General features: G+C 66.3%; 106 protein-coding genes and 1 tRNA gene (1 of these 107 cut by a window edge). 60 read left to right on the forward strand and 47 right to left on the reverse strand.

Annotation, left to right across the window (positions count from 1 at the left end; translation table 11 throughout):
- Window positions 1-121 precede the first annotated feature (121 nt).
- Window positions 122-1,156 (reverse strand): DUF2125 domain-containing protein, encoded by a 1,035-nt coding sequence (locus ACODS4_RS16545; RefSeq protein ID WP_488865535.1) that lies wholly within the window; start codon window positions 1,154-1,156, stop codon window positions 122-124.
- Window positions 1,157-1,267: 111 nt separating this feature from the next.
- Between ACODS4_RS16545 and ACODS4_RS16550 the strand changes: the two genes are divergently transcribed.
- Entirely contained in the window at window positions 1,268-1,855 is a 588-nt protein-coding gene (locus ACODS4_RS16550; protein ID WP_488865537.1) for a gamma-glutamylcyclotransferase, read from the forward strand.
- A gap of 19 nt (window positions 1,856-1,874) precedes the next feature.
- Here ACODS4_RS16550 and ACODS4_RS16555 read toward each other — a convergent pair whose 3' ends face one another.
- On the reverse strand, window positions 1,875-2,750 hold the full coding sequence (locus tag ACODS4_RS16555; RefSeq protein WP_488865539.1) for a LysR family transcriptional regulator: 876 nt from the start codon (window positions 2,748-2,750) through the stop codon (window positions 1,875-1,877).
- Between the two features lie 116 nt (window positions 2,751-2,866).
- Here ACODS4_RS16555 and ACODS4_RS16560 point away from each other — a divergent pair, with 116 nt between their 5' ends.
- Together ACODS4_RS16560 and hypD are read left to right on the forward strand one after the other, a co-directional pair.
- Window positions 2,867-3,844, forward strand: coding sequence for a quinone oxidoreductase family protein (locus ACODS4_RS16560; RefSeq protein WP_488865541.1), 978 nt, complete (start codon window positions 2,867-2,869; stop codon window positions 3,842-3,844).
- A gap of 88 nt (window positions 3,845-3,932) precedes the next feature.
- Window positions 3,933-5,054: a hydrogenase formation protein HypD gene (gene hypD, locus ACODS4_RS16565; protein ID WP_488865543.1), complete on the forward strand. Its 1,122-nt coding sequence runs from the start codon at window positions 3,933-3,935 to the stop codon at window positions 5,052-5,054.
- On the opposite strand, the gene ACODS4_RS16570 is transcribed toward hypD, so the two are convergent.
- The 4 genes from ACODS4_RS16570 to ACODS4_RS16585 form a co-directional block, all read right to left on the reverse strand.
- On the reverse strand, window positions 5,051-5,530 hold the full coding sequence (locus ACODS4_RS16570) for a hypothetical protein (protein ID WP_488865545.1): 480 nt from the start codon (window positions 5,528-5,530) through the stop codon (window positions 5,051-5,053). The two genes, hypD and ACODS4_RS16570, sit on opposite strands and share 4 nt — an antisense overlap.
- A gap of 9 nt (window positions 5,531-5,539) precedes the next feature.
- Window positions 5,540-7,060 (reverse strand): GspE/PulE family protein, encoded by a 1,521-nt coding sequence (locus tag ACODS4_RS16575; protein ID WP_488865547.1) that lies wholly within the window; start codon window positions 7,058-7,060, stop codon window positions 5,540-5,542.
- Window positions 7,057-8,616, reverse strand: coding sequence for a hypothetical protein (locus ACODS4_RS16580; RefSeq protein ID WP_488865549.1), 1,560 nt, complete (start codon window positions 8,614-8,616; stop codon window positions 7,057-7,059). The genes ACODS4_RS16575 and ACODS4_RS16580 overlap by 4 nt, the downstream gene beginning before the upstream one ends.
- Before the next feature lie 178 nt (window positions 8,617-8,794).
- Window positions 8,795-9,472 (reverse strand): hypothetical protein, encoded by a 678-nt coding sequence (locus ACODS4_RS16585; RefSeq protein ID WP_488865551.1) that lies wholly within the window; start codon window positions 9,470-9,472, stop codon window positions 8,795-8,797.
- Window positions 9,473-9,839: 367 nt separating this feature from the next.
- On the opposite strand from ACODS4_RS16585, the gene ACODS4_RS16590 reads away from it, so the two are divergent.
- Entirely contained in the window at window positions 9,840-10,661 is an 822-nt protein-coding gene (locus tag ACODS4_RS16590) for a universal stress protein (RefSeq protein WP_488865553.1), read from the forward strand.
- Window positions 10,662-10,722: 61 nt separating this feature from the next.
- On the opposite strand, the gene ACODS4_RS16595 is transcribed toward ACODS4_RS16590, so the two are convergent.
- From ACODS4_RS16595 to ACODS4_RS16620, 6 genes are all read right to left on the reverse strand, one after another.
- A complete protein-coding gene (locus ACODS4_RS16595) occupies window positions 10,723-11,460 on the reverse strand; it encodes an ABC transporter ATP-binding protein (RefSeq protein WP_488865555.1) in 738 nt (245 codons plus the stop codon).
- Window positions 11,448-12,200, reverse strand: coding sequence for an ABC transporter permease (locus tag ACODS4_RS16600; RefSeq protein ID WP_488865557.1), 753 nt, complete (start codon window positions 12,198-12,200; stop codon window positions 11,448-11,450). The genes ACODS4_RS16595 and ACODS4_RS16600 overlap by 13 nt, the downstream gene beginning before the upstream one ends.
- A gap of 18 nt (window positions 12,201-12,218) precedes the next feature.
- Window positions 12,219-13,250 (reverse strand): ABC transporter substrate-binding protein, encoded by a 1,032-nt coding sequence (locus ACODS4_RS16605; protein ID WP_488865559.1) that lies wholly within the window; start codon window positions 13,248-13,250, stop codon window positions 12,219-12,221.
- A 266-nt stretch (window positions 13,251-13,516) separates the two neighbouring features.
- Window positions 13,517-15,388 (reverse strand): adenylyl-sulfate kinase, encoded by a 1,872-nt coding sequence (gene cysC, locus ACODS4_RS16610; RefSeq protein WP_488865561.1) that lies wholly within the window; start codon window positions 15,386-15,388, stop codon window positions 13,517-13,519.
- A 1-nt stretch (window position 15,389) separates the two neighbouring features.
- Window positions 15,390-16,187, reverse strand: coding sequence for a sulfate adenylyltransferase subunit CysD (gene cysD, locus ACODS4_RS16615; RefSeq protein WP_298366103.1), 798 nt, complete (start codon window positions 16,185-16,187; stop codon window positions 15,390-15,392).
- Window positions 16,184-16,885, reverse strand: coding sequence for a phosphoadenylyl-sulfate reductase (locus ACODS4_RS16620; protein WP_488865563.1), 702 nt, complete (start codon window positions 16,883-16,885; stop codon window positions 16,184-16,186). The genes cysD and ACODS4_RS16620 overlap by 4 nt, the downstream gene beginning before the upstream one ends.
- Before the next feature lie 244 nt (window positions 16,886-17,129).
- On the opposite strand from ACODS4_RS16620, the gene ACODS4_RS16625 reads away from it, so the two are divergent.
- The 5 genes from ACODS4_RS16625 to ACODS4_RS16645 all read left to right on the forward strand — a co-directional run bounded on the left by ACODS4_RS16625 (window position 17,130) and on the right by ACODS4_RS16645 (window position 21,127).
- Complete coding sequence (locus ACODS4_RS16625) at window positions 17,130-17,687, forward strand: precorrin-2 dehydrogenase/sirohydrochlorin ferrochelatase family protein (RefSeq protein ID WP_488865565.1); 558 nt, start codon at window positions 17,130-17,132, stop codon at window positions 17,685-17,687.
- Complete coding sequence (cobA, locus tag ACODS4_RS16630) at window positions 17,684-18,517, forward strand: uroporphyrinogen-III C-methyltransferase (protein WP_488865567.1); 834 nt, start codon at window positions 17,684-17,686, stop codon at window positions 18,515-18,517. Before ACODS4_RS16625 ends, cobA begins: the two co-directional genes overlap by 4 nt.
- Window positions 18,518-18,559: 42 nt before the next feature.
- Window positions 18,560-18,871 carry a DUF2849 domain-containing protein gene (locus ACODS4_RS16635; RefSeq protein WP_488865569.1) on the forward strand — a complete coding sequence of 104 codons (312 nt, stop codon included), beginning with the start codon at window positions 18,560-18,562 and terminating at the stop codon, window positions 18,869-18,871.
- A gap of 74 nt (window positions 18,872-18,945) precedes the next feature.
- Complete coding sequence (locus tag ACODS4_RS16640; RefSeq protein ID WP_488865571.1) at window positions 18,946-20,637, forward strand: nitrite/sulfite reductase; 1,692 nt, start codon at window positions 18,946-18,948, stop codon at window positions 20,635-20,637.
- On the forward strand, window positions 20,624-21,127 hold the full coding sequence (locus ACODS4_RS16645) for a DUF934 domain-containing protein (protein ID WP_488865573.1): 504 nt from the start codon (window positions 20,624-20,626) through the stop codon (window positions 21,125-21,127). Before ACODS4_RS16640 ends, ACODS4_RS16645 begins: the two co-directional genes overlap by 14 nt.
- Window positions 21,128-21,362: 235 nt before the next feature.
- Here ACODS4_RS16645 and ACODS4_RS16650 read toward each other — a convergent pair whose 3' ends face one another.
- Window positions 21,363-22,577: a threonine ammonia-lyase gene (locus ACODS4_RS16650; RefSeq protein ID WP_488865575.1), complete on the reverse strand. Its 1,215-nt coding sequence runs from the start codon at window positions 22,575-22,577 to the stop codon at window positions 21,363-21,365.
- Window positions 22,574-25,006 (reverse strand): penicillin acylase family protein, encoded by a 2,433-nt coding sequence (locus ACODS4_RS16655; protein WP_488865577.1) that lies wholly within the window; start codon window positions 25,004-25,006, stop codon window positions 22,574-22,576. Before ACODS4_RS16655 ends, ACODS4_RS16650 begins: the two co-directional genes overlap by 4 nt.
- Window positions 25,007-25,218: 212 nt before the next feature.
- Here ACODS4_RS16655 and ACODS4_RS16660 point away from each other — a divergent pair, with 212 nt between their 5' ends.
- Window positions 25,219-25,752, forward strand: coding sequence for a hypothetical protein (locus ACODS4_RS16660; protein ID WP_488865579.1), 534 nt, complete (start codon window positions 25,219-25,221; stop codon window positions 25,750-25,752).
- Here ACODS4_RS16660 and ygfZ read toward each other — a convergent pair.
- A complete protein-coding gene (gene ygfZ, locus ACODS4_RS16665; RefSeq protein WP_488865581.1) occupies window positions 25,749-26,651 on the reverse strand; it encodes a CAF17-like 4Fe-4S cluster assembly/insertion protein YgfZ in 903 nt (300 codons plus the stop codon). The two genes, ACODS4_RS16660 and ygfZ, sit on opposite strands and share 4 nt — an antisense overlap.
- A gap of 182 nt (window positions 26,652-26,833) precedes the next feature.
- Between ygfZ and ACODS4_RS16670 the strand changes: the two genes are divergently transcribed.
- From ACODS4_RS16670 to ACODS4_RS16695, 6 genes are all read left to right on the forward strand, one after another.
- Window positions 26,834-27,343, forward strand: coding sequence for a DUF2867 domain-containing protein (locus ACODS4_RS16670; RefSeq protein ID WP_488865583.1), 510 nt, complete (start codon window positions 26,834-26,836; stop codon window positions 27,341-27,343).
- Window positions 27,344-27,515: 172 nt separating this feature from the next.
- Window positions 27,516-29,084 carry an ABC transporter ATP-binding protein gene (locus ACODS4_RS16675; protein WP_488865585.1) on the forward strand — a complete coding sequence of 523 codons (1,569 nt, stop codon included), beginning with the start codon at window positions 27,516-27,518 and terminating at the stop codon, window positions 29,082-29,084.
- A gap of 21 nt (window positions 29,085-29,105) precedes the next feature.
- The gene (locus ACODS4_RS16680) at window positions 29,106-30,182 is read left to right on the forward strand and encodes an ABC transporter permease (protein WP_488865587.1); all 1,077 of its coding nucleotides are present in this window, start codon (window positions 29,106-29,108) and stop codon (window positions 30,180-30,182) included.
- Window positions 30,179-31,111 carry an ABC transporter permease gene (locus ACODS4_RS16685; RefSeq protein WP_488865589.1) on the forward strand — a complete coding sequence of 311 codons (933 nt, stop codon included), beginning with the start codon at window positions 30,179-30,181 and terminating at the stop codon, window positions 31,109-31,111. Before ACODS4_RS16680 ends, ACODS4_RS16685 begins: the two co-directional genes overlap by 4 nt.
- 82 nt (window positions 31,112-31,193) lie before the next feature.
- Complete coding sequence (locus ACODS4_RS16690; protein WP_488865812.1) at window positions 31,194-32,267, forward strand: BMP family ABC transporter substrate-binding protein; 1,074 nt, start codon at window positions 31,194-31,196, stop codon at window positions 32,265-32,267.
- Window positions 32,268-32,370: 103 nt separating this feature from the next.
- Window positions 32,371-32,808 carry a DUF29 domain-containing protein gene (locus ACODS4_RS16695; RefSeq protein ID WP_488865591.1) on the forward strand — a complete coding sequence of 146 codons (438 nt, stop codon included), beginning with the start codon at window positions 32,371-32,373 and terminating at the stop codon, window positions 32,806-32,808.
- Between the two features lie 13 nt (window positions 32,809-32,821).
- Here the strand turns inward: ACODS4_RS16695 and ACODS4_RS16700 are convergent, their stop codons facing one another.
- A complete protein-coding gene (locus tag ACODS4_RS16700; RefSeq protein WP_488865593.1) occupies window positions 32,822-33,280 on the reverse strand; it encodes a hypothetical protein in 459 nt (152 codons plus the stop codon).
- A 129-nt stretch (window positions 33,281-33,409) separates the two neighbouring features.
- Between ACODS4_RS16700 and ACODS4_RS16705 the strand changes: the two genes are divergently transcribed.
- Window positions 33,410-34,105, forward strand: coding sequence for a phosphatidylserine decarboxylase (locus ACODS4_RS16705; RefSeq protein ID WP_488865595.1), 696 nt, complete (start codon window positions 33,410-33,412; stop codon window positions 34,103-34,105).
- Window positions 34,105-34,968, forward strand: a complete 864-nt coding sequence (locus ACODS4_RS16710) for a CDP-alcohol phosphatidyltransferase family protein (protein WP_488865596.1) — start codon at window positions 34,105-34,107, stop codon at window positions 34,966-34,968. The genes ACODS4_RS16705 and ACODS4_RS16710 overlap by 1 nt, the downstream gene beginning before the upstream one ends.
- Window positions 34,969-34,998: 30 nt before the next feature.
- Here ACODS4_RS16710 and ACODS4_RS16715 read toward each other — a convergent pair whose 3' ends face one another.
- The gene (locus ACODS4_RS16715) at window positions 34,999-35,361 is read right to left on the reverse strand and encodes a hypothetical protein (RefSeq protein WP_488865598.1); all 363 of its coding nucleotides are present in this window, start codon (window positions 35,359-35,361) and stop codon (window positions 34,999-35,001) included.
- A gap of 192 nt (window positions 35,362-35,553) precedes the next feature.
- On the opposite strand from ACODS4_RS16715, the gene ACODS4_RS16720 reads away from it, so the two are divergent.
- Entirely contained in the window at window positions 35,554-36,144 is a 591-nt protein-coding gene (locus tag ACODS4_RS16720; RefSeq protein ID WP_488865600.1) for a GNAT family N-acetyltransferase, read from the forward strand.
- A 25-nt stretch (window positions 36,145-36,169) separates the two neighbouring features.
- On the opposite strand, the gene prmB is transcribed toward ACODS4_RS16720, so the two are convergent.
- Together prmB and arsC are read right to left on the reverse strand one after the other, a co-directional pair.
- Entirely contained in the window at window positions 36,170-37,123 is a 954-nt protein-coding gene (gene prmB / locus ACODS4_RS16725; protein WP_488865602.1) for a 50S ribosomal protein L3 N(5)-glutamine methyltransferase, read from the reverse strand.
- Window positions 37,124-37,166: 43 nt separating this feature from the next.
- On the reverse strand, window positions 37,167-37,508 hold the full coding sequence (gene arsC / locus ACODS4_RS16730; protein ID WP_119829259.1) for an arsenate reductase (glutaredoxin): 342 nt from the start codon (window positions 37,506-37,508) through the stop codon (window positions 37,167-37,169).
- 183 nt (window positions 37,509-37,691) lie between these two features.
- Between arsC and ACODS4_RS16735 the strand changes: the two genes are divergently transcribed.
- The 5 genes from ACODS4_RS16735 (at window position 37,692) to gatA (ending at window position 41,405) form a co-directional block, all read left to right on the forward strand.
- Window positions 37,692-37,991, forward strand: a complete 300-nt coding sequence (locus ACODS4_RS16735) for a hypothetical protein (RefSeq protein ID WP_488865605.1) — start codon at window positions 37,692-37,694, stop codon at window positions 37,989-37,991.
- Window positions 37,992-38,564, forward strand: a complete 573-nt coding sequence (locus tag ACODS4_RS16740) for a DUF1007 family protein (RefSeq protein WP_488865607.1) — start codon at window positions 37,992-37,994, stop codon at window positions 38,562-38,564.
- A 5-nt stretch (window positions 38,565-38,569) separates the two neighbouring features.
- Complete coding sequence (locus ACODS4_RS16745; protein WP_488865609.1) at window positions 38,570-39,547, forward strand: nickel/cobalt transporter; 978 nt, start codon at window positions 38,570-38,572, stop codon at window positions 39,545-39,547.
- Between the two features lie 89 nt (window positions 39,548-39,636).
- A complete protein-coding gene (gene gatC / locus ACODS4_RS16750; protein ID WP_298379874.1) occupies window positions 39,637-39,924 on the forward strand; it encodes an Asp-tRNA(Asn)/Glu-tRNA(Gln) amidotransferase subunit GatC in 288 nt (95 codons plus the stop codon).
- Window positions 39,924-41,405, forward strand: a complete 1,482-nt coding sequence (gene gatA, locus ACODS4_RS16755) for an Asp-tRNA(Asn)/Glu-tRNA(Gln) amidotransferase subunit GatA (RefSeq protein WP_488865611.1) — start codon at window positions 39,924-39,926, stop codon at window positions 41,403-41,405. Before gatC ends, gatA begins: the two co-directional genes overlap by 1 nt.
- Before the next feature lie 84 nt (window positions 41,406-41,489).
- Here the strand turns inward: gatA and ACODS4_RS16760 are convergent, their stop codons facing one another.
- The 3 genes from ACODS4_RS16760 to ACODS4_RS16770 form a co-directional block, all read right to left on the reverse strand.
- Window positions 41,490-43,055 carry a class I SAM-dependent methyltransferase gene (locus ACODS4_RS16760; RefSeq protein WP_488865613.1) on the reverse strand — a complete coding sequence of 522 codons (1,566 nt, stop codon included), beginning with the start codon at window positions 43,053-43,055 and terminating at the stop codon, window positions 41,490-41,492.
- Window positions 43,052-45,058, reverse strand: a complete 2,007-nt coding sequence (locus ACODS4_RS16765; protein ID WP_488865615.1) for an O-linked N-acetylglucosamine transferase, SPINDLY family protein — start codon at window positions 45,056-45,058, stop codon at window positions 43,052-43,054. Before ACODS4_RS16765 ends, ACODS4_RS16760 begins: the two co-directional genes overlap by 4 nt.
- A 91-nt stretch (window positions 45,059-45,149) precedes the next feature.
- Complete coding sequence (locus ACODS4_RS16770) at window positions 45,150-46,991, reverse strand: ABC transporter ATP-binding protein (protein ID WP_488865617.1); 1,842 nt, start codon at window positions 46,989-46,991, stop codon at window positions 45,150-45,152.
- 348 nt (window positions 46,992-47,339) lie between these two features.
- On the opposite strand from ACODS4_RS16770, the gene ACODS4_RS16775 reads away from it, so the two are divergent.
- The 9 genes from ACODS4_RS16775 to ACODS4_RS16815 all read left to right on the forward strand — a co-directional run bounded on the left by ACODS4_RS16775 (window position 47,340) and on the right by ACODS4_RS16815 (window position 52,604).
- The gene (locus ACODS4_RS16775; protein ID WP_488865619.1) at window positions 47,340-47,879 is read left to right on the forward strand and encodes a phage tail protein; all 540 of its coding nucleotides are present in this window, start codon (window positions 47,340-47,342) and stop codon (window positions 47,877-47,879) included.
- A gap of 34 nt (window positions 47,880-47,913) precedes the next feature.
- Window positions 47,914-48,456: a phage tail protein gene (locus ACODS4_RS16780; RefSeq protein ID WP_488865621.1), complete on the forward strand. Its 543-nt coding sequence runs from the start codon at window positions 47,914-47,916 to the stop codon at window positions 48,454-48,456.
- Between the two features lie 15 nt (window positions 48,457-48,471).
- Entirely contained in the window at window positions 48,472-49,065 is a 594-nt protein-coding gene (locus ACODS4_RS16785) for a phage tail protein (protein ID WP_488865623.1), read from the forward strand.
- 10 nt (window positions 49,066-49,075) lie between these two features.
- Window positions 49,076-49,600, forward strand: coding sequence for a GNAT family N-acetyltransferase (locus ACODS4_RS16790; protein WP_488865814.1), 525 nt, complete (start codon window positions 49,076-49,078; stop codon window positions 49,598-49,600).
- A 169-nt stretch (window positions 49,601-49,769) separates the two neighbouring features.
- Entirely contained in the window at window positions 49,770-49,928 is a 159-nt protein-coding gene (locus tag ACODS4_RS16795; protein ID WP_488865625.1) for a hypothetical protein, read from the forward strand.
- Window positions 49,929-50,038: 110 nt separating this feature from the next.
- Complete coding sequence (locus tag ACODS4_RS16800; protein ID WP_488865627.1) at window positions 50,039-50,884, forward strand: hypothetical protein; 846 nt, start codon at window positions 50,039-50,041, stop codon at window positions 50,882-50,884.
- Entirely contained in the window at window positions 50,884-51,735 is an 852-nt protein-coding gene (locus ACODS4_RS16805) for a sulfotransferase domain-containing protein (RefSeq protein WP_488865628.1), read from the forward strand. Before ACODS4_RS16800 ends, ACODS4_RS16805 begins: the two co-directional genes overlap by 1 nt.
- Before the next feature lie 79 nt (window positions 51,736-51,814).
- On the forward strand, window positions 51,815-52,114 hold the full coding sequence (locus tag ACODS4_RS16810) for a lasso peptide biosynthesis PqqD family chaperone (protein WP_488865630.1): 300 nt from the start codon (window positions 51,815-51,817) through the stop codon (window positions 52,112-52,114).
- Window positions 52,098-52,604 (forward strand): lasso peptide biosynthesis B2 protein, encoded by a 507-nt coding sequence (locus ACODS4_RS16815; protein ID WP_488865632.1) that lies wholly within the window; start codon window positions 52,098-52,100, stop codon window positions 52,602-52,604. Before ACODS4_RS16810 ends, ACODS4_RS16815 begins: the two co-directional genes overlap by 17 nt.
- A 33-nt stretch (window positions 52,605-52,637) precedes the next feature.
- On the opposite strand, the gene ACODS4_RS16820 is transcribed toward ACODS4_RS16815, so the two are convergent.
- The 4 genes from ACODS4_RS16820 to ACODS4_RS16835 are packed head-to-tail and all read right to left on the reverse strand — an operon-like array spanning window position 52,638 to window position 57,297.
- The gene (locus ACODS4_RS16820) at window positions 52,638-54,542 is read right to left on the reverse strand and encodes an asparagine synthase-related protein (protein ID WP_488865634.1); all 1,905 of its coding nucleotides are present in this window, start codon (window positions 54,540-54,542) and stop codon (window positions 52,638-52,640) included.
- A 34-nt stretch (window positions 54,543-54,576) separates the two neighbouring features.
- A complete protein-coding gene (locus ACODS4_RS16825; protein WP_488865636.1) occupies window positions 54,577-55,416 on the reverse strand; it encodes a hypothetical protein in 840 nt (279 codons plus the stop codon).
- The gene (locus ACODS4_RS16830) at window positions 55,413-56,042 is read right to left on the reverse strand and encodes a 2OG-Fe(II) oxygenase (protein WP_488865638.1); all 630 of its coding nucleotides are present in this window, start codon (window positions 56,040-56,042) and stop codon (window positions 55,413-55,415) included. The genes ACODS4_RS16825 and ACODS4_RS16830 overlap by 4 nt, the downstream gene beginning before the upstream one ends.
- A gap of 43 nt (window positions 56,043-56,085) precedes the next feature.
- Window positions 56,086-57,297, reverse strand: coding sequence for a 2OG-Fe(II) oxygenase family protein (locus ACODS4_RS16835; RefSeq protein WP_488865640.1), 1,212 nt, complete (start codon window positions 57,295-57,297; stop codon window positions 56,086-56,088).
- 264 nt (window positions 57,298-57,561) lie between these two features.
- Between ACODS4_RS16835 and ACODS4_RS16840 the strand changes: the two genes are divergently transcribed.
- Both ACODS4_RS16840 and ACODS4_RS16845 read left to right on the forward strand, forming a co-directional pair.
- Window positions 57,562-58,356: a 2OG-Fe(II) oxygenase gene (locus ACODS4_RS16840; protein WP_488865642.1), complete on the forward strand. Its 795-nt coding sequence runs from the start codon at window positions 57,562-57,564 to the stop codon at window positions 58,354-58,356.
- Entirely contained in the window at window positions 58,357-59,001 is a 645-nt protein-coding gene (locus ACODS4_RS16845) for a hypothetical protein (RefSeq protein ID WP_488865644.1), read from the forward strand.
- Between the two features lie 136 nt (window positions 59,002-59,137).
- On the opposite strand, the gene glmS is transcribed toward ACODS4_RS16845, so the two are convergent.
- Complete coding sequence (glmS, locus tag ACODS4_RS16850) at window positions 59,138-60,964, reverse strand: glutamine--fructose-6-phosphate transaminase (isomerizing) (RefSeq protein ID WP_488865646.1); 1,827 nt, start codon at window positions 60,962-60,964, stop codon at window positions 59,138-59,140.
- Window positions 60,965-61,027: 63 nt separating this feature from the next.
- The gene (gene glmU / locus ACODS4_RS16855) at window positions 61,028-62,380 is read right to left on the reverse strand and encodes a bifunctional UDP-N-acetylglucosamine diphosphorylase/glucosamine-1-phosphate N-acetyltransferase GlmU (protein ID WP_488865648.1); all 1,353 of its coding nucleotides are present in this window, start codon (window positions 62,378-62,380) and stop codon (window positions 61,028-61,030) included.
- Between the two features lie 271 nt (window positions 62,381-62,651).
- Between glmU and gph the strand changes: the two genes are divergently transcribed.
- Both gph and ACODS4_RS16865 read left to right on the forward strand, forming a co-directional pair.
- Window positions 62,652-63,332: a phosphoglycolate phosphatase gene (gene gph / locus ACODS4_RS16860; protein WP_488865650.1), complete on the forward strand. Its 681-nt coding sequence runs from the start codon at window positions 62,652-62,654 to the stop codon at window positions 63,330-63,332.
- Between the two features lie 141 nt (window positions 63,333-63,473).
- Window positions 63,474-63,665 (forward strand): hypothetical protein, encoded by a 192-nt coding sequence (locus ACODS4_RS16865; protein WP_488865652.1) that lies wholly within the window; start codon window positions 63,474-63,476, stop codon window positions 63,663-63,665.
- Here the strand turns inward: ACODS4_RS16865 and ACODS4_RS16870 are convergent.
- Window positions 63,655-64,566 carry a DUF3108 domain-containing protein gene (locus ACODS4_RS16870; RefSeq protein WP_488865654.1) on the reverse strand — a complete coding sequence of 304 codons (912 nt, stop codon included), beginning with the start codon at window positions 64,564-64,566 and terminating at the stop codon, window positions 63,655-63,657. The genes ACODS4_RS16865 and ACODS4_RS16870 overlap by 11 nt on opposite strands.
- A 139-nt stretch (window positions 64,567-64,705) precedes the next feature.
- Between ACODS4_RS16870 and ACODS4_RS16875 the strand changes: the two genes are divergently transcribed.
- The 4 genes from ACODS4_RS16875 to ACODS4_RS16890 all read left to right on the forward strand — a co-directional run bounded on the left by ACODS4_RS16875 (window position 64,706) and on the right by ACODS4_RS16890 (window position 66,846).
- Window positions 64,706-64,780 (forward strand) — tRNA-Val (locus ACODS4_RS16875).
- A 253-nt stretch (window positions 64,781-65,033) separates the two neighbouring features.
- A complete protein-coding gene (locus ACODS4_RS16880; protein ID WP_119829285.1) occupies window positions 65,034-65,198 on the forward strand; it encodes a sugar tyrosine-protein kinase in 165 nt (54 codons plus the stop codon).
- 167 nt (window positions 65,199-65,365) lie between these two features.
- The gene (panC, locus tag ACODS4_RS16885; protein WP_488865655.1) at window positions 65,366-66,274 is read left to right on the forward strand and encodes a pantoate--beta-alanine ligase; all 909 of its coding nucleotides are present in this window, start codon (window positions 65,366-65,368) and stop codon (window positions 66,272-66,274) included.
- 149 nt (window positions 66,275-66,423) lie between these two features.
- Complete coding sequence (locus ACODS4_RS16890) at window positions 66,424-66,846, forward strand: flagellar basal body-associated FliL family protein (RefSeq protein ID WP_488865657.1); 423 nt, start codon at window positions 66,424-66,426, stop codon at window positions 66,844-66,846.
- Window positions 66,847-66,911: 65 nt separating this feature from the next.
- Here ACODS4_RS16890 and ACODS4_RS16895 read toward each other — a convergent pair whose 3' ends face one another.
- Window positions 66,912-68,303, reverse strand: a complete 1,392-nt coding sequence (locus tag ACODS4_RS16895) for a class II 3-deoxy-7-phosphoheptulonate synthase (protein ID WP_488865659.1) — start codon at window positions 68,301-68,303, stop codon at window positions 66,912-66,914.
- 230 nt (window positions 68,304-68,533) lie between these two features.
- Between ACODS4_RS16895 and ACODS4_RS16900 the strand changes: the two genes are divergently transcribed.
- Complete coding sequence (locus ACODS4_RS16900) at window positions 68,534-69,892, forward strand: AmpG family muropeptide MFS transporter (RefSeq protein WP_488865661.1); 1,359 nt, start codon at window positions 68,534-68,536, stop codon at window positions 69,890-69,892.
- A 198-nt stretch (window positions 69,893-70,090) separates the two neighbouring features.
- The gene (locus tag ACODS4_RS16905) at window positions 70,091-71,470 is read left to right on the forward strand and encodes a hypothetical protein (RefSeq protein ID WP_488865663.1); all 1,380 of its coding nucleotides are present in this window, start codon (window positions 70,091-70,093) and stop codon (window positions 71,468-71,470) included.
- Window positions 71,471-71,547: 77 nt separating this feature from the next.
- On the opposite strand, the gene gor is transcribed toward ACODS4_RS16905, so the two are convergent.
- Together gor and ACODS4_RS16915 are read right to left on the reverse strand one after the other, a co-directional pair.
- On the reverse strand, window positions 71,548-72,909 hold the full coding sequence (gor, locus tag ACODS4_RS16910) for a glutathione-disulfide reductase (RefSeq protein WP_488865665.1): 1,362 nt from the start codon (window positions 72,907-72,909) through the stop codon (window positions 71,548-71,550).
- A gap of 150 nt (window positions 72,910-73,059) precedes the next feature.
- Window positions 73,060-73,557 (reverse strand): flagellar basal body-associated FliL family protein, encoded by a 498-nt coding sequence (locus ACODS4_RS16915; protein WP_488865667.1) that lies wholly within the window; start codon window positions 73,555-73,557, stop codon window positions 73,060-73,062.
- A gap of 368 nt (window positions 73,558-73,925) precedes the next feature.
- Between ACODS4_RS16915 and ACODS4_RS16920 the strand changes: the two genes are divergently transcribed.
- Window positions 73,926-75,074: a nicotinate phosphoribosyltransferase gene (locus tag ACODS4_RS16920; protein WP_488865669.1), complete on the forward strand. Its 1,149-nt coding sequence runs from the start codon at window positions 73,926-73,928 to the stop codon at window positions 75,072-75,074.
- A 44-nt stretch (window positions 75,075-75,118) separates the two neighbouring features.
- Here the strand turns inward: ACODS4_RS16920 and ACODS4_RS16925 are convergent, their stop codons facing one another.
- The 3 genes from ACODS4_RS16925 to ACODS4_RS16935 form a co-directional block, all read right to left on the reverse strand.
- Window positions 75,119-75,451 (reverse strand): (2Fe-2S) ferredoxin domain-containing protein, encoded by a 333-nt coding sequence (locus ACODS4_RS16925; RefSeq protein ID WP_488865671.1) that lies wholly within the window; start codon window positions 75,449-75,451, stop codon window positions 75,119-75,121.
- Window positions 75,452-75,552: 101 nt separating this feature from the next.
- Window positions 75,553-76,104 carry a hypothetical protein gene (locus ACODS4_RS16930; protein ID WP_488865673.1) on the reverse strand — a complete coding sequence of 184 codons (552 nt, stop codon included), beginning with the start codon at window positions 76,102-76,104 and terminating at the stop codon, window positions 75,553-75,555.
- 135 nt (window positions 76,105-76,239) lie between these two features.
- Window positions 76,240-78,855 (reverse strand): glycosyltransferase, encoded by a 2,616-nt coding sequence (locus ACODS4_RS16935; RefSeq protein ID WP_488865675.1) that lies wholly within the window; start codon window positions 78,853-78,855, stop codon window positions 76,240-76,242.
- A gap of 214 nt (window positions 78,856-79,069) precedes the next feature.
- Between ACODS4_RS16935 and ACODS4_RS16940 the strand changes: the two genes are divergently transcribed.
- Window positions 79,070-79,507, forward strand: a complete 438-nt coding sequence (locus ACODS4_RS16940; RefSeq protein ID WP_488865677.1) for an HIT domain-containing protein — start codon at window positions 79,070-79,072, stop codon at window positions 79,505-79,507.
- Here the strand turns inward: ACODS4_RS16940 and ACODS4_RS16945 are convergent.
- The 4 genes from ACODS4_RS16945 to typA all read right to left on the reverse strand — a co-directional run bounded on the left by ACODS4_RS16945 (window position 79,485) and on the right by typA (window position 85,437).
- The gene (locus ACODS4_RS16945) at window positions 79,485-80,549 is read right to left on the reverse strand and encodes an ABC transporter ATP-binding protein (RefSeq protein ID WP_488865679.1); all 1,065 of its coding nucleotides are present in this window, start codon (window positions 80,547-80,549) and stop codon (window positions 79,485-79,487) included. The genes ACODS4_RS16940 and ACODS4_RS16945 overlap by 23 nt on opposite strands.
- 72 nt (window positions 80,550-80,621) lie before the next feature.
- Entirely contained in the window at window positions 80,622-81,644 is a 1,023-nt protein-coding gene (locus ACODS4_RS16950; RefSeq protein ID WP_488865681.1) for a Fe(3+) ABC transporter substrate-binding protein, read from the reverse strand.
- Between the two features lie 105 nt (window positions 81,645-81,749).
- Window positions 81,750-83,423 carry an ABC transporter permease gene (locus tag ACODS4_RS16955; protein WP_488865683.1) on the reverse strand — a complete coding sequence of 558 codons (1,674 nt, stop codon included), beginning with the start codon at window positions 83,421-83,423 and terminating at the stop codon, window positions 81,750-81,752.
- A gap of 187 nt (window positions 83,424-83,610) precedes the next feature.
- Complete coding sequence (gene typA / locus ACODS4_RS16960; RefSeq protein WP_488865685.1) at window positions 83,611-85,437, reverse strand: translational GTPase TypA; 1,827 nt, start codon at window positions 85,435-85,437, stop codon at window positions 83,611-83,613.
- Window positions 85,438-85,647: 210 nt separating this feature from the next.
- Between typA and ACODS4_RS16965 the strand changes: the two genes are divergently transcribed.
- Both ACODS4_RS16965 and ACODS4_RS16970 read left to right on the forward strand, forming a co-directional pair.
- On the forward strand, window positions 85,648-87,558 hold the full coding sequence (locus ACODS4_RS16965; protein ID WP_488865687.1) for an autotransporter assembly complex protein TamA: 1,911 nt from the start codon (window positions 85,648-85,650) through the stop codon (window positions 87,556-87,558).
- 17 nt (window positions 87,559-87,575) lie between these two features.
- Window positions 87,576-91,880 (forward strand): translocation/assembly module TamB domain-containing protein, encoded by a 4,305-nt coding sequence (locus tag ACODS4_RS16970; protein WP_488865689.1) that lies wholly within the window; start codon window positions 87,576-87,578, stop codon window positions 91,878-91,880.
- On the opposite strand, the gene ACODS4_RS16975 is transcribed toward ACODS4_RS16970, so the two are convergent.
- From ACODS4_RS16975 to tldD, 8 genes are all read right to left on the reverse strand, one after another.
- A complete protein-coding gene (locus ACODS4_RS16975; protein WP_488865691.1) occupies window positions 91,874-92,755 on the reverse strand; it encodes a class I SAM-dependent methyltransferase in 882 nt (293 codons plus the stop codon). The genes ACODS4_RS16970 and ACODS4_RS16975 overlap by 7 nt on opposite strands.
- Window positions 92,755-93,066, reverse strand: coding sequence for a hypothetical protein (locus tag ACODS4_RS16980; protein WP_488865693.1), 312 nt, complete (start codon window positions 93,064-93,066; stop codon window positions 92,755-92,757). The genes ACODS4_RS16975 and ACODS4_RS16980 overlap by 1 nt, the downstream gene beginning before the upstream one ends.
- A gap of 69 nt (window positions 93,067-93,135) precedes the next feature.
- Window positions 93,136-93,471 carry a hypothetical protein gene (locus ACODS4_RS16985; protein WP_488865695.1) on the reverse strand — a complete coding sequence of 112 codons (336 nt, stop codon included), beginning with the start codon at window positions 93,469-93,471 and terminating at the stop codon, window positions 93,136-93,138.
- A gap of 180 nt (window positions 93,472-93,651) precedes the next feature.
- Window positions 93,652-95,727 carry a YjbH domain-containing protein gene (locus ACODS4_RS16990; protein ID WP_488865697.1) on the reverse strand — a complete coding sequence of 692 codons (2,076 nt, stop codon included), beginning with the start codon at window positions 95,725-95,727 and terminating at the stop codon, window positions 93,652-93,654.
- A gap of 74 nt (window positions 95,728-95,801) precedes the next feature.
- Window positions 95,802-96,326, reverse strand: coding sequence for a glycine cleavage system transcriptional repressor (locus ACODS4_RS16995; protein WP_488865699.1), 525 nt, complete (start codon window positions 96,324-96,326; stop codon window positions 95,802-95,804).
- A gap of 40 nt (window positions 96,327-96,366) precedes the next feature.
- Window positions 96,367-97,128: a glycosyltransferase family 2 protein gene (locus tag ACODS4_RS17000; protein ID WP_488865700.1), complete on the reverse strand. Its 762-nt coding sequence runs from the start codon at window positions 97,126-97,128 to the stop codon at window positions 96,367-96,369.
- A 56-nt stretch (window positions 97,129-97,184) separates the two neighbouring features.
- Complete coding sequence (locus tag ACODS4_RS17005) at window positions 97,185-97,586, reverse strand: hypothetical protein (RefSeq protein WP_488865702.1); 402 nt, start codon at window positions 97,584-97,586, stop codon at window positions 97,185-97,187.
- A gap of 114 nt (window positions 97,587-97,700) precedes the next feature.
- Entirely contained in the window at window positions 97,701-99,134 is a 1,434-nt protein-coding gene (gene tldD, locus ACODS4_RS17010; protein ID WP_488865704.1) for a metalloprotease TldD, read from the reverse strand.
- Between the two features lie 206 nt (window positions 99,135-99,340).
- Between tldD and ACODS4_RS17015 the strand changes: the two genes are divergently transcribed.
- The 13 genes from ACODS4_RS17015 to ACODS4_RS17075 all read left to right on the forward strand — a co-directional run.
- Window positions 99,341-100,717, forward strand: coding sequence for a DUF3422 family protein (locus ACODS4_RS17015; protein ID WP_488865706.1), 1,377 nt, complete (start codon window positions 99,341-99,343; stop codon window positions 100,715-100,717).
- A 558-nt stretch (window positions 100,718-101,275) separates the two neighbouring features.
- Entirely contained in the window at window positions 101,276-102,136 is an 861-nt protein-coding gene (gene coxB / locus ACODS4_RS17020; RefSeq protein ID WP_488865708.1) for a cytochrome c oxidase subunit II, read from the forward strand.
- Between the two features lie 114 nt (window positions 102,137-102,250).
- Window positions 102,251-103,861: a cytochrome c oxidase subunit I gene (gene ctaD / locus ACODS4_RS17025; RefSeq protein WP_488865710.1), complete on the forward strand. Its 1,611-nt coding sequence runs from the start codon at window positions 102,251-102,253 to the stop codon at window positions 103,859-103,861.
- Window positions 103,862-103,966: 105 nt separating this feature from the next.
- A complete protein-coding gene (gene cyoE / locus ACODS4_RS17030) occupies window positions 103,967-104,866 on the forward strand; it encodes a heme o synthase (protein ID WP_488865712.1) in 900 nt (299 codons plus the stop codon).
- Window positions 104,863-105,030 (forward strand): hypothetical protein, encoded by a 168-nt coding sequence (locus ACODS4_RS17035; RefSeq protein WP_488865714.1) that lies wholly within the window; start codon window positions 104,863-104,865, stop codon window positions 105,028-105,030. Before cyoE ends, ACODS4_RS17035 begins: the two co-directional genes overlap by 4 nt.
- Before the next feature lie 4 nt (window positions 105,031-105,034).
- The gene (locus tag ACODS4_RS17040) at window positions 105,035-105,643 is read left to right on the forward strand and encodes a cytochrome c oxidase assembly protein (protein WP_488865716.1); all 609 of its coding nucleotides are present in this window, start codon (window positions 105,035-105,037) and stop codon (window positions 105,641-105,643) included.
- Between the two features lie 20 nt (window positions 105,644-105,663).
- Window positions 105,664-106,533, forward strand: coding sequence for a cytochrome c oxidase subunit 3 (locus ACODS4_RS17045; RefSeq protein WP_488865718.1), 870 nt, complete (start codon window positions 105,664-105,666; stop codon window positions 106,531-106,533).
- A gap of 12 nt (window positions 106,534-106,545) precedes the next feature.
- Window positions 106,546-106,917 carry a DUF983 domain-containing protein gene (locus ACODS4_RS17050; RefSeq protein WP_488865720.1) on the forward strand — a complete coding sequence of 124 codons (372 nt, stop codon included), beginning with the start codon at window positions 106,546-106,548 and terminating at the stop codon, window positions 106,915-106,917.
- Window positions 106,914-107,657, forward strand: coding sequence for an SURF1 family protein (locus tag ACODS4_RS17055; RefSeq protein ID WP_488865722.1), 744 nt, complete (start codon window positions 106,914-106,916; stop codon window positions 107,655-107,657). The genes ACODS4_RS17050 and ACODS4_RS17055 overlap by 4 nt, the downstream gene beginning before the upstream one ends.
- Window positions 107,654-109,147 carry a carboxypeptidase M32 gene (locus tag ACODS4_RS17060; RefSeq protein WP_488865724.1) on the forward strand — a complete coding sequence of 498 codons (1,494 nt, stop codon included), beginning with the start codon at window positions 107,654-107,656 and terminating at the stop codon, window positions 109,145-109,147. The genes ACODS4_RS17055 and ACODS4_RS17060 overlap by 4 nt, the downstream gene beginning before the upstream one ends.
- A gap of 92 nt (window positions 109,148-109,239) precedes the next feature.
- On the forward strand, window positions 109,240-110,649 hold the full coding sequence (thrC, locus tag ACODS4_RS17065) for a threonine synthase (RefSeq protein WP_488865726.1): 1,410 nt from the start codon (window positions 109,240-109,242) through the stop codon (window positions 110,647-110,649).
- Window positions 110,646-111,905, forward strand: a complete 1,260-nt coding sequence (locus tag ACODS4_RS17070; protein ID WP_488865728.1) for a M16 family metallopeptidase — start codon at window positions 110,646-110,648, stop codon at window positions 111,903-111,905. Before thrC ends, ACODS4_RS17070 begins: the two co-directional genes overlap by 4 nt.
- 36 nt (window positions 111,906-111,941) lie before the next feature.
- Window positions 111,942-112,075, forward strand: partial view of a GNAT family N-acetyltransferase gene (locus ACODS4_RS17075; RefSeq protein ID WP_488865730.1) — the 5' portion only. The gene runs 457 nt beyond the window's last position; only the first 134 of its 591 coding nucleotides appear in the window; its start codon is at window positions 111,942-111,944; its stop codon lies off the right edge, out of view.

Raw genomic sequence — 112,075 nt, forward strand, 5'->3', positions numbered from 1 at the left:
TGGCATGACCATGCCGGAACATTTTATCCACGTCTCATATCTGGGGGGCGGTCCAACGCCCTGTCAAGTCCGGTGTATTGCCACATGCCAAAAACAATCAATAGTAATAAGATTTGCAACCTCACCACACCACGCGGGGCACCGAGGCGATTTTCAGCGGGCCGAGGAACAGGGAATGGTTCTGCACCGTCACCGGGGTGGTGAGGACCGGCGCGCCGCCGGGGCCGGTCGGTCGGGACAGCATGGTCAGGACGGTGCGCGCCATCGCCGCGTCGTTCGGGCGCATCATCGGCTTGACCGCGTTCAACGCGGCGGGCGCGCCGTGGATTTCCGCCGTCAGGGCGGCTTGCGGCTGAAGCTCCCCATCCAGCGCCAGCGTGCCGTTGAGCGCGATGGCCAACGGCCCCCAATCCAGCGCCAGCCGATCCAACCGCACGGTCCCGCCGTCGCGGCTCCAGGCCGACAGGCTGACCGGCTCGGGCTGGGGCAGGCGGCCCAGAACGCGGGCGGAGAGTTCGGCCCGCTTGACGTCGCGGCCCAGCGACGAGGGCGCGCTGTCGGGCAGGGTCATGCCGTTCGCGGTCACGCCGATGGTCAGGCCGGTGGCGGCGCTCGTGTCGGGCGGCGTGTTCGGCTGCGCGGCGTTGAGGTCGAGCGAGGCGATGGGCAGCGGCAGATTCAGCGCCTGGGCCGTCAGATCGCTGAAGCTCAGCCGCAGGTTCTCCAGCGTGCCGTTCATCGTCCACACGGCCTGTCCGCCGCCGCCGCCGCGCGCGGTCACATCCAGCGGCGGTTGCCCGGCCTGAACCAGCGTCACCCGCTGCTCGCCCGGCAGGCTCAAGGTCACATGCGTGACGTCCCAGGGCGCCGCCTCCGCCACCAGACGGGCGCCGCGCCATTCTGCGCCGCGCGTCGCCAGATGCGGCTGTTCCAGCGCCGCGCGCAGGGTGAAGGGGAAACCGTCCACCGACAGCCCGCCATGATCGGCTAAGCCGCCGTTGGCCCGCTGCTGGTCGATCCAGGCCAGAACCCCGCGTTCGACCGCGCGCGCGGCCTGCTGCCACCACAGCGCGTAGCCAAGCGGCGGCAAGGCGACGAGCACGGCCAAAATCACAATCAGGCGGGTGCGGAGCTTGGGAAAGCGCATCGGTGGCATGTCCGTTCCGTGTCGGTCCTGTTATAGCGACGACGGCCCCGCCATGCTAGGCTTGGGAACTTGTTTTGTCTGTGGTTTCTTTGCGTCCTCCGCCGTTTTGTTTGTCGGATCATGCCCCTTCACACGCAGGCGTCCCCGCCCGATTGGTCATTGGACATCACGCTGGCGCCCGGCGCCGATCTGTGGGTGTTCGCCTATGGGTCGCTGATGTGGAATCCCGGTTTTCCCTTCATCGAGCGCCATGTGGCGACTTTGAACGGCTATCACCGGCGCTTTTGCGTCGCCTCGCACCGCTATCGCGGCACGCCGGAGACTCCGGGGCTGGTGTTGGGCTTGGATCATGGCGGTTCCTGCCGGGGCATCGTCTTCCGCATCGCCGCCGCCGAGGTTCCCGCCGCTCTGGATTATCTGTGGGACCGCGAGATGACCAACCGCGTCTACCGCCCACTGATCCGCCGTTTGCGGTTGCGCGACGGCAAGGCGGTGGAGGCCTGCTGCTTCGTCGTCGACCGTCAGCATTATCAATATTGCGGCGGGTTGGACGAGGCGTCCGTCATTCAACGCATCGCCCGCTGCTGCGGCCAGCGCGGCCCGAACGTCGAGTATCTCGCCAACACCGTCACCCACCTTGACGCGCTGGGGATACCCGACGCGACGCTGCGGCGGATTTACGCCAGGGTGCGGCAAGCGACCGACTGAAACGACCGACTGACCGCGCTCAACCGCCGATCAAATCCCGTTCGGCGTTCATGATGGCGATCACCGCGTCCATCACCGCGCGCACCCGCGCCGACCGCCGCAGATCGCGGTGGACCAGCAGCCACAGCGCGCGCGGCTCCGGTTCGCTGTCGGTCGGAATCGCCACCAGCGCCGGGTCGCCGCGACCCAGAAAATGCGGGATGGCGGCGACCCCGGCGTCGGCCCGCGCGGCGGCGTGCAGGCTCGCCAGATCGTTGGCCCGGAAGGCGAAGGGCCGCCCGGCGGCGACGGCGCGCAGCCAGCGCTGTTGCGGCACATGGTCCATGCTGTCGTCGTAACCGATGAATTCCCAATCGGCGGGCGCGCGGCGGTCCCGATAGGCGGGCGTGGCGTAGAGGCCATAGCCCATCGCCCCCAACCGCCGGGCGACCAACCCGTCCTCCTCAGGCTCATCGAGGCGGATGGCGAGGTCGGCCTCCCGTCGGGTCAGGCTGACGCGGCGGGCGTCGCCGACCAGCTCGACCACCAGCTTGGGCAAGGTCTGGCGCAGGCGGGCCAGACGCAGGGCGAGGAAATGGCTGGCGAACACCGGCGGGGCCGACAGACGAACGGTTCCGGCGGGTTCCCCGGCCTGCCCGCGCGCGTGGCGCTCCAGCGCCAGAACGGCGTCCTCGACCCGCGCCGCCAGTTCGGCGATGTCCTCCCCCTCCGCCGTCGGGACATAGCCGCGCGGCAGACGGTCGAACAGCTTGACGCCCAATTCGCTTTCCAGCGCCGCGACCCGGCGGGCCACCGTGCTGTGATCCACGCCAAGGGCGCGGGCGCTGGCCGACAGGCTGCCGCCGCGCGCCAAGGCCAGCAACACGCGCACATCATCCCAATTGACGCCGCTCATCCGTGCAAAAATCCCCAGAAGATGGGTGATAATGCCGAATTTCTGGGGATGGGGCCACAGGGTAACGTCGCGGTCATCGCAACCAACCGCGTCACACGACGACAGGAGACGCCCCGATGATCCGTTCCATTCGCCTGAGCCAACCCGGCGGCCCCGAAGCCCTGCGCGCCGAGAACATTGATCTGCCGCCCGCCGGGCCGGGGGACTTGCGCATCCGTCATGCGGCGGCGGGCGTCAATTATGTGGACGTCTACCACCGCACCGGCCTGTACCCGCTGCCCGCCTTTCCCGCCGTGATCGGGGTGGAGGCCGCTGGCGTGGTGGAGGAGGTCGGGGCGGGCGTGTCCGGCTTCGCCGTCGGCGACCGCGTCGCCTGGGCCGGGCTGCCCGTCGGCGGCTACGCCGAAGCCCGGCTGCTGCCCGCCGAACGCGCCGTCCGCCTGCCCGACGGGGTGGCGGCGGTGACGGCGGCCTCGCTGCTGCTGCGCGGGATCACCGCGCACATGCTGCTGACCCGCGTTCGTCCGGTCGGGCCGGGCGACACGCTGCTGGTTCACGCGGCGGCGGGCGGGCTTGGGTTGGTGCTGACGCAATGGGCCAAGAGCCTGGGGGCCATGGTGATCGGCACGGTCGGCAGCCCGGACAAGGCCGACATCGCCCGCGCCCACGGCCTGGACCACGCGATCCTGCATCGCGAGGCGGATTTCGTCGCCGAAACCCGCGCGTTGACCGACGGGCGCGGCGTGGATCTGGTGGTGGACGGCATCGGCGGCGACACGCTGCGGCGCAGCCTGGACGCGGCGCGCGCCTTCGGCATGGTCGCCAGCGTCGGGCAGGCGGGTGGTCCCATTCCGGCGCTGGACGTCGCCGATCTCGGCCCGCGCCGCTCTCTCTGCCTGTCGCGGCCCAGCGTGTTCGGCTATATGGCCGATCTCGCCACCTATCAGACGGCGGCGGGCGCGGTCCTGGACCGGGTGGCGGCGGGCGCGTTGCGGGTCGGGCCGGTCGTCCAATTGCCGTTGGAGCAGGCGGCGGAGGCGCACCGCCTGTTGGAAGGGCGGGGCGCCGGCGGGGCGTTGGTGCTGACGCCGTAAGCCCGAGAACCCGCGCCGCTTGATCCGCATCAACGCCACAGCCCCCCGTTCTCCGTCATAAGGCGGGTTGACCGGGGGGCTTGCGCGCATGAAATACGTCGATGAATTCCGCGATCCGGCGCTGGCCCGCAGCGTCGCAGCCGCCATCGCGCGGGAGGCCGCGCCCGACCGCGCCTATCACCTGATGGAGTTTTGCGGCGGCCACACCCACGCGATTTCCCGCTACGGCATCCCCGATCTTTTGCCCGGCAACGTCCGCATGATCCATGGGCCGGGCTGCCCGGTCTGCGTTCTGCCAATTGGCCGGATCGACGACGCCATCGCGTTGGCCCGGCGGTCCGAGGTGATCTTGTGCGCCTATGGCGACGTGCTGCGCGTGCCGGGATCGGGGCGGGTCAGCCTGCTGAAGGCCAAGGCGCAGGGGGCCGACGTCCGCATGGTGGTGTCCCCCGCCGACGCGGCGCGCATAGCCGCCGACAATCCCGACCGTCAGGTGGTGTTCTTCGCCATTGGCTTCGAGACCACGACTCCGCCGACGGCGCTGGCGGTTCGGGCGGCGCGGGCGCGCGGACTGACCAATTTTTCCGTCTTCTGCAACCATGTCCTCACCCCGTCGGCCATCGAGGGGATCATGGCGGCGGCGCAGGGGCGGGCGGAGGATCTGCGGTTGGACGGCTTCGTCGGCCCGGCCCATGTCTCCGTCGTCATCGGCAGCCAAGCCTATGAGCCGGTCGCCGACCAGCATGGCAAGCCGGTGGTCATCGCCGGGTTCGAGCCGCTGGACGTGCTGCAATCCATCCTGATGCTGATCCGCCAGATCAACCAGGGGCGGGCCGAGGTGGAAAACCAATACACCCGCGCCGTCACCCGCAGCGGCAACGAGAAGGCGCAGGCCCTCGTCGCCGAAACCTTCGAGCCGCGCCTGTCCTTTGAATGGCGCGGGCTGGGGAGCATCCCGCGCAGCGGCCTGCGGCTGCGCGATTCCTTCGCCGCCTTTGACGCGGAGACGCGCTTTGGCGTCGAAAGCGCCAGCGTTCCCGATCACAAGGGCTGCGACTGCGGGGCCATCCTGCGCGGGGTGAAGCGGCCCAGCGACTGCAAGCTGTTCGGCGGCGTCTGCACCCCCGACAACCCGATGGGATCCTGCATGGTGTCCGCCGAGGGGGCGTGCGCGGCGCATTACACCTATGGGCGGTTCCGCGATTCCTAACCGCTGGGCGTCGCGGCGGCGGTCGGCGCGCTGGGCTTCACCACCCAATAGGTCGCCGCGACCGCGCCGCTTTGCGCGGCGGCGGCCCCGCAGGATTCGGCCACCGCGTAGATCCCCTCGGCATAGCGCGCCTTCAGCCGCTCCAACGCCGTTTTGGCGATCTGGTCCTTGGGCGTGCCGGACAGGCAGAACCAGGTTCCCGTCGCGTCCACGCCATAGGACCAGGCCAGATCCTTGGGCGGGGTCGGGCGGGCGCCGAAGCTGGGGAAGAGGGCGGCCTCCCACGTCTGCGCCGTCGGCGCGGTCAACCCGGCGGCCTGCCGGGCGCGGAAGGCGGAGTCCAGCGCCTGGAATCCGGCGTCGGCGGCGCTGCTGACTTTCACGCGGGCCTCGGTGTCCACCCCGATGTATTGGACGCCGCCCACCGTCACGGTCGCGAGCAGGCCGACCGCCACCACGGCGGAAATGAGGTTCATCGGAGGTTCCTAGGGGCGCAAGGCGGGGGCCGACGCGCCGACGCCCTGCGCCTCGCTGCCGAAGACCCGGCGGATTTCGGCGCCGGTGGTTTGCCCGGCGTGGAATTTGGCGATGGCGTCCTGCAACATCGTCGGCCAGCTCCGTTGCCCTTTGGCGGCGTTGACCACGCTGGCGGCCCCGTCGAAGCGGGCGCATTCGCTGACCACCGTCCGCCCGGCGTAACCGCTGTCGAAGCAGGACTCGCAGCCCGCGCCGTGGCAAACCGGGCAGACGGTGCGGATCAGCGATTGCACCATCACGCAGCGCAGCAGATTCTTGATGTCGTGCGCCGTCACGCCCAGATGGCGCAGCCGGTCGATGGCCCCAAGGATCGATCCGGTGTGCAGCGTGGTCAGCACCATATGGCCGGTGTCGGCGGCGCGCACGGCGATCTTGGCGGTCTCCTCGTCGCGCACCTCGCCCAGAACGATGACGTCGGGATCGGCCCGCATGAAGGAACGGACGACCTGGGCGAAATCCATGTTGACGGTCGGGTTGACGCTGACCTGCCCGGCGTAGGCGACGCGGTATTCCACCGGATCCTCGATGCTGTAGACCGCCTTGCCGATGCGGTCGATCTCGCGGATCGTCGCCGTCAGGGTGGTGGTCTTGCCCGACCCGGTCGGCCCGCAAATCAGGCACAGCCCGTGCCGCTGGTCCACAGCCCGGCGCCATTCGGCCACGCGGGTGATTCCCAACCCGTCCAGCACCGGCTGGATCCGTTCGGCGTCCAGCACGCGCAGCACCAGGATTTCGCCATCGACCGACGGCACGGTGGCGACGCGCAAATCGATGGAGCGCCCCCGGATCTCCAGATCGAAGCGGCCCTCCTGCGGCACCCGGCGTTCGGCCAGATCCATGGCGGCGCGGTCCTTGATCTGCGCGGTGATCGTCGCGTAATGGTCGAGCGCGCCCTCGTGCATCAGTTGGCGGACGCCGTTGACGCGGAAAAACACGCTGTAGGTCTTGCGGCGCGGCACGATGTGGATGTCCGACGCGCCAGCCTGCGCCGCCTGGGTCAGCAGGGTTTCGACGCCTTCGGGATCGCTCGTGTTTCCCTCGCCCCGGCGGACGCGGTCGAGGAAATCCTCGAAATGGTCGGGCACGAAGGCGACGAAGCGGACCCGCTTGCCGGGGTAATGCCGGGCGACGACGCGCGCGGCGATCATCTCCTCATGCAGGGTGGCGACATAGACGCTGTCCGCCGTTTCCCCGGTCACGATGATGGCGTGTTTTTCCAGCAGGCGCAGCGGCACCGGGGTGGCGGCCACCGGCTCCGGCGCGTGGGCGGCGGCCTCGTGGCGGGTTTGCGCCTCCATCAGATCGGCGCGGGCGACGAAGCCGTTGCGGACCAGGATCGACCCCAGCGGCTCCCCCGTCACCCGCTGTTCGGCCAGCGCCGCGTCGAGGATGGAGCGCGACACCAGCCCCCGGTCGAGCAGATAGGCCGCCAACTCCTCGCGCACGGCGGTCGGGGGATCCAACCTCATTGGCGGCATCCCCAATGGGAACGGTTGGTCAGCGACACGGCGAGCGGCGCGCTTCCGGCGGCGACATCGGCGGCGGAGCGGCGGGCGGTGGCCGGTTGGGCGAACAGCTCGCCATGGGCGCATTTGCCGCCCGGCGCGACCATGACCTGACTGGCCGAATCCGACGCCACCCGCGCTCCGCCAAGGTCGAGCACCCCCGCCGATCTGGGCCGCGCGCCGTTCAGGCCAACCGCCGTGGCGGTCATCTCCAGCGCGCCGTTTTCCAGCACGACGCCGAATTGCGTGTCGCTTTCGGCCCCGACGTCGGCGCTGTCCAGAATGGTTTGCCCGCCGCCCGAACGGATCGCCGCCATCGGCACGCCGCCGCGCCCGCGCACCCGCAAGCGGGGGCGTCGCCGTTCGCCGGAAAAGGTGACGGCGGCGCCCAGCGCGCTGACCACCCCCGTGCGACCGGTTCCGACCTGGGCCACCACGTCGGCGTCGCGGAACAGCGCCTCGCCCCCCGTCACCTGCACCCCGTCGCCGGTGTTCGAGGTCACGGTCAGACTGCCGGTGACGTCGAGTCGGGCGTGATAGCCCTTCAGCGCCGGGCCGTTGGCGACCGAAATCGCGTTGGTTCCGGCGAAGCTCAGCCGGGTTCCCGGCATGGCCTCCACCGGGGTGTCGAAGGCGACGTTCTCCACCCGAAGGTCGCTGGGCAGGCGAAAGGCCGCGCCGGGCGGAAGGCTGGTGATGACGACTCCGGCGGCCTCGCCCTGCAAGACCAGCCGCATCGACCGACCGCCGCCCGATCCACTGGCCAACTGGTCGAGCAGGGCGGCGGGAACCTCGTGCCGGCCAGGGGCGAGGCGCAGAACCATGCCGTTGGGCTGGGTCGCCTGCCACAGCCCCAACGCGGCGGTCAGCGACATGGCGTCGGCGGCGGTGGTGCCGCCGCCATCGCCGATTTGAGTCGGCGCGACGTGGCGGCGCACGGTGGCCGACGCGGCGACGGCGGCCAGATCGGCGGAGGATCCGCGCGTGACGCCCAGCGCCGATCCGGCAGGCAGGGCGAGCTGCCCGTCCTTCATCGTCAGCCCGGCGCAGTCCGGCATTGCGTCGGACCCAATGGCGGGCGCGACGACGGCGGCGATGATTCCGGCCTTGGCGATCTCCGCCGGGGCCGCCGGGGCGCTCAGGACGTAGCTGCGGGCGCCCGGCGCGCCGTCTTGCGGCCAGGGCGTGGTGACGATGCTGGGGGAGACCTGATCGGGGGCGGGGGCGAAGACGCAATAGCCATAGGGAACGCCCCAGGGCGTTTGCACGCCCGGCATCAGCCAGACGGGCAGTTCCGTCTTGCCGTCGGGCCGCTCCTTGGGCGCGGGGGCGTAGAGGGTGCCGTCGTTTTTCAGGGCGCGGAGGTTGGCCTCCACCAAGGCGGCCAGCTTGTGCATCTGCCCGGCGCTGCGCTGGGCCTGGGCGATGCGGTCGGAGGATTGCACCAGCGTGAAGGCGGTGTAGCCCGTCGTCGCCACCAGCGAAATCGCCATGATCGTGATGATGAGAAGGGAAACCATGGGCCGCCGTCTGTTGCCGCCGCCTGTCGCCGCCGTCATTGGTCGAACGCGGCGCTCACCCTAACCCGGAACGCGCCGACGTCGCCGCAAAAAACAAAGGACCGGCGGTGGGGCCGCCGGTCCAGCGTCGGGCGCTTTGTGAGGGGAAGCGCCCTGGGGGAGGGAATGACCCTGCGTCTTACATGTGCTTGAAATAGGCGACGTGCTTGCCGGTGTCGCCACCCACGGCGATGGTGTTGGCGGCGCCGCCCAGAATGATGGTGGCGGTGGTGGTGCCCAGCGGCACGCAGAAATAGCGGTAGACCGCGCCCAGCGCGTCCAGCTCGGCCTTGGTGGTGATGCCGCTGACGGCGACCGTCACGGCGTTGACCGTGATGTTGGCGAGGCCGGTGAAGCTGCTGGCGGTCGACGCGACATAGCCCGCCGACTTGGCGATTTCCAGGCAGGCGTTGGCGCCGGTGGTGGAGGTCAGGACGGTGTAGACGCCGGTGTTGGTGGTTTCGTTGCCCGCTGCGGTGGCGCCGCCGGTGCCGGTGCTGTCAATCACGTAACCGGCGGCGGTCGGGCCGGTGCCAAACGTGGTCGCGGTGTTGATGGCGGGCGGGTAGGACGACATGTAGGTCGGCGGCGTGGCGCTGGTCAGCACCGTGGAACTGGGCAGCGACGCGGTTGTGGTGTTGCCGTCGTTGCTCCACATCGTCCAGGCGGCGTCGATCTGCTCCATCGCGCTGAGCACCTGAACGGCCTGGGCCTTGGCGCTCATGTTGGTGAAGGCCGACCCGGTGTAGAACACCCCGGCGGCGGCCATGAAGCCGGAAATGGCGACCGCGACGACCACCGAAAGCAGGTTGAACATTCAGGCACTCCTTGTTGGGTCGTCACAGGGGGAACGCGTCTTGCCGCCGTCGGGCGTCCGCCGCGCTTTCCCTTCCGCGCCGCCATCCCGCAAGGGGGGCAGCACGGTTCGGACATGTCTTTGAACCGACTCAATGCCCAGAGTCGTTAATGCATTCTAAATTTCGCCTTTTGCGATTCTCAGTGACGACCGTCACAGGCCGGTCAAAACGCCGCCGCATGCTGTCATGCGGACGCGATAGGCCGCTGCGACTCTTCACCGCAGCGCGGTAAGACTTGACGGGTATACAGATGAATGGAGTGATGTTTCCGCCGTCAGGGCCAACCGCAGACGACAACCGTCGCGCAAGACGAAGGGGAGGAACGCAATGCCTTACAAACACATCCTGGTTCATCTGGACTCCAGCCCGCATGTGGGCGCCCGTCTGGACGCCGCCGTCGCGCTGGCGACCAAGCATGGCGCGTTTCTGCGCGGCCTGTTCGCCCAGGGCGACCGCAACGCCACCAGCATGATCGCCCGTCGTTCCAGCGACCATTTGACCGAGGCCGCCGTCAAGAGCGAGGCCCTGTTCAACGAGAAACTCGCGGCGTCGGGCCTGCGCGGCCAATGGCACGGATTGACCCATGGCGAGCACAATCATGTGATTCGCGAGGCGATCATCTGGTCGCGATTCGCCGACCTGACCATCCTTGGCCAATATGACCGCGACGTCGGATCGGACGGCGCGCCGGAAGAGTTGAACGAGCAGGTCGTGTTGAACTCGGGCCGTCCGGTTCTGGTGATTCCCTACGCCGGAAATTTCCCGGCGATCGGCAAGCGGGTCGCCGTGGCCTGGAACGCCGAGCGTGAAGCCGCCCGCGCCCTGTCCGATTCGCTGCCCTTCCTGGAAAAGGCGGACGAGGTGACGGTCATCACGGTGCTGACGCAAGCCGCGTCGGGCAACGCCGAATCGCCGCGCGTCGGTCTGCTCGATCATCTGGCGCTGCACGGGATCACCGCCGAACAGACGCATTTCACCGTGAGCGACATCGGCGCGATGGACGCGCTGTTGGCCCGCACCATGGACACCGGCGCCGATCTGCTGGTGATGGGCGCGCACGGCCATTACGGCTTCCCGTTCCTGCACCGGGGCAGCGGCACCCGCCATGTCCTGCGCACCTGCCCGGTGCCGCTGCTGCTGTCGCATTGATCGGTGGCGCATTGATCGGGCGCCCCTCTCCCGAAAAAGCGGGAGAGGGGAACCGCGCCGTTCAAATGCTGTAATTGTCGGCGATTTCCAGCCGCAGCTTTTCCACCTGATCGCGGAACACCGCGCCGTCGCGCCCGGCGTTGTTTTGCACGTCGCGCACCACCCGCGCCGGGGAACCGCCCAGCACGATGATGCGGTCGGCCAGATGCACCGCTTCTTCCAGATCATGGGTGACGAACAGGATGGTCTTGCCGGTTTCCCGGTGAATCCGCCGCAGCTCGTCCTGAAGATTGTTGCGGGTGATGGCGTCCAGCGCGCCGAACGGCTCGTCCATCAGCAGAATGTCGGGATCGACCGCCATGGCGCGGGCGATGCCGACGCGCTGGCGCTGGCCGCCCGACAGTTCATAGGGCCAGCGGCGGGCGTAGCCGTCCAACCGCACCAGCTTCAAAGCCTCTTCGGCCCGGCGCAGACGGTCGGCGCGGCTGACCGGCAGACCTTCCAGGCCAAGCTGAACATTCTTCACCACCCGGCGCCAGGGCAGCAGGCGGGCGTCCTGGAAGACCAGACCAACCGGGCGGTGGGCCGGGCGTTGGTCCTGGTGGATGACGACGTTGCCGCCGCGCGCCGTGTGCAGTCCGGCGACGACGCGCAGCAGCGTGGATTTGCCGACGCCCGACGGGCCGACGATGGCGACGAAGCTGCCGCGCTCCACCGACAGGCTGACGTCCACCAGAACCGGCGGCGCGTCGGCGCCGTAGCCGATGGAGACGCCGTCAAGATCAATCACCGCTGCCATGACAACACCCGCGACTGCACCCGCATGAACAGGAAATCCGACACGCCATAGAGCAGCGCGATCGTCACCATGTAGAGCACGACGATGTGCGTGGCCAAAAGACCCGACGCTTCCATCATCCGCATGCCCAAGCCGGAAATGCCGAAGAGTTCCGCCGCCACCACCGTCATCCAGCCTTGCCCCAGCCCGGCCCGCATGCCCGCCAGAATGCCCGGCAAGGCGCCGGGCAGGATGATCTTGAACAGGCGCGGGATCAACCCGCCCTGTCCAAAGGCGCGCCCCAGTTCGATCAAATCCTTGTCCACCCCACGCACGGCGGAATAGCTGGCGTAGTAGTTGATCCAGAAGACCGTCAAGGAGATCAGGAAGGACGCGGCGCCCTCGCTGACGCCGAACCAGATGATGGCGAAGGGGATCCAGGCGATGGCCGGGATCGGGCGCAGCATGCGCACGACCCAGGCCTGGAAGGCGTCCCAGATCGGCCACAGCGCCGCCGCCGTGCCGAAGCTGACGCCCAGGAACGTTCCCAACGACAGGCCGACCAGATAATGGGACAGGCTGGCGAGGACCATCTCCTGCCAGATGCCGCGCTGGAACTCGGCCAGGAAGGCGGCGGGAACCGCGCTTGGCGACGGAATCAGACGGGCGGGAACGACGCCGCTCTGCGCCACCACCTCCCAGCCCAGCAGGAAGGCCACGACGCCCAGCGCCGACAGGGCCAGGGAATGTTGGATCTTCATCGGTCGTCTTGCCGGTGGTTACTTGGCGACGGCGGCGTCATAGAAGCGGAAGTCAAAGGCCTCCGCCACGGGAATCACGCCATCGGCCGATCCGATTTCTTTGGCGAAGGCCATCATGTTCTCCACCGCCGGAACCACGCCGTGCGGATTGGCGACGAACTTCGACCCCGGCCCCCGGAAGGCGGTCTCCAGGGTCGCCGGTTCCATCAACCCCTTGCCCAAATAGTTGTTGACGATTTTCGAGGCGCGGGACGGATCCTTGTTGATGAGGTCCACCGCGCGCAGATGCGCCTTGACCAGCGCGTTGATCGCCTCGGGGTTCTTCTTCAGCACGTCGGCGCGGGCGGAGACCACGGTGCCGGGCTGGTCGGGGAACATTTGGGCGCCGGTCGCCAGCAGGGTGACGTTCGGGTCGATCTGCTGCGTCACCGTCACCGTCGGTTCGCGAATCGTCGCGGCGTCGAGCGCGCCCGCCAGCAAGGCCTGTTGGGTCTTCTCAATGCCCATCGACACCAACTCGACGTCGGCGGGATCGACCTTGACCACCTTGAACAGCCAATGCTTCAGCACGGTGTCGGGGACGGAGCCGGGCGGCTGGGTGCCGATCTTCGGCTTGCGGCCGGTGTCGGCGAAGAACTTCTTGAAGGTGTCCGGCGTCGGGTTGGCGCCCAGCGCCTTGGCGAAGGCGCCGCGCCCGGCGACGACCATCTCTTCAACCGCCGAATTGGCGATGACGGCGACGTCCACGCCCTTGGTGCGGGCGACCAGAACCGGGGCGACGCCCGCGTACAGCAGGTCGATTTGCCCGGCGGCCATCGCCTGGATGGCGTGCGGACCGGATTCAAACCGTGTCAACTTCAGGGTGATCCCGGCGTCCTTGGCCCAGCCTTCGCCATCCATGATGAACAGCGGCGACGCGGCGAGGATCGGGATGTAGCCGATCTCCAGCTTCACCGGATCGGCGGCGCGGGCGGCGCCGAAGGGCAGGGCGGCGACGGACGCGAAGGCGGCCATGGCGACGACGGCGGCGCGGCGGGTCAAGCGGAGCATCGGATCATCCTCGACAGAGTTCTGTTGTTATTTAGCACAGAATGTGGCGACAGGAAGATCGATTTCAACAGTTGTGTGGGAGGGAATTGGGGATTTCACAGATTTTTGTGTGGAGCGGTCGGTGAATTCCCCCTCCCTAACCCTCCCCCGCCGTGCGGCGGGAGAGGGAACTCCGCCGCACGCCGTCAAGGATCACGCCCCCTCTCCCGCTGTGAAGCGGGGGAGGGATGGGGAGGGGGCGACCGCGCCCACGCTCCCCACAAACATCAGATCACGTAGGTCAGCTCCTTGCCGGACTTCAGGCTGGATTTGCCCAGATTTTCATCCACGTAATCCAGCAACTGGGCCAAGGCCTCGCTGCGGTCGAGCTTGCCGGTGTCGATCAGCAGTTCCGGCGATTCCGGGGCCTCATAGGGGGCGGACACGCCGGTGAACTCGGCGATTTCGCCCGCCCGCGCCTTTTTGTAGAGGCCCTTGGGGTCGCGTTCCTCGCACACCGACAGGTCGGCGCCGACGTGGATTTCATGGAAACGGTCGCCGCCGATCACCCGCGCCCGCGCCCGGTCGGCCCGCAGCGGCGAAATCAGCGAGGCGATGACGACGACGCCCGCGTCGGCGAACAGCTTCGCCGTTTCGGCGACCCGGCGGATGTTTTCCGCCCGGTCGTCGGGCGAGAAGCCCAACCCGGCGTTCAGCCCGTTGCGGACGTTGTCGCCGTCCAGAACGAAGGTCTGCCAGCCCCGGTCGAACAGCGCGCGTTCCAGCGCCATCGCCAGGGTGGATTTTCCCGCCCCCGACAGGCCGGTCAACCACAGGACGCCGCCCTTGTGGCCGTTGGCCGCCGCGCGCTCGTCCAACGAGACGGTGTGCGTGACTTCGGTCAGGTTGTTGGCCGCCGCCGAATCCTCGGCCTCGATCACCAGGCAGCCGCCGACGACGTCGTTGCCGTCCAGCAGCACGCCGCGCCCGGTGCGCGGCAAATCCGCCGCCAGATCCACGGCGATGGGCGAGCGGGAGCGCACCACGACCTCGGCCACCTCGTTGCGGTGAACCGCCTTGCCCGGCGTGCTGGTCAAATCCTCCACATTGATGACCGCCGTCACCTGCTCCACCGTCACCCGGTGTTCGGCGGTGGCGATCTTCAGCGTGTAGGTCTTGCCCAGCGCCATCGGTTCCGACACCAGCCAGAACAGACGGACGCTCAGGCGATGGGTCAGGGTCGGGGCCGCGTCCTCATGGTGGGCGATGTGGCCGCGCTCGGCGAAGATGCGCTTGTCCAGCGTGACGCCGATGCTCTGGCCGGCTTGGGCCGACAGAACCGGGTTCGGGTTGTTCCACGCCTCGATGCTGACCACCGTGGCGCTGGCCCCGCCGGGGGCGAAACGCAGGGTGTCGCCGACCTTCAAACGTCCGCTTTCGACGCGGCCCGCCAGGATGCGGCGGTCGCCGGGCTTGTAGACGTCCTGAAGCGGGAAGCGCAGCGGCTGGTCGGGGGAGATTTGCTGTTGGCGGAAGCTGTCCAACTGCTCGATCACCGTCGGGCCGAGATACCAGGGGGCTTGGTCGGTGCGGGTGACGATGTTGTCGCCATGACGGGCCGAAATCGGGATCACCGCCTTCGGGAACAGGCCGAGTTCGGCCAGATACTCCTTGATCTCGTGGGCTACCGTCTCATAGCGGGCCTGCGAGAATTCCACGCGGTCCATCTTGTTGATGACCACGGAGACCTGACGGACGCCCAGCAGATGCAGCAGGAAGGCGTGGCGGCGCGATTGCTCCAGCGCGCCTTCCCCGGCGTCGATCACCAACAGGGCGGCGTCGGCCTGGGACGCACCCGTCACCATGTTCTTCAGAAACTCGGTGTGGCCCGGCGCGTCGATGATGACGTAGGGGCGCTGCTTGGTCTTGAAGTGGATTTGCGTGGTGTCGATGGTGATGCCCTGGTCGCGTTCAGCCTGGAGCGCGTCCATGACGAAGGCCCACTCGAACGGCATGCCGCGCTTGCGGCTCATCTCCTGAACCTGTTCGACCTTGCCGTCGGGCAGGCTGCCGGTGTCGTTCAGCAGGCGACCGATCAGGGTGGATTTGCCGTGGTCGACATGGCCGACAATGACGATGCGAAGCTGTGAATTCGGCATGTTACATGTACCCCACGCTGCGCAGGCGCTCGAAGCTGTCTTCGGATTCATTGTCCATCGCCCGCCCGGCCCGTTCCGGGATGCGGGTAATCATCAATTCCTCGATGATCTCATCAATGTTGGACGCGGTCGAATCCACCGGGAAGGTGATGTTCTTTTCCCCCAGCGAGCGGTAACGCTTGCCGTCGCGGGCGAAGTACAGCGGAACGATGGGAATCCCCTCGCGCTTGGAATAGCGCCAGATGTCCAATTCGGTCCAGGCCAGCAGAGGGTGGATGCGGACATGGACGCCTTCGGGGAAGCGCGTCTTGTAATGGTCCCAGAATTCGGCGGGCTGGTCCTTCACGTCCCAATCGCCTTCCAGCGAGCGGGGGGAGAAGACGCGCTCCTTCGCGCGGGTCGCCTGCTCGTCACGGCGGATGCCGACCATGATCCCCTGATAGGCGTCGCCGCGCAGCAGGTTTTTCAGCCCTTCCGTCTTGCGCGCGGCGGCGCGGGTCAATGGCGGCAGGGTCTGGTCCATCTCCTCTTCCGGCGGGCACTGCTCGACGATCAGGTTGAGGTCCCATTCCTTGTGGATGCGGTCGCGGAATTCATAGACTTCCGGCAACTCCATCGCGGTGTCGAGCTGAACGACGGGGAAGGGGATGCGCCCGAAAAACGCTTTGCGGCAGAGCCAGAGCAGGACGTTGCTGTCCTTGCCGATCGACCACAACAGCGCAAGCTTGTCGATGCGGTTGTAGGCCTCGCGAAGAATGTAAATGCTCTGGTTCTCAAGCTGGTCGAGATCGGCGCTCATCGGGCGGTTCCAATCATGGTCATGTGTATGCCGCATTCGGTTTTGTCGGTCCCGGCCCAACGGCCGGAACGCAGGTCGGCGCCGGGCGCCACGCGCTCGGTGCAGGTGTAGCAGCCGATGGACAGGAACCCGTCGGCTTCCAGCGGGTGGCGCGGCAGATCGCGCCGGATGAACTCCTCCTCCAGCCGCGCCTTGTCCCAGGCGGCCAGCGGGTTGACCTTGATCTTGTCCCCGTCCGCCTCGAACAACGGCAGGGCGGCGCGGGTCGCGGCCTGAAAGCGTTTGCGCCCGGTGATCCAGCCGTCGAACCCGGCAAGGGCGCGGTCGAGCGGGATGGTCTTGCGCAGATGGCAACAGGCGTCGTGGTTTTTGGAGAACAGCAGGCCGTTCGGGTCGCCGGTCGCCAGATCCTCCGCCGTCGGCCCCACCTCGCGCAGGTTGGTCAGGCCAAGCTGTTTCACCAACTGGTCGCGGTAACGCAGCGTCTCGCCGAACAGCTTGCCGGTGTTCACCAGGATCACTGGGAAATCCGCCGTCGCTTCCGCCGCCAAAGCCAACAGAACGGCGGACTCCGCGCCAAACGATGACACCAGAGCGATTCGACCGTTCAAAGCTTGATGAATGGCGGCCAGCAGCGCGGCGCCCTCCAGCTTGCCGTAACGTTCGGTCAGATCTTTGACGCGTGTCGCCGTGTCCATGGAGGATCAACCTTCTGGTCGTTTAATTCTCTACTTTTAAAGTAGATTGAAGTGTCTGATTTGCACATTAACACCAGCATATGACGGGTGCAACGCAAATACATTATCTAGTTGTTTAATAGGATTGTGATGTTTGTGTGAAATATGTTGATTGTCTCCCGGTTCGGCGGCTAAATACCAACATGGGCCAGAACGCCGCAAAATTTTGTGTAGTTTTCAACGCCGCGCAGGCGGGGGGGCGCTGATGATTCCGGTGGCTCTCGATCCCGCGCGGGTGCCCATCGCCTTGGCTGGAAACGGCCCGTTGGCGGTGCGGCGGCTCAGCCAATTGCGCGAGGGCGGCGGCGATCCGGTGGTGTATTCGCCCGAACCGGACGCGGAGTTCGCCGCGCTGGCGGGGGACAAGCTGGTCCGCGCCTTGCCCTTCACGGATGATCTCGACGCCGTGCGGGTCCTGTTCGTCATGGGGTTGGAGCCTGCGGTGGAAAAATCCTTGGCGGAACTGGCGCGCTCGCGCGGCGTTCTGGTCAATGTGGAAGACGTCATCCCCTTGTGTGATTTTCATTCCCCGTCCGTCGTGCGACGCGGCGACCTGCTGCTGACCGTTTCGACCAGCGGGCGCAGCCCGACCTTGGCCAGTCTGGTCCGGCAACGGTTGGAAACCCTGTTCCCGGAAAGCTGGGGCGACCGGCTGCGCGCCATCGCGGCGTTGCGCGACCGGCTGCGGGGCGAGGGCGCGTCCATGTCCACCGTCGCCAAGGCGACCAAGGACCTCATTGCGCGGGAAGGATGGCTGCCATGATCCAAACGCGGGGCGTCACTCTTCCAGCCTTCACGCCCGGCGCCGTCTGGCTGGCGGGCGCCGGTCCCGGCGATCCCGGCCTGTTGACCCTGCTGGCCGCCAAGGCGCTGGCCGAGGCCGACGTCATTGTCCATGACGCGCTTGTGGAGTCCGCCATCCTGGAGCTTGCCAACCCGGCGGCGCGGATGATCGATCTTGGCAAACGGGCCGGGCGACCGTCGCCCACCCAAGAAGCAATCAATGACACGTTGGTGATGCTGGCCCGCCAGGGCCTGCGGGTGCTGCGGCTGAAGGGCGGCGACCCGTTCGTCTTCGGGCGCGGCGGCGAGGAATGTCTGGCGCTGGCCGAGGCAAAAATAACTTTTCGCGTCGTGCCGGGCGTCACCGCCGGAATCGGCGGGTTGGCCTACGCCGGAATCCCGGTGACGCATCGCGGGCTGGCGACCACCGCCACCTTCGTCACCGGCCATGACAAATCCGGCGCGCTGCCGGACAATTTGGATTTTACGGTGCTGGCCAAGCTGCCCGGCGCGCTGGTGTTCTACATGGCGCTCGGCACGCTGGACGAGATCGCGCGCCGCCTGATCGCGGCGGGCAAGCCGCCGATGACGCCGGTCGCCATCGTTTCCAGCGCCACCACCGCCGCGCAAACGGTGGTGGAGAGCAACCTTGCCCATTGCGGCGAAGACCTCATCCGGCTACAGCCCAAGCGCCCGGCCATCGTCGTGGTTGGCGAGGTGGCGCGGCTGCGCGGCTGGATGACCCAGTTTCAGCAAACGACCATGGCGCCCGCCCCCTTGTCCGCGCCATTGTCCGCCTTATCCGCCTGAATGTTGCCGCCGAACGTTTTTGAGAAGCGAGGAGAGCCAGACATGCCGTCCCCTGATGGAACGCTGCACGCCATCACCGCCAACCGCCTGCGGGACGGCGTCGTCGTCTTTCTCGGCGCCGCCGGGGCTTGGGTGGAGTCCTTCGCCGACGCCGCCCTGCTGACCGAGGCCGAGGCCACGACGGCGCTCACCGCCGCCAAGGCGCAGGCTGAGCGCGACCAGTTCGGCGTCGATCTCTACGCCTTTGAGGTGGAGAGCGAAAATGGCGCGGCGCAGCCGGTGAAGATGCGCGAACGCATCCGCACGCTCGGCCCGTCGGTCCGCCTTGATCTTGGCAAGCAGGCGGCGGCCTGATCCCGCCCGTCGCGCCTTTGCCCGCCCCCCTGTTTTGCCCGCCCCCTGTTTTGCCCGCTCTTGGGAACCGTGACATGAACCACATCGCGCCCGGCGCCCGCGCCGGGATCTACCATTACGACGTGATCGACCGCCGTTTCGTCGGCGAACGGGTCGAGCAGTTCCGCAAACAGGTCGAACGCCGCCTGTCCGGCGAGTTGACGGAGGAGGAGTTCAAGCCGATCCGGCTGATGAACGGCCTCTATCTCCAGCTTCACGCCTACATGCTGCGCATCGCCGTCCCCTATGGGGTGATGAGCGCGGTTCAGCTCCGCAAGCTGGCGGAGATCGGGCGGACCTACGACAAGGGTTACGGCCATTTCACCACGCGCCAGAACCTGCAATACAACTGGATCAAGCTGGAAGACACCCCGGCGATCCTGAACGCGCTGGCCGACGTGGACATGCACGCGCTGCAAACCAGCGGCAATTGCGTGCGCAACGTCACCACCGACCAGTTCGTCGGCGCCGCCAAGGACGAGGTGGTGGACGGGCGCGTCTACGCCGAAATCCTGCGGCAATGGACGTCGCTGCACCCGGAATTCACCTATCTGCCGCGCAAGTTCAAGATCGCCATCTCCGGCGCCGCGAGCGACCGCGCCGCCGTGCGCGTCCACGACGTCGGCCTGCTGGCCCGGCGGAACGAGGCGGGCGAGGCGGGTTTCACCTTCTACGTCGGCGGCGGACTGGGCCGCTCGCCCTTCATCGGCAAGCTGGTGCGCGAGTGGGTGGCGGAAGAGGATTTCGTCGCCTATCTGGAAGCCATCCTGCGCGTCTACAACCAGTATGGCCGCCGCGACAACATCTACAAGGCGCGCATCAAGATCCTGGTGCACGAGCTTGGCCTTGAAAAGTTCAAGGCGGAGGTCGAGGAGGAGTTCGCCCGGCTGCGCGGCCCGAAATACCGCCTGGATCCGGCCATCGTCGCCGAGATCCGCACGCATTTCGCCCCGCCGCCCTTTGAGGATCTGCCGGAAACCTCCAGCGCGCTGGAGCGCGCCAAGGCGGAAAACCCCGCCTTCGCCAATTGGGTCGCGGTGAACGTCGCCGAGCACAAGGCGCCGGGCTACGCCATCGCCACCATCTCGCTGAAGCCGCCCGGCGGCATCCCTGGCGACGCCACCTGCGACCAGATGGATGTGATCGCCGATCTGGCCGAGCGTTACAGCTTTGGCGAGCTGCGCGTCAGCCACGTCCAGAACATCGTGCTGGCCCACGTCAAGCAGGATGAGCTGTACGAGCTTTGGCAAAAGCTGGACGCCGTCAACCTCGGCACGGCGAACGCCGGGCTGATCGGCGACATCATCGCCTGCCCTGGTCTGGATTACTGCGCGCTGGCCAACGCCCGCGCCATCCCGTTGGCTCAGGCGATTTCCGCCCGCTTCGCCGATCCGCTGCGCCAGCGCACGATTGGTGAATTGGGCATCAAGATCAGCGGCTGCATCAACGCCTGCGGCCACCATCACGTCGGCGCCATCGGCATTCTGGGCGTCGACAAGAAGGGGACGGAGTTCTACCAGATCACCGTCGGCGGCGACCCGACCCTGACCACGGCCATCGGCGACATCCTCGGCCCGGCGGTGACGGAGCATGAGGCGGTGGACGCCATCGAAGCCATCGTCGAGGTCTATCTCGCCAACCGGACCGGCGAGAGCGAACGTTTCCTCGACACGCTGGCCCGCGTCGGCCACGGCCCGTTCAAGGAGAGAATCTATGCCGCTGATTGAGAATGGCCGCATCGGCGAAGACGCCTGGAGCTTCATCCCCGACGGGGAGCCGGTCCCCAACGACCGCCCGGTCATCATCAGCTTTGAACGCTGGCAGGCCGACCGCGCCAGCTTCGACGGGCGCAACGCCAAGCTGGGCGTGCGCCTGAAAGGCGGCACGCTGGCCGGGGCCGTCGCCCCCGACCTCGACCGCTTCGCGCTGGTGGCGGTGGAGTTCCCGAAATTCCGCGACGGGCGTGGTTTCTCCACCGCGCGCGAACTGCGGGAGCGTTACGGCTACACGGGCGAGATCCGCGCCGTCGGCCATGTGATCCCCGACCAGTACCAGTTCCTGGTCCGCACCGGCTTCACCTCGGTCGAGGCGCCGGAGGGAACCAACCCGGAAAGCTGGGCCAACGCCCTGAGCGAAATCACCATCGCCTTCCAACCCAGCATCGACGACACGCAACCCCTGTCGCTGCTGCGCCGCAAGCTGGGCGTGACGGGGTAAAGGCCAGGGTTTATCGCATTTGGCGTCGAATCTCCCTCTCCCGTTCCGGGAGAGGGAAGGGGCCTGCCGCGAAGCGGTGGGAAGGGTGAGGGGTGATCCAAGAAGCCATGCGGTTCTGGACTCTTGGGCCACCCCTCACCCTCCCCACTCTGTGGGTCCCCTCCCTCTCCCAGAGGGAGAGGGCGATGATCGCCAAAGGCGACAACCCTGAGGTAAGAGCCTTCCCCCTTGTGCTTTAAGAGACGTCCGTCATCAGCGCCGTCGGGAAACCGGCGTCGCGCATGCGGGTCATCAGGGCCTGGACGTGGCTCTGGTCGCGGGTTTCCAGCACGACGTCCACCTCGGCCATTTTCACCGGCACATTGTGGAACAGGCGCTGGTGATAGACCTCGACGATGTTGGCCCCGGCCTCGCCCAGCAGGCGGGTGACGCGGGCCAGCGCGCCGGGGGCGTCGGTGATGCCGATGCGCAGGCGGACGATCCGCCCCTCATAGACCAGGCCGCGCATCAGAACTTGCGCCAGGATGCGCGAGTCGATGTTGCCGCCGGAAATGACGATGCCGACCTTGCGCCCGGCGAAGCGCGCCGGGTTGTCCAGCACGGCGGCCAGACCGGCGCCGCCAGCCCCCTCCGCCACCAGCTTTTGCATGGTGGACAGGCGGTAGACCGCCTCCTCCAACCGGGTTTCGCCAACCTCGATCACGTCGTCCACCAGGGCGCGGACGATGGGCAGGGTGATGCCGCCGGGGGCCTTCACCGCGATGCCCTCGGCGATGGTGGCCCCGCCGCAAACGATGGGCTGTCCGGCCAGCGCTTGGGCCATCGCCGGGTAGAGCGCGCATTGGACGCCGATGATCTGGATCGCCGGATTCAGCGCCTTGGCCGCCGTCGCCATGCCCGCGATCAGGCCGCCGCCGCCGATGGGAATCACCAGCGTGTCGAGATCGGGGATTTCGGCCAGAAACTCCAACGCCGCCGTGCCTTGCCCGGCGGCGACGAAGGGATCGTCGTAGGGGTGGACGAAGGTCAAGCCCTGCCGCGCCGCCAGATCATGGGCGAAGGCGGCGGCGTCGCTCAGCGTGTCGCCGTGCAGCTCGACCTTGGCCCCCAGGCTTTCGGTGCGCTCCACCTTGGTGAAGGGGGTGAAGCTGGGCATGACGATGGTGGAGCGGATGCCCAGACGGGTGGCGTGGCAGGCCACCGCCTGGGCGTGGTTGCCCGCCGACATGGCGATGACGCCAGCATCCCGTTCCGCCGCGCCCAGCGACAACAGCTTGTTCAACGCCCCGCGTTCCTTGAAGGAGCCGGTGGCGTGTTGGCTTTCCAGTTTCAGGTGGATGCGGCACCCCGCCATGTCCCCCAGGCGGGCGGCCGAAACCACCGGAGTCCGCGACAGATGGCCTTCGATGCGCGCCGCTGCGGCGCGCACATCCTCCAAACCAATGGTCATTTTTGTTGTGTCCCGGTGTTGCGTGGTGTGAGTGTCAGCACCTCCGCCCCTGCCGCGATCAACGTGCCACGGTCGCCGGACAGACGCAACGAACCGCCGTCGCGCCAGGTGGAAACAAGGTCGCCCCAGTGCGACGACAGCGGATTTCCCGATTGCCCGGTGGCGATTACAAATCGGGAGTTGTCCAGGTCCGCCAAATCATACACCCCACGATAGCCGGCGCCATGGACATGGGCGAAGGGCGCGGCAGAATCGCGCAGCCGTGTCGAACCGCGATTGACGGTGAAAAAGCCGCCGTCGGTCTCGATGGACAGATCGGTCAGGGATCCCAGGATCGGCAGCTTGCCAAGGATGCGGTGGCTGAGCGCGGCGCGGTGCTCGTCGCCCCAGCGCCAGCGGGCGGGATTGCCGCCATGGCGCTTGGACAGATCGTCCAGCGCGGTGGTCAACGCCTTGGCCACGATGTCGGCGCAGCTCTCCGTCTCCGGCGTCGTCACGTCGTCGCACCAGCGCGGGGCGGTGGTGAAGACGTGGCGCAGGGTTTGCGGGCGCAACTCCCAATAGCTGGCGAAATCGGGGCCGAGTTCGTCGGCGAAGACGGCGCGCGACAGCGCGCGCAACCACGCCTCGAAGATCAACGGTTCGGGCCGGTCGCGCGCCATGCTTCCGTCCCAGCTCCGCAGCAGGGCGTCGGCGTCGGTGGCGATCCCCTTGGGCAGCGGGTATTTCAGCAATTCGGGCAGGAAGTCGCGGGCGGGCAGCGAGACGACGTCCATCTGCTGGCGCGCGGCGTCGTCCACCGAATGGCGGCGGTCGCCCAGCATCTCGGCGATGCGCTTGGCGCGCGAGGCGTCCGGCCAGTCGGTCGCCAGACGGTAGGGGTAGTCGCGCCCGACGATGGCGTTGTTGGCGTTGACGAACTGGCCCGACGGCGGGTTGACCGCCTGGGGCAGGGTGTAGCTGGGCAGGAAGCCGCTCCAATCATACTCGCCGGTCCAGCCCGGCACGGGAACCCGCCCGTCGCCCTTGCGGCGGATCGGCACGCGACCGGGGGAGATGATCCCCACCTCGCCCGCGCGGTCGGCGTAGACGATGTTCTGTTGCGGGGCGACGTGCAGTCGGACGGCGTTGCGCACGGCTTCGGAATCGTCGGCGTGATTCAGGCGGTACAGCGCCTCGGGCGAACGGTCGTCGCTGGCCAGTCCGGGAAAGGCCAACGCCAGAACATGGCCCTCCGGCGGGGCGTCGCCGGGTTCCAGGCCGGAGACCACCGGGCCGTGCCGCGTCTCGCGCACGGTGAAGGTCTCGTCGGCGTGACCCTTGACGTGGATGGTCTCGCTGCGGCTGACGAAGGGCTTGGCCCCGTCGGGGGTGACGTAACGGCTGGGATCCTGCGGGTCGATCTTCTCGACGAAAATGTCCTGGGTGTCGCTGTGGGTGGTGGTGAAGCCCCAGGCGACCTTGCCGTTGTGGCCAAGGACATGCAGCGGCACGCCCGGAACCGTGGCCCCGGCGATGGTGAATTCGGGCGTGACGATGCGGGCGAGATACCAGAGGATCGGCGCGTCCAGCCCCAGATGGGGATCGTTGGCGATGATCGGCTTGCCGGTGCTGGTGCGCGCGCCGGTCAAGGCCCATTCGTTGGACGCGGTGTCCGGGCCAAGATCGGGCAGGGCGGCCAGAATCCGGCGGACGCCCGCGCCCAGATCCAGATCGCGCAGTTCGGCGGCCAGCGTCACCGGCGTGCCGGGCGGATCGGCGGGGAACAGATCCTCGACCTGCTGCGGCGTCAGCCGCTTCAGCAGGCGGGCGCGCAGCAGCTCGTCCCGGTAATTGCCGGACAGTTGCAGCGCCATCAGCTTGCCCCAGACCAGGGAATCGGCGGGCCGCCAGGGTTCGGGATGGTGGCCGAGCAACTGAAACTCGATGGGCAGCGCCTCGCGGTGGCCGTCGAGGTAGTTGTTCACCCCCTCGGCGTAGGCGTCGAACGCCTCGCGCGCTTCGGGCGACAGACCGGCGCTCATCGCCTCGGCGGCGCGGTAGAGGCCAAGCGTGCGCATCAGCCGGTCGCTTTTCAGGGCGAAATCGCCGTAGCGGACGCCGACCAGTTCGGCCAGCCGCCCCGCGCCCAGACGGCGCATGGTCTCCATCTGCCACAGCCGGTCTTGGGCGTGGACGTAGCCCAAGGCGCGGTAGGCGTCGCGTGGGGCGGCGGCGAAGATGTGCGGCACGCCGTGGCGGTCGCGCAGAACCTCGACCTTCGCGTCCAGTCCGGTCAGGGCGATCTCGCCGCTGGTCTGCGGCTGTTGGCCGCGCAGCCAGAGGAACCAGCCCCCCGCCGCCAGCGGCGGCAGGGCCAGCAAGACGGACAGCGCGATCCCGGCGCGGGCCAGAAGGCGGCGCGTTATGACGATGCGTTGAAGAAACATCACAATCCGTTCAACCCGAAACGAAGGCAGACCATGATCGGGGCCGGTCATGGCGCGGGCAGACTTACGCCGTCGCGCCTGGAATGTCGCGCCCGATTCGCCGCATCGCAGCGCTGCATGAGAGGTTTCTGGGATCGCCGGGCGCCGGTGTTCCGGCGGCGGCCTCTTGTGCTACAGAAGGGCGGGGATGTTGTGCGGGAGGAACCACGCCGATGACCGAGCCTTCCGCGCCGCCGCGCCGTCTGATCGGGCGAATCCTGCGCCCGGTGGTGACGATCGCCGCGCTGCTCTATTTCATCATCGACGCGCTGGTCTATTGGATCATCCGGCCCTTCGCGCGCTGGCTTGGCGGTCTGCCGATCTTCGCCGGGTTCGTGCGCTGGGTGTCCGAGTTGGAACCTTATCCGGCGTTGATCGTCGTTCTGCTGCCGCTGGTGCTGTTGGAACCGGCCAAATGGGCCGGAGCGTGGCTGCTCGCCACCGGACAACCCAGCACGGGGCTTGTGGTTCTGGTCGGGGCCGAGCTGCTCAAAGTCACGCTGGTCGAGCGGCTGTTTCACATCACCCGCGACCGGCTGATGACCATCCCGTGGTTCGCCTGGATCTTCACCCGGTTGGTGGGTTGGCTGGAGCGGTTGAAGGCTCTGCCGCCCTGGCAAGCCGTGCGGCGGCTGGCCGGGCGGGTGAAGGGCGCGGCGCGCGATGCGGCGCGCGCCGTGCGCCTTTGGGCGCGGAGTTTGGGTTAAGCCGCCTCCGCCGCGTCCCACTCCGGCGTCTGCCACGTCAAACGGGTCTCGCCGACGGTCAACGGCAGCGCCGCGTCTTCCAGATCGGCCAGCCGCAGCAAGGCCAAAGCCTGGTTGTCCAGGCCGCTGCGGATCTCGCCGACCTCCTTGTCCCCCATCGTCACCGCCGCGCCGGGGGCGGGCAGGGGGCCGTCGAGCGTCACCGGGAACAGCTTTTTCTTGATGAGCGCGCGGTATTTGGTCCGCGCCGTCAATTCCTGCCCCATGTAGCAGCCCTTGGACCAGGAAATCGCGTTCAGCGCGTCCAGGCGGTTTTCCAGGGGAATCGCCTTTTCCGGGACCATGTCGGCGGCGCCGTCCGGCACGCCCAGCGACAGGCGCAGGCGGTCGTAATCGGCGATTTCGCGTCGCTCCAGCCCGACCGCGTCCAGCGCCGCCAAACCGTCGGGGGGCACGTAAAGCCGCGCGCCCAAGGCGGGCAGGCGCGGGTCGGTGACGGCGACGCCGCCGCCAAAGGGGCGGACGGCCCCGGCCTCCTCCGGCAAGCCCAGCGCCGCCAGCGCCCCGGCGCCAAAGGCGACGACGACGCGCGAGGAGTCGGCGCGGTCCTCCAAGGCGATTTTGGAGCGCAGCTTGTACATCTTCAACCGGCGCAGCAGATCGGCCCGGCGTTCCATCTCCGGGTCGAGCAGCAGCGCGCCGTCCGACTCGATCAGAAGGAAATCATGCAGAAACTTGCCCTGCGGCGTCAGGAACAGGGCGTAGGCGGCGCGATCCTCCCGCACCTGGGTCACGTCGTTGGAGACCAGCCCTTGCAGGAAGGCCGCGCGGTCGTCGCCCGCCACCGCCACCACGCCGCGCCGCTCCAGCACCGCGTACCCCGTCGCATTCGCCGCCATGATCGTCCTCGTTTCGTCGCGCTGTCCGGTCAAAGTTGGGTCAGCGGGTCGGGTCTGGCAAGGGCGCTTCGTTGCGTTGCGGGAAAGAGGGGGCGATTTTTCCACCGGCGCCCGACGCCGCTCGAACGCGGTTCACAGAGGGTGTATGCCATCCAGGCCGCTCCCGCGTCGGAGAACGCCCCATGATCCCGATCACCGAGACCGAAATCCCAACCAACAGCGCCCTGCGCGGGTCGCTCGCCCGCGCCAGCTTTTGGGACGCTTATGAAGCCCCCCTGCGGAACGGGGCGCTGTCGCCGACCGAAATCGCGTTGAAAAGCTTTGGCGCGACTCCGCCATGGGTGTCGTGGCTGATGACGCTGCGCAACGGGTTGGTGCGTCTGGTCGGCTTAAAATCGGTCGGCGCGCTGGCGGTTGGGTCCGACAAACCGGCCTCGGCTTACCGGGTTGGCGACCGGCTGGGGATCTTCACCATCCAGGCGATGAGCGACGCCGAGATTCTGATGGGCATCGACGACCGCCATCTCGACGTCCGGGTGTCCATCGTCAAGCCGGAGGCGGGAGAGACGCCGCGCTACGTCGTGTCCACGGTGGTGCGGATCCACAACGCGCTTGGCCGACTTTACATGCTGCCGGTTGGCCGCATTCATCCGTTGATTGTCCGGGCGATGATGCGGCGGGCGCTTGTCTGACCACGCGGCGGGCAACGAAGATCGAGCGCTGCCGTTAAAATCAGCACATGCATTCGGATTGGGCGGTTGATCGGCTGTTGACGGGTGGCGTGTCCGCCGCGTTACTCTGTGGGACGTGGTGGCACGGCTTTGGCATTGCCGCTTGGCTCTTCACTTTTTGGGTCCGCGCCCCTTGGATTCCCCCCTCCCGACCGATCCGCCGCCGCCCCGCTTGGAGCTGCGCGGCATCACCAAGCGGTTTCCTGGCTGTCTGGCCAACGACCATGTCGATCTTGTCCTGCAATCGGGCGAGATCCACGCGCTGTTGGGAGAGAATGGGGCGGGCAAATCGACCCTGGTGAAGATGATCTACGGGGTGCTCCACCCCGATTCCGGGACGATTCTGTGGCAGGGGCGGGAAACCCGCGTGCCGGATCCGGCGGGCGCGCGCCAGCTTGGCATTGGCATGGTGTTTCAGCATTTCTCGCTGTTCGACACGTTGACCGTGACCGAGAACATCGCGCTGGGCCTGGAAAAGCCGGGGCCGATGGACGCGCTGGCCGCGAAGATCCGCAGCGTGTCGGAACGCTATGGGCTGGCGCTGGATCCCGAACGCCACGTCTTCCATCTGTCGGTCGGCGAGCGGCAGCGGGTGGAGATCGTGCGCTGCCTGCTCCAGGATCCCAAGCTGCTGATTATGGACGAGCCGACCTCCGTCCTGACCCCGCAGGAGGCGACCAAGCTGTTCGAGACCCTGCGCCGTCTGGCGGCGGAGGGCTGCACGATCCTCTACATCTCGCACAAGCTTGAGGAAATCCGCGCCTTGTGCGGCCGCGCCACCGTGCTGCGCGGCGGTCGGGTGGTCGGGGCCTGCGATCCGCGCCAAGAGACGGCGCGCGGGCTGGCGGAACTGATGATCGGCAGCGAACTGTCCAGCCCGGAACGCCCGCCGCAGGGCGCGGCGGGCGCGGCGCGGCTGTCGGTGCGCCATCTCTCCACCACCTCGGACAACCCCTTCGCCACCAATCTCAAGGACGTGTCCTTCGAGGTGCGGGCGGGCGAGATTCTGGGAATCGCCGGGGTGGCGGGCAACGGGCAGGCCGAATTGATGGCGGCGCTGAGCGGCGAGGTTCTGGTCGCCGATCCGGCCTCCGTGGTCATCGAAGGGGCGAGCGCCGGGCATCTCGGCCCGCGCGCGCGCCGGGCGCTGGGGCTGGCCTTTGTGCCGGAAGAGCGGCTGGGGCGCGGCACGGTGCCGGAACTCAGCCTGTCGGACAACGCGCTGCTGTCGGGCTACGCCAGCGAAACCCTGGTGACGGGCGGCATGGTGCGGTTCGGGCGGGCGCGGTCCTACGCCGAAACCATCATCAAGGGCTTCAACGTCGTCACCCACGGCCACCGGGCCGAGGCGCGCTCGCTGTCCGGCGGCAATCTGCAAAAATTCATCATCGGTCGGGAAATCCTGCAACGGCCCAAGCTGCTGATCGTCGGTCAACCAACCTGGGGCGTGGACGCGGGCGCGGCGGCGGCGATCCATCAGGCGTTGATCGGTCTGGCGCGCTCCGGCGCCGCCGTGCTGGTCATCAGCCAGGATCTGGACGAGCTGTTCGTGTTGAGCGACCGGATTTCCGTGCTGTTCCATGGGCGGCTGTCCGACAGCCGACCGACTCATGAGACCAGCGTGGAGCGGATCGGTTTGCTGATGGGCGGCCTGTTCGCCACGCCGCCGGACGAAGACGGGGAGATCGCGCGTGCGCTGTGACGTCGTGAAGGGGTGCAACGCATGAGCCTCATCCGTTTGGAACCGCGTGGGCAGGCCTCGCAGGCGATGGTCTACGCCACGCCGCTGCTGGCGGTGCTGCTGACGTTGCTCAGCGGCTTTGTCCTGTTCCTGCTGCTTGGCTTTGACCCGATGAAGGCGTTGCACGCCTTTTTCATCGACCCGGTGTCGTCGAAACGGGGCATTGGCGAGTTGATCGTGAAAGCGACGCCGTTGACCCTGTGCGCCATCGGTCTGGCCATCGGCTTTCGCGCCAATGTCTGGAACATCGGGGCGGAGGGGCAATTGACCATGGGCGCCATCGTCGGCGGCGGGCTGGCGCTGGCCTTTTACGGCGAGGGCGGTTGGTGGCTGCTGCCCTTGATGGTGATCGGCGGGGCGGCAGGCGGCATGGCCTGGGCGGCGATCCCGGCCTATCTGCGGCTGCGCTTCAACGCCAGCGAAATTTTGACCAGCCTGATGCTGACCTATGTGGCGCTGTTGCTGCTGAATTATCTGGTCCATGGCCCCTACCGCGATCCCGACGGCTTCGCCTTCCCCGAATCCCGGCTGTTCGAGGCCGACGCGGTGATGCCGATCCTGTGGGCGGGCACCCGCGTGCATCTCGGCGCGGCCTTGGCCTTGTTCGCGGTGGCGGCGGGCTGGGTGTTGATCGCCCGGACCTTCATCGGCTTTCAAATCAAGGTCATCGGTTTGACCCCGGCGGCGGCGGGTTACGCCGGATTCGACCAGAAGCGCGTCGTCTGGCTGGTCCTGCTGCTGTCGGGTGGTCTGGCGGGGGTCGCCGGGATGGGCGAGGTCGCCGGTCCCATCGGGCAGATCACGCCGAACGTGTCGCCCGGCTATGGCTTCACCGCCATCATCGTCGCCTTTCTCGGGCGGCTGCATCCGGTCGGCATTCTGCTGGCGGCGCTGCTGATGGCGCTGTCCTTCATCGGCGGCGAGGCGGCGCAGATCGCCATGGGCTTGCCGAAGGCGATCACCGGGGTGTTCCAGGGGATGTTGCTGTTCTTCCTGTTGGCGAGCGACGTGCTGATTCGCTACCGGATCCGATTCGGCGCGCGGAGGGCTGTGGCATGAACGCGGAACTGGCGTTGATCGGTCCGATCCTGGCGGCGATGTTCGCGGCGGCCACCCCGCTGCTTTTCGCCGCACTGGGCGAGTTGGTGGTGGAAAAGTCCGGCGTCCTCAATCTGGGGGTGGAGGGCATGATGCTGGTCGGGGCGGTCTGCGGCTTCGCCGTCACCGTGAAGACGGGCAACGCGCCGCTGGGCTTTCTGGCGGCGGCGGGGGCGGGGGCGCTGACGGCGTCGCTGTTCGGGGCGCTGACCTTGGGGTTGTTGGCCAATCAGGTGGCGACCGGGCTGGCGCTGACCTTGTTCGGCGTCGGCCTGTCGTCGTTGATCGGGCAGGGCTTCGTCGGCATTCCGTTGCAGGGGCTGCCCAAGCTGAACATTCCGGGCCTGTCCGACCTGCCGGTGGTCGGTCAGGCGCTGTTCGGGCAGGACATTCTGGTTTATCTGGGCGTTTTGGCGGTGCCGCTGGTCCATCTGTTCCTTTATCGCACCCGCGCCGGTCTGGTGCTGCGCGCGGTGGGCGAGAACCACGCCGCCGCCCACGCCCTGGGCTACAAGGTCATCCGCATCCGCTTTCTGGCGGTGCTGTTCGGCGGCGCGATGAGCGGACTGGGCGGCGCCTTCCTGTCGATGGACTACACGCCGATGTGGGCGGAGAACATGACGGCGGGGCGCGGCTGGATCGCGCTGGCGCTGGTGGTGTTCGCCACCTGGAAGCCGCACCGGGTCATGCTGGGGGCGTGGCTGTTCGGCGGCGTCACCATCGCCCAGCTTCATGTCCAGGGGTTGGGGTTCGACATCCCGTCACAGCTCTTGTCGATGCTGCCCTATCTGGCTACCGTTCTGGTTCTTGTGTTGATTTCGCGGGACGTCGCCCGCATCCGTCTCAACGCGCCGGCCTGTTTGGGCAAGCTGTTCCACCCGGACGCCTGACCCGACCGCGCGCTGCTTTTTCGCCGCAATCAGAAACCCGAAACCAAAAGAAACATGGAGCTTTGACGTGAACAGAAGGACGATGGGCAAGACTCTGCTGGGGCTGGCCGGGGCTGCTGTGGTCGCGCTGAGCGTCGGCGCGGCGGCGGCGCAGGACAAGCTGAAGGTCGGCTTCGTGTATGTCGGCCCGATCAGCGATCACGGCTACAGCTACCAGCACGACCAGGGCCGTCTGGCGATTGAAAAGACGTTGGGCGACAAGGTGTCCACCACCTATGTCGAAAACGTCCCGGAGGGCGCCGACGCCGAGCGCGTGATCGAGCAGTTGGCCGCCAGCGGCCACAAGCTGATTTTCACCACCTCCTTCGGCTTCATGAACCCGACGTTGAAGGTGGCCCAGCGCTACCCCGACGTGAAGTTTGAGCACGCCACCGGCTACAAGCGCGCCGCCAACGTCGCCACCTACTCCGCGCGTTTCTACGAAGGCCGCACGGTGGTTGGCGCCATCGTCGGCAAGATGACCAAGTCGAACGTCATCGGCTACATCGGCTCCTTCCCGATTCCCGAGGTGGTCAGCGGCATCAACGCCTTCACCCTCGCCCTGCGCGAGCAGAACCCGAAGGCCGAGGTCCGCGTCGTCTGGGTCAATTCCTGGTATGATCCGGGCAAGGAAGCCGAAGCCGCCAAGGCGTTGATCGACCAGGGCGCCGACGTCATCGTTCAGCACACCGACAGCCCGGCCCCGATCCAGACCGCGCAGGAGCGTGGCTTGTGGTCGGTCGGCCAATCGTCGGACATGACCCGCTTCGGGCCGAAATCGCACCTGACCGCCATCGTTGACGACTGGAACGGCTATTACGTCGACCGCGTCAAGGCGGTGCTGGACGGAACGTGGAAGTCGGTGGACACCTGGGGCGGCTTCAAGGATAAGATGCTGTTCCTGGCCCCCTACAACCCGGCGATCCCGGCGGACGTCGTGGCGCTGGCCGATCAGATCAAGGCCGACATCATGTCGGGCAAGCGCCATTCCTTCCAGGGTCCGGTCAAGGACCAGTCGGGCAAGGTGGTGATCCCCGAAGGCAAGAACGCGACCGACGAGCAGATCCTGAAAATGGATTGGTACGTCGAAGGCGTGCAGGGCAAGGTTCCCAAGTAAGCCTTTGGCGCTGGCGGGCCGGGGGCAAGTCTCCGGTCCCGCCGCCGCCCATAGGCGTGCATGAGGGCGCGCAGGATGGCGCGCAGGGGAGAGGAGACCAGCGATGGAGCAGCCCCTCTACGACCGTGATTTCTACGCCTGGGCGAACGAACAGGCGGCGCTGTTGCGCGCGGGGAAGCTCGACGCGGCGGACATCGCCCACATCGCCGAGGAGATCGAGAGCATGGGCAAGACTGAAAAGCGGGAGTTGGTCAGCCGCCTTTCGGTTTTGTTGCTCCACCTGCTGAAATGGCAATGCCAGCCCGAACGGCGCGGGGCGAGCTGGGAGGCGACCATCACGGTCCAGCGCGACGATCTGGCCGATCATCTGCGCGACAATCCCAGCCTGAAGGCCAAATTGGACGAAGCGGTGACGGACGCCTACCGCAAGGCGGCCATTTTGGCGGCGGGCGAAACCGGCCTGCCGAAATCCACCTTTCCGGCGCTCTGCCCCTGGTCGTTCGAGCGGCTGATGGACATGGATTTCTGGCCGGAAGCGTGAGGCTTCTCAATTCTTACAAATACGGCCCCAGCAGCCGCAGAAAGGGCCGGGCCTCTTGCAACACCAGAATGGTCTGGTGGAACAGATCCTCCGGCGCGGCGTGATGCTCCAGCGTGCTTTCAGAGAAGAGGATGATCTTCTGGCCGCCCTGGACGATGAATTTCACATGCTTCAATCCGGTGATCCCGCGCAGCAGCGACAACAGCGTGCGGCGGCGGTCGGGAGCCTGGGCGGTGAAGGGAACATGGCCGACGTCGGCCCAAATCTGAAAAATCGACCCGTCGCCCTCGTGACGGACGGCGATGTTGAAGGGCAGGCCGTCGGCCATGAAATGCAGCTTGCAGGGTTTGGGCGGCTTGGCGATGCCCAGCACGCCTTCCGGCGTCATCTCGATCGACCCCGGCGTGATGGGCAGAGCGCCGTCCGGCACTTCGGCCAGCAACTGAATGGTCTTCAAATCAGGAACGGTCACGGGGCGGCGCTCGATTTTGCAGTGGCTTGTGCGGTTAGCATGGTGTCTCGCCGCTAAAATTCTGTAAAGGGCTTGATCGGGCGTCTACAATGGCCGCTCGCAATTGGTTGAACAGTGAAGACAGAGGCGATGTCCGCCATCGATACCGTCGTCGTTCCGATCCACCGCGCTGGCTGGCCGTTCATCGCCGCTTTCGCCGTCGTTTCGTTGATCCTGGGTCTTGCCGTCTGGACCCCGCTGGGCTGGGCCGGTCTGGTTCTGACCCTGTGGTGCGTTTATTTTTTTCGCGATCCCGACCGCGTCACCCCGACCCGGCCCGGCCTGCTGGTCAGTCCGGCGGACGGTCGCGTCACCATGATCGTCCAGGCGGTTCCGCCGCCGGAGTTGGGCATGGGCGACACGGCGTTGACGCGAATCAGCGTCTTCCTCAACGTCTTCAACGTCCACATCAACCGCGTGCCGACCGATGGAACCATCGTCGCCGCCGAATACCACAAGGGCAAGTTTCTGAACGCCGCCCTGGACAAGGCCAGCGACGAGAACGAACGGATGTCCTTCCGCCAGCGTTTGCCCGATGGCCGCGAGATCGCCTATGTGCAGATCGCCGGTCTGGTCGCCCGCCGCATTCTCTGGTGGGTCAAGGCCGGGCAGGACGTGAAGGCGGGCGAACGCTTCGGCCTGATTCGGTTCGGCAGTCGCACCGACATCTATCTGCCCGACGGCGTCGCCCCGTTGGTTTGCGTCGGACAATCGGCGATTGGCGGTGAAACGATCCTGGCCGATTTGACCGGGACGGAGCCGCAGCGCCACGGGGATGTGCGGTGATGAAACGCCCGTTCAAGCAGCCGATTTTTCGGCCCGGTCGGGCGCGCCGTCCGCGCCGTCCGCACCCTCGGCTCAAGGGGTTGTCGATCAACCATCTGCTGCCGAACGTGTTGACGGTTCTGGCGCTGTGCTCCGGCCTGACGGCGATTCGCTTCGCCATTTTGGAGCGTTGGGAACCGGCGGTGATCGCCATTGTGATCGCCGCCATTCTCGACGCGCTGGATGGCCGGATCGCCCGGCTGCTGAACGGGCAAAGCAAGTTCGGGGCGGAGCTGGACAGCCTGTCCGACGCGATCAGCTTCGGCGTCGCCCCGGCCTTCATGATGTATCTGTGGGGGCTGAACGGCGCCGGCACCCTGGGCTGGATCGCCGCCATGGCCTACGCCGTGTGCTGCGCCCTGCGGTTGGCGCGCTTCAACTCCCGGTTGGGGGTGGTCGATCTGCCGCCCTGGGCTTACAATTACTTCACCGGCGTTCCGGCCCCCGCCGGGGCCGGGCTGGTGCTGCTGCCGATGACCTTGGGGTTTGAGGCGGGACCGAGCGTCGTCGGCCATCCTGTCATCATCGTTCCGTGGACGTTGATGATCGGCGGCCTGATGGTCAGCACCCTGCCGACCTTCTCCTTCAAGGGCGCGCGGGTTCCGGCGCAATGGGTGGTTCCCGCCCTGGCCGGGGTCGGGTTGGTCGCCGCGATGATGGTCAACCAACCCTGGTGGACTCTGTCGCTGGTCGGCTTCGCCTATTTGGGCAGCTTGCCCTTTTCGGTCGGCCAGTTCCGCAAATTGCAGAGCGCGGCGGAACTGATGCAGGCCGATTCGCCGGACGCGGACACCGCCGAGGGGCGTCTCCCTCCGGCGGTTTGACGGCGAATCTCCGTTGCGACAGGATCCAGCCTATTCCGCTGCGGCGAGCAGGCTGGCCATCCCCTCGGCGGACAAGGTCCGCTCGCTGACAGTGACGCGCGCCACCATTGGGATTTGTCGGAGGCAATTGGCGACATGATCGGATTCGGCGCGCACCATGCCGCCGACTTCCATCTCGATGGCGAGCGCGTCGTCAACCAAACGGCTGACCAGCGCCACCGGGACGAGGCCGCGCTTGGCGACCAACTCCAGGACGCGGGGCAGGGAGCCAGGATCCGCGTCGGCGGCGACGGAAAAGACCACGCGCCGATTGGGATCGCTGGGGCGCGATTCGGCGGCGGGCGGGGCGAGAGTCACGGCAGGCTTGGCTGCGGCTGTGGTGGTGCTGGACATGATGCGTCGGGCCTTGATTGCAAAACTGCGGTGTGGGCGTGCGTTTACCCGGCTCTCAAAGGAGAACCGGGCCGCTAATTCGCAGAATGCTGGCAAACCGATGCGTGTTCATGGCGGCTAAGCTACGGTGCCTTGTCGCGTCCGTCAACCGGCGCGAACGCCGCAACCGTCACGAACAGGAACCGCCCCGTCATGATCGACGACCGTCTCATCCTTCGCCCGGCCTGCGCCGACGACGCCCCGGAGTTGGCGCGGCTGATTACGATCGCGGGGGGCGGGGTTTATGAATTTCTGCTGGATGGCCTCTATCCCGGCCTGTCCGTGCGGGAGATGCTGACGCCGGGGTTGGCCGGGCGAACCGGCTCCTTGTCGTACCGCCAGAGCGGAGTCGCCGAATTGGATGGCCGCATCATCGGGGTGGTTCACGGCTATCCGGTCGATTGGATCCGAACGGAGGATTACAGCGGCCTGCCGCCCGACCGGGTGGAGCATTTGGCCAGCTTTTCCCAAACCCATGATTGGGGCAGCTATTTCCTGTCCGCGCTGGCGGTGGACGAGGAGTTTCGCCGCCAGGGCGTCGCCAGCCGCCTGTTGGGGTGGTTTGCCGAACGGGCGCGCGGCGGCGGTTTCGACCGCGTGACCCTGCATGTCTGGGCCGACAACGACGCCGCGCGACGGCTCTACGCCAAGGAGGGCTTTGTCGAATTGGGCCGCGCGGCGATTCCATGGCATGAGCGCTTGCCCCGCCATGGGGGGAGCGTGTTGTTGCAGCGGCGGGTGTGAGGCCCGCCGCCCTTTGCCCAACGTCTTACTTCACGCCCTTCAACTGGTCCCGCGTCAGCCAGAACACTTCGCCAAAGCTGTTGGCGGTTTCCAGCCAGAAGAAATCCAGGTTGGGATAGTCGGCCTCCAGAATTTCGCGCCCCGTGCCGAACTCGCAGATCAGGCCGCCTTCGGGCGTCAGATGCTTGGCGGATTCCTTCAGGATGCGGCGGACGATGTCCAACCCGTCGTCGCCGCCAGCCAGCGCCATCGACGGTTCATGGCGGAATTCGGCGGGCAGGGCGTCCATCGCCTCCGCGTCCACATAGGGCGGGTTGGTGATGATGACGTCGTATTTGCGGTTTTTCAGCGGGGCGAACAGGTCGCCCTGATGGAGGGTGACGCGGTCGCCGAATCCGCTGTCGGCGACGTTGCGCTTGGCGACCTCCAGCGCGTCGGCGGACAGATCGACCGCGTCCACCTGCGCCTCGGGGAAGATGCGGGCGGCGAGGATGGCCAGACAGCCCGACCCGGTGCACAGATCCAACACCCGCTCGACCGAGGTCGGATCCTCGACCAGGGTGAAATCATCGCCGCCGAACAGGTCGGAGAACAGCAACTCGCCAATGAAGGAGCGCGGGATCAGAACCCGCTCATCCACGTAAAAGGGGATGCCCTGGATGTAGGCCTTGTTCAGCAGATAGGGGGCCGGTTTGCGGGTGTCGACGCGGGCGTGCAGGATGTTCGCCACCGCCTGCCGTTCCGCCAAGGTCAACTTGGCGTCCAGATAGGGATCGAGCTGGTCGATGGGCAGATGCAGGGTTTCCAGCACCAGAAACACCGCCTCGTCAAAGGCCGTCGTGGTGCCGTGGCCGTAATCCAGATCGGCCTGATTGAAGCGGCTGACGCCGTAGCGCAGAAAATCGCGGATGCTGGACAGTTCAGCGGCGGCGGTCGCGGCGGCGTGTTCGGTCGGGGCAGGGGGTAGGGCGGCGGTCACGGCGGCGGTCTCCGGTGGCGATGGACAAATGGGCGGCGGGCGGTCACAGCAGGTCGAGAACCGATTCCGGCGGACGACCGACGCGGGCGCGGTCGCCCTTGACCACGATGGGGCGCTCGATGGCGCTGGGGTTGGCGGACAGGGCGGCGATCAGGGCCTCGCCGTCGAGATCCGCCGGGATGCCCGCCTCGGCGGCTTCCTTGGCGCGGCGGATGTCGCGCGGTCCAAGCCCAAGCTTGCCCAGAATCGCCGTCAATTCGGCGGGCGAGGGCGGGGTCTTCAGATACTCGACCACCAGCGGCTCGACGCCCTTGTCGCGCAGCAACTCCAGCGTTTGCCGGGATTTGGAGCAGCGCGGGTTGTGATAGATGGTGACGTCGCTCATCGGAATCCCCGTTTCTTGGTTTCCCGACCAATACACCCACCGGACGTCCCTCGCCAAGCCGCCGCGCGATGATGGCTGTCTTGCTGGATTTCCCGCTATGTTATAATGTTGTCACGACCCTCTATTGCGGGGTGGTGGATCATGGTCGGCGGACCAACACGGCGAAGCGGGAGCGGGCGGGCGATGAAAACAGGACGGCGGAATCTGTTGCGCGGTCTGGCGCTGGGCGGCCTTGGCGCGGCGCTGGGCGGGGCGGGGTCGAACGCCTGGGCCTTCACCGCGCTGCCGGGATCCGATTACGGCGCGCTGCTGGACGGCGCTTGCGGGGCGTCGGCGGATCATCGCCGCCAGATCGCCGCGTTGGAAAGCGCCTTGGGCGGCACGCTGGCCGATCCGCGCATCGTCGCCGTCTTGCGGAACACCGCCTGCCCGAACTGCGGCTGTCCTCTTCTGACGCCGCCCGGCGCGCCCGCGTCCTTCTGAATGCGGCGTTTGGGACTGTTGGCGGCGGCGGGGGTGATCGCGCTGTGCGAACCGGCGGCGGCGCACCCGCATGTCTTCGCCGAGGTGTCGTTCGGTTTGCAATTCGCCGACAAGGGGTTGGAGGCGATTGACGTCACCTGGCGCTTTGACGAGATGTATTCGCAAGCCATGCTGCCCGATTATCTGAAGAAGGGCGAAAAGCAACTGTCGGCCAGCGGCGTGAAGGGGCTGTACGACGACGTCTTCCGCTTTCTTGGCGATTTTCACTATTACACCGACGTCGCCATTGCTGGCGCGCCGCTGAAGGCCGTCAACGCAGGCGGCTTCACCGCGCGGGCGGAGCGTGGGGCGCTGGTCTTTCACTTCATGATCCCGCTGGACAAGCCGGTGGCCTCCGGCGTGGTGGAGTTGCTGGGGTTCGATCCCGATTATTTCATCGAATACACGCTGGCCGGGCCGCCGCAGGCGCATGGCAAGCCGTTCCGCCATCAGTGCAAAACCCAACGCTTTCAGCGCGAAACCGACATCACCGGCCCCATCGGCGTGGCTGGCCTGTCCTGCACCATCGGGTGAGGCCCATGCGCCGTCTCAGTCTTCTCGTTCTCACCTTGTGGCTGGCGCTGGTTGCTCCTGTGATGGCGGCCAGCCCGCTGGCCGGTGGCCGCGCCGCCGCGCCCGACGAGGCCGCCGCGTCGCTGTCGCTGCTGCCCGAACCGTTGCGCGGCGTGGCGCAGAGCCTCAATCGCCTTCAGGCCGATCTCAGCCGCCGGATGACCGGACAGCTTCAGGAGATGCGCGACGCGGACGGGGCCGAGGGTGGATCGTTGGTCGCTGGGGCGTGGTTGTGCTTGATCGCCTTTGTTTATGGCGTGCTGCACGCCGCCGGGCCGGGGCATGGCAAGCTGGTGGTGTCCTCTTATTTTCTGGCGAATCGCGCGGCGTGGCGGCGCGGCGTGCTGCTGTCGGTCGGCGCGGCGTTGACCCAGGCGTTGGCGGCGATTCTGCTGGTGGGGATTCCGGTGCTCTTGCTGGGCATGTCGCGGGCCGGCGCCTTGGGGAAAATCCGCTATCTGGAGCTTGCCAGCTATGGCCTGATGACGTTGATCGGGCTGGGGCTGTTGGTTCGCGCGGCCCGTGGGCAGACTGGCTGCGGCCACGATCATGGTTTTGGCGATCATGGCCATCATCATGAGCACGGCCATGCTTGCGGCCACCATCATGCGCCCCCAACGGTGGAGCGGCGGGGCTTCCGGCTGTTGGCCTTTGCGGTCGGCTGTCGGCCCTGTTCGGGGGCGGTGCTGGTGCTGCTGTTCGCGCTGGCCAACGACATGGTTCCGGCGGGCGTGTTGGCGGTTCTGGTGATGGCGGCGGGGGTGGCCTTGACCACATCGGCGGCGGGATTCGTCGGCATCGGCGCCCGGCGCGGGGTGGAGCGGCTGCTGTCGGCCCGCCCGCGCGCGACCCGTTTCGCCGAGCGGGGCATGGCGTTCGGCGGGGCGGGGGCGGTCACGCTGCTGGGCGGATTGCTGTTTTTGGCGACGCTTGGCGGGCTTTGACGCCGCGACCCTGCCGCAATCGTTGCGGTTGGGGGTTCCGGGTGATAGCTTCCCGCCCAATTTCCAATGTTTTGGCAGAGAGTACAGGCATGTCGCTCGACAAGGCCACGGTGGCCAAGATCGCGCATCTGGCCCGCATCAAGGTGCCGGACGAGGAACTGGAAGCTTTGGCCGGGGAACTGAGCCAAATCCTGACCTTCGTGGACCAACTGAACGAAGTGGACACGACCGACGTGCCGCCGATGACCAGCGTGGCCGCGCAAAAGCTGCGCCGCCGCAAGGACGCGGTGACGGACGGCGGTTACGCCGCGCAGGTTCTGTCCAACGGCCCGGAAACGGTCGAAGGCTTCTACGTCGTGCCGAAGGTGGTCGAGTGATGACGGCGCTTACGCATCTGACCATGGCGGGGGCGCTGGACGGCCTCGCCAAAAAGGACTTCACCGCTGTGGAACTGACCGAGGCGCATGTGCGCGCGGTCGAAGCGGCGCGGCCCTTCAACATTTTCATCACCGAAACGCCGGACACGGCCCTGTCAATGGCCAAGGCCAGCGACGAGCGCCGCGCCAAGGGCGAGGCCGGGCCGATGGACGGCCTGCCCATCGCGGTGAAGGATCTGTTCTGCACCAAGGGCGTCGCCACCACGGCGGGCAGCCGCATCCTCGACGGTTTCAAGCCGGAGTATGAATCGACGGTGACGTCGCAGCTCTGGCGCGACGGCGCGGTTCTGCTCGGCAAGGTGAACCTGGACGAGTTCGCCATGGGGTCGGCGACCATCACCGCCCACCAGGGCGAGACGGTCAGCCCCTGGAGTCCCGGCCAGCCCGGCCAGTGGGATCGCAAGATCGTCGCGGGCGGGTCGTCCGGCGGGTCGGCGGCGGCGGTGGCCGCGCGGGTGGCGCTGGGCGCGACCGGCACCGACACCGGCGGTTCGATTCGTCAACCGGCGGGCTACACCGGCACGGTCGGCGTCAAGCCGACCTACGGGCGTTGCTCGCGCTGGGGCATCGTCGCCTACGCCTCCTCGCTGGATCAGGCCGGGCCGATGGCCCGCACGGTGGAAGACGCGGCGATCATGCTGCGGTCCATGTGCGGCTTCGATCCCAAGGATTCGACCTCGGTCGAACTGGCGGTTCCCGATTTCCGCGCCGCGCTGACCGGCGACATCCGTGGCCTGCGCGTCGGCATTCCCAAGGAATACCGGGTCGAAGGGCTGTCGGCGGAAATTGACGCCCTGTGGACCCAGGGCGTCCAATGGCTGAAGGACGCGGGCGCCGTTCCGGTCGAAATCAGCCTGCCGCACACCAAATACGCGCTGGCCGCGTACTACATCATCGCCCCGGCGGAGGCGTCCTCCAACCTCGCGCGTTATGACGGCGTCCGCTTTGGCCTGCGGGTCGAGGGCGGCAGCCTGAACGAGCTGTACGAAAACACGCGCGGCGCCGGTTTCGGCAAGGAAGTGCAACGCCGCATCCTGATCGGCACCTATGTCCTGTCGGCGGGTTACTACGACGCCTATTACAACAAGGCCCGTCAGGTGCGCACCCGCATCAAGTGGGACTTTGACGAGGCGTTCAAGAGCTGCGACGTCATTCTGACGCCGACCGCGCCCAGCACGCCCTTCGCGATTGGCGAGAAGATGGACGATCCGGTGCAGATGTACCTGAACGACGTCTTCACCGTGCCGATCAACCTCGCCGGTCTGCCCGCCATGTCGGTTCCGGCGGGCTTGGGCGCCGACGGTCTGCCGCTGGGCCTGCAATTGATCGGTCGCCCGTTCGACGAGGAAACCTTGTTGCGGGTCGGTCAAGTGCTGGAAAAATCCGCGAACGTCACGGCGACGCCGACTTTCATGGCGTGACGCCGCCGTTTGCTGGTTGAGACGGCAAAAAGGGTCGGCTCGCTTGAGCCGACCCTTTTTTGTTCAGGATAAGCGCCGCAATCGTCACACCATGCCCAACCGCCGCCATACGGGCAGAGCGACGCGCTGGGCATGGTCGATGGCGGACGTCAACGTGACGCGGCGTTGGGCCTCGGCGTGCAACTCCGCCGGATTGTCGGCGAAGGCCGCCACCTGGAAGGGGCCGAGATAATGATCGACCAAAAGCGCAGGCTCCATCGGCGCGCCGGTTTGAAGCCCGTGGTGGAGCATCGCTTCGGCGGCGCTCGCTGTCAGCCCGGCGCCGCCGACCGAGGTGGCCAGAAACGCGACCGTTCCGCCATCCGCCATCGCGGCGGCGCTTTGCGTGCGGTTGAAGCGCTGGACCGACGGCAGAATCCCCCCATCCCAATCGCCGCCGTCCAAATTCCTGACAACCGGCAGCGCGACTCCCAGACCCGTCAGACAAAGGACAAGGTCGCGGGGAGAGGGCGCTTGGCCGCTGTCCAGCACGGCGGGAAGGTCGAGCAACTCGCCGACGCGGCGCGGCCCCTCGGCCAGCGCGGCGAGGATCGGGCCATACACCCGCTCCTCCAGCACGACCGGCCCATCCACCGCTTGGATGGTGAAGGGCAGGGCGATGGGAGCGATCTGCGCCAAGCCAAGGTCGCGCAGCTTGGCGTCGCGCCGCTGGGGAGAGAGGGAACGGGCGCCGCGCACGAACACGTCGCAACGGTGCCCCTCCTGCCCGCAATAATCGGCGAAGGTCTCGCGCGCGGTTGGATCGGCGATTCCGGCCAGCAGAGCGCGTTGCGCCGCGCTCAACGTCAAGGTTGGCTCATTCTGGAAGATGTGCGCCGCTCCGGCGTAGGTCAGCCCCACCCCCGCCATGTCGCGCGCCACATCGGCGTGCAGCAAGGGTTGCCAGTGAGCGTTCAGATATTCGTGCGCCAGATAGGTCCAGTGCTTGTTCTCATCAAGCGGCCCCGGATTGCGGACGCGCCGCAACAGCTCCGGCCCGCCCAAGGCGACGGCGCCGGCGGCTTGCAGCGCGTCGGCGAACTCCATCCCCTGACGAACCGCCTCGACGCTGTTTCCGGCGACGTTGCGGGCGTATTCCTGCAACAAGCGCTGCAACGGCAGCAACGGCGCCCAGGCCGACAGCGAGTTGTAGCTGACATAGGCGACGCCGCCCGGCTTCAGCGCGCGATCCAGAAAGCGGACGATCGCCCGTCGCGTCTCCGGCCCGACCCAACTGTAAACGCCGTGCAGGGTGATGTAATCGAAGGCGGGCAACTCCGGCCCGGCGCCGTCGGCGAGATCCTCGAAACTCCGCTCGTGGAAGGTGACGTTCCGCAAATCGGCGGTCGTGGCCATGGCCCGGGCGCGGGCGATGTGGGCGGGATGAAAATCGACCGCATGGACGTTCGCGCGCGGGTTGGCGGCGGCCACGACGTTGGCGGTGATCCCCTGGCCGCAACCCAACTCGCACCAGGTGAAATCGTCCCTCCGCGATGGCGGCTCCACCCCGCTCAGCAGGCAGACGAGATCAAGGTGATCGGGCGCCTGCTCGCGAAACAGGCCCGCGCCATATTCGACGTCGGCGACGTACCCGGCGTTCCAACGCGTCATGCCCCACGCTCCCGATCCGCTGTCTTTTGGGTGGTTTTGGCGCACCAGCGCCGCCACAGCGCGCGGTAAATCCGCTCCAGATGGCGGGCCATGCGGGGGGCGTCGCACAAGGAAGAGGCCAAAACCCGTTCGCGCAGCCCAGCCCGCAGCGTCGCCAGCCCCTGGCTGTCGGTCGCCGCGCGCTGGGCGATGGCGATGTACTCGTCGGGCGAGGCGGCGATGAAGGCCGTTAGCCCGAGGGTCGTCAGGATGGAGGCGCTCCACCGGGCGACGAGGCGCGGCTGCGGCAGGGTCACGACCGGCACGCCCATGAACAGCGCCTCGAACGTGGTGGTGGATCCGCTGAAGGGGAACGGATCGAGCGCCACGTCGACGCCGTCATACAGCGCCAGATGCTCGGACACGCTGTTCAGGCTGCCGGGCAGGAATTCGACTCGCGCCGGATCGACGCCGCCCGCCACGAGGCGGTCTAAAATATGCGCCCGGCAGGCCGTGGCGTCGTAGTGTTTTTGATACTTCAACCGCAACCGGGCGCCCGGCGTCGCGCTCAACACCCTCGCCCACAGGTCCAGCGTCGCGTCCGACATTTTGGCTGGGTTGTTGAAGCAGCCAAAGGTGGGAAACCCGTTGCGCAGCAGCGGCGGCGGGGTCAGCGGCGGCGGATCGTCCGGCGGCGCCATGATGACGTAGGAGGGCAGGCGCATCAGACGTTCGGCGAAACGTTCGCTCAGCGGGCGGGCGCCGATCACCCGGTCAACGATCAAGGCGTCGATCACCGGCATGGCGCTGGTCGCCACGTCGTGGTGGCTGATCTGGACCGGCGCCGGTCGGTGGGCGCAGACGCTGAGACGGTTGCCGTCGAAATGCCCGGCGAGGACCACCAGAATGTCGATGCCGTCGGAGCGGATTCCCTGGGCGAGCGCCTCGTCGCTCAAACCGGCGACCATGCGCCAACCGCCGCTCAGCGCCTGAAACCGTTCTACGGTGGAGCCGAGGATGGGGGTGTCGGAATAGACGAACAGCTCGAACCGTTCGCGGTCATGCGCCTGCAAAACCGGCTCTAGGTTGCGCGCCACCGGTTGGGTGGAATGGAGGTCGGTGCTGAGATAGCCGACGCGCAGGCGACGGTTGGGATCCGGCCAATTGGCGTGGGCGGGATCCTGCGGGTAGATCGGGCGTAGGAAACGCTCCTCGAACGCGCGCGCCGCTTGAAAGCATGGTTCGGCGTCGGGGAGCGGCAGATACAGCCCAGCGCTGGTGATCGCGTTGACGACGTCGACGCGGTGCGGCGCCAGCCGGTTGGCGCGGGCAAGCCAGATCGCCGCCTCGCCTGGGCGGGACAGATTGAGCAGGCCGCAGCCCATGTTGTGCAGCGCGTCAATGTGGGTTGGGTCGGCGGCGAGCGCGAGGCCCAGCCGGGTCACGGCCCTATCGTGCCGCTTCGCGTCCATGGCGTCGAGCCAAGCCAGGTTGAAGGCGGCGCCGCCGGTGGGATCGAGGCGAGCGGCGCGGTGGAGCGCGGTTCGCGCCTCTTCGATCCGCCCGATCTGGCCGTTCATCGCGCCGACCTCCAGGATCGGGTCGGCGGCGTCGGGGGCAAGCAGCGACTGAACGCGGGCCAGAGGAATCGCCTCCGCGTAGCGGCCCTGCCGACCCAAGCGTTCGCAGAGCTGATGCAACGCCTCGACGATGTCGCCGCGCAGCCGCAGCGCGCGGCGGAGCAAAATCTCCCCAACGTCCGGACGACCGGCGGCGTTGAACACGGCGGAGGCCGGGAGGAGGTGGGCCGGGGATTCCGGAGACAACGCCATGGCGCGCAGCAGCCGTTGCGCGGCGAGATCGGGGTGGCCGGACTGCGCGGCGAGAGCGCCGGAAAGTTGCCAGACATCCGCTTGGGTTGGCTCGCGCTCCAGGATCCGTCGGTATTGCTCCTCCGCTTCGACCATGCGGCCGGATTGGTGATGCGCGAAGGCGGCGATCAACAGGGCGTTGGCGTCGAACATGGGCGATGCGGAAATCGTGAGCGAGAACGCCACCATAACGGGCGTGATGATCCAACGCCATGCCGATCCAGGATTTCCGACCCGGCCTTTTTCAATCCATCGCCAAATGGGTCAGATGCGGCGACGCCGCTTTTACGACGGACCAGGGGCCGGAGGCGGCCAACCGTCCGGCGTCGAGGACGATGGCGTGGTCGGCGAACTGAACGGTCGATGGTCGGTGGGCGATCAGCACAATTGTGGTGCGAGCCTTCAGAGCCTGGATGACCTTTAGGATGCGCTGTTCGGATTCATGGTCAAGCGCGCTGGTGGCCTCGTCAAGAATCAGCAAATCTGGTCCCGACAGCAGCGCGCGGGCCAAGGCCAGTCGTTGGCGTTGACCGCCCGACAGCAGGGCGCCGCGATCCCCCACCATGGTGTCGAGACCCTGGGGAAGCGCGCGGACAAAATCGGCGGCGTCGGCCTGCTCCAGGGCCGCCCACAACCGTCCGTCGCCGCTGTCAACGCCGTCCGTTCGGCACGCCATGGCGAGATTGGTCCGAATGGCGTCGTGGAACAGGAAACAATCCTGCGGCACATACCCGACGCGCCGCCGCCAGGACTGACGCGCGACGGTTCCAGCCACGGGCTGGCCGTCGACCAGCATCCGGCCCTGGTCTGGTTCGAGAAGGCCGAGCAGCAGATCGGCCAGCGTCGATTTTCCGGCGCCCGACCGCCCCACCAGGGCGGTGACGGCGTGGGCGGGGACGACCGCGTCGATGTCGGACAAGGCCCAGGGGCCATCCGGGGTGTAACGGACGCCAACGCCGTCCAACCGCAACGCTTGCGTCAATGTCGCCGTGCTGGACAGGTCGGCGCGCGGCGACGCGACGACCGGCTTTGCGTTCACGGATTGGTTTTCAGTTCGGCAGCGGTCCAGCAGGCCAAGCACGGCGGCGTGGGCGGGCAGAGCGTGCAGCACGATCCGCCATGCGTCTTGAATGCGCTGCGCCGTCATGAGAAGCCGGGCGAAGGCCGTCATCAGCACCAGCGTTCCGGCCAGTTCCATGCCCAGAATCCGTATGGCGACCCAAACGGCGAGCGCCGCCGTCGTCGCCGCCAACGCCTGCGTCACCGCGCGCGCCCAGCCGGATTGGCGTTGAAACGCGATCTGATCGGCGCGGACGTCGCGCATGCGTGATTCAAAAAGTTTGGCCCGCTCCGCCTCCAACCCGATGGCGCGGATCACCCGCATGCCGGCGAGATCCTCCGACAAATCGCGGTGCAGGGCCTGCAGCCCCGCCACGGCTTGCCGCCCGAGCCGGTGGGCGTGGCGGCTCAGCGGTCGCGACAGCGCCAGAGACAAGCCGCCCAGCGCCAGCGCCGCGCCCGTCATCGTTGGCGACAGCCGCAGCGCCACGGCCAGCAACACGGGGATCTCCACCGCCCAACCGACGGAGCGCAACAGGAACTCCAGACCATTCGCGGAGCGTTGCGCGTCGCCGACCACCGTGTTGACGACCTCCGCGCCAGCCAGCCGGTTGAAGGCGCGCCATTCCATCGCGGCGACCGCCTCGTGCAGTTGGTGGCGCAGATGATCGACATAACCGAGCCGCAGGCGCGCCACCCGATCCCCACGCGCCGCGATCACCAGCGCCGCCGCCGCGACCAGGATCACATAGAGCGTCAAAGCGCCTTCCAACCCCAGAGACGCCAGCCAAAGATGGTCATTTCCCTCCTGACCGCCGCCAACGCCAACCCCGACCATGGACAAAAGCGGCGCCAGCAGCAGCAGGCCCACCCCTTCGGCCAGGGCGGCGATCACGGTCAGCGCCGCCAACCCCGCCAGCCGCCAACCGGCGAACGCGACGACGTCATGGAGAAAGCGCGCGAATTCGCCCAGCGGAGTCTTGGAGGTCAGCCAGCGGCGGAACAGGTGAGACGGGAATGGCGGCATGTCGGTCTTTGGTTTTCTGACGCGACGGCAACCCTATCGGACCATTTTCCGGGTTGGAACCAGGATCGGGCAGGGGCGGCGTTCGAGTCGAGCGGAAAGGGAGGGGTGCGCGTCACCAAAGGTGGAATTTCACACTTCGAGAGCGCGTCCTTACGTTGCACTATCCTTGTCGCGTCGCAATTGAAGTCTTCAATGCACCCGTGCGCATGTGCTGTCTGTGTTTGTCACAATTTGACAAGACACGGCAAAATCAACTCATGATACACCCTATGGGCAGTATCCGAGGCTGTCGGGCGCAATTGACCCAGGCGTCTCGGATCCGGTGGCAAGGTTGGGAGGAGTGACGCCATGAGCGATTGGTTCCTAGGTGAAATTCGATTGTTTCCGATGGGTTGGGCGCCGGATGGATGGCACGTGTGTGACGGGTCCGTCATGCAAATCTCAGCGAATCAGGCGCTGTACTCGCTTCTTGGAAACACCTATGGGGGCGATCTTAAAACCTATTTCAATCTGCCCGACTTGCGGGGGCGGGTGCCGGTGAATAATAGTTACACGGGCGATCCCGACTATGCGCGGGCCAAGGCTCTGGGCACGGAGACCGTGGCGTTGACCGCCGCGCAGACGCCAGCGCACCGGCACACTCTGAATGTGCTGAACACGGCGGGCAATGCGTCGGCCCCAACAGGGAACACCATCTCCGGAACGGCGTCAAACGCCCTAGTCCCCGTGGCGCCGACCATCTACGCCTCGCCCGGCTCCAACACGATCCCGCTCAACCCGGGCGTCCTGTCGCCGACGGGCACGGGGACCGGACACAACAACATGCAGCCTTTCCTGGTCATGAACTTCTGCATCGCCACAGAGGGCATCTACCCGCCGCGCAACTGATGACGACCAGAAACATTAGGAAAGGAAAATTTCGATGAGCGATTATTATATCGGTGAAGTCCGATTGTTCGCCGGAGCCTATGTCCCAACTGGTTGGCATATGTGCGATGGCGGCATGCTGAAGATTGCCGATTATCAGGCGCTCTTCGCCGTGATTGGCACGACCTATGGCGGCGACGGCGTCACCACCTTCGGCATTCCGGATCTGCGCGGTCGCATTCCGATCGGTCAGGGGCAGGGGACCGGCTTGACGAATCGGGTGATGGGGCAGAGCGGCGGCGCCGAGACCGTCACCCTGTTGGCGGCGAACATGGGGTCGCACACCCACAGCCTGATGACCGCAGGCGTCGCCGCCACCGTTTCGACGCCTGGCAGCACCGTCACCTACGCCAACACGGCCGCGCCGACGACGCAGTATTTGAAACCGGGTTTGGGGACAGCCGCCGGGGCGCCGGTCAATCCTATCGCCAGCACCATGTCCACCGATGGACCGGGCGCGGCGCACGCCAACGTCATGCCGGCCGCCGTGCTGACCTACATCATCGCCTTGAATGGCACTTTCCCCACCCGAGCGTAAGAGAGGGGCACAAATATGGCTGACGCCTATATCGGAGAAATCCGCATTTTCCCCTTCGGGTTTGTTCCTCAGGGCTGGCTTGCCTGCGCTGGTCAGCAATACAACGTGCTGCAGTATCAAGCGCTCTACGCCATCATCGGCAACACCTGGGGCGGCACGCCGAACCAGACCTTCAAGGTGCCCAACCTTCAGACTCTTTGCGTCATGGGGCAGGGACAAGGTCCCGGTCTGTCGCCACGGCATTGGGGCGCAAGCACGGTCGGCTCCAAAACCGTGACGCTCACCGGCTCGCAATTGCCCACGCACACCCACACCCTGACCATTGAGGTCCCGGTCGCCGCCGGATCCAACGTGAACACGGTGGGAACGCCGACGGCGGGCCAGTCCTGGCTGGCGCGCCCCGTGCAGCCGGTTGGCGCCACGGGCTCCAATTCGGTGTTGGCCTACACCAAGAACGGAACGGCTCCCAACGCTTCCTTGCACATCAACACGGTCGCGCCCGCTTGCGGCAACGCGACCTATGGCACGGATCCGCACGACAACCGGCAACCTTACCTGACCATGGTTTTTTGCATCAATTACGACGGCCTCTTTCCCGTGCGGAACTGACCCGTTGTCGGTGACGCCCAAACCATCCCTCGCGTTGCCCGCCATCTGGGCGGCGCGAGGGTTCGCCTTGCGGGCCGAAACCGCCGAGGATGCTCCCTTTTTGCTTCGGCTTTACCTGTCGGTGCGGATGGCGGAGTTGGAGCCAACGGGATGGCCCGAGGCGATGAAACTGGCCTTTCTGACCTCCCAGTTCACGTTGCAAACGCGTCATTACGCCAGCGCCTACGCCGATCCCGATTTCATGATCCTGACCTGGGGAGACGAGCCGGTCGGGCGGCTGTATCTTGCCCACGGCGAGACGGATTTGCGCATCGTGGACGTGTCGCTGTTGCCGGAACAGCGGGGCGGTGGGCTGGGCGGGGCGTTGCTCCAGGCGGCGCAGGCGCGGGCGGCGTGCGATGGTCGGACGGTGAGTTTGAGCGTCGACATGATGAACCCGGCGCAAAATCTCTACCGTCGTCTGGGCTTTGTCGAGAATGGAACGGAAGGACCATCCTGGGGCATGATTTGGCGTCCCTCCGCACTCCCGGCGTGAGACGAAGCTGTCCCCCTTGGAGACCCGTGCTTTAGTTTCTGCATCCCCAGCGCGTGGGAAGTGTGGAGCGCCACCGGCGCTTGCCTTTTTCGCGCCTTCCCGAGTAAACTCGTGGCCAACGCCTTTGGAAACAAAGGTTGGCCGCGCCAAACGCTTTGAAGGTAGAACCATGGATTCGCGTGAACCCTCCGACCCGTTGAATGCCGCGCCTGTTCTTGGTAAAAAAGCCTGGATCGCCCCGGAAATCCGCGATCAGAGCGTCAAGAGTCTGACGGAAGCGAAGAGCGTCAGTCCAAGTGAATCGAGCCCCAACTCCGGGCCGTCGTGACGCAGGTCGGTCTGACGACTGTTTTGTAATTTTCTCAACACCAGAGACGGTCGTTGTTTTATTATCGTGTCTGCGGCCTTTCCGTCGCATCGGATTTCGTTCTTCCAGGGATGGTGATCGCAGCCGAGGGCGCGTCCAAGGCGGATGTGCGTGTGCGGTGCGGCGCGACGCCAGCGGAGTTGGGCGCGGCGCGGCGTGTCGGGGCGACTTGGCAACTTGATGATACGGCTTTTCTGTTTCATGTGCCGCAGGTCGCCCGTTTCCTCGTCACGGATGGAAACGAGGTCGTCGTCGACCTGCACGAGTCATCGACCACGACCGACGCGGCGCCCTTTCTTCTCGGCACCGCCTTTGGCGTCTTGCTTCATCAACGTGAACAGCTTGTTTTGCACGCCGCCACCGTCTCCTACCGGGGCAGAGGCTTAGCCCTATGCGGCGTCACGGGCGCCGGGAAATCCACCCTGGCGGCGGCGCTTTGCCGGGCGGGGTGCGATTTCGTCGGCGACGACGTCGCCGCTATTCAATTCGATGAGGGCGGCGCGCCGGCCATCCTGCCCGATGGACGCCAGCATCGGCTGTGGATGGACGCCGTCGAACAGCTTGCCCTGACCGACCGTCTGGGGCCGCCAGTCCGGCCTTGCATCAAGAAATTCCACGTTGATCCGCCGAGGGCGGCGACGCAAGGACCAACGCTGTTGAGCGCGATTTTCATATTGCGGACAACGAACACGCCGCGTTTGGTCGCGTTGGGGCCTGCCGACGCCGCCGCGCTGCTGCGCAAAGAGGTGTATCGCTCAAGACCGGCCAGCCACCTGGGGCGTGACGCCGACCTGTTCCGGCAGATCGCCGCCTTGCTTGGTCGGACCCGGGTCTATCTGCTCGACCGCGCCATGGATTTCGCAGCGTTGGACGACACCGTCGCCGCTGTGCTGGCGACGTGCGACGAGAAAACCTGATGCCGTCCGAGGGCAGGATTGTCTGGCTTGCCTCTTACCCAAAATCGGGCAACACATGGCTTCGCTTTCTGATCGCTAATTATATTTCCACCGACACGGCGCCGCTCGCCATCAACCGGATCAATCTGAACAGTCCCTATCCGGTTATGAAGAATTTTCTGGAGGACGAGAGTTTCGTTGATCCGGATCTTCTCTATCTTGATGAAGCGAATCTTCTTCGCGCCAGCGTCATGGAGAATTTTTCTCAGCGATGCGGCACGATCAATTGCATCAAGGTTCATGACAAGCGCGATGTCTGCGTGAATGGCGCGCCGCTCCTTGGGCGTGGAGACCTTTGGTCGGGCTTGTGCATAGTCCGCGATCCACGCGACGTGGTGGTTTCGATGGCGTTTCACAACAACACGACGCTTGATGGCGCGATCGCGATGCTGAACGATCCCAAAAACATCATTGGTTGGAGCCGAAACAGTCGTCACCATCATGTGCCGCAGCGGGTTGGCGATTGGAGCGCTCACGTCGCGAGCTGGATCGACCAATCCGATTTTGCCGTTCATGTCTTGCGATACGAGGATTTGCAGGCTGATACGGTTGGGGCTTTTGGCGCGGTGGTCGCCTTTGTTGGTTTGGAGGTTCAATCGGATCAGGTTGAGCGCGCCGTTCGCTTCGCCGATTTCAGGGAGCTGCAACGCCAGGAACGTCAATCAGGTTTTTTTGAGCGTCCGTCCAATTCAACCGCGCCCTTTTTCCGATCCGGTCGGGTCGGGGCCTGGACCGAGGTTCTGACCAAGGCGCAGAGCGACGCCATCGCCGCCGCTCACCGTCCGATGATGGAACGTTTCGGGTATCTGTGATAATCATGCCGAGGAACGATGACCGCCGTGCGGCGCGGCTTGCGCCGTGACCGCGCTGGGCGAGACGACGGAGACACACATGGACAACCCGACGGAAGTTTGCGAAACCGTTCGCCGCGCCGACGGTCTGCTGACCGCCGATATCGACGGGGAACTGCTGATGATGAGCGTCGAGCAGGGCCGCTATTTCAACCTGAACCCCGTCGGCTCCCGCATTTGGGAACTGCTCGCGGCGCCGGTGGCGGTCGATGGGCTGGTGGAGGCGCTGACCGCTGAGTATGACGTCGCTCCTGCCGAGGCCCGCCAGGAGGTTGAACGGTTTTTGGGCGCCCTGCGCGAACGCGGCCTGCTCGCCACGGACGATGCGGCGGCTGCGTAAAGCCTTGGCCCTGCCGTCAGCGGATCGGCGGCTGGTGGCGGAAGCGGCGGCTTGGTTGACGCTGGCGCAGGTTCTGCTGGCGGTTTTGCCCTTTCGGTGGATCGCCATCGGCCTTGGCCCGTTGGCGCGTGAACGGGCGGATGAAACCGTCCCCCCGGTTGATCTCATGCGGCAGGTCCATGTCCGGAAGATTGGTCATGCGGTTGAGCGAACCGCCCGCCACCTGCCGTGGGCGGCGCTGTGCTTGCCCCAGGCGCTTGCCGCCAGGGCCATGTTGGGCCGACGCGGCATCCCCGCCACCGTGCATTTCGGCATGGCGCTGTCCGACGAGGAAACGACCGATCAAGATCCGATGACGGGTGGACGGCGGATGTTGGCCCACGCCTGGGTGACGGTGGGCAAGACGGGGGTGGTCGGGACGCCCGCCCCCGGGCGTTTTGCCGTAATCGCCCGCTTCACCCATGAAATGGGTGAGCAAACGGCTGGATGACGGCGCGCGGCGTTCGCGATGCCGCCTGACGCCTCAGTGATGCTGCCGCACATAGGCGATGTAGCGCAAAACACGCGGCAGCATCGCCGCAAGCTTGCTCAAAGCTGGGCTGTCGCCCAATTCGCTTGCGCGGCGCAAAGCCTCCTCTGGGGCCGGCAGGGCGCGCAAACGCTGCTCCAGAGCGTCCAAATCGAACAACGCGTTGACCTTTGGGTGCCCGCGCAGGTCGGGCAACTGGCGGAGCAGGGCGTCGCGTCGCAGGGCGACGACCAGGGGGGTCTCGGAGAAAGGGGCGTCTTTGGAGGCGTTTTTAAGGATCTTGTCCGGCAGGATTCCGATCATCGCGTCACGGTACAACCGCCGCAAAACGCCGCCGCGCAGGAACAGCGCGCTTGGCAACGACAGCGCAAATTCAACCACCCGGCGGTCGAGCAGGGGGAAAGCGGCGGCAATGCCGGTGCGGGCGCCGGTCAACGCCCAATATTCGGGGCGTCGCGTCAGAACCGGCCCGCTCAGAAGACGCAGGTGATTGACGACGGCGTTGGGCCCCATCGGCGGACTCGGCGGAGAGACGTCGCTCATGGCCTCGCGGCGCAACAGCCCGGCTAAGATCATTGACGCTCTGTCCGGCGCCTTGCCGCGCAGGCGTCGGACCATGGTCAGAACCGATTCGGGCAGCAGGTAGTTCAGAACCTCGCCGCGCAGCGTGGTCGTCATCGAACAGCCCTTGGCGACGGAGCAGGCCCGAACCTCCTGGGCCAGCGTCCACCAGCGACCGGTGAGCAGCGCTTCGGCCATGGCGCCGCGCCCGTTGAAGGACGGCCCTTCGTCGCCTCCCCATCCTGAAAGAAGAATTTGGGCGCCGCGCGCCGCCGCATCCATGCAGATCCATGTGTCGGGATCGGCGGGATCGAACGGCATGGGTTGATCGCAATCCATACGGGGCAGCAGGAAATCGAGCGAGGGGCCGATGCGCGCGGGGATGCTGACGATGTCCGGCTCCTGATCCAGCACCGTTTGAACGAGGGGGCCTTCGCCAACTGGCGCGTAGTCCCCCTGTGGCGTCGGCAGGAAGGGGTAGGCGAGCAGCGGACGCCCCGACGCGCGCAACGCCCGGGCGGCAAGGACGGTGATGGAGGGGGAATCAAGCCCGCCGCTCAAATGGGTCGCCACCGGACCCGTTTCCGGCAGGCGGACGCGCACCGCCCGCGTGACAAGCGCCGCCATCTCTTCGGCGGCCTCTTCCGGACGGCAACGATTGCGGCCGGCGGTCGCCGGGTCAAGCCGCCAATGCGCCCCGCTCTCCCGCCGCCGCGCCGACACCCGCAGCCATGTTCCTGGCGCAAGCCGCTCAACGCCACGAAGCACGGAGCGGTTGTTCGGCGTCGCGCGCGCCAACAGCGTGCTCAAAAGCGCGGCCTCGTCCAACTCCCGCGTGACGAAGCCGCTGGCGGTCAGGCCCCGAGGCAGCGAGGCGAAGGCGAAGACCCGATCTGGTTGATCGTTGACGAAGAGAGGTCGGATCCCCATGCCGTCACGGGCGCACAGCAGGGTTTGATCGCGCGGATTCCAGGAGGCGAGGGCGAAGTCGCCGGAAATGCCTCCAAGCCCCCCGTCGGTCCTGTCGTTCCCTCCGCGCTCCAGCGCGTCCAACACGACGGCCTCGTCGGTTCTGCCATCGACGCCTTCATAGAGCCGGGCGTCGACCGCCAGCACGAGGCCGCTCGCGCCGCGCGGCAGAGCGGCGTCAGGCGGCCCAACGCCAGGAAAAGCAGCGGCGGGCGTGAAATCAAGCGTGGCGAGCGCCATCGGCCCGGCGGTGAAACTCGCCAGCGCTGGGGTCAAACCCGGTTCGATCATGGCGGCGACCATGGCGGCGAGCCGTCCGGCCTCAGCCGCTTGGCCGTCGAGATGGAGAAAACCGCAAATCAACCGCATGAATTGTTTCCGTGGTGATGACGTCCCGGACGGGTCAATCGAGCGGCCCGTCAAAGTCGAGATCGACATAATGCAGAAGCAGCACCCAACTGCTCTGATCGGGCGGCAGGGTGGGCCGCCCATGCGAGATTTCGCATCCACGAAACAGGATGCCGCCACCAATCGTCTGAAAGCAGTCAACCGGCGGCGCGTCCGGATCAAGACGGACCTGAACCGGCCAAGGCGACCGACCATCCGGCGGCAGCGGTTGATGGTCGATCTGCAAAGACAGCGTGTAGCGGCATTGTGGCCGGTCGCGATGCCAAGGCAGGTCCGTGCCGCCGCAATAGAGCGAGGCGTAGGCGTAGCTGCTCTTGATCGGACGGTCAACGATCCGCTCAACCGTTTCCCGCAACGCGTTCAGGGCCACGCGTCCAGCGGGGTCATTGTGGGCGCAATAGCGGTTGGCCTGACGGTCGCCGTGCGTCAGCCTTCCCGCCGCCACGGCCGCCCGGTAATGGTTTGTCAGGATGAGCGTCGTTTCGGGCGTCACCAGTTCGGGGAGCAGGGTGAAGCCATGCTGGACGTACGTGTCACGCTCCAGCCTGGCGGTGGGGGATATGAAAGGCTCGGCGCGCTCCTGCGGCAAGAGGATCAGGCCGGCCTGCCAAAGGGTCATCGCTTCAACGGGGGACAACGGCGCGCCGCCCGTCGGGGCGCCGTTCAAAAAACGCAGGGCGGCGTCAAAGCCCGGCGTCTCGTTCCGGATCAGCCGTCCCTGCACGAAGCCGCGCGCCCGCGAATAGGCGGAAACCTCGATGTGTTCCACAACGTTCGCTTTGGTGTGGATCACCGCGTCGATAAGGGGGTTGGCCACATAGGCGGATGGGATCATGACGCGCGTTGGCTCCGGTACCAGCAGTTTATGGCGAAACGTTGGTCCATGAACGCGCCGGACGGGCAGGAGACCGGTCGCACCTCGTGGGGCGCCCAGGATGGAAACAGCAGCAGCATGTCCTGTTCCGGCGTGATGTCCAGGAAACATCCGCCCTGCTCGGGCGGCAGGATGGAGTGCAGCCGCAACGCGCCGCCGCTGTAATTTTTTGGCTCGGCGTGGAAATAGAGCACGCCGGTCAAAGCCCGATCCGTCGCCCTGTCCGTGGGGCCGGTTCGGGTGTCGATGTGCCGCTGGTAGAAAGCGCCGTCGCCGTGGGCGACAAGCTCCATCTCCAACCGCCCCAGATCGAATGTCGACAGGCGCAAATCGGCGATCGTCGGCTCCATGACCATGAGAAAGCGGGCTTCCAACGCGTCCCGCAGCGCTCCGAAATTTCGCAGAAGCCGGGAGACGCGGACCTCGGGATCAATCCTTCCGCCACCAAGCTCGGTGGGCGCGAAGGCGTCTTGGTTGGCCTCGGCGTGGATCAGAAGTTGGTCGATCAGATCGGAGCCGAGAAAATTGCGGATCACCCGGTGGGGGGCGGGTTGCTCGAAAGCGCGCAGGGCGGGAGCTGTGCTCATGCTGCGATCCTGGTTCAGTCTCTGGTTCGGGCGTGTTGGGCGGCTAGGGCGTCGACGCTTGGTCGCACGGAAAGACGTCGAGCGCCACGCAGATTCGCGACTCGCTCAGGCCGGTGGGAATCGTCCCGTGCCCAAAGAAGGAGGGGAATATCAGGAGAGTTCCCTCCTGCGGCTCGACGCTCCAACGTGGAAAATCGGGCAAGGATTCCGCGATGGACGGAGGCCAGGGGCCGAAAACGAGCGATCCCGGCGGTGGGGCGTCGCGCTCGGCGCCTTCCGACTCGCTCGTCGGAACGCGTGCGTAGTAGACGACGGTCAACCAACCCTGGGGATGGATGTGCGTCTCTTCGTGCCCGTCCTCCGACAAGACCAGCGCCCAGCCTTGCAGCCACGCCGTTTGTGGGCGACGGGCGATCAGCGGGTGCGGCATGGTGAAACGCTCCGCCAGATACTCGTCGACCTGTCGGCGAACGACGGCGAGGAGGTTGCGGATCGCCGGATGTTCAACGCTGGCCAGCCCTTCAAGGCGCAGATTGCGTCCGTGCGTCGGTCGGATTTCTGGCGACGGGGCGAGCGCCGGATGCGTCAGGATCGCCTGCGCCAGTTCCTCGTTGTCGACCTGTTCGGCATTGAGTTCGATCCGGCGGCACAAGCGCGCCGGGTCGATCAGTCGAAGGACGTCCGAGGTCCGACCGCTCAAGGAGAGCGCGGCGGACAGATGGGCGAGATGAATGGTGGAGCCGACGCCCCTGTCGATTGCCCGTCGGCACACGACCGCCAACGCCTCGGCGGTTCCGCGCGTCAGACAGTCGTTCGCGAAGGCGTCCAGCACCGTGCTGTCGCTCGGGTTCTCGTCCAGAGCCTGCGTCGCCGCCGTTCGAGCCTCGTCAATCCGGTTCAGGGCGTAGAGAGCGAGGATCTTTTGTCGGCGCGCTTCCGGCGCGGCGTCGGCAACCGCCGTGTCCAACGCCCTCAAAGCCAGTTCCGGCTGTTCGCAGGCGACGGCGGCGCGCGCCAACTCGCACGCGAGCGTTGGCGTCAGTCCGCCCTTTTCGACAAGCGGCGACAGAAGATCGACGATCTCCATCCATCGCCGATCATCGCGAAGGGCGACCGCAAAATCGCGAAGAAGATCCTGGCGGTCGGGACGTGACGCGACGGCGGCGCGCAGCAGCGGCAGAAAGGATCGGGCGGGCGGGCGCGGTGTGGGCTGGTCCGTCCGCCAAACGATCAGGGGGGCATCGGTCGGCATCATTCTGTCACGCGGCTTGATTCGAGCGAAGAATGGAACAAGCGGCGCCGTTGAGTAAAGCCGCATGCGGGCCGTTCCGGTGGGCCGCGCGATTCAGTCGCGCCCGATGGCGAGTGCAAACTCGCCGGGAATGGATGGCGTGAATTTTCACGCATAGAAATCATCGATTGACCCGGACCGCTCCTATTGCTTGCTTTCGTTGGGATGATTTCCGCATGATGCCAGGGCTTTTTCCCACTCGGCCAGCCCCGCTTCGGAGATGAGGTTATGCGATCCTTGCTTTCCGGCCTTGGGCCGGATGATGTTCGGCTTGATCCATTTCCCCATTTGATTGTGCCGAACGCGCTGGACGAAGAGACGCACCGGCGACTCAGCGAAACCTTCCCGCCCTTTTCGATGATCGGTTGGGCGGGCAAGAACGCTCCGCGCAGCAACAGCCGTTTTCAACTGTCGGCGTGGCAGATCATGGAAATGACGCCGCTTCCCGACCTGTGGAAGGCGTTCGTCCGCCGCCACAGCGCGCCCACCTTCTTTGCGGAAGTGGTGGCGCTGTTCCGCGATCATTGGCCGACGGCTCTCAAAGAGGCTCTGGACGGCGATCTGTCGCATCATTCAATGGGGCTGATGATGCGCGACAGCTTCAAAGAGGCGCGGATCCTTCAAGACGCGCGCATCGAGATCAACACGCCGGTGACGGCTGGCCCCAGCACCTCGCGGGGGCCGCATCTCGACATGCCAAATCGGCTTTTCACCTGCCTCTACTATCTTCGTCATCCCGACGACGACGCCGTGGGAGGGGATCTGGAGCTGTTCCGTTGGAAAAATGGCCCGATCGCCAACATTGAGTCGTATGCGTTGCCGAGTGACTCGGTGGAGGTCGCCGCCGTCGTTCCGTACCGCGCCAATCAGATGGTGATCTTCCCGCAGGGGATCGACGCGATCCACGGGGTCAGCGTCCGCCATCCGACGCCTCACACCCGCCGTTACGTCTTCATCAGCGCCGAGATTGAGCAAAACTGGCTGGTGTCGCCTGCGGCGGCGACATTGTCCGTGGAGGGGTGAATGAGGGTTCTGGTTTACGGCATGCAGTCGAGCGGATCGACCGCCTTTACGCTGTTCCTGGCGCAACGACCGGACTGTTTGGCGCTGGTCGACGTCCCCAACAATTTCGCGGCGCCACGCATCGACACCACTCTGGACATGGTGACGAAGGTGGTCGTCACCACAGCCTATCCTCTGGCCGTGCATGTTGAGCGTTTTCGTCCTGACCGGATGATCCTGCTGTTGCGGGATCCCCGTGACAATTATGTCAGCTTGCGGACCAAGGGATACCGGAACTATTCGGGCTTGATCGACGAGAAGTTCCTGATTCTTGACCAGGTGTTCGCTGAGCGCGGGCGCTTTGACGCGGTCATCGAATATGAGGATTTTGTCGCGCGGGATCCCGCTGTTCTTAAGACGATCCGGGATCTTGGCTGGCCGGTGGAGGATGATTTTTACAACTACCGGCGCCGCCACAACGAAATGCTGGATGCGCTGTGGCGGCATGTTCCCGGTCTGATGCCGGATTTTGAATTCGTGTTCGGCAATGTCCGTGGCGCGGAAGTTTCAAACCGCTTTGTCGGCCAGCCCCGCGACGAGGATTTGGACGCCAAGTTGGAAAAACTGTGCCCCCGTTTGCTCGCCCATTACCGGGCGCGCCGTTGACGGCGCGGGGAGCCAGTTCGGCAACGCGCCGCCCGGCGGCAGGGACGCCCTCACATCGACGCCGCCGTAGAACGCCGCCGATGCGGCCAGCTCGGCGGAACGCGACGTCGAAGCTTTGACGGTTGTTGCGTCTTTCTCACTCAACCGTAACGCTTTTCGCCAAATTCCGGGGTTGATCCACGTCCGTGCCCTTCAGCACCGCCGTGTGGTAGGCCAGCAACTGCACCGGAATGGCGTAGAGCAGCGGCGCGACCAGGGGATCGCAGGTGGGGAGTTCGACCGACCAGCGCACCGTGTCGCCCAGCTTGGCGATGCCCTTTTTGTCGGCCAGCAGCAGGACCTTGCCTGACCGGGCGCAGACCTCCTGCACGTTGGAGACGACCTTCTCGAACAAATTGTCCGACGGAACCAGAACGATCACCGGAACGTTGTCGTCGATCAGCGCGATGGGGCCGTGCTTCAACTCGCCCGCCGCGTAGCCTTCGGCGTGGATATAGCTGATTTCCTTCAGCTTCAGCGCGCCTTCCAGAGCCAGCGGGTACATGGCGCCACGGCCCAGATAAAGCACGTCGCGGGAATCGGCCAGCTCTTGCGCCAACTCTTTCAAGCGTTCGTCATGGGCGAGCACGCTGGCGGCCAGCGCCGGGACCTCGCGCAGGGCGTGGGCGATCTCCTGCATCCGTTCTGGCCCGATGGCGCCACGGGCGCGGCCGGTGGTGACGGCCAGACAGGCCAGCGTCGTCAATTGGGTGGTGAAGGCCTTGGTCGAGGCGACGCCGATTTCCGGCCCGGCCATGGTGTAGAGCACCGCGTCGGATTCGCGCGCGATGGTGCTTTCCGGGGAATTGACGATGGACAGGATCTTTTGGCCCTGCCGCTTGCAGTAACGCAGGGCCTCCAACGTGTCCAAGGTCTCGCCCGACTGCGATATGAAGATGGCGACGCCGCCCTCCGGCAAGGGGGCCTCGCGGTAGCGGAATTCGGACGCGATGTCGACCTCGACCGGGATGCGGGCCAGCGTCTCGAACCAGTATTTGGCGACGAACCCGGCGTAATAGGCGGTGCCGCAGGCGACGATGGTCAGCTTGGTGGCCTTCGCCACGTCAAAGGGAAAATCGGGCAGCGCGATGTAGTTGTTCACCGGGTTGATGTAGGCGTTCAGCGTGTCGCCGATCACCTGCGGCTGCTCGTAGATTTCCTTCAGCATGTAATGGCGGTAGCCGTCCTTGCCGATCAGGGCGCCGGAGACCGCCGTCGTCTTCACCGGGCGGTGAACCACGGCGTCCGTGGCGTCATGGACCACAGCCTCGCTGCGGCTGACCACCACCCAATCGCCATCTTCCAGATAGCAGATGCGGTTGGTCAGCGGGGCCAGCGCGAAGGCGTCCGACGCCAGATACATTTCGCCGTCGCCGTAACCGACGGCCAACGGCGTGCCGTGGCGGGCGCCGATCATCAGCTCATGCTCGCCCGCGAAAATAACGACCAGGGAAAAGGCCCCGGTGAAGCGTTTGAACGCCTTGGCCGACGCCTCCACCGGAGACAGGCCCTCTGTGTCCATGTAATGGGTGATGAGCTGGGGGATGACTTCGGAATCGGTCACGCTTTCAAAGACGCGGCCATGGCCGATCAACTCGTCCTTCAGCTCCCGGTAATTCTCGATGATGCCGTTGTGAACCACGGCGACGCGCGGGGTGGCGTGCGGGTGGGCGTTGGTTTCGGTCGGCCCGCCATGGGTGGCCCAGCGGGTGTGGCCGATGCCGACGGTGCCGGACAGCGGCGCGTCGCGCAGCCGCGCGTCCAGATTCAGCAGCTTTCCTTCGGCGCGGCGGCGTTCGATGCGGTCGCCCACCAGGGTGGCGACGCCGGCGCTGTCATAGCCGCGATACTCCAGGCGGCGCAGCCCTTCCACCAGCCGGGGAGTCGCGTCGTGGATGCCGTTGATGCCGATGATGCCGCACATGGGGACTCTCCTGGAGGGGACTGCTGGCCTGGGGGACTGTTGGAGCGGAAAAGCTGGGGAAGGTTACGCCTTGCTCGCCTTTTCGGCCCGTTTGCGGTCACGGAAACGCTTGGCCCAGCCGACATAGGCCTTTTGCTGGGCGCGGGAAACGACCAGCGCGTCGGCCTCAACCGCCGAGGTGACGACGCTGCCCGCGCCGACGATGGCCCCATCGCCGATCGACACCGGGGCCACCAGGGAGCTGTTGGAACCGATGAAGGCGCCCGCCCCGATGTCGGTGTGATATTTGCCAAAGCCGTCGTAATTGCAGGTGATGGTTCCCGCGCCGATGTTGGCCTTGGCCCCGACCCGCGCGTCGCCGATGTAGGTCAAATGGTTGACCTTGGCCCCGGATTCGACGACGGCGTTCTTGATCTCGACGAAATTGCCGATGTGGGCGTCCGGGCCGATGTCCGCGCCGGGGCGCAGGCGGGCGTAGGGGCCGATCACCGCGCCGCTGTCGATCCGGGTCTGCTCCAGATGGCAGAAGGGCTTGATCTCCACCCCGTCGGCGACGGTGACGCCGGGGGCGAACACCACATGCGCGCCGACGATCACGTCGCGGCCCAACCGGGTGTCGTGGCTGAACAGCGTGCTGTCGGGATCGCAGAGCGTGGCGCCGTTGTCCATCGCCGCCTTGCGCAGGCGGCGCTGCATCAGCCGTTCGACCTCCGCCAGCTCGGCGCGGGAGTTGACGCCGACGACCTCGGCGGGCGCGGCCTCCACCACGGCGCAGGCCATGCCGGAGACGCGGGCGATCTGCACGACGTCGGTCAGGTAAAATTCGCTCTTGGCGTTCTGGTTGCCGACGCGCCCGATCAGGTCGAACATGCGCGCGCCGTCAAAGGCCATCAAACCGGCGTTGCACAGGGTCACGGCGCGTTCGTCGGCGCTGGCGTCGAGATACTCGACGATCTTCTCCAACCCGCCGCGCGCGTTCAGGATCAGGCGGCCATAGGCGCCGGGATCCTCGGGCCGCATGCCCAGAACGACCACCGCCGGGTCGCTGGCCTGCCGCCGCGCCGTCACCATGGCGCGTAGCGTGTCGGGCGTGACCAGCGGCGTGTCGCCGTACAGCACGACGACGTCGCCGGTGAAGCCTTCCAACAGGCCGAAGGCGGCGCGCACGGCGTCGGCGGTGCCGCGCTGCTCCTGCTGGACGGCGGTGGGGTAGGGGGCGACGGCGGCGGCGACGCTGTCCATGCCGGGGCCGACCACCACCACGACGTGATCGGGGTCCAGCGCCTTCACGGCGGCCAGCACATGCCCGACCATCGGGCGACCGGCGACGCGGTGCAGCACCTTCGGCATATCGGACTTCATGCGTGTTCCTTTGCCAGCGGCGAGAATCACGCAAGCGAGAGGACGGTGTGCCATGGGAGTCTTCCTGACGGGCCGAATGGTGAAACCGGACTGAGGATCGCGGCGTCTGACGACGCAAACACCGGCGAACGCCCTCATGTGCCACAGCCGACGCCGCAAGCCAAAGTCAACTTTTGTGTCAGCGTGTCATAGAGCGTGGTCAAGCCCCTCAACCGGCGGGGGAAAGCGCGATGGTCCTGTGCAGGGTCTGCATGGTTGACGGGGCGGAAGCTGTGTTAGGACGGGGTGGTTTTCTGTGATCCGACCCAACCTTGCGGGGCTTGCGATGCCGTTTCCCTTTTCCGCGCTGGTTTTCGATCTCGACGGCACTTTGATCGACAGCGCCCCCGACATGACCCGCGTGCTGAATCGCACCCTGGCCCATTTCGACCGCCCGGCGCTGACCGAGGCGCAGGTGCGGACCATGGTCGGCGACGGTTCGGCCATGCTGGTCCGGCAGGCCTTCGCCGCCACCGGCGCGGTTCTGGACGACGAGGCGACGCAACCGATCCTCCGCCACTATCTCGACCGTTATTTCGAGGATGAGGAAGTCTCCGCCCTCTATCCCGGCGTGACGGAGACGTTGACGGCGCTGGCGGAGCGGGGCGTCCGGTTGGGGCTGTGCACCAACAAGCCCGAGCGCATCAGCCGCAAACTGTTGGACGCGCTGGGCTTGGCTCCCCTGTTTGGGGCGGTGGCGGGGGGCGACACCCTGCCGGTCAAAAAGCCGGACGGGCGGCATCTGTCCTGGGTGCTGGAGCGATTGGGGGCCGATCCACAGGCGCCCAACGCGGCGATGATCGGCGACAACGGCAACGACGTGAAGGCGGCGCGCGCCGTCGGGGTGCCGGTGGTGGCGATGAGCTACGGCTATCCCCGCATGCCGGTCGAAGAGTTGGGGGCCGACGTGATCCTCGACCATTTCGCCGATTTGCCGACCGCCTTGGAGCGGCTCGCCGCGCGGTGACGGGCGGGCGCTATCCCGCGCTATCCCTCTGCGCTTTGTGGTTATCCCTTCGGATGGCGGACCTCACCATCAGCATACGATAATATGATGATGCGAATGGGCGCGTGGATCGCCACGACGCCCGGAAGAGGAGGACACGCCATGACCACTCGGATCGCGCGGATCGTGCGCATGGGAAAGCTGGGCGGTTACGCGGCGCTGCTGGGCGGCGCGCTGCTGGAGATTGACGGCCATATGCTGTGGCCGTCGGTCGAGGCGGTGATCGCGGACGTTCAACGGCATGGCGTGGAAACGAGCGGCGCGATGATCGACACCCGCAGCGTCACGGGATAGCCCGTGTCGGTTCTCCAACGCGGGCGATGCCGGTCAGATGGATGATGACGGCGCCAAAGGCGCTGTCGGTTTCCAAACGCACGGGCAGAGGCGGCGCGTCGGGCAGAACCGGGGCCAGCCAAACGTCGGTCGGCGGTCCGCCCGGCTGGCGCGGCGTGGAGTCCTCCTCACGCCGCCAGAAAGACGGGCCGGAGGACGGCTTCGCCTGACCGGCGATGGGAAGGATCGACGCCCGGCATTCCTGCGCAGGTCCTGAAAAAATGGAATAGCGCGACATCCCCAAGGGGCGCGTTCCACCATCGTCGAACCGCATGTCGTAGCGCCGTCGTCCGTCATAGACCGCAACCACGCGGGCGCAGTTTTCCCCGCGTCCGGCGGCCAGCAACAGAAGCAACCCGGCGCTGAGCGGATCGTAGGTGGCGCGGCGCAAGACGTCGGGAACCAGGGGCCGATCATCCTCCTCTGGTGGAGGGAGGACGGATGCTGTGACGCCGCCATTGGCCTCATAGGTCAAGGCGACGCTGCGCGGTTTTTCACGGAAGACGCTGCTCTGGCTATGGCGCGCCGGAATCAGCCGATCCATCTGGATGGCGCCCTCGCTGCGCGACAGGGTTTTCCAGGGCAAAATCTTGGCGAGGAACCCGCCATTTTGGGCGGCGACGTCAATCCGATACGTGTGATCGGTCAGATCCAGCAGGATGGTGGCGTCGAGAACCGCAATGCCGCCGACATAAACCCGGTAGCTGGCCGTCACCGGGGCCGCGTGTCCAAGACTGACCAACCCGAGAAAACCGCACAGAGCCAGCCACAAACTGACACCCCACCGGCGCCCGCCATGGCCGGGAGCCTGGAGATGGGCCGCAGGCGGCTGTTTTTCGGGGTTGCGATTTTCTTTCCTCACGGAGTGAATCTCCTGCTTGACACCAATCAACGAACGCCTTAGAAACCCGCCCACCGCAGCGGCGGCGCCGACGACAACCGGCGAGACGCCGCTTCCGCCAGGGGATAGCCTGGACCGATGGACAGAGAATTCTGGGATCGGGCGTGTAGCTCAGCGGGAGAGCATTCGCTTCACACGCGAAGGGTCACAGGTTCAATCCCTGTCACGCCCACCATTAAAAAGGCTTCGAGAGAAATCTCGAAGCCTTTTTTCTTTTGCGCCGTTTCCGGCCATTGGTCGTCAGCCAAGCGCGCCAAGACAACAGCGGGAAGGCGGCGCGCGGGGCGAAATCAACATTTTGAGTGCGTGTTATATTTTCGGTCGGTTGATGGGGAAACCTTGCGCAAGATTGATGCAGATCAGCCCTAAGACGCGGGGGGATGGTCTAGGTTTGGGGCATCCTTACCCAATGATCGGGATGTCATCTCATGGAAGATACGCGCACTAGTTTGCTGGCCCTTGGCGCGCTCGTCGTCGTTCTGGCCATTCTCATCGGTTCGGCCATTCTGGCCCCGTCCTTTTTGGCTCTGCTGGCCACGATCCTCGCTTGGGCCAACCTGACCTATCTGATTGGCGTCACGTTGATGCGTTGAACGCGGTCGCCGCGCGGCGGGGGTGGAACGGCGGCTTTCGCCGCGCCACCCGTTGCGCGTCCGTGTTCTGATCGGGCTTGCTCTTGCGTCGCAGCACGCGGCGCTGGACAGGAACGGTTCGGCGGTTTATCCAGCGCCAGTTTTCGACGCGCGCAAGGAATGACGCCATGACGACGCCGACGGTTGCCCAAACGGACAGCGCTCTCGCCACGGGCGGCGCGGCGGATCATCTGACGGTCCTGCGCAACGTCGCCGATCTGCGCGCTCAGGTCGCCGCGTGGCGGGCCGCTGGGCAGACCGTGGCCTTGGTCCCGACCATGGGCGCTTTGCATGACGGGCATCTAGCCCTGGTCCGTCGTGGGCGCGAATTGGCCGATCATGTGATCGCGAGCGTCTTCGTCAACCCGACCCAATTCGCCCCGCACGAGGATTTCGACCGCTACCCGCGCGACGAGGCCGGGGACGCCGCCAAGCTGGCGTCCGCCGGATGCGCGGCGCTCTACGCTCCGACGGTGCGCGGCATGTATCCCGACGGCTTCGCCACCGCCATTTCGGTCGGCGGCCCGTCGGAAGGGCTGTGCGGAACCTTCCGTCCCCAGATGTTCGGCGGCGTCGCCATCGTCGTCACCAAGCTGTTTCTCCAAGCGCTGCCCGACGTGGCGGTGTTTGGGGAAAAGGACTATCAGCAACTGATGGTCATTCGTCGCTTCACCCGCGATCTCGACATCCCCGTGCGGGTGGAAGGGTTGCCGACGGTGCGTGAGGCCGACGGGCTGGCCCTGTCCTCGCGCAACGCCTATCTCAGCCCTGACGAGCGCGCTCGCGCGCCGGAACTGAACCGGGCCTTGACCGCCGCCGCCGCCGCTCTGAGCGCTGGGGCCGAGTTGGACGGCGTTTTGACGGCGGTGCGCGGACGGATCGCCGAGGTCGGGTTCGGCGCCATCGACTATGTGGAACTGCGCGATGGCGAGACTTTGGCGCCGATCACCCGCGTTGAGCGTCCGGCTCGGTTGTTGGCGGCGGCTTGGTTGGGCAAGGCTCGCTTGATCGACAACGTTCCAGTGCAACCGGCGTGAGTTTTGGGAGACGCGTCAGATTGTCACAAGCGACGGTTTGACCAGGGGAGTAGCATTCTCTAAAATGTCGATTGGGTGGATCATTTCGGATCCCAATGGGCGGAGAAGCTATTTTGCGGCTGGTTCGACGAAACGCCAACGGAGAAACGGTGTCGCTGCTGCCGGTGATTCTCGCCGGTCTGCTGGTGACGCTGGCTGTGTTGGGCGGGACAGGGGCGGTCATCGCCAACAAGAACGCAAGCTCCAGCGCCGCGTCCGACAAGCTCGGACCGAAGAAGAATTATGCGGCTCTGCCACAAATGACTTTTACTCTGGGCGGCGGCGACGCCCGTCTGGTCGATGTGAAAGTGTTGCTGGAGGTTGATCCGCTGGTGGATGGCAAGGTGGCCGAACCTTATGTGCCGCGCATCACCGATCAATTGTCCGATAAGATGCGCCAGATCGACCCGCAGCAATTGGCCGGGGCCGATGGGGCCAAGCTGATGAAAAGCACCATCGCCAGCGTGTTGGATCGTGAAATGCGCAACGTGCGCGTTCGCGAAATCCTGCTCGACCGTTTGGTCGTTCACTGATTTTTTGGTCTTCTGGTCGCTGAAACGAACGGACCGAAGCCGCGAGGCTCCGGTCCGTTTTTCGTTCACTCGGCGGCGACGGACGCGCGGCGCTGGGCCTCACGCTCGACACGGCCACGCTTCAACTCGCCAGCCAGCAGGAAGGCCAGCTCCAGCGATTGGCTGGCGTTCAGGCGCGGGTCGCAAGCGGTGTGGTAACGTTGCGCCAGCTTGTGATCGGTGATCGCCTGGGCGCCGCCCGTGCATTCGGTGACGTCCTGGCCGGTCAGCTCGAAATGCACGCCGCCCGCCTGGGTGCCTTCGGCCTGATGCACGTCGAAGAAGCCGCGCGCCTCGGCCAACACCTTTTCCACCGGGCGGGTTTTGTAACCCGTGGTCGATTTGATGGTGTTGCCGTGCATCGGGTCGCAAGACCAGACGACGCTGCGCCCCTCGCTCTTGACCTTGCGCAGCAGGGGCGGGAATTTCTCCGTCACCTTTTCGGCCCCCATGCGGACGATCAGGGTCAGGCGGCCCGCCTCGTTGTCGGGGTTCAGGATGTCGATCAGGCGGATCAGCTCGTCCGGGTCGGTGGTCGGGCCGCATTTCAGGCCGATGGGATTCTTCACCCCGCGCAGGAATTCGACATGCGCGCCGTCGGGCTGACGGGTGCGGTCGCCGATCCACAGCATGTGGGCCGACACGTCGTACCAATCGCCGGTCGTGCTGTCGATCCGGGTCAGCGCCTCTTCAAACGGCAGCAGCAAGGCTTCGTGGCTGGTGAAGAAATCGGTCTCGCGGATCTGCGGGGTGGTGTCCGCCGTGATGCCGCAGGCCGCCATGAAGGCCAGCGTTTCGTCCAGCCGGTTGGCCAGTTCCTGGAAATGCTCGCCCGCCGGGGACCGCTCGACGAAGCTCAGGGTCCATTGATGGACCTTGTGCAAATCGGCGTAACCGCCCTGGGCGAAGGCGCGCAGCAGGTTCAGCGTCGCCGCCGCCTGGGTGTAGGCCTGCATCATGCGTTCCGGGTCGGGAACGCGCGAATCGGCGGTGAAGTCGAAGCCGTTGATGATGTCGCCCCGGTAGGAGGGCAGCGACACGCCGTCGATGTCTTCCATGTCGGCGGAACGCGGCTTGGCGAACTGACCGGCCATGCGGCCGACCTTGACCACCGGGATGGCCGCGCCGAAGGTCAGCACGACCGCCATCTGCAACAGCACGCGGAAGGTGTCGCGGATGTTGTTGGGGTGGAATTCGGCGAAGCTTTCGGCGCAATCGCCGCCCTGCAACAGGAACGCCTTGCCGACCGACGCGTCGGCCAGCTTGGCCTTCAGCTTGCGGGCTTCACCGGCGAAGACCAGGGGGGGATAGCTGGCCAGACGCTGTTCGACCGCTTCGACCTTGGATTGGTCGGGATAGGTCGGCATCTGCTTTGCCGGTTTCGACCTCCAACTGGCGGGTGTCCAACGCTCGACCATGACGCGCCTGCTCTTCCTTGACGGGGGTGACGAATGCGATTGGGCCATTAGGCCGGTGATCGCCCCAGGGGGTCAACTCTATAGCCCGATTCGCGGCAACTTTTCCACCGTTTCAGGGGAAACATTCGCAACGCTTGGCAAGCTTGCCGCTGGCAAATGGACCGTGACAGCCAACCAGGTCGGGCCGTATACACAGCGTTCGCGCAGCCGATCTCCAAAGGAAAACGCCGATGAAACCATCCGTCTGGCCCGCTTCCTGGCTGAACGCCGCGTCGATCTATCTCGACCGCCGGGTTCTGGTGATCCTGTTTCTGGGTTTTTCCGAAGGCTTGCCGCTGGCGCTGACCGGATCAACCCTGAGTGTCTGGCTGCGCGAACAGGGGGTGAGCAAGACCGGAATCGGCCTGTTCGCCCTCGTCACCATGCCCTACGCCCTGAAATTCCTGTGGGCGCCGCTGATCGACCGTTTGCGCCTGCCGCTGCTGACCCGGCTGTTCGGGCGGCGGCGCGGTTGGGCCTTGGTCACGCAAGCCGGGCTGATGGTGGCGCTGCTGGGGCTGGCGGGGACAAACCCGGCGACGGAGCTTTGGTGGACGGCGCTGTTCGCGGTGCTGGTCGCCTTCTGCTCGGCCAGCCAGGACATCGTCGTGGACGCCTATCGGGTCGAGGTGCTGGACGAGAATCGGCAGGCCGCCGGGGCGGCGGTGCTGGTGCTGGGTTATCGCTTCGGCATGCTGGCGGCGGGGGCGGGGGCGCTCTACGTCGCCCATTTCAACGGCTGGCAAGCGGCGTATGAGGCGATGGCGGCGCTGGTGCTGGTCGGCGTCGTGACCATCCTCATCAACAAGGAGCCGAAGATCGCGGTCTCCCCGGAATCGCTTCAGCGCGAACAGCATGTCGCCGATTGGCTGGCGGCGCGCCCGCATCTGTCGGGGCGGATGGCGGCCTTGCTGTCCTGGCTCTATGGCGCGGTGGTAGCCCCCTTCGCCCAATTCATGAGCCGCAAGGGCTGGGTCGTCATGCTGGCCTTCATCGCCACCTACAAGCTGGGCGAGGTGCTGGCCGGGGTGATGTCGTCGCCCTTCTACGTGGATATCGGTTTCACCAAGACCGAAATCGCCAATGTGACCAAGCTGTTCGGCCTGTGGGCGACGATCATCGGCGGGCTGCTTGGCGGGTTGCTGGTCGGGCGGGTCGGGGTGCTGCGCGGCCTGATGATCGGCGGCGTCCTGCAAATGGTCTCCAACATCAGCTATGTGGCGTTGGCCTGGGCTGGGCATGACCTGTCGGCGCTGGCGGTGACGGTGGCGGTGGAAAATGTCTGCGGCGGCGTCGCCACGGCGGCCTTCGTCGCCTATCTGTCCGGCCTGTGCAACGTCGCCTACACCGCGACGCAATACGCGCTGTTGTCGAGCTTTTACAAGCTGGGCGGCGATCTGTTCGGCGCGTCGTCGGGCTGGTTGGCCGACCGCATGGATTGGGTCAGCTTCTTCCTGCTGTCAATGGCGGGGGCGCTGCCCGCCTTGTTCCTGCTGACCCGCCTGATGGGGTTGGAGGCGCGCCGCGCGTCCCCCGCCCCGGCGGAATGACGGCGCAGGGGACACGCCCCGTTTGTTGTCGCGCGTGTTTGAGGTTTGAAACGCGGCGGTAATTCTACTGTAACGATTTAGATCTGAAAGATTTTCCCGTATAGAGGTATAAAGTGGGGCGGCCGGTCCAAGATAATTCGACATGTTGGAGATGATTCGCTGAAACCCGACCGGCCTGGAACAGGAAGGGTTCAGGACATGACGATTCGAATTTATCCCCTCGCCATGGTTGCGTTGGCGGCGATTGGCGCGGGAGCCGCCTTGCCCGCGCAGGCGCAAATCACCCCGGTTGACATCCCGGCCAGCTTCGGGATCGGCACGCAGGGCACGACGATTCAAGGCTGGATGGCCAACAACCAGCAATCCCAAATTCGCGGGCATGGCTGGACAATTTGGGCTGGGTTGAACGCGCCGTCGGGGCAAAGCTACAACGGGACCGCGCTGCCGGTCTGGGAAACCTGGCTCGGCACGGACGAGGCCTTTGCGGTTCCGACGACGTCTCTGTTGACCGCCAACAAAAAGGCGGTGACGGCCCCCGCCCGCCACTTCGTCAAACCGCATCAGTTCGGTCATCTCGCCCAGTTGGCCGGGAAAGCCGCCTCATCGAAAACGAGCGCTCTTCAGGTCGTGTCCTTCAACAAATTCAGCCCGTCCGCCGCGTCCTTCATCGCGGCTCCCCAGACCATCGCCGGGTTGAGCGGCTCTTACGCGATCAACACCAAGGCCAGCTTGGCCACGCTCAACAGCGCTTGGTCGGCAAGCGTTCCCACCACCAATCGGACGATCAACGACTTCCCGGTCGACGCGCTGGAATTGAAGCCGGTGTTCGGCGTGGTCGCCCAAAAGGGCTACACGCCGCTGCCGCTGTGGCAAGGGCCGTCGCAAGCGACCAACGCCACGAACCCGACGCCCAACACCTGGAAAACCTGCGTCGCCGTCGATCCGGCGGGCACGGGCGGCACAATCCCCATCAGCCAGAGCAAGCTGACCAAAGCCGAGGTCGCCGCCCTGAACGCGGCGGCTAAGACCGCCGGGCTGGCCTGCACCGTCGGCTATTACGCCCCCGTCAGCGCGCTGTACAATTTCACCCTGTCGGCGGAAGAGGCCGCCGCGATGAAGAACGCCCAACAGGTCACGGCGTCGGCGGGCGATTACGCCGTGCTGTTCGCCATGCATGTGAACAGCAAGGAAGTTCCGTTCTGGACGTGGCAGACCTTTTATTGGCAGCCAGGCCCCGACACCCCGAAGAAGTTCCCCGGATCCAAGGCGGACGCCCCGGCCAGCCTCCCGGCGCCGTTCAACAACTACGCCATGTGCACAAGCTACAGCCAGACCATCCCGGCCAGCAGCAGCAACATGGCGCTGTGCTTCAACCCCTATCTGGAAACCGATCCCGGCATCCCGGCGGGCATCACGTCGAATTGCGTGAGTTGTCATGGCTTGGCCGGGGTGGGCACAGGGCCGAACTATCCGACGAACTACAGCAAGCCGATCAATTTCTTTGGCGACACCACATACTTCACCAAAAACTCGACCCGCACCGATTTCTCTTGGGCGGTGGCCAACCCGCCGAATTGATCGCCCCCCGAATTGATCGGGTGAGACGGTCCTGAAACGGAACGGGCGGCGCTTCGGGGGGAGCGCCGCCCTGTTTCTCAGGCCGGATCGGGTGATTTTTCGCGCATCAGCACGAATTCTTCGGCGGTGGAGGGATGCAAAGCGATGGTGCGGTCGAAATCGCGCTTGGTGGCCCCGCAATTCAGGGCGATGCCCAGCGCCTGCATCATTTCCGGCGCGTCCATGCCCATCATGTGGCAGCCCAACACCCGTTGGCTGTCGCCATCGACGACCAGCTTCATCAGGATTCGCTCGTCGCGGCCCGAGAGCGTGTGCTTCATCGGGCGGAAACCGGCTTTGTAAACATCCACCTTGGCGTGGGTCGCGCGGGCCTGCGCCTCGGTCAAGCCGACCGTGCCCAGCGGCGGGATGGAGAAGACCGCCGTCGGCACATTGTCGTAGCCGATGCGGGTGGGGGTGTCGTTGAACAGGGTCTCGGCCAGCGCCCGCCCCTCGGCGATGGCGATGGGGGTGAGCGCCATGCGGTCGGTGACGTCGCCGATGGCGTAGACGCTCTCCACGCTGGTGCGCGACCACTCATCGACCGGAATGGCCCCGGCCTTGTCCAGCGTCACGCCGATGGAGTCCAGGCCAAGCCCGTTGGTGTTGGGGTGGCGCCCGGTGGCGGCCATGACGAGACCGACGTCGTGCGTGGCGCCCAGATGGTCGGTGACGCGGTAGCCGTCGTCGGTTTTCTCGATCTTGGTCGGTTTGGTCCCGGACAGGATGGCGATTCCGCGCTTTTTCATCTCGCCTTCCAGCGCGACGCGGATGTCGTCGTCAAAGCCGTTCAGCAGATGCTCGCCGCGAATCATCAGCGAGACGTCGGCCCCCAGCCCCCGGAAGATCCCGGCGAACTCGACGGCGATGTAGCCGCCGCCGAGAATCAGCACGGATTTCGGCAGCGTTGGCAAATCCAGCGCCTCGTTGGAGGTCACGGCGTGCTCGATCCCCTCGATGGGCGGCTTGGTCGGCCAGCCGCCGGTGGCGATCAGGATGCGGCGGGCGGTGTGGCGTTTGCCGTCCACCTCGACCGTGTGGGGATCGACGATGCGGCCAAAGGACTCGAACAGCGTGACGCCGGAATTCTTCAGCATGGAGAGGTAGAGGCCGTTCAGCCGGTCGATCTCCGCGTTCTTGCGGGCGATCAGGGTCGGCCAATCGAAGGCGGGAGTCTGCGCGTCCCAGCCAAAGCCTCGCGCGTCCTCGAAGCCGTCGCGGAATTGGGCGGCGTAGACCAGCAGCTTTTTCGGCACGCAGCCGCGAATGACGCAGGTGCCGCCGACTCGGCTGCCCTCGCAGATCGCCACCTTGGCGCCATAGGACGCGGCGCGACGGCTGGCGGCGACGCCGCCCGACCCGGCTCCGATGGTGAAGAGGTCAAAATCGAACTCGGCCAAGGCCGTCTCCTTCCGCTGCGCTGTCCGACGCCCGCCATCGTCCGGCGGCGGCGTGGGCGGAGTGTTCCGCATTCCACCGGAGCTGTCGAGGGGCGCAGCGACGATATGGGACGTCGGCGGAGGATGAAAAGGGTCGGCAGGGTTGCGCGGTCAGCGCAGCAGCATGTCCTGCACCAGAACCTGCCGGATTTTCAGCGGACGGATCGCCTTGTTGGCGGCGAAGCCCAGCGCGTCCTTGATGTAATGCGGGCCTTCCTGGCCGCTCAGTTCGTTCGGATCCACGTCCAGCATGCGGACGCTCATGGCGTCGGCGATGTGCGGGAGATAGGGCTTGACGGTGTCCAGCGGGATTGACGGATCAAGTTCCAACACCACGCGGACCTTCAGTTCGCGCAGCCGGTCGCCGTCGCGCAGGGTGAAGCTCATGGCGGGCATCGAGGCGTAGGTGGGCTGCGCCGTGGTGGACATTCTGGTCGAGGCGCCGCCGGTGTGGGCGGTGGCTGGCTTCAGCATCAGAACGCCGCCCGCCCCGGCGGCGGCCAACGTGACAATCAGCAAGAACAGGGCCGGGATGATGCGACCGCCAATGCGTTCGGCTTCAGGCGGCGCCTCTGCCCGCTTTTGGCTTGTCGCCGCTGTTCTCACCATGATGTCAATCGCAAGGTCATCGCCATTCCTTATGCGCTCTTGGGAGTGACTGTAGAGGCTGCCAAGGTGTTCGTCAAATATCGGCATTTTATACTGTTTTGTTTCTCAGTTTCGCCTGTCATGGATTATGGTTTTGCGGAATATGTTCTGGATATTTGTTTGGCATTCGATTGAAATATGATCCTGCGCATCGTGACGCGCGCGCAACCCTGCCATCACGGCGCGTCTGTTCGGATCGGAAGCCTCTTCCCCATTGGGGCTGGGCCGTATAATGCTGGCCGTCTGGTCAATTGGTTGAGTCCGCGCGTGGTGGGCGCAGCCGATGGCGCGCGATGGGACGGCAGGGCGGAAGGCGAGGGCATTTGGCGATGAGCGAGAACACGAAACGGCCGCTGGCCGTCCACCCCTCGGCTGCAACGATTGGCGATTGGACCGACACCTATTTCCGACGCACCAAGGAAACGGTCGGCAAGTTCGGCGACAAGAAAGTCACCTACGCCATATTCATGCGCCGCCCGGTGGTGTGCGCCCCGCGTCTGGCGGTGGAGTGGTTGCAGGCGGTCGCCCGCGATCGGGGGTTCGAGGTCGACATCCAGTTGAACTATCCGGAAGGCAAATGGGTCGGCGCGGGCGAGCCGATTTTCTACGTCACCGGCTCCTTCTATCATCTGGTGGACACCGAAACGATCCTGCTGCAAAAGCTGGGTCCGGCCTGCGTGGCCGCCTACAACGCCTTCACCATGTGCGCGGATCTGCCCAAGGTGGCCTTTCTGGCGATGGACGCGCGCCATTGCGCCGGAACCGACATGGCCGAGGTGATGGCCTACGCCGCCTCCGTCGGGTCGGACCGGGCCAAGCGCAAGGTTGGGGCCAAGGGCTTCGTCGGCAACGCCACGGACGCCACCGCGCATTTCTTCGGGCAGGCCAAGGGCATGGGGACCATGCCGCACGCGCTGATCGGCTACGCCGGGTCCACCGTGCGCGCGGCGGAGATGTTCCACGAAACCTTCCCCGATCTGCCGCTGACCGTGCTGGTCGATTATTTTGGCCGCGAGATCACCGACGGTCTGGAGGTCTGCCGCCGCTTCCCCGAATTGGCGGCGCAGGGCAAGCTGACCCTGCGGCTGGACACGCCCGGCGGTCGCTTCGTCGAGGGGTTGGACCCGCCCGGCTCCTACGCGGTGTTGGAGCGTCACGCGCCGCATTCGATCCGTGGCTATCGCGACGAAACCCAACTGCGCTACCTGATCGGCACCGGCGTGTCGGCGGCGGCGATCCATTACGTGCGCGAACGGCTGGACGACGCCGGATTCCCGGCGGTCAAGATCGTCGCCAGCAGCGGGTTCGGCCCGGCGAAATGCCGCTTGATGGCCGAGGCCAACGCCCCGGTGGACATCATCGGCACCGGCAGCTATCTGCCCGAACGCTGGACCGAGACCTACGCCACCGCCGACATCATCGAATATGACGGCGAAAAGCGCGTGAAGGTTGGCCGCGAGTTCCTGTTCCGGCGCTGACCGGCGACCCTCTTCCCTCATACATGGGGGGAGAGGGCTTTCCTTCAGCGGCTCAGCACCATGACCAGCCGCTCGACCGGCCTGTTGTCGGTCAGGTGCGAGGCGACGATCTCGTCAATGTCCTCCGGCGTTTCCGGGCGGTACCAGATCCCATCCGGGTACACCACCATCAGCGGCCCGGCGGAGCAGAAGCCCAGGCAGCCGGTCATCGCCATGCCGACGTCGGTCAGGCCCGCCGCCTGGATTTTCTGATCCAGCCGTTGCCACAGGGGATGGGCGTTTTTCGCCGCGCAACTGCCGCGCGGGTGGCCGGGCGGGCGTTGCTGGGCGCAGCAAAAGACGTGGTGGCGAAAGGTCTGCGGGATGTCGAGGGGCATGTCGGGCGCTCCATAGCCATAAACTTTCTATGGATAATGCCCGATTTGTGCGACGCAGCAAGAGAATTGCAATCGTTCCAGACTGGCGGAGCGATGTTCCGTCACACATCCATGATGGTGTGCGGGCGCAGCGCGCCGTCGATGGTCAGCAAAAGATGCAGATACACCGCGACCTTGCGCGCCCGGTCGGTGTGGCGGGCCAGACAATCGCGCAGTTGAATCGCCAAAATGGCGTTGCTCGCCACCTGTTCAGGGGTGAAGCCGGGCAGGGGGGCGGTGGCCGCCTTGATGATGTGGTCTTCATCGACCGGAACCTTTGCGGCGGGATCCTTGAGGATTTTGTCCGCGAGAGCTTCTTCGTCCTGATCGGGCGGCGGCGGTCGGGCTGCGGGCTGCGGGGCGTTGGTGGTCAGATGCTCGCGCAGATTGGCTTTCAGCCGGTCGCGCTGGTGGTCGTCCAGATTGTCGAACTGGTCGATCTCATCGAACAGAAGATCATAAACGCGGCGGCGCTGCGGATTGGGTGGATTGCGGTCGCGGCGTTCCTGTCGAGGGTTACGTTTGTAATTCCTCTCGGTCGCGGTTCCAGCGCGTTCAACGCCAGCCGTCGTGCGAACGGAAAATTCGGACTGGCCCAACCCGCTTCCGGCCATCCTGCGCCTCCCATGGGGAGACTCCCCATAAGAAAAAGTCTGGCAGAGATCGCCGGACAGTCAATGGCGTTCCGGTCATAGAACGGGCGGCGGATGCGCGCAAGGCGCCCGCCGCCGTTCGTCAGAGGCGTTTCATCAATCGGCGGCGCCGCTGCCCAGCGCGTCCTTGACCGGCTCCGGGCGGCTCTTGCCCAGGGTCAGATTGGGGAAGACGTTGATGAGCGAGGTGATGAAAGCCGCCAGATAGGGCAGCGATTGCACCACCAGCAGACCCGACCACATGAAGGCGTCGCGGTTTTCGTGGCCGAACACCAGCACGATGGCCAGGGCCGCGCCCCACAGCGACACCAGCAACGCCAACTCCTCGCTGGCCATCAGGAAGGCCTGCATCAGCGCCGGTTGGTTCTCGCATTTCGGCGTGCGGACGAAGGGACGGCCTGAAGTGAACATGCCCAGCCACATGGCGCGTCCGACCGTGTGGGTCAGCGCCATGCCGGCGACGGCGGCCCCGACCTTGTCCCAGAAGCCGCACTTCACCCGCGCTTCGTACAGCCACAGCGACGCCCCGACCTTGAAGGCGAAGACGCTGAGCGTCGGGATCATGAAGACGTTGGGCGGAAACTCGAAATATTTCGGGAAGGCCAGCAGACCGATGGACCAGATGATTCCGGCGATGCCGAACACCATGTGGGCGGCGTCGGCGAACCAGGGCAGCCAGCCGGTGATGAAATGATACTTCTGCCCGGTGGTCAGCTCCTTCGCGCCCGGCGACAATTGCCGCCAATGATGCTTCAGGATCTGCACCGCGCCATAAGCCCAGCGGAAACGCTGAGTCTTGTAGGCGGAGAAGCTGTCGGGAACCAGCCCCTTGCCGTAGCTTTCCGGCATATAGACGGCTTCGTACTTGTTCTCGAACAGGCGCAGGCCAAGATCCGCGTCCTCGGTGATGCACCATTCGCCCCAGCGCCCGACGCCTTCCAGCGCCGTCTTGCGGATGATGGTCATCGTGCCGTGCTGGATGATGGCGTTCTGTTCGTTCCGCTGGATCATGCCGATGTGGAAGAAACCGGCGTATTCCCAATTTATCATCCGCTGGAACAGATCATGGTCCCAATCGCGGTAATCCTGCGGCGACTGGACGAAGCCGACCTCGGGACGGCTGAAATGCGGGATGGTCGCCTTCAGCCAATCGGGGTGAACCTGATAGTCGCTGTCGATCACCGCGATGTGCTGGGCGTCCGGCGCGGTCTGGGCCAAGCCGAAATTCAACGCCCCGGCTTTGAAGCCGGGCCAATTGTCGAGGTGGAAGAAGCGGAATTTCGGGCCAAGCTGCTTGCAATACTCCTCGACCGGCTTCCACACAGCCGGATCCTTGGTGTTGTTGTCGAGCAGCAGAACCTCATAATTCGGGTAGTCCAGCCGGGCCAGCGCGTCCAGCGTCTGCATGACCATGTGCGGCGGCTCGTTGTAGCACGGCACATGGATCGACACCTTGGGCGCGTCGGGCAGGGGGGCGGCGGAGCAGGGGATGAACTTGCGCTTGAAGTTTTTCTGCCAAACGACGTCGGTCAGTTCCATGCCGTCAATCAGCATCACGGCGAACAGCACCAACTGGAACAGGATCAGCAGGCCCCAGGCGATTTCGGTGGTGACGGCAAGGCCCGCCGCCGACGCGGCGCTGACCGTGAAGACGAGAACCGAAGCGACCGCCTGAATCAGCGCGCCGTAAAACAGTTGTCCACCCATTTTCAGATGGTCGCCGCGTCGCCACAGGAAAAACACCAGCGGCAGGAAGCCCAGCGCCACGGCGGTGGCGCATTTGACCTGCCAATTGCGGATTTCCTGAACGCCGCCGATCATCGGGAATTTCGGCGTGCGGTAGGCGTCCCACAGGCCCCAACTGGTTCCGGCGGTGCCCTCGATCTCCCGCTTCCACGGCTGATCGAAGGCCTCCATGATGAAGTAATCAAGCTTGTTCTGGGCGGCGATGTTCAGGAAGTTGCGGATGAACTTCGCCTGATTGATCTGGCTGGCCTCCGCGCCCCGGCGCCAGGGGCCGTCGGCGGGCCAGCCGATTTCACCGATCAGGATGTGCTTGTTGGGGTATTTGGTCTTCAACTCGTTGTAGCGGACCATGGCGTAATCGACCGATTGATCGACCGGCACGCCTTCCCAATAGGGCAGAAGATGGACGGCGATGAAGTCCACCGCGTCCACCAGCTCCGGGTGCTTCAGCCAGACGTGCCACGGCTCAGCGGTGGAAACCGGGACGTTGACCTTCTTCTTCACCCGTTTGATGTAGTCGATGATCTGCGGCACGGTGACGTTGGCGCGCAGCACCGCCTCGTTGCCGACCAGAACGCGGCGCACGTTGTTGTTGGCGCGCGCCAGCTTGATGAGCGCGGCGATTTCCGGCTCGTCGATTTCCGGTTTTCCGGCGATCCAGGCACCCGCCAGCACCGGCAGGCCGTATTTCTTGGCGATGGGCGCGACCAGTTCCGAACCGTCGGTGGCCGAATAGGTGCGGACGCCCTTCACCGCGCCTTCCAGCGCGATCATGTCCTTGTCGATGTCGTCGGCGCTGGCCTTGTCGCCCTTCGACGGGCTTTTGTTGGGATGGAAGGGCGTGTAGCCGACGCCGTTGATGGCGCCCGCCCAGGAGCGTTCGGCGACCGGGCGATTCCACCACGCCCATGCCCCGACATTGCCGAGGATCACCAGAATAAGGACCGCAAACGCTTTTTTGCGCATGTGAGTCGTTCTCGCTCGCCGCACCCAGTTTCACCCGGACGCGGCGGCCTCAAGCCGCCCCGTCCACCCCAAGATCATCGGAAAATGCCAAAGGCCGATTCATCAAAGATCGTAAGATGTTCTATACATCCTTCATGGCCGCGCTGCCACTGTCGGCTTTGCGCGGACAGCCATTCGTCCTAGGCCATCGGGCCTTGCAACACAGGAGAACGCCATGTTTTCCCTACACGAACGGCTTGCAGCCGACACGATTCCGGTCTGCGACCTGGGGCTGTGCCGGATCTTGCTGATGAACAACCGGGTTTGGCCGTGGCTGATCCTGGTTCCCCGTCGGGCGGGCGCGGTGGAGATCCATCGCCTGTCAGCCGCCGACCAGACGGCGCTGATGGCGGAAATCGCCGCCGTCTCACGGGTGGTCGAGCGGTTGTTTTCTCCGGACAAGCTGAATGTCGGGGCGCTGGGCAACATGGTGCCGCAGTTGCACGTCCACGTCATCGGGCGGACGCGCGGCGATCCGGCGTGGCCGGGGCCGGTCTGGGGATCGGGCCACGCCGAGGCTTACGCGGCGGCGGAGGGCGCGGCGTTGGTCGCCCGCATCGCCCAGGCGTTGGCCGAAGATGCGGACAGCCTCAGCCGGTCGGAAACAGCATGACGCGCTGACCATCCACCCGCGCCGCCAACTCATCCCCAGCCTTCACATCGACATGGCCGGGCAAGCGGGCGTGAATTTCGCCGCTCGGCGCGCCGGGCAGGGCCAAGCAAATACGGGTCGAGGCGCCGAGGAAGCTGGAATGCCGCACCCGCACCGGCACGGCGTTCGCGTTCTGGCCCGGCGGGGCGAGTTCCAGATCCTCGATGCGGCACGCCACCTCGACGCGGGCGCCGCTGGTCAGGCTGGGGGTGGCGAAGCGGCCAAGCGGGGTGTGGAGATGGCCGTCCTCCACCGTCGCCTCGAAACGGTTGATCTCGCCGAACAGGCGGGCGACGAAGCTGTTGGCGGGTTGGCGGTAGAGCGCCAGCGGCGTGTCGCTCTGCACCAGCCGCCCGGCCTCCATCACCGCGACGCGGTTGCCGATCTCCATCGCCTCTTCCGGGTCGTGAGTGACGACGATGGTGGCGATGCCGCTGGAGCGGATCAACCGCACCACCTCGTCGCGGACGGAGCGGCGCAACTGCTCGTCCAGCGCGGAAAACGGCTCGTCGAGCAAAAGCACCTGCGGATCGCGGGCCATGGCGCGGGCCAGCGCCACGCGCTGTTGCTGGCCGCCGGACAAGGTGTGCGGGTAGGCCTTGGCGTAACGGGTCAGCGCCATCAGCTCCAACAACTCGCCAACCCGGCGGTCACGTTCGGCGCGGGGGCGGTCGGTCTGGCCAAAAGCGATGTTTCCGGCCACGGTCATGTGGGGAAACAGGGCGAAGTCCTGAAACATCATGCCGACCGGGCGGCGCTCCGGCGGCAAGGACCGCTCGGGCGAGGCCAAAAGCTGACCGCCAACCGCAATCCGGCCACGCTGCACCGTTTCCAGACCGCTGACGAGGCGCAGCAGAGTGGATTTCCCGCAGCCCGACGGGCCGACGACGCACAAGATCTCACGCGGGGCGACGCTGAGCGACACGCCGTCCACCGCGCGGTGCGCTCCATAGTGATGGACGATGTCGGACAGGATGACGGAGGGGGAGGCGGGGGCGGTCATCGGCGGGCGGCGGTCCAGAAAACGGGAACGGAAACAGCCCCGCCCAAGTTTGGGGCGGGGCTGCGGAGCATGTCACTTCCAACCCGCGCGGTCCATGACGCGCAGGGCCTGCGGGGTGAACTCGGCGAAGGAGGCCGCGTTGACCGCCGCTTGCTTGAAGCTTCCCAGCTTGGTCAGTTCGGCGTGCGGCTGCACCGCCGGATTGACCGGGAATTCCATGTTGCCGTCGGCGAACATGCGCTGGGCCTCGGGGCTGAGCAGATGCTCCAGCAGTTTGCGGGCGTTCTCGGCGTGCGGCGCGGTTTTCACCACCCCGGCGCCGCTGAGGTTGACGTGGGTTCCGCGATCCTCTTGGTTGGGGAAGATCACGCCGATCTTGGCGGCGACCGCCCGGTCTTCGGCCTTGGCCGAGGTGATGAGCTTCCCGACATAATAGGTGTTGGCCAGCGCCACGTCGCCTTCGCCGACCGCCACCGCCTTGATCTGGTCGGTGTCGCCGCCCTGCGGCGGGCGGGCGAGGTTGGCGACCAGCCCCTTGACCCAGGCTTCGGTTTTCTCCTCGCCGTTGGCGGCGATCATCGAGGCGGTCAGGGCCAAGCTGTAGGGATGGGTGCCGCTGCGGGTCAGGACCTTGCCCTTCCATTCCGGCTTGGCGAGATCCTCATAGGTCTTGATCTGGTCCGGCTTCACGCGGTCGAGCGCGTAGACGATGACGCGGGCGCGGCTCGACAGCCCCCACCACGCGCCGTTGGGCGCGCGCAGATTGGCCGGAACCTTGACGGCTTCCAACGCGGGCGAGGTGACGGGGGCGAGCAGCCCGTCCTGGGCGGCGGCGGCCAAACGCCCGGCGTCCACCGTGATGAACAGATCGGCGGGGCTGCTGGCCCCTTCCGACTTCAGGCGCTGGATCAACTCGTCGTGGTTGCCCTCAATGATGTTGACCTTGATGCCGGTCGCCTTGGTGAAATTGTCGTAGATCGCGCGGTCGGTGTTGTAGTGGCGCGAGTTGTAGACGTTCACCTCTTGGGCGTGCGCCGAGGTCAGGGTGAGGGCGCCAAAGGCGACGGTCAGGCCGATGATCGTCTTAACGGACATTCCAAGCTCCAGGGTTGCGAACTGTTCGCGTATCTGGTGCGAATGGATATCAGTTGCAAGAGGGGCTGTCGAGATTGCGGTTGGCCCCAAGAGCCTGTTGCGGGATCAGCGTTCGTGGCCGGGGCGGGCCGCCGCGATGCTGCGACTGAGCGCGATCACCGGCAGCAGGCCGACCATTACGATGGCCAGCGCGGGCAGGGCGGCGTCGTCCAACCGCTCGGTCGAGGCCATGCGGAAGGCTTCGATGGCCAGCGTGTCGAAATTGAAGGGCCGCAGAATCATTGTGGCGGGCAGTTCCTTGACGATGTCGACAAAGACCAGCAGCGCGGCGCTGAGCAGGCTTGGCCGCAGCAAGGGCAGATGGACGCGTCGCATCACTTGCAGTGGGCTGTGGCCCAACGAGCGGGCGGCGCCCTCCAGATTCGGGCCGATCTTGGCGAATCCGGCCTCCAGCGGCCCGTAAGCGACGACGAAGAAGCGAATCAGATAGCCATAAAGAATGCCGATGATCGTGCCGCCCAGAATGGCCCCCACCGACCAGCCGCTCCAATCGCGCATCAGCCCGACGGCGATCAGGATGCCGACGGCGATCACCGTCCCCGGCGTGGCGTACCCCAGCGAGGCGAGGCGAACGGCGGCTGCGGCCAGACGGCTGCGGTCGTGCCGCACGCCATGAATCACCAGCAGCGCGGCAGCGACCACCAGCGCGGCCCCGGCCCCGCCCAGAATTACGGTGTTGACGGCCAGATCGACGAAGCGGTCGAGCGTCAGATCGCCGCCGCCGCGCAGGATCATGGCGATCAAAATGGCGGCGGGCAGCAGAAAGCCGAAAAAGATCGGCGTCAAACACACAATCCAGGCCACCAGCGCGCCGCGCGCCGACAGGCGGGGGGCGGGCAACGCCCGGTAACGGCTGGTGGTCTGATGAAAGCGCATGGCGCCGCGCGACAGACGTTCCAACCCGACCAGCGCCAGAACGAACAGCAGAAGGACCGAGGCCAGTTGAGCCGCCACCGCCGCGTCGCCCAAAGCGAACCATGTGCGGTAGATGCCGACGGTGAAGGTGTCGATGCCGAAATAGCGGACGGCGCCAAAATCGGCCAAAGTTTCCATCAGCGCGTAACCAACCCCGGCGACCAAAGCGGGGCGGGCGAGCGGCAGCGCCACCCGGCGAAAGGCGCCGAAGGCGGTGCAACCCAGGGTGCGGCTGGCTTCCAGCACGCAGACCGACTGTTCCAGAAAGGCGGCGCGCGTCAGGACATAGACGTAGGGGTACAGCACGGAGGAGAGGACGAACCCGGCGCCCCACGGGCTGTGAATGGCGGGAAACCAGTAATCGCCGCGCCGCCAGCCAGTCAGATCGCGCAGCGCGCTTTGCAACGGCCCGGCGAATTGCAGGAAATCGGTGTAGGTGTAGGCCAGCACATAGGCGGGCATCGCCAAGGGCAACAGCAGCAGCCATTGCAAAACCCGGCGTCCGGGGAACTCGTGCATCGTCACGGTCCAAGCGCAGGCGACGCCGACCACGCCGGTGAGGCAGCCGACGATTCCCAGAAGCGCCAACGTGTTGACCACGTAGTCGGTCAGAACGGTGCGGGCCATGTGCCGCCACAAATCGCCAGTCGAGGCGATGGATTGGGCGAAAACGGCGAGAATGGGAACGGCGATGAGGATCGCGAGGATCAGGGCGATCAGGCCTGTGGGGCCGACGCGCGCCAGCAGGCGGAACGGGGAGAAGGACGGGGAGCCGGGGGACTTCGCGTCGGTCGCCAACGCCATGCGTGGGGATCCTGGGGTGGGGAAAGCGGTCTTCAGGCGGCGCGTGTCAGGCCCCCTCCCTAACCCTCCCCCACCTGCGGTGGGAGAGGGGACTGCCGCTGCCTTTCCCTCCACCGCCACAGGCGGGGGGGGGGAGGGACCCACGCTGTTCAGCGTGGGAGGGAGGGGGCTTGAGACGTTTTCGGTCTTAGCTGGCTTCCGCCGCGCGCGAATGACGCTTGCGCTCGTTCGGGTCCAGGTAACGCTTGCGCAGACGGATCGACTTCGGCGTGACCTCGACCAACTCGTCGTCCGAGATGTAGGACAGCGCGCGTTCCAGGGTCATCTGGATCGGCGGCGTCAGACGGACGGCTTCGTCCTTGCTGGTCGTGCGGATGTTGGTGAGCTGCTTGCCCTTGATGACGTTGACCTCAAGGTCGTTGCCACGGGTGTGCTCGCCAATAATCATGCCCTGATAGACCGGAACGCCCGGATCGATCAGCATCGGGCCGCGATCTTCCAGGTTCCACAGCGCGTAGGCGACGGCGACGCCGTCGCTGTTGGCGATCAGAACGCCGGTGCGCCGCGCCGCGATGGCGCCCTTGAACGGGGCGTAGCCATGGAACAGGCGGTTCATGATGCCGGTGCCGCGCGTGTCGGTCAGGAACTCGCCCTGATAGCCGATCAGGCCGCGCGACGGGGCGTAGAACACGATGCGGGTTTTGCCGCCGCCCGACGGGCGCATTTCGACCAGATCGGCCTTGCGCTCGGCCATCTTCTGCACGACGGTGCCGGAGAACTCCTCGTCCACGTCGACGACGACTTCCTCGATCGGCTCCAGACGCTGGCCGCTCAGTTCGTCGGTCTTGAACAGCACGCGCGGACGGCTGATGGCCAGCTCATAGCCCTCGCGGCGCATCGTCTCGATCAGGATGCCAAGCTGCAATTCGCCGCGACCGGCGACCTCGAAGGCGTCGCCGCCCGTCGTGTCGGTGATGCGCAGAGCCACGTTGCCTTCCGCTTCGCGGAACAGGCGGTCGCGGATCATGCGGCTCGTCACCTTGTCGCCTTCGCGACCGGCCAGCGGGCTGTCGTTGACCGAGAAGGTCATCGCCAGGGTCGGCGGGTCGATGGGCTGCGAGGCGATGGGGTCGGAGACTTCCGGGGCGCAGATGGTGTCGGCGACCGTGGTCTGGGTCAGACCGGCCAGCGCGACGATGTCGCCGGCCTGCGCCTCGTCCACCGGAACGCGCTCCAGGCCACGGAAGGACAGCACCTTGCTGATGCGGCCGCTTTCGATCAGCTTGCCGTCACGGCTCAACGCCTTGATGGCCATGTTGACCTTGACGGTGCCGGTCTGGATGCGACCGGTCAGGATGCGGCCCAGATAGGGGTTGGCTTCCAGGGTGGTCGCCAGCATCGTGAAGGGCGCGTCGGCGTCAACCTTGGGGGGCGGGACGTGGTCGCGGATCAGCTCGAACAGCGGGGTCAGCGTCTCGCGCGCGCCGTTTTCCAGATCGGTGGTCGCCCAGCCGTTGCGGCCCGAGGCGAACAGGGTCGGGAAATCGAGCTGCTCGTTGCTGGCGTCCAGCGACGAGAACAGGTCGAACACCTCGTCATGCACTTCGTGCGGGCGGGCGTCGGAACGGTCCACCTTGTTGACGATGACGATGGGGCGCAGGCCCAGCTTCAGGGCCTTGCCCAGCACGAATTTGGTCTGCGGCAGCGGGCCTTCGGCCGCGTCGCAGAGCAGGACGACGCCGTCCACCATCGACAGGATGCGCTCGACTTCACCGCCGAAATCGGCGTGGCCGGGGGTGTCGACGATGTTGATGCGCAGGTCGTTCCACAGGACCGAGGTGCACTTGGCGAGAATGGTGATGCCGCGCTCGCGCTCCAGATCGTTGGAGTCCATGGCGCGCTCAGCGACCTGCTGATTTTCGCGGAAGGAACCGGCTTGTTTCAGGAGCTGATCGACCAGGGTGGTTTTGCCGTGGTCAACGTGAGCGATGATGGCGACGTTTCGGAGATTCATGGAGCCTTGGTCTCGCAATGGCACCCCCGACACGCGGTACGACACCGCAACCAAACAAAAAGGCCCGCCGAAGGACTTCGGTGGGCGCTGTCGGGGAAACTGTTGCGGCGCAATATAGCGATCTGCGGCAAAAAGGCAAGCGTTACCCCATTCGGCCATAGCGAAATTGCGGGATGGAGCTATGCGTCTTTCGCCCGTACAGTCGAAACTATGAGTCGATTCACCGTCGTTCGCCATGTTTTGCCACCCTTGCTTGCGGCTGGGTTCGTCCTGGGGCTGCTTGAGGCTGGTCGGGCGCAGGAGACGCCCGCTTCCGACGCCCTGCCGGTGGCGGAGGAGACGCCGCAGGCCCGCACGCCCTACGACGTGACGCTGGACGGGGTGGAGGACGACGGGTTGCGCGACGCGCTGAGCCAAGCCTCGGCGCTGGTCGGGTTGACCGGCGATCCGCCGCCGTCGCTGATCGGGCTGGAACGCCGGGCCGACAGTGATCGGGAACGCTTGCAGGCGGTGTTGCGCTCCAACGGCTATTACGACGCTCGGCTGGACGTTCGGATCGACGGGACGGTTCAACCGGCCAAGGTCACGGTCACGGTGACTCCGGGGCCGCTCTACCACGTCAAAACCGCGACGCGGACGCTTCTGGTGAACGGCGCGGCGTTGGGCGGGGTGGCGGCGGACACGCTGTTGGGCGAACCGACCCTGACGGCGGGCGAAGCGGCCCTGGGGCAACGGGTGGTGGACGCCGAAGCGGCGCTGCTCGACCGGCTGAACCGCCGGGGCTACGCCTTCGCCAAAATCGACGACCGCCGGGTGGTGGTCGATCATGGCGACCGGACGATGGACGTGGCGTGGCGGGTGGCGCTTGGCCCGCTGGTGCGCAACGGCGCGCTGCGGGTGTCCGGGCTGGAGCGGGTGAACGAGAATCTGGTGCGCGGGCGGGCGGCTGTGACGCCGGGGGCGGCGCATGATCCGGCCAAGCTGGACCAGGCGCGGCAGAATTTGGCCAAGCTGGAGGTGTTCGACAGCGTGCGCGTCCGGTTGGACGACCAGCCCGGCCCGGACGGGGTGACGCCGGTGCTGGTCGCGGTGACGGAGCGCAAACGGCGCTTCATCGGCGGCGGCGTCACCTATTCCACGCAAGAAGGGGTGGGCGCGCAAGCCTATTGGGGCCACCGCAACCTGTTTGGCGGGGCCGAGCAACTGCGCGTCGGGCTGGAGGTTGGCCGCGTCGCCGGGGCGTCGGGCGGGAGCGGCAACAAAAGCTCCAGCCAAACCAAGAATCTGCCGGATCTGCGTTTCAACCTGTCCTTCAAAAAGCCCGATTTCCTGGCGCTGAAACAGTCGCTTCTGGTTAATTTTCAGGTCGCCTCGGACCAGCCGCCCGCCTACAGCCGCGTCGTCACACAATTGACCGGCGCGCTGGAGCGTCCGCTGACCGATCAATTGAGCCTCAGCTATGGGCTGACGGCGGAGCGGGGGCGGGTGGAGACTCAAGAGCGGACCTATCAGACCTCTTACATTGGCGCGCCGTTGGCCGTCGCCTGGAACCGAACCGACGATCCGTTGAACCCGACGAAGGGCGAACGCGGGACGTTCCAATTCACGCCCTGGATTCCGGCGGGCGGCGCCAGCCGTCAGCCTTTCGTGACGCTGCAATTGGGCGGATCGGTCTATTACGATCTGGCGCAGGATGGCCGTTACGTCGCGGCGGCGCGCGTCGGGTTGGGCAGCGTTCTGGGCGCGTCGCTCGACCAGATTTCACCCGACCATCGTTTTTACGCGGGCGGCGGCGGGTCGGTGCGTGGTTACGGCTTCCAAAAGGCGGGACCGCGCAACCGTTTTGGCGAGCCGGAGGGCGGGCGCTCCCTGCTGGAGCTTGGCGCGGAGCTGCGGATCAAGGTGACGGACAGCATCGGCGTGGTGCCTTTCATCGACGCTGGCACGGTGGCCGACCGAGTTTATCCGGATTTCTCATCGACCTTGCGGGTCGGGGCTGGGCTGGGCGCGCGCTATTACACCGATTTCGGGCCGCTGCGGGTCGATGTCGGCGTGCCGCTGAACGCGCCGAAAGGCGACGCGCGGTGGCAACTCTACATCAGCCTTGGGCAGGCGTTTTGATGGCGGAGGTTTTGCCCGTGAGTCGGTGGCGGCGGTTTTTGACCCGCCTGGGGTTGGCGCTGGCCGCTCTCCTTGGGGTGATTCTGCTTGCGGTTGGCGCGGCGCTTCTGTGGCTGGACGGCGAGTCCGGGCGGCGTTGGCTGGCGCAAAGCGTCGAAGCGGCGGCGACCGGTCCCGACGCGCGTCTGACCCTTGGCGCCATTGAGGGGCGCTTGCCCTTTGATTTGGCGCTGAAACGGGTGACGATGGCCGACGAGCAAGGCGTTTGGCTGACGGTGGACGCCCTGCGCGTCACGCTGTCGCCGTCGGCCCTGCTGACAAGGCGCGTGCGGATTGAGCGGCTGGAGGCGGACTCCGTGGAGGTCGCCCGCGCCCCCCAAACGACGACGCCCGCGCCGTCCGCTGCGACGACGGAGCCGGGCGTCGGCTTCGCCTTGCCGGACCTTCCGGTCAGCGTCGGGCTGGATCGGTTGGCGATCAAACGCTTGCGGCTTGGTCCGGCTCTTTTGGGCGACGCGGCGACGCTGCGGGTTGATGGGGCGCTGGCGCTCGACGCGGGCGGGGCCGGGCTGGATGGCCGGTTGAGCGTGGAGCGGATTGACGATCAGCCGGGCAAATTTGACGCCGCCGTTCTTTTCGTCCCGGCGACTCAGCGGCTTGAATTGGCGGTGAACGGGGCGGAACCGGCGGGGGGCGTCATCGCCCGCGCGCTGTCTTTGCCGGGACTGCCGCCGTTGTCGCTGGCGCTGAACGGGCGCGGAACGCTCGACGATTGGACCGGGGCCGTGACCACGCAGGTCGGCGCGACCAAACCGTTGACCGCCGAGGCGAACGTCAAGGCGACGGCGGACGGTCGCGCGCTGAGCGTGACCGCCGAGGCGGCGCCGGACGGGCTGCTGGATCCGGCGTTGGCGCGGCTGGTCGGCGCGCGGTCGTCGCTGACCGCCGCCATTCTGCTGAAGCCGGACGGCGGGGTGACGCTGCGCCCCCTGACGCTGGAGACGGCGGCGGGGCTGGTCAGCCTGGACGGGACGATGACCGCCGACCGCCAGAGCCTTTCCCTGCGCTGGTCGGTGACGGCGGGACCGGACTCCGCGTTGCACGCGCTGTTCCCGGCGGCGGCGTGGCGTGACGCGCGGGCCGAGGGCGTGGTCGAGGGCAGTTTGAACGATCTGGCGCTCACCCTGTCCGCCAGGGTGAACGAGGTGATGAGCGGCGATTCGGCCTTGACCCGCGTCGTTGGCCCGGCCTTGACGCTGACCGGCAAGGCGCGGCTCGACAGAGTCAGCGGGCGAATCACGTTGGATGCGTTGGATGGGCAAGCCGCCGCCGCCACCCTGTCGGCGCAAGGACGTCTGGAGGGCTGGGGACGCAACGGCGGGTTGACCGTCACGGCGACGGCGGCGGATCTGGATCGTTTCTCCGCGTTGGCCGGGCGCCCGCTGGGCGGCGCGCTGTCCCTGTCCATTCCCGTGCGGCGGGAGGAAGACGGGCGGCTGTCGGCGACGCTGTCGGGGCGCATCGACCGTTTGTCCAGCGGCACGCCGGTGGACGCGCTGCTGGGCGCGGCGGCGACCGTCAAAGCGGCGCTGACGGTCGCCGCCGATGGCGGGATGAGGCTGGACGCTGTGGAACTGGTGGGCGGCAACGGGCGGTTGACCGGCGCGGGCGCGCTGGTCGCCGGTCAACTCGACGCCACGGCCCGGTTGGATGGAACGGCGCTGGGGCCGTTGGGCGCGGCGCTGGGGACGCCCTTGGATGGGGTTTTGTCGGCGGAGGTCACGGCGCGGGGGCCGCTCGACCGGCTGACAGTGGCGGCGCGGGCGCAGGCCAACGGGCTTGTGGCCGATGGCCGAAATTTGGGCGCGACCAGTCTTGAGGCGACCGCCGCCGGTTTGCCCGACCGCCCGGCGGGGCGCGTGACTCTGCGCGGCCAGCCGGACGGCGCTCCTTTGGCGCTCGACGCGGCCTATGCGTTGGACGGGGACACGCTGCGGCTGGCGGATCTCAGTTTGGTCACGGGGGCAAACCGCGTCACCGGCGCGGCGCAGCTCGCCATGACGTCCGGCGTGGCGACGGGCCGTCTTGAGGGCGCCTTGCCCGATCTGAAAGCGTTGTCGGCGCTGGTTGGCGCGCCGTTGGACGGCGCGGCGGGATTCACGCTGGCGCTGGACGGCAAGGGCGGGCGACAGGCGGCGGTTTTGGCCGCCAACGCGACGAATCTGCGGGTGGTGAACAGCGCGGCGGGCGCGCCGCTGAGCGTGCGGCGGGTGAGCGTGGCGGCGGATTTGGCCGACATGTTGGGCAAGCCCTCGGGCAAGGCGTCGCTGGAGCTGTCCGGCGCGGAGAGCGGCGGCGACGCGATCACCAGCCTGACCGCCAGCCTGGACGGCGCGTTGGCCAAGGCGACTTTCCGCGCGGCGGCGACCGGGACCGGCGGCGGCGGGTCAATCGGCCTGGATCTCGCCGGATCGCTGGGCCTGGACGCGGGCGTGACGCGCGTGCGTCTTGAGCGGCTGGAGGGCCGTTTCGCCGGAGAAACCCTGCGGCTGACCGGCCCGGCGACGATCACCGTCGCCGATCAACGTTACGAACTGTCGGGCTTGCGGGCGCTGGTCGGCGGCGCGCGGCTGTCGGTGGATGGCGGCGTGACGGGGGATCGGTTGAAGGGGGACGTCCGGCTGGATCAGCTTCCCATGGCGCTGGCCCGTCTGGCCGATCCGTCGCTGACGCTGGACGGCGTGGCCTCGCTCCAAGCGAGCGTGAGCGGCACGCTTGGCGGCCCACGCGCCGACGCGACCTTGCGCCTCGCCGGATTGCGCGCCAAACAGGCGACCCAGGCGGGAATCCCCGGCCTTGACGCCACGGTGACGGCGCAATGGCGGAACAACCGCCTGTCGGTCAACGGCGAGGCGGCGACGCCGAACAAGGCCGCAAAACTCAGCTTGCGGGCGGCGCTGCCGCTGGTGATGAACCCGGACAGCCACGCGGTCAGCGTGCCGCCGAAGGGCGCGCTGGAGGCGGTGGTCGAGGGGACGCTCGACGCCGCGCTGGTCAATGATCTTCTGGCGTCCACCGGCGACCGGGCGCGCGGCGGCGTCACGCTGGATGTGCGGGCGAGCGGCACGGTGGGGGCGCCCAAGCTGGGCGGATCGGTGACGCTCAGCGGCGGTCGGTATGAGAACCGGGCGTCGGGCGCTGTTCTCAGCGGCATTGAGGCGCGGCTGGTCGGCGATGGCGAGGTCTTCACCATCCAATCCCTGCGGGCGCGGACCAGCAACGGCGGGACCATCGGCGGGCAGGGCGTCATTCGTCCGGCGGCGGCGGGCGACCGGCAACTTGATCTGACCATCGCCGCCGACAACGCCCGGCTGGTCGACAATGATCTGTTGACGGCGGACGTGGACGCCAAGCTGGCCGTGACCGGCGGCTTTCTCAACGCCCGTTTGGCCGGGCCGATCCGTCTGCGCGGCGCCGACGTGCGGATTCCGAACCGGCTGCCGGCCAACGTCGTCGATCTGAAGGTGGAGGAGGTTGGAACGCGCCGCAATGGTCCGACGCGCAAGCCGCCGCCCCGCACAGCGGCGGACAAACCGCCGCCGCCCTTCGCCCTGGCGCTGGACCTGACGGTGGACGCGCCGAACCGGATCTTCGTGCGCGGGCGTGGCCTCGACACCGAATTGGGCGGCCAGCTTCGCATTGGCGGGCGGGCCGACGCGCCCGAAGTGACGGGAAGGTTGAGCATCCTGAAGGGGCGGCTCGACATCCTGTCGCACAGCTTCGCCTTCAATCGCGGCAATCTGGATTTTGACGGAACTCAGCCCATCGACCCGCGCCTTGACCTGCTGGCGGAGGTCACGGCCAACGGCGTGACGGCGCAGATTGAGGTGTCGGGCACCGCAGGGCAGCCGAAAATCGCCCTGACCTCGCCCCAGGGCCTGCCGCAGGACGAAATTTTGTCGGCGGTTCTCTTCGGCAAATCGGTCGGGAGCTTGGGCGCGGGCGAGGCGGTGCAACTGGCGCAATCGGCGGCGGCGTTGACCGGCGTCGGCGGCGAAGGCGGCGGGCTGCTGGACCGGGTGCGGCGCTCCACCGGGCTGGACCGGCTGGACTTCTCGCAAAGCTCCGACGGCAAAGGCGGCGCGGTGCAGGCCGGGCGTTATCTGGACGATGGCGTCTATGTCGGGGTGGAGCAGGGCATGGGCGCCAACCAAACCCGCGCCAAGGTCGAGGTGGAGATCTACAAGGGACTGAAGGGCAAGGCCGACGTCGGCGCGGATTCCGACACCCGCTTCGGCCTCAGCTATGAAAAGGATTATTGAGAGGGGGCGGCTTGCGCGTGGTCACTGCCCGACGATGATCCGCAGATGATCCGTACATGGGCGGGAACCGGAACCACCCCATCCACCGCCTGCGCGGCGAAGCGGGCGGCGATGTCCGATTCCAGCGCGGCGCGTTCGGCGGCGGGCAAGCCGCCCAGCCGATGGCCGAAACTCATGTCCAGGGCGGCCCGCCAAAAGGGTTGATCGGCGGGGGCCTTGCGCACCGGCGTCAGATCATGTTCCGTGACCGAAGCGAACCCGGCCTCCGCCATCGCGGCGGCCAGCGATCCAGGGGCGGCGAAGCGGAACAGCGGGTCCAGGCTGTGATCCTCGCCCAAACGCGCGGCGACCGCCGCGCCGATGTCGGCGAACAACCCGTTGCCCGCCAACGGTCCCCACACCATGAAGGCAGCCCGGCCATCGGCCCGCAACACGCGGCGGACGTCGCGCAGGGCGGCGATGGCGTCCGGAACGAACATGACGCCAAACCGGCAGGTCACGCGGTCGAACGCGCCGTCGGCGAAGGGCAGAAGGGTCATGTCGGCGGCGGTGAACCGTGGCGGATCAACCTCCGTCGCGGCGCGGCGAACGGCCCCGCTCAGCATGCCTGGAACAAGATCGCTGCCGACCACCAGCCCGGCAGCGCCCACCCGGCGCGCGGCGCTGAGCGCGGGTTCGCCCGCGCCCGAGGCCAGATCCAGCACGCGGTCGCCCGCCATGACTCCGGCGGCGTCAAGAAGAGGGCGGTTCAGCTTGTCGGCCAGATCGGCCATGGGATCGGCCCAGCGGTCCCAAGCGTCGGCGCTGGCGGTCCAGCGGGCGCGTTCAACCGTGGCGTCAGGGGTGTTGTCGAGGGCGTTGACGGGAGAGGGCATCAGTGCAAAATCTTTGCCGTGCCCGACACACGCTGGACCGTGTCGGCGTCGCTCAACCGTTCGCCGAGGGCGTTGAATTCCTCGGTCAGTTTCCGGTGAGCGTCGGTCAATTGCTGGATGCGGGTCTGCGCCGCCTGCTGTTGCGCGGATAAGGACGCGATGGTTTCCGACAACGATTTGATGTGTTGGGACTGGCGCAAAGCGCCTTCGTTCAGGCTGCGCCGGATCGAGCCGACGGCTGCCAGCACGACAACGCTGATCGTCACGCCGGTCGTGATCGCGACGATGCTGAACCCCGTGAACCAGTCCATGGCCAAAAGCTTCCGCCCTTTTCCTCCGTTGGTCAAGACGCCAGACGCGGAGAATGGGGGCGGGCTTTATCAGGCGAGAACGCGTTCGACGGTCGCCGGGGCCAGCGTGCGCAGGCTTTTCAGGTGGTCGCCAAAGGCGCGCAGGGCCGGCAGGATCTCTTGCGACTGGTCGGGGGTCACATGGGCGTCGGTTTTCAGCACGATGCCGGGCGCTTCGGTCATCAGACGTTGGGCGCGGATTGGTCCGACCTTGTCGTCGAGAAACATCGAGAGTCCCATCAGCAGACCAAGCGTCACGTCATCCGGCGCGGCGGGTTGCGCCAGGACGTCGTGAAGCTCGTTCAACAGGGTGTAGGCGACGATGGAGGTGCGTTCGATGGTGTCGACGTCGGCGGACATGGGCATTTATCGGGATCCTTGGGGGCGGGAGGAAAGGCGAGTCTCAGGGGGATTTCTGAGTCTACAGAGATTTTTTCCTTGTGTGAATCCCCCACAGACTCCGAGTCGAATTTTTCGAGTCGCAATTAGGCATGAGTCCCATATTGCGCTGATGCCCGTTATGATCGCGCACGCGCCAATGGGGCATCAATCCATCAGGCGTGACCATGTTCCGGCCAATCGGCCAAAGCCGCCGGGAACGCGCGCGTCATACAGGGGCAGCGGTTGACGCAGCCGTTGCCCGGCGTCGCGGCCCAACGTGCGAACCGCCGTTTCCAGCGTGCCGCCAACCGGCAACCAGCCGGACGCCGCGACCGGCACGACCAACGCCATGCCCCAATCCATCCGCCCGCCAAAGCGGCTCTGCCCGCGATCCGGCCCCTCGGTCCAGGCCGCGTGGGCGGTCAGGGCGACGCCGCCCTCAAAGCGGCGGATCACCTCGACGCCGCCGCCCCAGTCGTCGCCCAGATAGCGGCCCAACCGCAGAACGGTGGTGGTGGCGGCGCCGGGATTTTCCCAATAGAGGCTGGCGTGGCCGGTCAGCCTTGCGCTGTCGCGGGCGACGCCCAGCGGCGCGGCGGCTTTGCGTTTCCAGACACGGTTCAGGTCCAGACCGGCGGCCCAACGGGCGGTGAGCGGTTGGTACAGGGCTTCGGCTCCGACGCCGCCGAACATTTCCTCAAAATGACCGATGGACAGGCGGGTGGTCAGACCGTCGGCGGGGGTGGCGAGATGGGCGGCGAACAGATGTTCCGCCGCCCAAGGGCGTTGGCTGTGGAGCGGAACGTCGCTGCGCACGGGTTCCGACGCGGGCAGGGCGTTGGTGTCGAGCATGTTGAGATTGTCGTCGGCCCGGATCCGCAGCGCTCCGCCCAGAACCAACCCGCGCGCCGGTTCGCCGCGCAACACGACGTCGCTGTAGCTCCGGTGCGTCAGATAGGTTCCGAGTTCGGCCAGATCAAACTCGGACGCCACCCGAACGCTGAGATCCAGGCGGGGGCGCCAATCGGGCGGGCGCTGGTTGGGCGGCTCCAGGGTCGCGGTGCGCCACAGCTCATCAACGCTGCCGCGATGGCGGGCGGCGCGTTCGACGTCGCGGCGTAGAAGCGTCAAGGACGCGGCGTCCAACCCATGGGTTCCGGTGACGATCCGCAGCCGTTCAACCTGCGGCGCGCTGAGATCGGTCAGCAGGCGGGCGGCGTGACCAGACTCTTGCGCGGAGGGAAGAGAACCGATTCCCGCTGGATTCAGCCACAGGGTCGCCGTGTCGCCCGTGATGTCGGCGGCGCGGGCGGGCAGGCCGTGCGTCCGCGCCAACGTGACGATGTCCCCAGCGGGTAGGGCGGCTTCGCTGGATGGACGGGGGCCGACGGATGGCGGCGCGCGACGGTCCGGCTCGGTCCATTCCTTGGGGTCGAAGCGAAGCGACAGCCGCAGCATCGCCCGCCGTCCCTGTTCAAAGGCGGCGCCCGCGTCGATCCAGGAGAAGGGGCGATAGGACAGGCCGATGTTGTAACGGCTGCCCGGCGCGAAGCCCGGCTCATCCTGCCGTTGGGCGCGGAAACGGTCGCCGGAGCTTTCGATTTTCAGACTGAGGTCGGGAATGGGCGTGCGCCATTCCACCCCGCCGAACAGGGCGACCCGCTCGCCGCCAAACCAGGCGCGCGGCCCGCGCAGGCTTGGCCACAGCGACGGATCGCGGTCGCGGTGGAAACGCCCGCCGAGAAAGCGCAGCGGGTTGCGCAGATGCCCGGCTTCGCCCAACGTTCCCCAGCCCATCCCCAGGGTGACGTCGAAATCCCGCCAGCGCCGAGAAATCGCCAGATACTCCCCGGCGAAGCGGCCCTTGCCCGGCAGATCAAGCCCCGATCCGGTGACGTCGCGCCCGCCAACGACCAGGGCCGGCCCCCATTCGCCTTCTTCGCGCAGCCGCAATTTGACGTCCAGGCCGGGTTCGCTCAGCCCGTAATAGCCGGGATAGAGGCTGTCGCGGGCGGTGACTTCCAGCCAGGGCAGAGGTTGCGCCGACAGGGTGACATGGCGGTGCAGGCGCCCCAGCCCGCTCAGCCCGCCGGTCATCGACCCGTCCGGCGGCATTCGGGCGGTCGGGGTTTGCAGCAGCCCGACGCTTCCCCAGTCCGACAGGCTGGCGCCGACATCCTCCGCGCGGGCGGCGGCGGGCGACGACAGGAGCGCCAGGACCAGAAGAACGGAGCGTTTCACGCAATGATACGCAAAGGATTGGTTTGTGATCCGATCCTTTGCGTATCATGCAATGGAATGCAATCAAAAACCCGTCACAGAGCTTCGGTTTTGCAATTCAAAGAGAGGGATTCCGCCGTGTTGGCGATGGCGGACAGGCACACGTCCGCCCGTTCCGGCGGGATCGCCACGGAAAAGCGCAGGGCGTAGCGTTCGCCGTCGCGGTCGGGCAGGGTTTGCGCGTCGAGACGGACGATGTTCGCCGCGAATTGCGTGAAGATCTCCGACAAACGGGCGACCAGACCGGGTTGATCGCCGCCCGACACCTCGATCCGGTGGGTGATGAGCGCTTGCGGCCCTGGAACCGGATCGAAGGCGAAGGGCGTCACCTTGACCTCGGCGCCCGCCAGTTCCGGCAGGGCCGTCAGGCTGGCTTGCACGTCGTCCACGCTCAGGCCGCCGGGCAACTCGCACACCGCCGAAAACTCCGCCCCGCTGCCCAGCGAGGCGAAGGTGGCGTCGCGCAGGTTGATTCCCAGCTCAAACAAATGCCCGGTGATGCCCGACACCAGCCCGACGCGGTCGGGGCAAAAAATCGATACCAACGCCAGTCCGCTCACGGACGCCTCCCTGGATTGTTGTGTGTGGTCCCGGCTCGTGTCAGGCCGGGCGCCAATGGCGGTCCCGCCCGCCATGTTGAGCGGGAGGAACGCGCGCGATAAAACTCATGTCGCGCAACTCGCTGATGTGATAGTCGAAGTTGATCTGCCCAAAATCCAGCGGAAAACCGCCACCAAACGCCCGATGATATTTGGTGGCGAAGGTGGCGACGTCGGCGGCCATCGAGGTTTGCTTGTGGATCGACTGGCTGTCGGGATCCTCGTCCGGGTTGGTGGCGAGGTGGTCGCCCGGCAGCAATTCGCACCGTCCGCCCAAGGCCCAGACCCGGATCGCCAGATCGGGATCGCCGTAATGGGCGCGGTAGTCGGTGGAAAACCAACCACCGACCTCCTCCACGCTGCGGCGCGACATCACCGGGAAATAGGCGTAATACAGGCCGTAAATCACCCCGAAATGCGGATGATCGGGCCGGTTCAGCCCGCCCAGAAATGGGAAATCCAGTTTCTCCTTGGCGGCGATGGTCTCGGCCACGCCGTCGAGCCAGCCGGGCAGGGCCAGATGATCGTCGCTCATCGCGACGATCACGTCGCCGCTGGAGGCGGCGTAGCCGGTGGCGTGGGCCGTGCAGTTGCCGCGCCGTTCCGTCTCGATCACCGACACCACGCGCGGCGCGTCGATGGCGAAGGGGGCGACCAGCACGATTTCATAATCATGCCCAGCGCTGTTTTTTTCGATGGCCCGGATCGCCGCTTCGGCCAAGGGCTGGCGCAGGGTGGGCAGGATGATGGAAAAAATCGGCATCGGCTGGTCCCGCGTGTGAGGGCTGCGCGCGTGTCTGGGAGGGACCGCGCCCGGTTTCAAGCGTCGCGGGCCGTTCCCAAGGGCGTTCCCCCGGACGGCGTTCCAGACGGGGCGTCCGTCCCTTCCGCCGTCGTGGCGGCTTGTGCGGTCGTCGCGCGCTTGCGCCGCCACAGACGGGTCACGCCCATCAAGGCGGCGCCGATGGCGGCCCCGGTCAAGCCCATCGCCACCATTCCAGAGCCCAGCCCAAAGGCGGGGGGCATTTCGCCGCTGGTCGGATCAAGTTGCAACAGGCCGGGAAAGGCGAAGACGCCGATCACCGCCATCAGGCCGATGCCCATGAAGGATCCGCACAGCGCCCAATAGGCCTGAACGACGCCGCGTCGCGTCGCCGCGATCCAAATGGTCCAGGCGTTGATCGCCACCAGACACGCCAAAGCCAGAACGATCAAAAACATCGGGCTGCTTCCAAGACAGAATCGACCCGTTGACTAAGGCGGTCGCAGCCTTCGTCTGTCAAGGGCGGCGGTGTCGGCGGCGGCGGGGCGCAGGCGCCCGCCGCCGAAGCCTTCTCAGCCTCCCGTGCCGCCAACGGTCAGCCCGTCCAACCGCAAGGTGGGCTGGCCGACGCCGACCGGCACGCCTTGGCCGTCCTTGCCGCAGGTGCCGACGCCGGGGTCCAGACGGCTGTCATTGCCGATCATCGACACGCGGGTCAGGCTGTCCGGCCCGTTGCCGATCAGGGTCGCGCCCTTGACCGCAGGGCCGATCTTGCCGTCTTCGATCAGGTACGCTTCGCTGGCCGAGAAAACGAATTTGCCGTTGGTGATGTCCACCTGACCGCCGCCGAAATTCTTGGCGTAGAGGCCCTTCTTGACCGAGGCGATGATCTCCTCCGGGCTGTGGTGGCCGTTGCGCATCACCGTGTTGGTCATGCGCGGCATCGGGTGATAGGCGAAGCTCTGGCGCCGCCCGTTGCCGGTCGGGCGCATGCCCATCAGGCGGGCGTTCATCCGGTCCTGCATGAAGCCGACGAGGATGCCGTCCTCGACCAGAGTCGTGCATTGGCCGGGCGTGCCCTCGTCATCGACGGAGATTGAGCCGCGCGCGTTTTCGATGGTCCCGTCATCGACGATGGTGACGCCGGGCGCGGCGATGCGCTGGCCGAGCAGGCCGGAGAAGGCCGACGTCTTTTTGCGGTTGAAGTCGCCCTCCAGACCATGGCCGATGGCCTCGTGCAGCAGGATGCCGGGCCAGCCGTTGCCGAGCACCACCGTCATTTCGCCCGCCGGGGCGGGGCGCGAGGTCAGATTCATCAGGGCCTGCCGCAACGCCTCGTCGGTGAAGGCGCGCCAGGTTTCCGGCTGGATGTAATGCTCGTAGGTGACGCGCCCGCCGCCGCCGTGGCTGCCGGTTTCCATGCGGTCGCCCTCGGCCACCACGACCGAGACGTTCAAGCGCACCAGCGGGCGCAGATCGGCGACGCGCACGCCGTCGCCGCGCAGAATTTGCACCGCCTGCCATTCGCCGCTGATGGAGCAACTGACCTGCCGGACCCGTTCATCCTTGGATCGGGCGTAGGCGTCGATGTCGGCCAGCAGCTTCACCTTTTCCTCGAACGGAACGAGGTGCAGCGGGTTGTCGGGCATGTAAAGCGCGCGGTTGGTGCCGCCCGGCGGCTCGGCCAGCGTGCCGCTGTGCCCGGCCTGGACGGCCCGCACGGTGGTCGCGGCGCGGCGGATCGCGTCTTCCGACAGGGTGGAGGCGTGGGCGAAGCCGGTGGCCTCCCCGGCGATGGCGCGCAGGCCGAAGCCCTGCGTGGTGTCGAAGCTGGCCGATTTCAGCTTGCCGTCGTCCCAACCCAGCGATTCGCTCTGGGCGTATTCCAGATAAAGCTCGCCGTCGTCGGCGCTGGCGAGGGCCTCTTGCACGACGCCTTCCACACGGGCGCGGTCCATGCCCGCGCGGTTGAAGAAAAGATCGTCGGTGATGGCAAGCGCGCTCATGAACACTCCGGGTCTCAGGGGCTGAACGGATCGCGACGGATCCTCGGATGGCTGATGCTGGGTGGTGAAACCGCCGACGCTCTCGCGCCGATGCGTGCGGTGTGGTCTAAGATTGTTCATACAGTGTGGCGTCGCGGGCGTCGTCCGGCAAGGCTTGGCGTTCCCGCGACGGCGACGGCGCGTCAGAAAAACAGGGAAGGGCGAGCATGAGCGAGCGTGAGGCAAGCCAAATCACCGGACTCCAGCCGCGCGACGCCACGCCCGTCGGGGCTTCCACCTCTGGCGCGCGGGTCTTGAAGGATCACGCGCTGCGTCTGGCCCTGACCAACGAAGTCCACGCCCGCCCGCCGGATTCCATGATCGCGCCGGTGCGCGTCACCATGCTGGCGATGCTGTCGGGCGAAGGGGCGGGGGAGACCGACCGCCGCCATCTGGAATCCCTGTGCGACTGGGCCGGGATTCCGCGCCCGTCCCAGGGGGCCACCCACCACAGCGCGTCGTTCGGCAGCTTTCACTTGAAATGGGAGCGGCACACCGAATTTTCCACCTGGACCATCTTCCGCCCCAGCGTGACGCCGGTGGGGGCGCTGGTCGATCCCTTCGTCGAACCGGCGCTGAACGCCGCGCCGCGCGAGTGGTTGAACGGGCTGCCGGGCGAACTGATGGTCGGCGTCCATGTCGCGGTGCTCGACGACCAAACGCCAGAACCGTCGGCGAACATGATGACGGCCATGTTCGGGTCGGAAAATTACGTTGGTTCGCGAATCGCCGGGCGTTCGGCCACCGCCTGGACCGATTTCCGCATTCATGGCGACGGTTTTTCGCGGATGCTGGTGATGGATCATTCGATGACGCCGCGTCAGACGGGCCGCGTCGTCCAACGCCTGTTGGAGATCGAGACCTACCGCGTGCTCGCCCTGCTGGCCCTGCCGGTGGCGCGCGGCGTGCTGCCCCGCATCAACCCGATCGAGGCCGGGTTGGCCGACGTGACGACGCGAATCGCCACCCTGCGCGGCTTGCAGGATGAGCGCGATCTGTTGGATCGGTTGACTCTGCTGGCGGCGCAGACCGAACAGATCGCGTCTGAAACCTCCTACCGATTCGGCGCGGCGCGGGCCTATCACGAGCTGGTGGAGAAGCGCATCGACGAGTTGCGGGAGATCCGCATCGAAGGGCTGCAAACGGTGCGCGAGTTCATGGACCGCCGTCTGACCCCGGCGATTCGCACCTGCGAGGCGGTGGAGCAGCGGCTCAATAACCTGTCGCAACGAGTCGCCCGCGCCAGCAACCTGTTGCGCACCCGTGTGGAGATCGCGGTGGAAGGGCAGAACGCCGAACTGCTGCAATCCATGGATCGCCGGGCGCAGTTGCAACTGCGCCTTCAGGAGACGGTCGAAGGACTGTCGGTGGTGGCGATCAGCTATTATCTGGTCGGCATCGTCGGCTACGCCGCCAAGGGGCTGAAGGGGTTCGGACTGAAGGTCGATCCCGACATGTTGGTTGGGCTGATGATTCCGATTGTGATCGCTTTTGTCTGGTCCGGCGTCCGGCGCATTCGCAAAGTCATCGCGGGCGATCATTGAGGCTGTTCGGCCACTTCGACGCTCATCATCTTTTCTTGTTCTGACAGTTTTCTTGCGATTCCTAGCCTTCAATGGCTGGAATTCCGTTCAGAAACTTGCTTCTTCCCATTGATCCAGGCAGCGAGGGCGCTCCCGCACGCGCTGCGGCATCGTTCGGCAATCACCCGCCAAGGCCGACGCAGGAAAAAATCGCAAGGGGTTTCCACGCCTCAACAAATTTGTTCGACAAACGAACTGCGACAAGCTGACGCATGGTTTAACCATTCATAACGCTCAAGCTTTCTGTTCCAACAGAGTCAGGAAGCGCTTGTCGTTCTTGGTCAGCCGCAAGGTTAGGAATCGCTTGTAACCAAGTGTGATGTAGGGATAAGCTCGCCCTGCGGGGAAATGACGCCCTCGGAATGGCACGAACCCTGCATTATCCGGTTTTTGCTAAAACGCCCAATCGTATTCCAGCGAGACTAATCGGAGTGCGAACAATTATGGGCGAAAGCGGTTCCGGCGGGAAGAGACGACTGCGACCTATGACGAAAGTCGCGGCATAGATGAGGGTTGGGGATGAAACGGCATAACTTGCGCGCCGCCGGGCTTGGGGCGGTCCTCTCACTGGCGGGAGTCTGCGGAACGGCGGCGGCGGACGAGCCGCACCCGTGGCAGATGGGGTTGCAAGAGGCGGCCTCGCCGGTCAAGCACGCGATGGATTCATTCCACAGCCTGTTGACCATCATCATCACGCTGATCGTGATCTTCGTGGCGGCGCTGCTGGCCTATTGCGTGATCCGCTTCAACGCCAAACGGAACCCGGTTCCGTCCAAGACCGCGCACCACACGTTGCTTGAAGTGGCCTGGACGGTTCTGCCGGTCATCATTCTGATCGTCGTCGCCGTGCCGTCCTTCAAGCTGCTGTATCTGGCCGAACGCGTGCCGCAGGCCGACATGACCATCAAGGTCACGGGACGCCAATGGTATTGGGATTACGAATATCCCGACCAGGGCAACATCGCCTTTTCCAGCTACATCATTCAGGAAGCCGACCTGAAGCCCGGCCAACGCCGCCTTCTGGAGGTTGACAACCGCGTCGTCGTGCCGGTCAACGCCACCGTGCGCCTGCTGGTGACGGCGGGCGACGTCATCCACTCCTGGGCCATTCCGGCCTTCGGCGTGAAGAAGGACGGCATGCCGGGGCGCATCAACGAGACTTGGTTCAAGGCCGAGCGCGAAGGCGTCTATTACGGCCAGTGCTCTGAAATCTGCGGCACCAACCACGGCTACATGCCCATCGCGGTCGAAGTCGTCTCGAAAGAGAAGTTCGACGCCTGGGTCGCCAAGGCCAAGGTCGCCTTTGGTCCGCGCGACGCCAGCCGCGACGTGGCGCAGGCCTCCATCGGCGCGACCCCCATCGGCGTGACCGTCGAATAACGCCGCCTGAAACCGCAACGCCGATAAGAACCAACCCCAACCGACGCCCATGGCTTTCCGACAGCGGAAAGCGACGCGAACGGGCCGAGGGGCAGCGACAAAAGGGTTAGAGACATGGCAGACGCCAATCCTGGGCAGGCTCACGGCCACGACGGCCACGGACACGATCACCACATTCCGGGGTTCGTGCCGCGCTGGCTCTTTTCGACCAACCACAAGGACATCGGAACGCTCTATCTGATCTTTTCGGTCATCGCCGGACTGATCGGCGGGTTGTTCTCCGTCATCATGCGGCTTGAGCTGCAATCGCCGGGGTTGCAGTTCGTCGCCGACGGCCAGATGTGGAACGTGCTGATTACCGCGCACGGCCTCATCATGGTGTTCTTCGTCGTCATGCCCGCCTTGATCGGCGGCTTTGGCAACTGGTTCGTGCCGCTTATGATCGGCTCGCCCGACATGGCCTTTCCGCGCATGAACAACATCAGCTTCTGGCTGATTGTGCCGGCCTTTTTGCTGCTGCTCAGCTCGGCTTTCGTTGGAAACGGGGCTGGAACCGGCTGGACCGTCTACCCGCCGCTGTCCTCGCCATTGGGGCACAGCGGGCCGTCGGTCGACATGGCGATTTTCGCGCTGCATCTGGCGGGCGCCAGCTCGATCCTGGGCGCGGTGAACTTCATCACGACCATCTTCAACATGCGCGCGCCGGGCATGACGCTGCACAAGATGCCGCTGTTCGTCTGGTCGATGCTGGTCACGGCGTTTCTGCTGTTGCTGGCCGTGCCGGTTCTGGGCGGCGCCATCACCATGCTGCTGACCGACCGCAATTTCGGCACCACCTTCTTCAATCCGGAAGGCGGCGGCGACCCGATGCTGTTCCAGCATCTGTTCTGGTTCTTCGGCCATCCCGAAGTCTACATCATGATTCTGCCGGCCTTCGGCATCATCAGCCACATCATCTCGACCTTCTCCAAGAAGCCGATCTTCGGTTATCTCGGCATGGCCTACGCGATGGTCGCCATCGGCGTCGTCGGCTTCGTCGTCTGGGCGCACCACATGTACACGGTGGGCCTGGACGTCAACACCAAGGCCTATTTCACCGCCGCCACCATGATTATCGCGGTGCCGACCGGCGTGAAGATCTTCTCCTGGATCGCCACGATGTGGGGCGGCTCCATCGAGTTCAAGGTGCCGATGCTCTGGGCCATCGGCTTCATCTTCCTGTTCACCGTCGGCGGCGTGACCGGCGTGGTTCTGGCCAACGGCGGCTTGGACAACGTCATGCACGACACCTATTACGTCGTCGCCCACTTCCACTATGTGCTGTCGCTGGGCGCGGTCTTCTCGATCTTCGCCGGGTGGTATTACTGGATCGGCAAGATGTCGGGCCGCCAATACCCTGAATTCTGGGGCAAGGTCCACTTCTACACGACCTTCATCGGCGTCAACATGCTGTTCTTCCCGCAGCATTTCCTGGGGCTGGCGGGCATGCCGCGCCGCATCCCGGATTACCCGGACGCCTTCGCCGGTTGGAACATGATCTCCTCCTTCGGCGCCTACATCTCCTTCGCCTCGACCCTGCTGTTCGTCTGGATCGCCATCAAGACGCTGCGCAGCGGCGAGCGGGTGCCGGGCGCCTATTGGGGACCGCAGGCTGGCACGCTGGAATGGACGGTCAGCTCGCCGCCGCCGTTCCACGCCTTTGAAACGCTGCCTCAGGTCAAGTGATCGGGTGACGACCGAAGGCCGGGCGACGGTTCCAATCGGACGCCGCCCGGCGTCGGACCGACCGAACAAACGCAAAAAGCATGAACAAGGCGGGGAGGGACGGCCATGACGGATGCAACGCTTGAGCGGGTTCCCGGCGCGTCCGCCGGTGACTACATCGAGTTGCTGAAGCCCCGGGTCATGTCGCTGGTGGTGTTCACCGGGCTGGCTGGGCTGGTGCTGGCGCCCGGACACATTCACCCGCTGATCGGCGCGGTGGCGGTGCTGTGCATCGCGGTGGGGGCGGGCGCGTCGGGCGCCATCAACATGTGGTATGACCGCGACATCGACGCGGTCATGACCCGCACGGCCAAACGCCCGATTCCGTCGGGCCGGGTCGGCGCCGACGAGGCGTTGGGCTTTGGCGGCACGCTGGCCGTTTTGTCCACCTTGGTGATGGGGGTTGGCGTCAATTGGACGGCGGCGGCGCTGCTGGCGCTGACCATCCTGTTCTACATCGTCGTCTACACCATGGGCCTGAAGCGGCGGACGCCGCAAAACATCGTCATCGGCGGCGCGGCGGGGGCCTTTCCGCCGATGATCGGTTGGGCGGCGGTGACGGGGGACGTCGCCGTGCCGTCGATCCTGCTGTTTCTGCTGATCTTTCTGTGGACGCCGCCACATTTCTGGGCGTTGGCCCTGTTCCGCAACGGCGACTACACCCGCGCTGGCGTGCCGATGATGCCGGTGGTCGCCGGACCGCGATCGACCAAGCGGCAGATGCTGGTTTACACGCTGGTCCTGCTGCCGGTCGCCGCGTCGCCATACTTCGTCGGAATCGCCGGACCCGTCTATTTGGCGGCGTCGAGCCTGCTGGGCCTGATGTTCGTCGGCTGCGCCGTGCGCGTGCTGCTGTCCACCGACGACGGCCCGGCCAAGAAGATGTTCGGCTTTTCCATCCTGTACCTGTTCCTGCTGTTCGCCCTGATGATCGGCGAGCGGCTTGTCGTTGGAGGTGGGGCATGACCGTTGTGGATCGCGATCGTTCGGGTCAACCGGACGCCAGCCAAATGGCCAGCGAGCGGGCGAAGCGTCTGCGCGGACGCAATCTGGCGGTGCTCGCCGGGTTGATCGGGCTGGTGGCGCTGTTTTACGGCATCACCGTCGTCCGCATGAGCGTGGGGCATTGACGCGATGGACCGCGCGCTGCGCCGCCGCAACCTCATCATTCTGACCTCGCTCTTCGGGCTGGTCTTCGGAATGATCGGACTGACCTACGCCTCTTCGACGTTGTATTCGCTGTTCTGCTCGGTCACGGGCTTTGGCGGGACGACGCAACGGGCGGCGGCGGCGGCGGCGACCGTGATCGACCGTAAGATGACGATCCGCTTCAACGCCGACACCCACATGAATTTGCCGTGGTCTTTCCGACCGGAGCAAAAGGACATGGTGCTGAAGCTGGGTGAAACCGGCTTTGCGGCCTTCCGGGCGGAGAACCGCTCGACGCGGGCGACGGTTGGCACGGCGGTCTACAACGTCACGCCGGACAAGGTTGGGCAGTATTTCAACAAGCTCGAATGCTTTTGCTTCACCGAGCAGATTTTGCAGCCGGGGCAGTCGGTGGACATGCCGGTCGCGTTCTTCGTCGATCCGGCGATGAACAACGACCCCAACATGGACGACGTCACCACCATCACGCTGTCCTACACCTTCTTCCGCGCCAAAGACAGCGACGCCGTTCTGGCGCAGCAGGCGCCGGGAAGCAATCAAAAGGCGGCGCCCAGCGCGACCGCCACAAACTGAACCATTGGGGTTGAGAGACGATGGCCGACATCACCCACGGGCACGAGCCGCAAGAACCATCCGCCTCGATTGGGGCCGGTGTTCCGCATCCTTACCATCTGGTCAACCCCAGCCCATGGCCCTTGCTGGGCGCCTTCGCGGGCGGTTTGTTGGCGACCGGCATGGTCCTGTACATGCACGGATCGGGCAAGCTGCTGCTGATCCTGGGCGTTCTGTCGATCCTGGGCGTGATGTTCGGCTGGTGGCGCGACGTCATCAAAGAAGCGGTGGTCGAAAAGGCCCACACGCCGGTGGTGAAGATCGGCCTGCGCTATGGCATGGCGCTGTTCATCGCCTCGGAGGTGATGTTCTTCGCCGCCTTCTTCTGGGCCTTCTTCGGCGCCGCGCTGTTCCCCAAGGCGTCGCCGACCAACCCGGACGCCCATTGGCCGCCGCCGGGCATCGAGGTGATCGATCCCTTCCACATGCCGCTGATGATGACGATGATCCTGCTGCTGTCGGGCGTCACCGTCACTTGGGCGCACCACGCCATCATCGAAGGCAAGATGAAGGAAGCGTCCAAGGCGCTGGGCATCACTGTTCTGTTGGGCGTGATGTTCACCTTCTTCCAGGGCTATGAATACGCGCACGCCGCTTTCAAATTCACCGACGGCATCTTCCCGTCCACCTTTTACATGGCCACCGGCTTCCACGGCTTCCATGTGCTCGTCGGCACCATTTTCCTGATCGTCTGCTGGATCCGCACCAGCAAGGGCCATTTCACCCCGGAAAGCCATTTTGGCTTCGAGGCGGCGGCCTGGTACTGGCATTTCGTGGATGTGGTGTGGTTGTTCCTGTTCGTTTCGGTCTATTGGTGGGGCGGTCTTGGCGGCGCGCATGGCGGTCATTGAAGGCCTGAACGGTTGACCGGCTATCATCCGAACATTTCCCCGGTCACGGCGGGCCTGCGGTGCGCATGCCCGCGTTGTGGCCGGGGAAAGCTGTTCAAGGGCTTTCTGGACGTCGCCGAACGCTGCGACGCCTGCGGCCTTGATTTCGCCAAGGTGGACAGCGGCGACGGCCCGGCGGTCTTCCTCATCTTCATTTTGAATTTTCTGATCGTGCCGATGGCGCTGTGGGTGTCGATGTCGGTGGATTGGCCGCTGTGGCTGCACGCCGTCGTCTGGAGCCTCGTCGTCACCGGCCTGACGCTGGGCATGCTGCGCCCGGCCAAGGCGCTGGTCATCGCCCAGCAATACCGTTTCCGCCGCAGCGAGCTTGAGTCGGGCGAATGACCGCGCCGCGCGTCTTCCGTCCGACCTTGGCCGCGACGCTGACGACCATTCCGGCCATCGCCGTCATGCTGGGGCTGGGAACGTGGCAGCTCCAGCGCGTGGCGTGGAAAACCGACCTGATCGCCCGGGTGGCGGAGCGGGTCACGGCGCCGCCCGTCGCCCTGCCGGTCACGCTTGACGATCCCGCCGCGTGGGAGTTCCGTCCGGTCACGCTGTCCGGCCAATTTCGGAACGATGACGAGATGCTGCTGCTCGCCCGCCCGCGCCAGGGGCAGGCGGGCTATGAGGTGATGACGCCGTTTCAGCGGGCCGACGGCGGCGGTTTGGTGCTGGTCAATCGCGGTTTCGTACCGATGGACATGCGCGCGGCGGCCAGCCGCGCGGCGGGGCGCGTCGAGGGGCCGACCAGCCTGCGCGGCATCGTCCGTTTGCCGCAGAGCGCCGGACTGTTCCAACCCGACAACACGCCGGGCGCGGAGGTGTGGATGCGCGCCGATCCGGCGGCGATGGCGGCGGCGCGGTCGCTGGGGCCAGTCGCCCCCTTCCTGATCGAGGCGCTGCCCGGCCAGACGCCCGGCGGTCTGCCCGCCGGGATCGAGCCGCGCGTCGAGCTTCCCAACAACCACGCGCAATACGCCGCGACGTGGTACGGACTGGCGGCGACGCTGGCGGTTGTGTATGTGCTGTCGCAACGCAAACGCCGTCGCGACGGCGACGACACCAACAGGCAGGCCGCATGACCGCGTATCAGGAGCTTGAACGCCGCTACGCCCGCATCGCCGCCATCGGCGACGCGCTGGGAATTCTCGGCTGGGACACCCAGACGATCATGCCGGACGGCGCGAGCGACGGGCGGGCCGAACAGACGGCCGCCCTGTCCGTCATCGCGCATGAGATGTCCACCGACCCGCGTCTGGCCGACCTGCTGGCCGAAGCCGAGGGCGACGACAGCCTGGATTACTGGCAGCGCGCCAATCTGCGCGAGATGCGGCGCAACCACGCCCACGCCACCGCCGTTCCCGCCGATCTGGTGGAGGCGACGAGCAAGGCGACCTCCGTCTGTGAAATGAATTGGCGCACGGCGCGGGCGGACAGCGATTTCGCCGCCCTGCTGCCGTCGCTGCGGACGGTGCTGGATTGCGTGCGTGAAAGCGCGGCGGCCAAGGGCGCGGCGATGGGATTGTCGGCCTACGACGCCTTGCTGGACGAGTATGATCCGGGCGCGCGGACGGCGCGCATCGACGACCTGTTCGCCGACCTCGCCGGATTTCTGCCCGACCTGATCGGGCGCGTTCTCGACAAACAGGCGGAGCAACCGACGCCGCTTTCCCCCTCCGGTCCTTTCCCGGTCGAGGCGCAACGGGCGCTCGGCGTGTCGATGATGGAGCGGATGGGCTTCGACTTCCAACGGGGTCGGCTGGACGTGTCGCTGCACCCCTTCTGCGGCGGGGCCACCGACGATGTCCGCATCACCACCCGCTACGCCGAAGAGGATTTCACCAAGGCCCTGATGGGCGTGGTTCACGAGACGGGCCACGCGCTGTATGAGCAGGGCCGCCCCCGCGCCCATCTGGCCCAGCCGGTGGGGCAGGCGCGCGGCATGGCCGTGCATGAAAGCCAGTCGCTCATCATGGAAATGCAGGCCGCCCGCTCCGCCGACTTCATCACCTGGCTGGCCCCCGTCGTCCGCGAGGCCTTCGGTGGAACTGGGCCGGAGTGGGAGGTGGACAATCTCCGCCGCCTTTATGGCCGGGTGGAGCGCGGCTTCATCCGGGTGGACGCCGACGAGGTGACGTACCCCGCCCACGTCATCTTGCGCTATCGCCTGGAAAAGGCGCTGGTGTCGGGCGATCTCGATTTGGCCGACCTGCCGGGGGCCTGGAACGACGGCATGTTGGAACTGGTCGGCGTGGTTCCGCCCGACGACCGCCGGGGCTGTTTGCAGGACATTCATTGGCCGGGCGGCGGCTGGGGCTATTTCCCCAGCTACACGCTGGGGGCGATGACGGCGGCGCAGCTTTTCGCCGCCGCGCGCGAGGCCGAGCCGGAGATCGTTCCGGCGCTGGGCCGGGGGGATTTCGCCCCGCTGGTCGGCTGGCTGCGGACCAACGTGCATCAGACCGGCTGTCTCCACGCTTCCGGCGACGCGCTGTTGACCGCCGCGACGGGCCGTCCGCTCGACGTCGGCGTGTTCAAGCGGCATCTGGAAACCCGTTATCTCGGGTCATAAGCCTGTTGCAAGACGGCTGCGCTTGCACGCCGCTTGCGCCGGGGGAGGGTCATCGCTAACTATGCCCTCCTCATCGGACGGAGTTGGAAGCGGTGCAGTACGTCAGCACGCGGGGCGCGGCCCCGGTCCTTGGGTTTGAAGACGTTCTCCTGGCCGGGCTGGCCCGCGACGGCGGGCTGTATGTGCCGCAGACTTGGCCGCAATTTTCGGCGGAGGACATTCGCGCGCTGCGCGGTCTGCCCTACAGCGAAATCGCCGTTCGGGTGATGCTGCCCTTCCTGGGCGGCGCCATCGCCGAGGATGAGTTCCGCGCCATCGTCCAGGACGCTTACGCCAGCTTCGACCACAGCGCCGTCACGCCTCTGGTCCAGCTCGACCAGCGCGCTTGGGTGTTGGAGCTGTTCCACGGTCCGACGCTGGCCTTCAAGGATGTGGCGCTGCAACTGCTGGGCCGCCTGTTCGACCATGTGCTGGCCAAGCGGGGCGAGCGCGTGACCATCGTCGGCGCGACCTCCGGCGACACCGGGTCGGCGGCCATCGAGGCCTGCCGCGACCGTCAGAACATCGACATCTTCATCATGCACCCTAAGGGCCGCACGTCGGAGGTGCAGCGCCGCCAGATGACCAGCGTCCTGTCGTCGAACGTCCACAACATCGCGTTGGACGGCACCTTCGACGATTGCCAGGATCTGGTGAAGGCGATGTTCAACGACGGCGCCTTCCGCGACAAGATGGGGCTGTCGGCGGTCAATTCGATCAATTGGGCGCGCATCATGGCCCAGATCGTCTATTACTTCACCGCCGCCGTCGCGCTGGGCGCGCCTGACCGCAAGATCGCCTTCACCGTGCCGACCGGCAATTTCGGCAACGTCTACGCCGCCTATGGCGCGCGGGCGATGGGGCTGCCGATTGAGAAGCTGGTGGTCGGGTCGAACTCCAACGACATTCTGGCGCGTTTTTTCGCCAGCGGGACCATGGCCGCCGCGCCGGTCGTGCCTACCTTCAGTCCCAGCATGGACATTCAAATCTCTTCCAACTTTGAACGGCTGCTGTTCGACCTGCTCGACCGTGACGGCGACGCCGTGACCGCCGCGCTGAATGGTTTCCGCGCGGAGGGCAAATTCGTCGTCACCGAGGCGCAACTCGCCAAGGCGCTGACCATCTTCTCCGGCCATCGGGTGGACGAGGACGGCACCATGGCGACCATCGCCGCGACCTGGGAGGAGAGCGGTTATCTGCTCGATCCCCACACGGCGGTCGGCGTCGCGGCGGCGAAGGCCGATCCGCTCGATCCGGCGATCCCGATGGTGGTGCTCGCCACCGCCCATCCCGCCAAATTCCCCGACGCGGTGGAAAAGGCGAGCGGCCATCGGTCGCCGCTGCCGCCGCGCCTGTCCGACCTTTACGAGCGCGAGGAGCGGTTGACCGATCTGCCCAACGATCTGGGCGTCGTTCAGCAATTCGTCGCGTCCCGCGCCCGCGCCGCCCAGGAGGCCGCATGAGTTCCATTCGTGTGACGACACTGCCCAACGGGCTGCGCGTCGCAACCGACACCATGCCCGACGTGCAGTCCTTTTCTCTCGGCTGCTGGGTCGGGGTGGGAACCCGCAACGAGGCGGCCAGCGTCAACGGTGTGGCCCACCTTGTCGAGCATATGCTGTTCAAGGGGACGGAACGGCGTTCGGCCTTCCGCATTTCCGAAGAGATCGAGAATGTCGGCGGTCAACTGAACGCCTACACGACCCGCGAGCAGACGGCCTATTACGCCAAGGTTCTGCACGAGGATTCCGGGCTGGCGCTCGACATCCTGGCCGACATGATCCAGCACTCGGCGCTCGACGCCGAGGAGTTGGCGCGCGAGCGCACGGTGGTGTTGCAGGAGATCGGCCAGAGCGCCGACACCCCCGACGACATCATTTTCGACCATTTCCAGGCCACCGCCTATCCGGGGCAGGCGCTGGGCCGCCCGGTTCTGGGCGCGTCGGACATCGTGGCCAGCCTGCCGCGCGAGGCGCTGGTCGATTACATCGGCGGCCATTACGGCGCGCCCGGCATGGTGTTGTCGGCGGCGGGCCGGATCGAGCATGACCGGCTGGTGGACATGGCCTTCAAGGCCTTCGGCCATCTGTCGAGCGAGGCCCCGCCCGCGCCGGAAACGGCGGTCTACAAGGGCGGCGATTACCGCGAGGCGCGCGATCTGGAGCAGATGCACCTTGTCCTCGGTTTTGACGGGGTGGGGGTGCACGACCCGGATTTCTACGCCCATTCGGTGCTGTCCACCCTGCTGGGCGGGGGCATGTCGTCCCGCCTGTTCCAAGAGGTGCGGGAAAAGCGCGGGCTGGTCTATTCCATCTACACCTTCACCGGCGGCTATCACGACGGCGGCCTGTTCGGCGTCTACGCCGGGACCGGCGAGGACGAGGTGGCGGAGCTGGTTCCGGTCATCTGCGACGAACTCGCCAAGGTCGGCGCGGATGTGACCGAGGACGAGGTCGCCCGCGCCCGCGCCCAGTTGAAGGCCGGAACGCTGATGGCGCTGGAAAGCACCATGTCGCGCTGCGAGCAGTTGGGTCAGCAATTGCTGATCTACGACCGCCCGATCCCGGTCGAGGAGATCGTCCGCAAGATCGACGGGGTGGACCGTGAGACGGTGATCGCGGCGGCCAAGCGACTGCGCGCCAGCCCGCCGACGGTGGCGGCGCTGGGGCCGATTGAGCGGCTGGAGTCCTATGACCGCATCGCGGCGCGTTTGGCCTGATTGGGAGGGGCGCTGGATGGGGTGGTGGGGGGCCTTATGATTCGTCTGCTTGGCAGTGGCCTCATCAGCCCGCCCGCCATGCGGTTGGACGGCCCCCGATGCTACATCCGTCCGCCCTTGCCGCGCGATTGGCGGGAGTGGGCGGAGTTGCGCGACGAATCCCGCGCCTT

The sequence above is a fragment of the Azospirillum sp. FG154 genome (assembly GCF_057809575.1).

Coding starts and splice junctions, on each gene's coding strand:
- ACODS4_RS16985 (WP_488865695.1), bottom strand. CDS start 93,471: ATGCCCATGTCCGCCGACGTCGACACCATCGAACGCACCTCCATCGTC.
- ACODS4_RS16975 (WP_488865691.1), bottom strand. CDS start 92,755: ATGCCCTCTCCCGTCAACGCCCTCGACAACACCCCTGACGCCACGGTT.
- ACODS4_RS16795 (WP_488865625.1), top strand. CDS start 49,770: ATGGATTCGCGTGAACCCTCCGACCCGTTGAATGCCGCGCCTGTTCTT.
- ACODS4_RS16650 (WP_488865575.1), bottom strand. CDS start 22,577: ATGACCATTGGTTTGGAGGATGTGCGCGCCGCAGCGGCGCGCATCGAA.
- ACODS4_RS16720 (WP_488865600.1), top strand. CDS start 35,554: ATGATCGACGACCGTCTCATCCTTCGCCCGGCCTGCGCCGACGACGCC.
- ygfZ (WP_488865581.1), bottom strand. CDS start 26,651: ATGGCGGCGAATGCGACGGGGTACGCGGTGCTGGAGCGGCGCGGCGTG.
- ACODS4_RS17045 (WP_488865718.1), top strand. CDS start 105,664: ATGGCCGACATCACCCACGGGCACGAGCCGCAAGAACCATCCGCCTCG.
- ACODS4_RS16775 (WP_488865619.1), top strand. CDS start 47,340: ATGAGCGATTGGTTCCTAGGTGAAATTCGATTGTTTCCGATGGGTTGG.
- ACODS4_RS16840 (WP_488865642.1), top strand. CDS start 57,562: ATGCGATCCTTGCTTTCCGGCCTTGGGCCGGATGATGTTCGGCTTGAT.
- ACODS4_RS16925 (WP_488865671.1), bottom strand. CDS start 75,451: ATGCCCCTCGACATCCCGCAGACCTTTCGCCACCACGTCTTTTGCTGC.
- ACODS4_RS16980 (WP_488865693.1), bottom strand. CDS start 93,066: ATGGACTGGTTCACGGGGTTCAGCATCGTCGCGATCACGACCGGCGTG.
- ACODS4_RS16545 (WP_488865535.1), bottom strand. CDS start 1,156: ATGCCACCGATGCGCTTTCCCAAGCTCCGCACCCGCCTGATTGTGATT.
- ACODS4_RS16845 (WP_488865644.1), top strand. CDS start 58,357: ATGAGGGTTCTGGTTTACGGCATGCAGTCGAGCGGATCGACCGCCTTT.
- ACODS4_RS16690 (WP_488865812.1), top strand. CDS start 31,194: ATGGGCAAGACTCTGCTGGGGCTGGCCGGGGCTGCTGTGGTCGCGCTG.
- ACODS4_RS16815 (WP_488865632.1), top strand. CDS start 52,098: ATGCGGCGGCTGCGTAAAGCCTTGGCCCTGCCGTCAGCGGATCGGCGG.
- ACODS4_RS16920 (WP_488865669.1), top strand. CDS start 73,926: ATGAGCGAGAACACGAAACGGCCGCTGGCCGTCCACCCCTCGGCTGCA.
- ACODS4_RS17000 (WP_488865700.1), bottom strand. CDS start 97,128: ATGCCGATTTTTTCCATCATCCTGCCCACCCTGCGCCAGCCCTTGGCC.
- ACODS4_RS16705 (WP_488865595.1), top strand. CDS start 33,410: ATGTCCGCCATCGATACCGTCGTCGTTCCGATCCACCGCGCTGGCTGG.
- ACODS4_RS16930 (WP_488865673.1), bottom strand. CDS start 76,104: ATGGCCGGAAGCGGGTTGGGCCAGTCCGAATTTTCCGTTCGCACGACG.
- ACODS4_RS16760 (WP_488865613.1), bottom strand. CDS start 43,055: ATGACGCGTTGGAACGCCGGGTACGTCGCCGACGTCGAATATGGCGCG.
- ACODS4_RS16940 (WP_488865677.1), top strand. CDS start 79,070: ATGTTTTCCCTACACGAACGGCTTGCAGCCGACACGATTCCGGTCTGC.
- gatC (WP_298379874.1), top strand. CDS start 39,637: ATGTCGCTCGACAAGGCCACGGTGGCCAAGATCGCGCATCTGGCCCGC.
- ACODS4_RS16785 (WP_488865623.1), top strand. CDS start 48,472: ATGGCTGACGCCTATATCGGAGAAATCCGCATTTTCCCCTTCGGGTTT.
- ACODS4_RS16670 (WP_488865583.1), top strand. CDS start 26,834: ATGATCCCGATCACCGAGACCGAAATCCCAACCAACAGCGCCCTGCGC.
- ACODS4_RS16965 (WP_488865687.1), top strand. CDS start 85,648: ATGAGTCGATTCACCGTCGTTCGCCATGTTTTGCCACCCTTGCTTGCG.
- cysD (WP_298366103.1), bottom strand. CDS start 16,187: ATGAGCGCCGATCTCGACCAGCTTGAGAACCAGAGCATTTACATTCTT.
- cyoE (WP_488865712.1), top strand. CDS start 103,967: ATGACGGATGCAACGCTTGAGCGGGTTCCCGGCGCGTCCGCCGGTGAC.
- ACODS4_RS16715 (WP_488865598.1), bottom strand. CDS start 35,361: ATGTCCAGCACCACCACAGCCGCAGCCAAGCCTGCCGTGACTCTCGCC.
- ACODS4_RS16895 (WP_488865659.1), bottom strand. CDS start 68,303: ATGGTCGAGCGTTGGACACCCGCCAGTTGGAGGTCGAAACCGGCAAAG.
- ACODS4_RS16585 (WP_488865551.1), bottom strand. CDS start 9,472: ATGTTCAACCTGCTTTCGGTGGTCGTCGCGGTCGCCATTTCCGGCTTC.
- ACODS4_RS17060 (WP_488865724.1), top strand. CDS start 107,654: ATGACCGCGTATCAGGAGCTTGAACGCCGCTACGCCCGCATCGCCGCC.
- ACODS4_RS16740 (WP_488865607.1), top strand. CDS start 37,992: ATGCGGCGTTTGGGACTGTTGGCGGCGGCGGGGGTGATCGCGCTGTGC.
- ACODS4_RS16590 (WP_488865553.1), top strand. CDS start 9,840: ATGCCTTACAAACACATCCTGGTTCATCTGGACTCCAGCCCGCATGTG.
- hypD (WP_488865543.1), top strand. CDS start 3,933: ATGAAATACGTCGATGAATTCCGCGATCCGGCGCTGGCCCGCAGCGTC.
- panC (WP_488865655.1), top strand. CDS start 65,366: ATGACGACGCCGACGGTTGCCCAAACGGACAGCGCTCTCGCCACGGGC.
- ACODS4_RS16880 (WP_119829285.1), top strand. CDS start 65,034: ATGGAAGATACGCGCACTAGTTTGCTGGCCCTTGGCGCGCTCGTCGTC.
- ACODS4_RS17035 (WP_488865714.1), top strand. CDS start 104,863: ATGACCGTTGTGGATCGCGATCGTTCGGGTCAACCGGACGCCAGCCAA.
- ACODS4_RS16835 (WP_488865640.1), bottom strand. CDS start 57,297: ATGATGCCGACCGATGCCCCCCTGATCGTTTGGCGGACGGACCAGCCC.
- ACODS4_RS16655 (WP_488865577.1), bottom strand. CDS start 25,006: ATGTTTCTTCAACGCATCGTCATAACGCGCCGCCTTCTGGCCCGCGCC.
- gph (WP_488865650.1), top strand. CDS start 62,652: ATGCCGTTTCCCTTTTCCGCGCTGGTTTTCGATCTCGACGGCACTTTG.
- ACODS4_RS16830 (WP_488865638.1), bottom strand. CDS start 56,042: ATGAGCACAGCTCCCGCCCTGCGCGCTTTCGAGCAACCCGCCCCCCAC.
- ACODS4_RS16645 (WP_488865573.1), top strand. CDS start 20,624: ATGCCGCTGATTGAGAATGGCCGCATCGGCGAAGACGCCTGGAGCTTC.
- typA (WP_488865685.1), bottom strand. CDS start 85,437: ATGAATCTCCGAAACGTCGCCATCATCGCTCACGTTGACCACGGCAAA.
- ACODS4_RS16735 (WP_488865605.1), top strand. CDS start 37,692: ATGAAAACAGGACGGCGGAATCTGTTGCGCGGTCTGGCGCTGGGCGGC.
- ACODS4_RS16600 (WP_488865557.1), bottom strand. CDS start 12,200: ATGAAGATCCAACATTCCCTGGCCCTGTCGGCGCTGGGCGTCGTGGCC.
- ACODS4_RS17005 (WP_488865702.1), bottom strand. CDS start 97,586: ATGTTTTTGATCGTTCTGGCTTTGGCGTGTCTGGTGGCGATCAACGCC.
- arsC (WP_119829259.1), bottom strand. CDS start 37,508: ATGAGCGACGTCACCATCTATCACAACCCGCGCTGCTCCAAATCCCGG.
- ACODS4_RS16950 (WP_488865681.1), bottom strand. CDS start 81,644: ATGTCCGTTAAGACGATCATCGGCCTGACCGTCGCCTTTGGCGCCCTC.
- ACODS4_RS16660 (WP_488865579.1), top strand. CDS start 25,219: ATGACCGAGCCTTCCGCGCCGCCGCGCCGTCTGATCGGGCGAATCCTG.
- ACODS4_RS16560 (WP_488865541.1), top strand. CDS start 2,867: ATGATCCGTTCCATTCGCCTGAGCCAACCCGGCGGCCCCGAAGCCCTG.
- ACODS4_RS16550 (WP_488865537.1), top strand. CDS start 1,268: ATGCCCCTTCACACGCAGGCGTCCCCGCCCGATTGGTCATTGGACATC.
- ACODS4_RS16900 (WP_488865661.1), top strand. CDS start 68,534: ATGAAACCATCCGTCTGGCCCGCTTCCTGGCTGAACGCCGCGTCGATC.
- ACODS4_RS16605 (WP_488865559.1), bottom strand. CDS start 13,250: ATGCTCCGCTTGACCCGCCGCGCCGCCGTCGTCGCCATGGCCGCCTTC.
- ACODS4_RS16955 (WP_488865683.1), bottom strand. CDS start 83,423: ATGGCGTTGGCGACCGACGCGAAGTCCCCCGGCTCCCCGTCCTTCTCC.
- ACODS4_RS16800 (WP_488865627.1), top strand. CDS start 50,039: ATGGTGATCGCAGCCGAGGGCGCGTCCAAGGCGGATGTGCGTGTGCGG.
- ACODS4_RS16765 (WP_488865615.1), bottom strand. CDS start 45,058: ATGTTCGACGCCAACGCCCTGTTGATCGCCGCCTTCGCGCATCACCAA.
- ACODS4_RS16745 (WP_488865609.1), top strand. CDS start 38,570: ATGCGCCGTCTCAGTCTTCTCGTTCTCACCTTGTGGCTGGCGCTGGTT.
- tldD (WP_488865704.1), bottom strand. CDS start 99,134: ATGAGCGCGCTTGCCATCACCGACGATCTTTTCTTCAACCGCGCGGGC.
- ACODS4_RS16625 (WP_488865565.1), top strand. CDS start 17,130: ATGATTCCGGTGGCTCTCGATCCCGCGCGGGTGCCCATCGCCTTGGCT.
- ACODS4_RS16640 (WP_488865571.1), top strand. CDS start 18,946: ATGAACCACATCGCGCCCGGCGCCCGCGCCGGGATCTACCATTACGAC.
- glmS (WP_488865646.1), bottom strand. CDS start 60,964: ATGTGCGGCATCATCGGCATCAACGGCATCCACGACGCGACTCCCCGG.
- ACODS4_RS16620 (WP_488865563.1), bottom strand. CDS start 16,885: ATGGACACGGCGACACGCGTCAAAGATCTGACCGAACGTTACGGCAAG.
- ACODS4_RS16915 (WP_488865667.1), bottom strand. CDS start 73,557: ATGGTGAGAACAGCGGCGACAAGCCAAAAGCGGGCAGAGGCGCCGCCT.
- ACODS4_RS16865 (WP_488865652.1), top strand. CDS start 63,474: ATGACCACTCGGATCGCGCGGATCGTGCGCATGGGAAAGCTGGGCGGT.
- gatA (WP_488865611.1), top strand. CDS start 39,924: ATGACGGCGCTTACGCATCTGACCATGGCGGGGGCGCTGGACGGCCTC.
- ACODS4_RS16810 (WP_488865630.1), top strand. CDS start 51,815: ATGGACAACCCGACGGAAGTTTGCGAAACCGTTCGCCGCGCCGACGGT.
- ACODS4_RS16680 (WP_488865587.1), top strand. CDS start 29,106: ATGAGCCTCATCCGTTTGGAACCGCGTGGGCAGGCCTCGCAGGCGATG.
- ACODS4_RS16570 (WP_488865545.1), bottom strand. CDS start 5,530: ATGAACCTCATTTCCGCCGTGGTGGCGGTCGGCCTGCTCGCGACCGTG.
- ACODS4_RS16635 (WP_488865569.1), top strand. CDS start 18,560: ATGCCGTCCCCTGATGGAACGCTGCACGCCATCACCGCCAACCGCCTG.
- ACODS4_RS16575 (WP_488865547.1), bottom strand. CDS start 7,060: ATGAGGTTGGATCCCCCGACCGCCGTGCGCGAGGAGTTGGCGGCCTAT.
- ACODS4_RS16685 (WP_488865589.1), top strand. CDS start 30,179: ATGAACGCGGAACTGGCGTTGATCGGTCCGATCCTGGCGGCGATGTTC.
- ACODS4_RS17070 (WP_488865728.1), top strand. CDS start 110,646: ATGAGTTCCATTCGTGTGACGACACTGCCCAACGGGCTGCGCGTCGCA.
- ACODS4_RS16935 (WP_488865675.1), bottom strand. CDS start 78,855: ATGCGCAAAAAAGCGTTTGCGGTCCTTATTCTGGTGATCCTCGGCAAT.
- ACODS4_RS16945 (WP_488865679.1), bottom strand. CDS start 80,549: ATGACCGCCCCCGCCTCCCCCTCCGTCATCCTGTCCGACATCGTCCAT.
- ACODS4_RS16825 (WP_488865636.1), bottom strand. CDS start 55,416: ATGATCCCATCCGCCTATGTGGCCAACCCCCTTATCGACGCGGTGATC.
- cysC (WP_488865561.1), bottom strand. CDS start 15,388: ATGCCGAATTCACAGCTTCGCATCGTCATTGTCGGCCATGTCGACCAC.
- ACODS4_RS17040 (WP_488865716.1), top strand. CDS start 105,035: ATGGACCGCGCGCTGCGCCGCCGCAACCTCATCATTCTGACCTCGCTC.
- ACODS4_RS16710 (WP_488865596.1), top strand. CDS start 34,105: ATGAAACGCCCGTTCAAGCAGCCGATTTTTCGGCCCGGTCGGGCGCGC.
- ACODS4_RS16770 (WP_488865617.1), bottom strand. CDS start 46,991: ATGCCGCCATTCCCGTCTCACCTGTTCCGCCGCTGGCTGACCTCCAAG.
- ACODS4_RS16595 (WP_488865555.1), bottom strand. CDS start 11,460: ATGGCAGCGGTGATTGATCTTGACGGCGTCTCCATCGGCTACGGCGCC.
- ACODS4_RS16695 (WP_488865591.1), top strand. CDS start 32,371: ATGGAGCAGCCCCTCTACGACCGTGATTTCTACGCCTGGGCGAACGAA.
- ACODS4_RS16555 (WP_488865539.1), bottom strand. CDS start 2,750: ATGAGCGGCGTCAATTGGGATGATGTGCGCGTGTTGCTGGCCTTGGCG.
- ACODS4_RS17055 (WP_488865722.1), top strand. CDS start 106,914: ATGACCGCGCCGCGCGTCTTCCGTCCGACCTTGGCCGCGACGCTGACG.
- ACODS4_RS16805 (WP_488865628.1), top strand. CDS start 50,884: ATGCCGTCCGAGGGCAGGATTGTCTGGCTTGCCTCTTACCCAAAATCG.
- glmU (WP_488865648.1), bottom strand. CDS start 62,380: ATGGCACACCGTCCTCTCGCTTGCGTGATTCTCGCCGCTGGCAAAGGA.
- ACODS4_RS16905 (WP_488865663.1), top strand. CDS start 70,091: ATGACGATTCGAATTTATCCCCTCGCCATGGTTGCGTTGGCGGCGATT.
- ACODS4_RS16580 (WP_488865549.1), bottom strand. CDS start 8,616: ATGGTTTCCCTTCTCATCATCACGATCATGGCGATTTCGCTGGTGGCG.
- cobA (WP_488865567.1), top strand. CDS start 17,684: ATGATCCAAACGCGGGGCGTCACTCTTCCAGCCTTCACGCCCGGCGCC.
- ACODS4_RS16780 (WP_488865621.1), top strand. CDS start 47,914: ATGAGCGATTATTATATCGGTGAAGTCCGATTGTTCGCCGGAGCCTAT.
- ACODS4_RS17015 (WP_488865706.1), top strand. CDS start 99,341: ATGAGCGAGCGTGAGGCAAGCCAAATCACCGGACTCCAGCCGCGCGAC.
- coxB (WP_488865708.1), top strand. CDS start 101,276: ATGAAACGGCATAACTTGCGCGCCGCCGGGCTTGGGGCGGTCCTCTCA.
- ctaD (WP_488865710.1), top strand. CDS start 102,251: ATGGCAGACGCCAATCCTGGGCAGGCTCACGGCCACGACGGCCACGGA.
- ACODS4_RS16820 (WP_488865634.1), bottom strand. CDS start 54,542: ATGCGGTTGATTTGCGGTTTTCTCCATCTCGACGGCCAAGCGGCTGAG.